Source organism: Streptococcus infantis (assembly GCF_047463655.1).
In the GTDB taxonomy this organism is placed as follows: Bacteria; Bacillota; Bacilli; order Lactobacillales; family Streptococcaceae; genus Streptococcus; species Streptococcus infantis_Z.
In genome coordinates this window covers 1-115,343 of sequence record NZ_JASHDM010000005.1, presented here as the reverse complement: position 1 = coordinate 115,343, position 115,343 = coordinate 1, and the positions used below count along the sequence as shown (strand labels likewise).

Genomic DNA, 115,343 nt, shown 5'->3' with positions numbered 1-115,343 from the left:
ATACAAATCATTAGAAAGGATTGATGCTAAAGCATCTAAGCCTTTCACGCTAATCGCTATCATGCGATTAGCTAAATGCTTTACTAACTCCCTCGTCAAATAATATCGATTTGACTCGCTCGTGTCGCTAAACCTTGCAGTTTGAATGCATTGTATTATTTAATACCCTCATCTTTGTATCAAGTACGTACAGAGTCTATTTTATCATATTTTTCTTAAAAAGTGCTGGCTTTTCTATTAAAAAGGAACCATTCCTCCATGAAAAGAAGAATGGTTTGCTTTTTATTATCCTAAAGATTGGTGATTAAACAAGGCATGGGTTGCTTGGTGAATGTACTGAGCAGTATCTGCATTGTTCATGGTGTAGAGATGCACACCTGCTACGTCTTGCGTTACCAAGTCCACGATTTGGTCTACGGCATAGGCAAGTCCTGCTGCTCTGAGTGACTCAGGGTCATTCTCATACTTGTCCAAAATAGCCTTGAACTTACGTGGGAGATGGATATTCTCACAAGTCTTCAAGAGACGAAGCGCTTGGTTACGATTCAGGATTGGCATAATTCCAGCATGGATAGGAACATCAATCCCAGCCAAGGTACATTTATCTTGGAAATCGTAGAAACGCTCATTGTCAAAGAAAAGCTGAGTGACAAGACTTGAACAGCCTGCATCTACTTTTCTTTTCAGATTTTGAATATCTGAGATTTGGTTTGGCGAATCAGGGTGCCCTTCTGGGTAACAAGCTCCAATAATTTCAAAATGTGGCGCCTGCTCCTTGATAAACTCAATCAAGTCTGTCGCGTAACGGAAATCCTTTTGTGGCTCCACATCAGGAATGATATCTCCACGAAGAGCCAAGATTTTCTGAACCCCAACCTTATCCAAATCTGCAATAGTCTCTGCCACCTTATCCTTTGTCAGATAGATAGCTGGCAAGTGAGCGATTGTCGGAATAGCCAAATCATTTTGGATATAGTCTGCCAAACGAACCGTCGTCTCTTTGATATTAAATTTATTATTGCTGGCAGTCACACTGATAAAGTGTGGGGCCAAGTCCTGCATATCTTTCAGGGCTGCAATAATTTTGTCATTGCCTACTGCTGGGTTTGGAGGGAAAACTTCAAATGAGAGGGACGGTGTTTGACGTGACATATTTATGAACCTTTTCTAGTTGATTTCTTACTGATCAACCATGTATGGAGAAATGTCTTTTCTTACAATTTCTCACGCGCAGCTTTCGCAGCTTCAACAAGGCGGATCAAGCTTTCTTTTGTTTCTGGAATACCACGTGTTTTCAAACCACAGTCAGGGTTGATCCAAACTTTCTTGCTTGGCACTTTAGCAAGGATGGCTTCGATTGTGTGGTCGATTTCGCCTTCATTTGGTACACGAGGTGAGTGGATATCGTAAACCCCAGGTCCAACTTCTGTTTGGAAGTTTTTCGCTTTGAGTTCGTCCAAGATTTCAAGGTTTGAACGGCTAGCTTCAAATGAGATAACGTCTGCATCCAAGTTGTCGATAGCTGGGATGATATCTGTAAATTCTGAGTAACACATGTGAGTGTGGATTTGTGTGTCTGGTGCTACTGTTGAGTGTACCAAACGGAAGGCTGGAATAGCCCAGTCAAGGTAGTCTTCGTACCAGTCGCTACGACGAAGTGGCAATTTCTCACGTAGAGCAGCCTCGTCGATTTGGATGATTTTCACGCCTGCAGCTTCAAGGTCGAGAACTTCATCCTTGATAGCAAGAGCGATTTGAAGAGTAGAATCCTTGATAGAGATGTCTTCACGTGGGAATGACCAGTTAAGGATAGTAACAGGTCCAGTCAACATACCTTTAACAGGTTTGTCAGTACGGCTTTGTGCATAGCTAGACCATTTCACAGTGATAGGGTTGAGACGAGTCACATCACCCCAGATGATTGGTGGTTTAACCCCACGCATACCGTATGATTGCACCCAACCGTTCTTAGAGAAGAGGTAACCTGACAAGTTTTGACCGAAGTACTCAACCATGTCGTTACGCTCGAATTCACCGTGTACAAGCACGTCAAATCCAACTTCTTCTTGCCATTTGATCCATTCGTCGATCGTTTCAGCAAGGAAGGCATCGTATTCTTCTTGTGACAATTCACCCTTACGGAAGGCCAAACGTTTAGCACGAACTTCCTTAGTTTGAGGGAATGAACCGATTGTTGTTGTTGGAAGAGCTGGAAGTTTGAAAGCTTCTTCTTGGATTGCTTCACGTTCTGCAAAGGCTGGCAAACGAGTGTAGTCTGCGTCAGTCAATCCAGCGATACGTGCACGAAGTTCCGCATTTTCACCAACACGTTCAGTCGCAAAGAGTTCTTTGTTTGCTGCAAGAGCTTCTGCTCCTTGACCATTACGGATAGCATCCAAGTCACGGATCTCATCCAATTTTTCAACTGCAAATGCGAAGTGGTTCAAGATAGCTGGTTCGAATTCTTCATTAGCAGTTGTAAATGGCACATGAAGAAGTGAACATGAGCTTGTCAAGACAATGTTTTCAGCTGGGATTTGCTCAAGAATAGCCAAGCTCTTTTCGTAGTTGTTGCGCCAGATGTTCTTACCATTGACAATACCTGCATAGAGAGTCTTGTCAGCTGGGAAGCCACCTTTAACGAGTTCAAGAGTTTTCTTACCTTCAACGAAGTCAAGACCGATCGCATCTACTGGCAATTTCACAAGGTCAGCGTAAACGTCACGAACGTCACCGAAGTATGTTTGAAGCAAGACTTCAAGACCTTTTTTGTCAGCCAAGAGTTTGTTGTAGATGTTCAAGAAGAGGGCTTTTTCTTCTTCTGTCAAGTCTTTGACAAGAGCAGCTTCGTCGAGTTGGATACGAGTTGCACCAAGTTCAGCCAATTTCGCAAAAACATCTTGGTAAGCAGCTACTAAGCTATCTACGAAGTCTTCTGCTTTCACACCTTCTTCAAAGTCTGACAATTGAAGGAAAGTGAATGGACCTACAAGGACAGGACGAGTGTTAAGTCCAAGCTCTTTTGCTTCTTGGAACTCATCAAAGATCTTGTGACCAGCCAATTTTACTTGAGTGTCTTTTTCAAATTTAGGAACGATATAGTGGTAGTTGGTGTTGAACCATTTCTTCATTGGAAGGGCACGAACATCCCCTTTTTCTCCTTGGTAACCACGTCCCAAAGCAAAGTAACGTTCAAGATCAGACAATTCCAAGTTTTGCACTGAAGCAGGAACTACGTTGAAAAGGAAAGCAGCATCAAGGAAGTTGTCATAGTGAGAAAAGTCATTTGATGGGATTTCAGTGATGCCTTTTTCTTTGACGATGTTCCAGTGTTTTGCACGCAATTCTTTCGCAGCAGCCAAGAGTTCTTCTTCTGAGATTTCTTTTCTAAAGTATTTTTCAGTTGTAAATTTTAATTCGCGGAATTCACCCAAACGTGGGAATCCGATAATAGTAGTTGACATGTTTTGTCCTCCAAAAATTGTTGTTGAAACTATCTTAACAGAAAAGAAATCATCTGTATAATTGTAAAAAATTAGGCTTTGATATAGTTTGAAACTATATCGCTATTTGAAGTACAAAAAAAGATTTGGAGAAGATTCCCCAAATCCTTTGAAAAAACAACGGTTCATAGACTTTTTAAATAGCTAGGTTCAGAACAAAATATCAACGAATTGAAAGCTGACTATGGCTTGCTATTAGAAAAGACTATAGGTTGATTTTTCTTTTGTAATTCTGATATTTCCCTGAAAAGTGCGGACGGGAGGTGAAATTATCCAGTGGATGATTTTAGCCAACCAAGTAATTTCATCCCTATCAACTCTTTCTCTGTTCAAGTGGGACGACTGCTAGTGTCTTTCCTAAACTAGCTAGGACTTTTAAGACTGTGTCCAACTGAGGACTTGTCTTTCCTGTTTCCATCCTAGCTATGACAGGCTGGCTTACTCCACTAAGTTCTTCTAACTTTTTCTGACTAATTCCTTGTTCATGCCTAGCCTCAATCAGCTCACTCATAATAGCCACTCGCATATCACTTTCAAGGATTTCCTCCTTGGTAAATGGTTCAGACCGGACATCCTTCCAATTACTCCCAATGGCACTATTCTTCATCACTTAACCCTCTTTCTTTTAAGTCCTTCAGTTCACGCTTGGTTTTTTAAAATTATAACTTAAAAGTTATTAAAAGTAAATCCAAATACTTATAAAAGAAGACCCTAGAATCGTTCTAAAGGTCTCATTTTTATTATTCGAAAAAATTACGAAAAGAGTTATAAAGTGGAGCTAATCCATACTCTTACTCCAGCTCTATCCCCTTCTCTCGGAGATTAGCCAGACACTCCTCATAGTAGGTCGCGTCATGTTCGCTATAGATAGGACTTTTCAGCTTTTCCTCTGCTAAGTCTTCATAAGGAGGGCAGGTCTTTCCACGGTAGTTCTTATCCAGCCACTCTGGACTGACATTGTAGCCACGGTCTGCCATCTCCTCCATGATCAAGCGATGATAGGCATAGAGACGATAGGGCGAGTGGGTAAAGACATAATCAACCGTCGCATGCTTTCTGCCCCAGCCATTGCCACGAAGGGCGCAGCACTCTCGATGTTGCCCCAAGAGTTGCGGACGAGGAAGTTGTGAAATCAAAGCTTCATGCCAAAGTCTCATGGGAGTCTCCTTTCAGCAAAGTAGATTGTTGCAGATAAGCATTTGGGTAACGTTCAAGCAAATCCCTAGTCCTAGCAATCAAGTCTTGCTTGGAAGCTTGACCAAAGCGGTAGCGATCCAGCAGGAGCATATAGTCTTTGCGCTCATCAAGGCTAGCTTGCTTTTTAAAATAGCCCCAAATATGCTGAAAGGCATTACAAACTTGACCTCTGTGTTCTGAAATCTGGCAGGCACGGTCAATCATCTCTTGAACCTGACTCACCTCCACCACTTCTTGCTTGAGATACTGGCGAATATCCTTGTAAATATTGCTGGAATGGCTCAAAACAAGGTATTTATTTTCCGCCCAGAGTTGCTGACAAAGAGCACGTTGGTTGTTATTTTCCATATTTCTCCTAACTTTCTACTAGTTCCCAGGAAATACGGAAACAAAGTTATATTTTTAAAATGAGCGAATCAATTAAGCCCATCACCCTTTAAAGTTTTTCAAAAACTCTTTGAGTTCAGCATCAGCTTCTGGTGTGGTGCCGTGGAGTTGGTTGAGCATTTCAAGCAGAGAAGCTGTTTGGCTTTGGATTGCTTCATTTCTCTTGTTAATCTTGCTGACGATGTCTGTCAGTGGCTCGACTTCTTCTTCCTCAAAGGTATCTACATAGCGAGGGATATTAAGGTTGTAGTCATTTTCGACAATTTCTTCATAGCTTGCTAGATGGGCAAACTTATCAATCTCCTCACGTGACTTGTAAGCTTCCAGAATCTTCTCGATATGGGCATCCGTCATGATATTTTGGTTTTTGCCTTTATCAAACTCCTTAGAAGCATCGATAAAGTAGACATCACGATTGGTACGGTTCTTTTTGAGAATGATAATCGTGGTCGGAATGCTGGTATTAAAGAAGATATTGGCTGGTAGACCGATAACCGTATCAATGGCTCCTTCTTCTAGCAATGCCTTACGAATGGTTCCCTCCGCATTTCCACGGAAGAGAACACCGTGAGGAAGGACGATAGCCATGACTCCATTATCCTGCTTGAGGTGGTAATATCCATGCAAAAGAAAGGCAAAGTCAGCCTTGGACTGAGGTGCCAGTTTCCCAAAAGGAGAGAAACGAGGGTCATTCAGGAATCCAGAGCTTGCTGACCACTTGGCAGAGTATGGCGGGTTCATGAGAACACCGTCAAAGTTGGTCGGCTCTTGAGTTGGCCAGTCTTCATCCAGTGTATCCGCATTGTGTAGAAATTGATTCTCAACCGGAACACCGTGTAGGATCATGTTCATCCGAGCTAGGTTATAGGTTGAGGTATTGAGCTCCTGACCAAAGTAGACCACTGTCTGCGGTTTATGAGAGTATTTCTTGGCATTGAGCAAAAGAGAGCCAGAACCCATAGTCGCATCATAGATGGTAAAGCCTTCTTGGTCTTCACGACCCAAAAAGGCAATCTGAGTCATAAGCTTGGCAACAGGCTGAGGCGTATAGAACTCACCAGCTTTCTTACCCGAGTCGGTCGCAAACTGACCAATCAGATACTCATAGGCATCCCCCAGCATATCGCCAGCATGACCAGCCACATCCAGCACAACCAACTCTTTCATGACTGCTGCTACCGTTTGGTTTTGTTTTTGCGGAGTGGCACCTAGCTTTTTAGAGTAGAGGTCGATATCTTCAAAGAGATTTTCATAGAGGTCGTCACTCTGCTCAATATCACGAAATCCCTGAGCTAGATCTTCCAGCTGGAAAGTCCCCTCATTGACACGTGCTACCAGAGCCGTAAAGGTCAAGTCTGGCTTGATAATATAGTTGAGCTCGTCATTCATGACAGCGACCAGATCCTCATGGGTATCCGCATCCTCGTAGTAGTTTCGATAGACCACAAGTGCATCCTCAAGACTATCTGTACCCTCTTCCATAGTCTCCGCCACGAAAAAGAGCATCTTGTCTGACAGATACTTATAAAAGACCATGCCTAAAAGATAGGACTTGTAGTCATTGGCATCCATCTTAGAGCGGAGAACATCCGCTGAGTTCCACAGGGCTTGGTAGAGCGACTGGGAAGTTTGTGTTGTTTCCATAATGTTTCTTTCTAAGTTTTACAAATATTTTTCAAAAAGTGATTATTTAGGAATAACCAATCACTTCTCTTTCTACCGTTTGAATCAAGTCCAAAGGAATATCAGAAACAGGAAGTTGATAAACGATATTTTTTCGAGGGTTATAAAATCCAAGATTTTCGATAGACAGGAAGTCAGGATCATAGGAATGTAAACCCATGATATAGTATACAAGGACTTGTAGCGTATGGTCTTTATTTGGAGTTGTTTTAGTCACCTTAAAATCCCACAGTGTATCCTTGGTAAGAAAATCTCCATCACCCTTGTCAATCGTTTTTGTATAACCTCCAAGAAAGTTAAAGCCATCTTTTACCAACGGTCCATAAAGATCGAAGAAGCAAAGGCTTCGCTCCACCATGATACAAATATTTTCTATCGTTTCTGCATCTACTATAATTTCCTCAAAAGGCTTATAATACTGTTTCCCTGCACGAAAAACGACATCAAAGGATGCTAGACGACAAGCACTTTCTATCGATAAGTCATCCAATCCTGTAACCAAATCAAGAAGTGCTTCTCCTAGGTCTTCCATACCAACCATCTGAGCTCCCTTGAGAGAAATTCTGAAAGCATCACGGGCTTCTGCCCCTTTCATAAGACGGGTCAAGTAGTCCACACAAATCCCCACTAAACTAGGAGATACAGACTCTACAGAATGCAGAACTCTGTGATCTTCGAACTGCTCTACTGAAAATAACTTGATAGGTAGATAACCACCTCGAGGTTGGTTAATTTCTTTTATACGTTGTGTTACAGATACCATGGTAACTCCTTTTTGTATACAAATATACTAGCATCGATAAATCTTAATCGGTATTCTTTTAATTTAGCAAACAATTACCTTAGTTTTGGATTTCTTTTTCGCTTTCTTAAGCTTGCTTCAAGTTTATTAGCATTTTTCTTGTTTTCTAACAATTCATTATAAGCCGTCTTTTTAATAATCGTCTTGATTAAATTATCAAGTTCTGTATTTTCTGAGTAGTCAGCTGGAACAAAATAATCAATACGGTTATCTCGAGTCATTTTGTGGACTTTTTTTCTGTCATTGGTTTTTGGATTGAATACACCGATAGAGTAGCCACCTCTTGTTTTGACTAGCTTCATACATGGAATATCTGTATCACTATCCCCTAAATAGATCATATTTCTAAACGGAACTCGTAAATCACTTTCAGCAAAAAAATCGTTCACTGCATCGTCATTGACATCTAAAATACCTTTGGTAATTCTAAAAAGAAATTGAGTCTTATTTGTATAGTTAACAACTTGAGCAGGCCAGACCGCAACACCATTTTCATCACAATAAAAAGAAGTTGCGTAAATTTTCTTAAAAGCACCATTCTTAGCAATTGAGGTTCCCTCTATCATCTCTTTCAAACCAGATGAAATGATATAATGCTCTACAATAACCCCTTTGTCTTCTCCATACTTTCGAATACGTTCGAACCAGTCTTCGACTCCTGGGAATAGTTCTACCTCTGAACCAAACTTGGCTAACTCTGTCTTTGTAAATAAAACCTTTCCTGCAGATTCTGTTTTCATCGTAAACATATAAGCAAGATTCTTGTCCATATTATTATCCTTGGCAAACCCATTGGATTTCTTCCAAAATTCACTGATTTCATACCCAAGCTTCTGTATAAATCCTTGGGCTTGCATATCATCAGGAGACAGCGTTTTATCAAAATCATAGCAGATAGCTACTACAGGTTTTTCTTCTTTCTTTAGAGTTTCTGATTTTACTTTTGACATTTTACTGCACTCCTTTTATATAAACATATCCTGCAAGAGTTTCTTCTTCAGTGTTTCTAGCTGAGAAATTTTTTCTTGGTGTGAGTTGATGAGGTTATCGAGGTTTGAGAAATAGGAGCCGATGGCTTGTTGTTCAGCAACTGTTTGTGGAATTGCAAAAATAGTAGATGAAACCGACTTCCAATCAGATCGTGGCATTTTTGTACCAGATGTGTCATTAGCAACCTTTTGATAGCGATTTGATTGAACTAAATAATAAATGAAATTTGAATCATTTCCATTTGGATCAAATACCCAAAAATCTCCTAAAGCTACTCCCTCAAATTTCGGCAGAAGCCAATTATTTAAATACGGACGTAATTTCCCATATAATGTGTATCCAGGTTTAAAGTGTATACCTTTACGATTATCAAATTTGCTACTAATATCTTTATTCAGCCGACCTTGACCAGAAATAATATCCTCAAACTCAACCTTTGGCAATGAATCAGAATCAGAACTTTGAGTAACTCTTTTTACAAGTTTACTCAATTGCTTTTCTTCCCACTCACCTTCAAATCCTTCCAAACGAATCTCAGGGACTTTATGTCCAGCTTTTGGAAACATCTTGGAGAGCATGGTCGCCTTGAAAGATTGGTAGTTGGCGAGATTGTCCTTGTATCTAGATAGAAGATCGTCGAGGGTGCGGAAAAGAGAGCCGATTGCGGATTGTTCAGGAAGAGATGGAACTAATGTCTTTATTGATTTAAATTTACTTAATGATAGTACTTTTTGCCCAGTACCCTCAGCTTGTAACATAACTTGCTTTGTTATTGATGTATTTAGAAGTTTCAGATAAAAGTCACTATCACCTTCTACAATACTAAAAACCGGATAAAAATAACTGATTATCCCTTTATCCAAAAGATCATTTCTATTGAATTTAAACACACCATTATCACTTCTAGAACGATATGTGAAAAAACCCTTCGGTAGCACGAAATAACCAATGTTACTATCTGTAGTAACTTGCCTATTTGCAAAATAATCCTCCTGTCTCACAATACCCTTATTTTGAGAAGAAGTTAAAACTGGGTATTGGTTTTGAACTGTAGTTTTTTCAACATAATCTTCAATATGTTCTCCTAGAGTACATAGTTCCCATGCTCCCTCAAACCCTTTAACTCTTACCAAAGGTATATTTTTTCTCTGGCTTTTCATCATTTCCCTTTCTTCTTAATTGAATTATATAGTTCTTTGCTAATTTATATTAGATTTTAGTGATTACTCACCAAGTAATTTTTCCGTAATAATTATTACCTTTGAAATTAGTTTACTCACTTTTCGACCATAATCTAGTTAATACTACATCATCACTATTAGGTCTAATTACTTCTTCTTTATCTACTTTCACAAATACTGGAACTTGAATTGCATTACCCGTAATTATAACCTCTCCTTTACCTAAACTAGGAATTTTATTAAATGAAGTTTTATCTAACGTAGGCATAGTATTTACCAACATTCGTAAATCATTATCATTAACCAATCTATGGATGAAATAATTATGTACTTGCGAAAGAATAGTGGGTGAAATATCTGCTGGTCGTTGACTAGATAAAGTTAAGTAGAAACCAAATTTTCGTCCTTCTTTAATGATTTCTTCAAAAATATTTAATCTGTAGTCCTGCCAAGTATCTCCTAAAGAATGATTTTGGGCGTTCAAAATATTATGGGCTTCATCAATAATTAAATGACTAGTGCATATAACATCGTTTCCAGCTATCTTCGTTTTCTGTTGATCATAGATCATCTTAGATATAAGCATAGGAATCAGTCTAGTAATCTCTTGATTAGCATGTACGAGGTTAATAATATTTAGACTAGAAAAATCATGTTCTATACTTTCTTTAACTTCAACAACTTTTTTCAAACTGTTTAAGGCTGTATCAATCCTGTGAAACAAAGGATTAATATGTTCAATGTTTGTTGACTTCCAAGTACTATAGTGAACTTTTTGAAAATCTAAAAAAAATTTTAATCTATCTATCAAGTCCAAAGAATCGAAACTCTCTGCAAGATTTTGCCTAATTTCATCTATCTGTAACTTTTTTTCTACCTGTTCAGTTATATCAGACTTATCATTTAAATAAACACGTTCTTCTCCCCGAGTATAATATGCTTTTGATGATGCAAAGTACGCTAACGAGGAAACTTGATTAAATATCATCCAGTTATCTTTTGCTATGTATGACTTTGCAACTTTAATCCAATTATCTTTTGAATCGGACAATGCTGCATCCCCAGTTGTAAGAATTTTTTTCAATGTTCCAATCACAAATTTTGCAATAACCTCTCCTGTGTGTTCTTTTTCACTCCACTCTTTCATTGCTTTCCTCAGAAATGGAACTTGAGTTGCTGAAGAAGCACCAAATAAAATTGAAAGAATATCTGGGTCAAAAAGATATTCCTCAGTAATCGGGATTTTTTTTAATGTTTTACTCCTAGTTTTGACATTAAATACTTTCTTGTGGATATTGGTTACACCAAAGCTATCATCTTTTGTGTATTCACCATTAAAATCAATAACATAGAATTTTGACAGCTCTAAAATTTTTTCTCGATAGTCTGACCGAAATAATTCTAAAAATAATTTATGCAATGTATTAGATTTACCACTACCAGTATTCCCAAACACACCAATATGAGAAGCAAAAATTTTATTAATCGATAAAGGAACAACTTGACCCTCTAAGATTGACTTTCCAATAGAAATAGTTGGCTCAGATTTATTAATCCCATATATTAATTCTAAGTCCTTTTTTGAAGTAATACATACTTCATTTCCAATCATAGGTACATATTGACTTGTTACTTGGAATTCACCATTTTCAATAACACCTTTAGTTTTTAAATGAACAATTCGATTTATCGAATTTTTTGAAAAACGATTATCAAACTCTGTACTTCGAATTGTATTTTGTTGATCAGCAACTTTTTCAGTAACAACAGAAGCAATAATTTTTACATTATTCTGTAAAATTGTCAGATAGGCTCCGATTTTTGCTCCTTGTAACACATCACCATACCATAAATATTCTGCATCATTAGATAAATGATACATTCCAACTTGAGAAATATCGCCATCAACACCTACGATTACACCCAATTTTTTGATATTAATTTTCATTCTAACTGTTCCTCAAAAGATACATCCCTAAGCAACTCAGTTAGATTGCTAATATCGAAACTAAACCAGTCACTTCCATTTTTTATTTGATGCTTTGATTTATACTTTACATCTAATTCATTAGGTGTAATGATATTCAGATTTCTTGGACAATCACTGAGGTTCAAATTTGTTAAGATTGTTTGTTTATCAGATTCAGAATAACAAAATATAAAGATATTTAATTCAGGATTTTTCAAAGATCTGTTCAACATTTTAGCAATATGTTTATCTTGAAATGAGAATCCAATTACAATAAGAATAGATTGTGGTTTATCTAACTCAAGTTGAAACACTCTTAGCATGTCATGAAAATGATTGTTTAGAAACGTTTCTTGACCCTCTAAGCCAGTTGGTTTAACTACTACAGGATTTTCAACTACACTTTGCCTTATTAAAATATTGTCCTCTTGATCTCGTTCCCAGTTCATAGAACCATGTGGTTTAATCAAAGATAATGTAGGAAGTTCATTAAGGTAGTTATCATTTAATCCCCTATATGCGACAGACTTATTATAGTTAGCACTATCTAAAATCCTATTAAAATATCCATTACCTCCATCATTGAAAACAAATGATTCATATTTCATCAATTCATCCAGCGACTTCTCAATGAAGAGATCGTAGTTAGTAGTAAAAATATTAATATTTTTTGTTACTTGTCTAGAATTTGCATGGTAAAGTAATTGAAGTATAACTTTAATAAATTCAGAATATCTTTTTAAAACTGCTTTAATATTTTCTTCATCACTAGCGTTGCTAGTATCTTCAAGAACTTTCATAGAAACTGCTTTAACTTTATCAGATAGTAAATTATTAGCCTCCTCATCTGAAATATCTTTACTTTTGAAAAAAGACATTAAAGGTATTGCTGGAACTGAAGTCCCTGATCCAATTAGAAAATTAAGCCTCTTAGTCATTGCAAAATAACGCAACTGTTTTATATCAAATTTTTCAACCATATTTGTTCCTCGAATAAGAATAAAATACTTTCCTCTATCTCCCAACCCTCAATGGCTCAATCACCTCTTCGATCAGTTGGGTATAGGCTTCTTTGATGTGTTTTTTATAGAGGAGTGGGTTGAGGGCATCTGTTACCTCAACTTTATAGTCCTTGTAGCGCTGGCTCTTGGTCAGTTGGCTTTCTCCTAGTTGCTTTTTAGCGCCCTTGCGGTAGTGATTGACATAGTAGCGGAGTTCATCTTCACCGACATACCAGGTCTTACTAAAGTCTTGGATCTGCTGCTGGATGACTGCCTCAATCATCTGATCAAGGATATTGGCGATGGATTGACCTCTGTAGCGGTCAGGATTTGCCTGTACTTCTTGCCAAAGCTCTGAGATGATCTGTGCCAGATTTGGATTAGTCTTTTCCAGACTTTGGATATAGGTATCCACTGCTTCTCTATCTTGCGCACTGAGACTCTTTTCCGGACTCTGCTCTTGCTCAATCAGGCTTTGGATCAAGGTCAGGATATAGGCGTAGTTAATCTCATCTACTTGGATGGACTCTAGTTCATAGTGGATATCAAGTGGTTCGCCATCGTCGTTATCATCTTCGATTCGGCTTTTCAACTCTGCTAGGATATTCTGATAAAAGCCAAGATAAACTTCCAACTCTTCTGAACTGAGTCCCGTTTGAGCGTAAATTTCGTCCTCATCATACTCTTTATACACGCGGATAGAGGCCAGGTACTTATCAAATCCTTGATAAGCTTTGGCGATTTTTCTCAACTGTGGAGTAGAGATTTGTTCGAGTTGGAGTCCTTCTACAGGGTCATCTGTGATGAGATTTTGGAAGTCGCTACAACTTCTCAAAAAGTTTCTCTTTTCCTCTTCCCAGCTAGGCGCTAGGACATCATTTTCACCACCATTTGAGTAAAGCTTGAGGGCATTATCGACTGCTTCCTTAAAGGCTAGAGGCTTTTGGAAGGTGATGATATGGCCATAGTTCTTACTAGAATCAAAGATACGATTGGTTCGGCTAAAGGCCTGAATCAGATCCTGCGGTTTCATGTGCTTTCTGTCGATAAAAAGAGTCGATAGACAAGGGGCATCAAATCCCGTTAGGAGACGATTGACCACGATGACCAAGTCCAACTGTTCATTGCGATAGAGATACTTATCCTGTTTTCGGGCTAGGCGGTTATTGACATCGGTATTGAAGCCACGAAGATCCGCCATGGTAAAGTGAGTATCAAACTCTTGGTTATAGTCCTCTAAGACCTGCTTCATGTGATCTTGGTTGGCTCTTGAGTCTTCTTCATTCTCCGTAACGGAGTAGGTGATGGTCGCCTTTGGAAAGTCTGGAAGGACCATCTTGACTCTCTCAGATACCTTGACTCGTGTTTGTCCCGCTTTGACTTTTTTGAGAAGGTCATAGTAGGCTTGGGCTTGAGGGATAGACTTTACAGTGAGGATGGCATTGTAGGTATTGCCGACTCCTTTTTGTAAACCCAGTTGTTGGCGGGATTTATTGATAATGGCGTCCAAGACTTCCAGCATGTGCTCCTCATTTTCATAGACAGTATCTGGTATTTCATTTTCAGCCTGGTCTGTGATGAGGGTATTGCGATAGTCTACCTTAAAGCCTAAAACAGCTCCGTCATGAATAGCTTCCTTGACCGTATACTCATGGAGACGGTCTCCATACTGTTGCTGGGTGGTTTGGGCTAGGTCGCCGACTTGCTGGCGTTTATTTTCCTTAAAGATGGGTGTACCCGTAAATCCATACCAGAGGGACTGAGGGAAAAAGGCTTTAATGTCTTTTTGTGTTTGTGGTGTCACGGCACGGTGGCATTCATCCACGACAAAGGCTACTCGGAGCCCCTTGATTTTGCCCGCATCTCGTTGGTAAAGACCTTGGTCAAACTTGCGCATCATGGTGGTGATTTTCTGGATAGTGGTCACCACGACACGCTTATCATTACTTCCTAAGCGCTTGACCAAATCATGGGTATTGTCCGTCTCATCGATATCGATGACGTCATTGGTCGCATAAGAGAGGAAGGACGATGTGGTTTGTTGGTCCAAGTCCCTGCGGTCAACGACAAAAATCGTCTTTTGGATCGATGGAATTTGAAGGAGATTGCGAGCTACCTTATAAGAGGTCAAGGTCTTTCCTGAACCTGTCGTATGCCAAACATAGCCAGATGCTTGCTGGCGAGATGCTTCCTGCACCGCTTCGATAGCATGGATCTGATAGGGACGCAAGAGGATGAGAGATTTCTTGCTATCATCAATGACAGAATACTGCATGACCATCTGATGGGCACGAGGGATAGAAAGAACTTCATGGGCAAAGCTAGTCAAGTTTGTCACAGGATGATTGTCCTTATCCACCCACTTGGTTAGAAATTGCTTGTTGAGTTTATTTTCACGAGCTGCAGCGATATAGCGAGTATCAACCTTGTTAGTCACAACAAACATCTGCAAGCTAGAGTAGATACCACGGAATTTCCCTTCACGGTCATATTTTTTAATCTGATGAAAGGCATCGATAAAGGCTGCTTGGGAACTCTTGAGCTCGATTTGAATCATAGGCAAGCCATTGATGAGAAGAGTAACATCCAATCTACGGTCTTGGTCCAGAGGATTTACTTTTTCTCTCTGGACTTGATTGACAACTTCGTAGCTAGACTTTCCCGCTGCGATATTGTCTCTCCAAATGACTGACAAACGGATGGTGCCTAGGCTGGCATTTTCTCTTTGAACCTCGACCTTAGCAATGCCATTTTCTCCGACTAACCACTTAGCAGCATCATAGTAGCTGACAAAGTTGAGTTGGTTCTGAATCTGGCGTTTTTCCTGCTCAGTCAAGGGATGGTCTGCTAGCAGAGCAACGTTGTTTTGGGCTAGTTTCTCAAAGAAATTGTCCCATAGTTGTTCTTCTGTTTTTAGGTCTTCTCGATAAGTCCATTGGCTTTCACCAGTTACTAGCTGGTTTATCAGTTGTTTTTCTATTTCCTGTTCTGGTTTTACCTGCATCTATATTTCTCCTTCAGGGACAACACTCTCCCTATTATTATATCATAGTCCTATCAGAAAAACTTCTGATTTCACTAACTTCACTTTCGTAATACAAATAGTCTTTCTCCTTAAAATATGGTATAGTAGAATCATACTACTCAAGAGGAGTTTACATGTCACACGATAAACAAATGAAAGCTGTTTCTCCCCTTCTACAGCAAGCAATCAATATTTCTTCCATCATCGGTGGAGTTGGTACTTTGATTTTCTGTATCTGGGCCTATCAGGCTGGTGTTCTGCATTCTAAGGAAACCCTATCTGCCTTTATCCAACAGGCCGGTATCTGGGGACCACCACTTTTTATCTTTTTACAGATATTGCAGACGGTCGTTCCCATCATTCCTGGTGCTCTAACCTCTGTGGCAGGTGTCTTTATCTACGGTCATATCGTGGGGACGATCTACAACTATTTCGGTATTGTTATTGGTTGCGCCATTATCTTTTACCTGGTGCGTCTCTACGGAGCCCCCTTTGTTCAGTCTGTCGTCAGCAAGCGTACCTATGATAAGTACATCGGTTGGCTAGACAAGGGTAATCGCTTTGATCGATTCTTTATCTTTATGATGATTTGGCCGGTTAGTCCAGCGGACTTTCTCTGTATGCTGGCAGCTCTAACCAAGATGAGCTTCAAGCGTTACATGACTATCATCGTTCTGACCAAGCCCTTTACCCTGGTCGTTTACACATACGGCTTGACCTACATCATTGATTACTTTTGGCAAATGTTCGCCTGATCATTAAAAAAGTTGATCAAAAACTCAATTTTATACTCAATGAAAATCAAAGAGCAAACTAGGAAACTAGCCGCAGGTTGCTCAAAACACCGTTTTGAGGTTGTGGATAGAACTGACGAAGTCAGTAACACATATACGGCAAGGCGACGTTGACGCAGTTTGAATTTGATTTCGAAGAGTATTATCAGAAAATGAAAAAAATAAAACGCATAGTATCAAGGTTTTTCAACACCTGATAGTATGCGTTTTTCTGATTTTAATAACTTTTTGCCCAACCTCTTTTTTTAACCTTCTTTTTTCAATAGGAGAGAAACAAGGACTGATGTCGCAATCATCCATGCTCCTAGAATGATAAAGGTCATTCGACCATTCGTTGTTACTAAGCCAATTCCTGAAAGAACAAATGGTGTTAAGGAGGCACCAAAACTACATCCCAAAACAGCATAAGAAGTTGCTTTGTTGAGGAGCTTTGCTGGGATTCTCTCAGAAATTAACTGAAAGACAGTCGTAAGGGCAATGCTATAGGCAAATCCTCCTAAGACAGAACCTGCAACGACAACCCAAAGAGAAGGTGAAAGAGCGATGATGATTTGCCCAATACCAAAGGTTACACCCGCAATCAATAACAATTTTTCCTTAAAGGCAGAGATGAGGAAAGAAAAGCTAATTCCCGCCAGAATCCCAATCAACTGCATGGCACTGAGTACCAGACTAGACAATTGAGCATCTCCAAAGCCTGCCTCAATCATGAGACTAGGAATACGGAAGGTAATGGCCGTATTGGTACATACAATGACTGCAGCACCGACAGCTAGAAAGAAAATCAACTGTTTCATGGAGCGAGTTAGTTTCGCTGCTTCTTCTGTCTTTTGCTTAGACTCATGAACTTCTTCTTTGTTATAAGGGACAAAGAGAAGGAAGAGTACAAGAACCACTAGACCTGCAGCGTAGGCTAGGAAGGTTGCGGTCCAGCCAAAGGCCAAAAGCTGACCGACTGTCAAGGTCAAGATAGAGGCTCCCACTACCTCAGCTGAACCACGAAAACCAAGCATCTGGATACGAGTCTTGCCATGGTACCGTTCACTGATGATAGAGATAGCCTTGGCGTTTAGCATCCCCACACCAATCCCAAAAAGAAGACGAGTAGCAAAGACAAAGTAGTAATCCTGATACCAGAAGGGAGCTGTTCCACTGATTGACAAGATCAAGAGTCCCAAGGTCAACTGAAGTCGTTCAGGAAAAATCCGTTCTAAAACTCCATTTAAAAGGAGCATAGCCATAATCCCAAAGGATGGGAGACTGACTAGAAGTTCAACCTGACCAGTCGAATAGCCCTGATAATAGTCAAACATGGATGGTAGGGCACTTGATATTGAAAATGATGTGATCAATACTAACGATAGAGAAAGTATACTCACTTTTTCCAAAAATTGTTTCATTTTATCCTCATTCATTATTTATGTTAAGTCAAAAGAGCTAGATATTACTGTAGAAATAAAAGATTTCTTTCATCTAGTCCCTATAACTCTTTTAGCAAAAAGGTCCTTTCCTATCATACACTGTTTCCCAAAAATTGGCAAGCAACTGCTTTATAAGTTCAACATAAAAAGTAGGACCATCAGACTCGGAGAAGCCTCGATGGTATCCTACTTTTATAGATTTTAGTAAACTATCTTACTTAGATTTTCAAGAATCGGCGCATTGAGATTCCTGAACCAAGTGAACCGATACAGATTCCGATGAGGAACAAAAGACCGATCATCAATGGAATAAAAGCATCTGGGGTAATCAGAGATAGATTTTGTCCAACCAAAGATGGGTTAACTGATTGGTAGACTCGGTTATAGATAAAGTAAACCATGATTGATGGAATAGTTGCTCCTAATAGCCCAATGAAAGCACCTTCTAGCAAGAATGGACCACGAATGTAGCTATTTTTAGCACCAACCAAACGCATGATTTGGATTTCACGACTACGTGAAATGATAGTGATACGAATGGTATTTGAAATCAAGAAGACTGCGATGAAAATCAAGAGTCCTGCAATGACCAATCCCCAAACACGGATGAAGGAAGCCAACTTGAAGAGACGCTCCGTATTGGCACCACCGTCTTGAACCTCAGAAACTCCTTCGATTTTCTTAGCTTCTTCAGCGACTGGTTTCACATCACTTGGTGAATTGGTATCTACGATGTAGGCATCATGAAGTGGATTGGCATCTCCTTCAAAAACCTTCCAATCGTCACCCATGGTTTCAGTCAGCTTTTGGTACTGCTCTTCTTTACTTGAGAAGGTTACACTTTTAACAGCTGGCATAGCCTTGAGAGCATCATAAACCTTGTGGTAGTCATTATTAGTGACTGTCTGACCTTCTTTGACAATGGTTTCACTATTGTCTTCAATATCTTTACGGACATAAACCATGACGCGGACGTTGTTTTCGATATCCGTTGCCAATTTTGCAGTATTAAAGATAACTGAGGCAAAAATAGCAACCAAGGTCAAGGTAATCATTACTGAACTGACAGCAGCAATGGTCATCCACCCATTACGCTTTAAACTCTTTAAAGCTTCGAATAGGTGGCGGAAAAATCTACTAATCATCGTATCCGTACTCTCCTTTCGCTTCGTCACGAACCACACGACCATTCTCGATGGCAATGACACGGTGGCGCAAGGTATTTACGATTTGGCTGTTGTGGGTCGCCATCAAAACAGTCGTACCTTGGAGGTTGATGCGCTCCAAGAGGTTCATGATTTCCCATGAGTTATCTGGGTCCAAGTTACCTGTTGGTTCGTCGGCAATCAAAACCTTAGGATTGTTTACGATAGCACGGGCAATGGCGATACGTTGTTGCTCACCACCTGATAACTCATTAGGGAATGAACGAACCTTATGCTTCAAGCCGACAAGATCCAAAACTTCCATAACACGTTTTTTGATATTACGACGGCTTTCACCGACAACCTCCATCGCATAAGCGATGTTCTCATAAACGGTTTTCTTTGGCAATAGTTTGTAATCCTGAAAGACAACTCCTACACTTCGACGAAGAAGCGGAATATCTTTCTTTTTAATCTTAACAAGATTAAAACCTGCAACCTGCAAACTTCCTTTTTCAACTTTAACTTCACGGTACAAGGCACGGATAAAAGTTGACTTACCTGCACCCGAAGGACCTACGATATAGGCAAATTCTCCTGGTTCAATTTTCACAGAGACGCCACGTAGGGCTGTTGTCCCGTTGTCATACTTTTTGACAACATCTCTCATTTCAATGATCGACATGTGACTTCCTTTCTTTTAACTAATACGCCATTTCAGATAGGCATCAATGAATCCATCTAAGTCTCCATCCATGACCTTATCTACCTGCGCAACTTCAAAACTGGTACGGTGGTCTTTCACCATGGTATAAGGGGTGAATACATAGGAGCGAATCTGGCTTCCCCATGTGATTTCTTTCTTATCCCCCTTAAGGGCATCTACCTCAGCAGCTTTCTTTTCCTGCTCCATTTGATAGAGTTTTGCCTGGAGCATCTTCATCGCACGGTCACGGTTTCCGTACTGAGTACGGTCAACAGTTGATGCAACGACAATCCCTGTCGGAATGTGGGTCAAACGGACACCTGTTGAAACCTTGTTGACGTTCTGTCCACCTGCTCCACCTGAGCGGAAAGTATCCATCTTGATATCATCTTCTCGAATATCAACTTCAATAGTATCATCCAACTCTGGCATAACTTCTACAGAAGTAAAGGAGGTGTGACGACGCTTAGCTGAGTCAAATGGTGAGATACGTACCAGACGGTGAACTCCCATCTCTGACTTGAGAAGTCCATAAGCATTTGGACCTTCAAAAGACAAGGTCACTGACTTAATACCTGCTTCATCACCTGCTTGATAATCCAAGACTTCAACCTTGAAACCTTTGGCGTTCCCATAACGAGTGTACATACGAAGAAGCATATCGCCCCAGTCTTGGGCTTCTGTTCCACCAGATCCTGGGTGAATCTCTAAAATAGCATTATTATGATCATAAGGCTCTGACAAGAGTAGAGTCATCTCGTAGCTAGTCATCATCTGATCTAGCTCAGCTAACTTCTCCACCAACTCATCCTTAACAGACTCATCCTCTGCTAAAAAGTCTAGTAAGATTTCAGCTTCATCCTGCAACTCCTCCATCTTATGGAAAGTATTGTAGGTGTTTTTTAGTTCATTTAATTCTTGCGACGTTTTTTGGGCCGCAATATTATCGTTCCAAAAATCAGGTTCTGTCATTTTGTTTTCCAAAATGGCAATTTCTTCTTCTAACCCTTCGAGGTCAAAGAGACCCCCTAAAAGAAGCTAATTTTTCACGATTGGCGTCAATTTTTTGACGAATTTCTGAAATGTCCATATATACTCCTTTTTTGTATCGTTTTATTATACCATAATTTTTCTTATTTATCTAATCGGTGTTTTTTAAAATTTCTTATCAAAATATTTCTATTTGAAGACGAGAGAGCTATTCTCAATCATTTAGTGTGTGAGAAATCGAAAAACATCTCAGAGCTGATCAAGTTTCTTGTCCAAAAAACATTGATTGATTCTCTGAGATGTATAGTCAATTGAACCCAAAATAGTACATAATGTGGTATAATCTTCTTATGGCATATTCATTAGATTTTCGTAAAAAAGTTCTCGCTTATTGTGAGCGAACAGGTAGTATAACAGAAGCATCACACATTTTCCAAATCTCACGTAATACCATTTATTGCTGGTTAAAGCTAAAAGAAAAAACAGGAGAGCTAAACCATCAAGTAAAAGGAACAAAACCAAGAAAGGTTGATAGAGATAGACTTAAAAACTATCTTACTGACAATCCAGACGCTTATTTGACTGAAATAGCTTCTGAATTTGGCTGTCATCCAACTACTATCCACTATGCTCTCAAAGCCATGGGATACACTCGAAAAAAAAGAACCACACCTACTATGAACAAGACCCAGAAAAAGTAGCTTTATTTCTTAAAAAATTTAATAGTTTAAAGCATCTAGCACCTGTTTATATTGATGAAACAGGATTCGATACTTATTTTTATCGAGAATATGGTCGCTCATTAAAAGGTCAGTTAATAAGAGGTAAAATATCTGGAAGAAGATATCAGAGGATTTCTTTGGTTGCAGGGCTAACAAATGGTGAGTTAATCGCTCCAATGACTTACGAAGAGACGATGACGAGCGACTTTTTTGAAGCTTAGTTTCAGAAGTTTCTCTTACCAACATTAAACACACCATCAGTTATTATTATGGATAATGCAAGATTCCATAGAATGGGTAAGCTAGAGCTCTCATGTGAAGAATTTGGGCATAAACTTTTACCACTTCCTCCCTACTCACCTGAGTATAATCCTATTGAGAAAACATGGGCTCATATCAAAAAGCACCTCAAAAAGGTATTACCAAGTTGTAATACTTTTTTCGAGGCTCTTTTGTCTTATTCTTGTTTCAATTGACTATATATAAATACTATTTTAAAAGAAAAGTATCTGACAGGTCTGAACACAGCACCTAATCAACTTTCTAGCAAAGCAACTAAGATTATTCTTTATCTGCCTTCAAAGTCTGTTTTGTTTCAGCAGCTTCATCTTTTTCATTGTCTTCTGCTGAATGCTTCTCTTTCTCAACTGGCTTATCAGAATCCTTCTTAGGTTCTTCTTGACTTCCCTGAACTTCTACTTTATCAGGATTCAAGCTCCAAATGCCATCTTGATTGACCTTGTAGCCATCAGGTGTTGTCCCATTTCTCAATAAGGAACCATCTGCTTGGAAATAATACCAGTTGCCATTCAGTTGTTTCCAACCAGTCTCCATAGCACCACTTGCATTGAGATAATAACGAGTGCCATCGACATCTAGAAAACCTGTTGCCATGACACCATCATCAGGTTTGAGATAGTACCAAAGCCCTTTATCTTTGAACCAACCTGTCTTCATGGCCCCACTTTCTGTAAAGTAGTAATATTGGTTATCTAGCAATTTCCAACCAGTCTCCATAGCGCCGCTTGCATTGAGGTAATAACGAGTGCCATCAATTTCTTGAAGACCTGTTGCCATGACACCATCATCAGGTTTGAGATAGTACCAACGGTCCTTATCTTTGAGCCAACCTGTTTTCATAGCTCCACTACTTGTGAAATAACTATAATGATTGTCAAACCATTTCCAGCCTGTCTGCATGGCTCCACTTGCATTAAGGTAATAACGAGTGCCATCAATTTCTTGAAGACCGGTTAGCATGATACCATCTTTATCTAGATAGTACCAAAGGTCCTTATCTTTGAGCCAACCTGTTTTCATAGCTCCACTGCTTGTGAAATAACTATAATGATTGTCAAACCATTTCCAGCCTATCTGCATTGCTCCACTTGCATTGAGATAATAACGAGTGCCATCAATTTCTTGAAGACCGGTTAGCATGATACCATCTTTATCTAGATAGTACCAAGTATCCTTATCCTTGATCCAACCTGTTTTCATAGCTCCAGAACTTGCAAAATAGTTCCAATGACCTTCAATCATGGCCCAACCAGTTTGCATAGCACCACTTGCATTGAGGTAATAACGAGTGTCATCAATCTCTTGAAGACCCGTTAGCATGACACCATCTTTATCTAGATAATACCAAGTGTCACCATCCTTAATCCAGCCTGTTTTCATCGCTCCAGAACCTGCAAAATAATTCCAATGACCTTCAATCATGGCCCAACCAGTTTGCATGATCCCATTATTATCAAAATAGTAGGTTAGTCCATTGATTTTCTTCAAGCCCACTGTTCGAAGACCATCTTCATCATAATAATACCAGTTTGAACCTAGCTTTTGCCAGCTTGAAGCTGTCCCTTCTGTTTGCAAAGCACCGCTACTTGCAAAGAGCATCTTCTTACCTTTGAAGACTTGTAAACCAGTAAGCATTTTACCATCTTTATCAAACAGATACTTTTGCCCACCAATTTCAGCTAATTCATTGTATCGTCTTGCACCATTCGACTGAATATAGTACCAAGTATTATCATGATAGAACCAACCACCAATATGCATTTTACCATCTGTATTAAGATAATACCAGTCGCCGTCACTATGTGGATCCCAGCCGTCATTTACATGCACCCATCTACCAGACTGCATTTGACCTTTTCCATTAAAGAAATATGTTGCTCCAGAAATTTCTTTCCAACCGATAGCCATCTGACCATCTTTCAAACGATATTTCCAATGGCCATCTTCTTGATACCATTTCTCATCAACAGTAGGAATATTTGGAAAATCCCCTGAAACGTTTGTAAATCCTTTATCACTAATATCAAACACAGTCGCATCCTGAGTTTGACTAGATGCGTGAATCACTTGGATATTTTTCTTTTGAAGATAGTCTCTCGTTGAAGCGAGGTTAATATCTCCTCCAGTTGTTTGGATGACCATACTAGGAGAGAGATGGTCTATAAATCCAATTGTATTGGAAATCTTGGCATCGTAGTGATGATTCCATTTCATCATATCCACTTTTCCAATAACAGGTCCTAATTTATCTTCAGCTCCCTCAGCATTATCCAAATCACCACCAAGATAAATTCTTTTTCCTGCTACAGTCACTACTGCAACAATTGAATTGGAATTATCATCAAGAACTCTTTTTAGGTTTCCATCAGCATCATATTCATTTTTATAATTATAAAGTTGAATATCCATATCCCCAAATTTAAAATGGCTATCTTCATCCTTTATGTCTTGAATAAGTTTAACTCCCTTGTTCTGTGCAGCGCGGAGAGCATTATCGTAATTGAAAAGATTATCCCACAATCCCCAAGTACTTGTAATTCGTTTATCCGAATATTTTTTCAAATAAAATTTATCAACCTGATAGCGATTAAGAATTTCATCTGCTCCACCTATATGGTCACTATGAACATGAGTTCCTAGTATAAAATCCAATTTCTTTACACCTAACTGATCAAGGTGGCGAATCAAACGATCTTCCATGACCTGATAATTTCGAATGGATATCCCCCAGCGAATTGGATAGCGTGGATCCGAACCATCCGGGAAATCATAATCTTCTCCCATATCAATCAAGGCATAATGACCATTACTTTCTAGTAGGATAGCATCACTTCCAGATTTAGCTTTTGTATTGATAAAATGGATTCGATTCCCTGCACCTGCTGAGATAGTATCTGCATTGACTGTCGGTGCTTGAATGATTGATGCCGCTAAGAACAAGGCACTAAATAATATTGATTTTTTAATAGATTTCATAATACATCAAACTTTCTCTATTTCTTCTAGACTTTTTCGTTAATCAATCCAATAATTCTTATCTCCTCCTGGAACTTGTTGCTCAATAGGTGGTGGAGTCATATAGTTTTCTCCAAATTCATAAACAAGTATTTCATGGTATTTTCTAGGAGCCTTCACTACAATGTTTTCGTATGGTAGATCAATCAGATCATAGAGCCATTCTTTTTTGATTCCCTCTGGAAGGCTAGGATCAAATATCGTACAAGCAAGATACTTAGCTTGATCTAAACTATATTTCAAAGCCATATTCTCTAGTTTTTGATTCCAAGTTTGTGGAGAACTTAGTTGAAAAATAGCTGACCCAATGTAGCGAGGTAGATTTTTAAGTCCCCCATTCTCAGACTTAATCCCCTTAAAATTTAAAGAAGAGAGGCGAATAAGATATTGGTAGAGTTTCATTTTTTTACGGTCACTTTTCTCCGTTGCAACACCATCATACGGAAATACATCAACACAGGTTCCTAACACAACCGTAGAATCTCTAAGATTGGCATCTCTACGTGTTCTTATATCATAGACTCTCATATAACTGTATGGATAGCCCTTTGTTTCTCTAAAGGAAATCATTTTATAGTATGGATGATTTTCGTTTTTTAAAACCTTATAAAGTTTTTCAAATTCATCCCGAGCTAAGGAAATATCTGTATCATCATCCCAAGGAATAAAACCTTGGTGACGTACAGCTCCTAGCAAGGTTCCAAAATCGATGAAATACTTAATATCGTGTTTTTCACAGATTTTATGTAAATACTCTAGAATATCAAGTTCTACTTGCTTGATTTCTTCTAAGCTTAAAATTCTCTCAGACATCTTTGTCACTCCTAATTTTTGCTCTTTTCTAAGACGAAAAAAATTATCCATTCTCTATAATTTTCCATAGTTTGAAATCATGGTGAGAAACTTGTTGCTCTACTGGTGGCAACTGCATGTAGTCCCCATAATCTGAAGTGAGAATTTCATGGTAGTGGTTTGGTATCATGAATTCCTTACCTTCAAAATTACCAGTTTCAACATTTTCTAACCATTCGCGTTTCCAAACAGGTTTATTCATATCTTTATAAATAAGGTAGTCTACTTGTTCATAATCCTCTACTTTTCTAGATTTTGCTAATTCATCGATTTGAGAAACATACTTATTTGTGTTTGTGAAATAAAAGATCATAACAGAAATATAGCGAATCATTGAATTGACTACACTTTTAGTATTCGTAATTCCTTTGAAAGTATAACAACTTAATTGACGTTTTTTAATAATTTTGGTCATTTTATCCTTAAACGCCTGATCATCTTCATAACCATCTACAGGGAAAATATCTACATAGATACCCATATTCGAATCAATTCGCACATCCTCCTCGACTAGATAGGTCTGATTATCTTTGATCTTCATGAAAGGATAAACATAATTGATATTATTTTTATAAGACATGAGTTCATATCGTTCATCTGGATGTGCAATCAGATAATCTTGTAATTTTTCATAATCATCTCGAAGCATACAAATATCCATATCGTCGTCCCAAGGAATAAAACCTTTATGACGAACTGCCCCAATTAGACTACCATAAGCTAAGAAATATTTGGCACCAATTTTCTGACAAACTTCATGAATGTACTCCATAATTCCTAATTCCATTTTTTGAATTTCGGAAATATCTGTTACTTCCTCATAGCGGATATTTTTTTCTTTCAAACAAATCGTTAAACCATAACCAATTACTAACCAGAAAATTATGTTGATAAAATTTGTGGAGTAGATGATCTGACTTTCAAATAATTGACCAAATAAAATCCCAAAAAATAGAATTATAATTAATTTTTCATCATTTTTCTTAGTCACAACTAAATAAGTTATAAAACGTAAACTTACATAAGCGATTATGAGTATGAAAGAAATGAGTCCTAATAATCCAGAACTTACAAAAATTGTAATCAATATATTATGGAAATTACCACCAATTAGTGAATTTTGAATTTCAAATTTGCTAAAGTACTCTGTATAATAATCAGTGACGTTTCGAACACCATATCCAAATAATGGTTTTGCACTTCCCATTTTAATAGCATTTTCCCAAATATAAGTACGTCCGCTTGGAGTTGTTTCGATTAGGTGAAGTTCACCATTTTTCTTAGCTACGTCCGAATCTGTCTCAGAATAAGACTCACCTTTATTTAAGTCAATGACTGTTGCCTTAGCAGCTAAAATATATACTGAAGTTACATAACTAATACCAATATTGCTAGCTACAATTAAGGTACCAGCAACCAGAAATGTGAGACATTTTTTCAGTAGATTTCCTCTGGCAATAAAAAGCGAATAAAATCCCAGCATTAAAACGGCTGATAATAAGGCACCTCTACTTTGCATAGCCGCAAAATTTAGAAATTGAATTACATTATTTATCTTCAGATAAATCGAGTACTTACTTCCTTTGTGGATGAGATACAAAGCAAAAACAATACTAATATAAGAAAAAATAGCACTTGCATTTGGGTTAACAACTCCCCATAAACGACCATTCATAACACCATAATAATAGGAGTGTTCTCCAATTTTAAATAATATTAAAATTCTAAATATTAAAAGAACAAAGGCAAATATAGCAGAGAAAAAAGAAACAAATTGAACCGTTCCAGCAATCAAGCGAATTAACTTCTTAAGATATTCTGAATTCACCATAGTAAATAGCAAAATGTAGGCTATCATAAAGAAGATTTCAATCATATTCCCAAGCAAGTGACCCGAACGATTAACCACTGTTGCTACTAGATGACTACCTGCTAAGAGTCCAAATAAACCTAGATATTTCTTATCAATTTCTATTCGTTTCCAATTTAAAAATAAGGTTAAACAAATACAAAGAACAACAATTGCTGACAATCCTTTATAAATAGGACTTGTTACTTTATACACTAGTGAACTCATGCTTAAAATCGAAATAAAAACAAACAGATATGAAATCCAAAATTTTGATTTTTCAAAGCATTCATTCGTTTTTGAAAAATTCATTTTCAACTCCTTTAAATGACATTATTGATTTAAGCCGACGATTTGTCTATAGATCCATGGAGAAACAAGGAGGGACAAAACGGCTATTTTTCGAAAATTAGTAAAATAAGGATCTTTTAATATCTCAGATAAATGTTTAATAATCCACTTTCTCAACTTAATTTTTTCTGTTGGATATTGACTTGAATCTGTAAAGATTATTTTATCGTACACTGTGATATATGACCAACATTCTCTATTCACTAATTCAGTTTTTAGTTTTGGAAATATTTGAAAAACTTCAGAAATAATAATTTTATAGACCTCTATGGTATCAAATACATGATCGTTGACAGAAGTTGTTGCACTTCCCTGACGATGATCATAATAGTAGATTGGTTTATCAATAAATACACTAGTACATCTGGTTTTTAGTAAAACTTCTGTTAAAAACAAAGCATCTTCAGCCAAATGATAGTCTGTATTGAATGTAAAACTTGAAACAATCTCTCTTTTAAATAATTTTGCAACAGGGAAAAAAGAAGTTCTAGTTGTCGTCAATAATTCTCTCATCGTCTGCTCTGTCGACCACTTCTCTTCTTTTCCTGAAAAATCCGGTAATTCTGTAATTTGACCATTTTTTATATGATGGAGACGTGCTATACTAAAACCTATAGACTCGTCACTGTCAACTACACTTATTAAAATTTCCAAGTAATCTGGTGTAATAAAATCATCACTATCAATAAAAGTAATCCATTCTCCTCTTGAATGTTGAATACCTATATTTCTAGCATTCGAGACTCCTGCATTCTTAATATGAAAAACTTTGATATTTTCATTTTTAGATGCCAACTGATCGCACAAGGCACCACTCTGATCTGTCGAACCATCATCAATAAGAAGCAATTCAAAATTGGTATAAGTCTGCTTTAAGATTGACTCAACACATCGTTCCAAATAAGCTTCTACATTATAGACTGGAACAATAACGCTAATTTTTTCTTTCATCATGCTCCATATTCTCCCTTATATTCAGTGTAACTCTTATCCATATCTGCTATAAGGGCATCGTGGTGAGGCACTTGCTTGTCTGCCGGCGGTGGTGTCATGTAGTCACCAAAAGCTGTGCTGAGATAGGCATCATAACCAACTGGAATAGGCATTTCTGTTCCTTCGAATGGTAGGAAAATATTATCTTCAAATGCTTGAATTGGATATTTCTTTTTCATGTATCCTGGACCTGAGCATAATTCCGTGATGCCATCACTTTCTGCTAGACCATACTTGGTCATTTCTTTCTCAGCTTTTTTCCAGATACGATAACGAAGGGATTTAGGAGTTAATCCTAATAAAATAGTGCTGCCCCATTTCATGAGGGCTCCATGTTTTTCTGGAATGGTTTGTGCACAGAAGAGGGAATAAATCAAAGCCCAACGTACTTGTTTCTTACGTTCAGCTGGATTTTTAGGGTAGTAGTCCAAGGGAAGAACATCCAGAGCCAAGCCGTGTGGGAGGTCCAAATCTTGTTGGTAAGGCTTGATGCAAGTTGTTTCCTTGTCTCGAATAGTGATAAAGAGGTTGCGGTCAACAAAGTCTCTATCACTTTTTGATAGGAAGTAACGCTTATCCGCATAACGAGGCCATAGCTCTGCTAATTTTTCATAATCCTTGCGAGGCATAAAGAAGTCTAAATCATCATCCCAAGGAATAAAACCTTTATTTCGTAGAGCTCCAATAGCTCCTCCACCACACAAATAACAGAGTAAATCGTGTTCTTTACAAAAGGCGACAAAATATTCAGCCATCTCTAAGCTACGAGTTTGAATTGCCTTTAAATCACTCATCTTATTCTCTTCCTCTCCTGATAGAATACATCATTCTATTATACCATAAAAAACGTTTATAAAACCATCTAACCATGTTAAAAATCAAAGCCCGAGACACCTGTTGCCATAGGTATACCAAGCTCTGATTCGTTTTTTTCAGTTTACCTAAATCCCATCTGGGCCAGTTTATTTTGGTAAGCTTTTTGGTCCACTCGAAGGGATTGACCACCGTATACGTCAAAGTCGTCTACCCAGTCTCCAAGTTCTGGAACTGTCAATCTTTCAATACCATTCTGACCTCCTTCAAGGACTGATAAGCCATTGGTCAATAAGAAAGTATATGGAAGGTTTGTAGAGGTCATGGCAAATACTTTTCCTAGTGCTTCTGAGCCCGTGAAAAGTTTTGTCGGATCTTTAATCTGCTGCAAGACAGCTGTCATGACCTGCTGTTGTCGACGAGTACGGCCATAGTCCCCCTCATCATCATCACGGAAACGTGCATAGTTGAGAAGAGTCGAACCATTCATCTGTTGTTTCCCAGCTCGAATAGTTTGAGTCGGTGACTCAGTTTCCGTTGCGTGCAAGTCATCTCCTACAGTCGCTTCTGTAACTGGAACCCCATTTAGAGTTGAAAACTGAGCATCAATAGTCACACCATCAGGGAAAAGCGTATCAATGGCTGTCGCAAAGGCTTGGAAATCGACAAGGGCATAATATTTGATGTCTAGATCAAAATTATCCTTGAGCACCTTTCGGACCATTTCGGCTCCTTGTTTACCTTCTTGTTCCCCTAATTCGTAGGCTAAGTTCAACTTATGGTCTGCTTGTTTTTGACCGTTAATAACTTGGCTATATCCATCGATATAAACTAGGTTGTCCCGCATAAAACTAACCAGCTTAAGCTTCTTATCTTTACCACTAACATTCAGAACCATGACAGAATCCGTCCGTGTTTCTGAACTATTCTGTCCGATACGGCCATCTGTTCCCAAAATAAGAATATTAACACCATCTCGGGTATCCTGTCCATTAAAAACCTCAACCTGAGCAGCTTTGGCATCTTTGGGCCCATTTGAGCTATTAGGATTCGCCGATTGGAATCCCTTTAAGAACATGACGATCATTCCAACTGCTACACAAAGCAATAACATCCCTAACCAAGCAAATAAGCGTTTAAAACGAAAACCTCTTTTTTTCTTTGGCTTCTTAGCTTTTGGAACCTTTGTTTCCAGTTGAGCCCCACCACTACGGCGGCTAGAACGGCTACGATTAGCATAGGTTGGCAGGTCGATACCAGAGTCTGAAAGAAGTTGTTCTTTGGCTTCTGGATTGAAAACTTCCTCTGTACCTTTTTGACCTTCTAACTTAGCATGTAAAAAGTCAAATTCTCTCTTTTCTTTCTCATTCAAATAATGAATATTTTTCAAAAGATAGTCATATCTCAGTTTTTCATGGTGTGTCAAAGGATTCTCTCTAGTCATTCCTTCTCCTTTCCTTTATCCTGTATTGTATAGATAGGATAAGCACCTAGTACTTTATACTGGATTCCAATCGTTTCTAGTTCTTTTTGAGCAAAATGGATCAGTTCTTTATCAGTATAAGCGACATCAATGATAAAAAAGTATTCGCCCAAGGCTGTTTTTAGAGGACGACTCTCAATTTTAGTCAAGTCAATCCCGCGCCATGCAAAGGTAGAAAGTGCTTTGTATAATGCACCTGGAAGATTATCTGGCAAGGTCAAAGCTAGACTCATCTTTTCAGAACCTGCATTCAAGGGGATTTGTGGTAATTTAGGTCCCAAAACCCAAAAACGAGTAAAATTGGCTTCCATTTCTTGAATATCTTGAGCGATGAGTTCTAAACCATATTCCTCTGCAGAACTTCTTGGGGCAATCGCCGCAAATGGTTGATCAGGATGCTCAGAAACATAGCGCGCAGCGTAGGCTGTACTGGCAGTGACTTCTAGTTGCGCATCTGGATAATGCTCGTCAATAAATTTCTTCCCTTGTGCCAATGCTTGTGGGTGAGAAAAGATTTTCTCAATTTTAGATTGCCCTGGCACTGCCATCAACTGTTGGTGGATTGGCTGAACAATCTCTGCCACAGCTTGAATGCGAGCCTGATGGAAAAGATAGTCCAAAGTCTCATGGACACTACCTTCAATGGAATTTTCAACCGGCACTACTGAATAGTCTACCAATCCCTGTTCATAGGCCTTGATAACATCTGTAATATTTGAAAAAGGCTCTAGTTCCTCATGTGGAAAAGCCGTCTGCACAACATGGTGCGAAAAAGATCCTTTGGGACCTAGATAGGCAATTTTCATATCAATTCCTCAATAATTTCCTCTGGGATTAGCTTGGACACATCGATAACTTTACTAGCCACTTCCTCATACCAAGCCTGTCTTTCATTAAAAATTGCAGCTAAATCTTCCTTGCTATTGTTTAGAAATAGCGGGCGTTGATTGTCCTTATCGGCTGAAATTCGCTGGTAAAGGGTCTCAAAATCCGCTTTTAGGTAGATATTCTCTGGATTTTGTTTGAGCAAGGCACGATTTTTCTGAGAAATGACCACTCCACCACCAGTAGACACGACTTGGTTCATTTTTAGTAGGTCAGCCAAAACTTCTTCTTCTATCTGACGGAAGGCTGCTTCTCCTTTTTCTTCAAAGAAACGAGCAATTGGCATCCCCAGTCGGTCTTCAAGCAAGGCATCCATGTCTACAAAGTCAGGATCTAATCCTCTAGCAATAGTAGATTTTCCTGCACCCATAAAACCTAGTAAAACCTTAGCCATGGATCAAGGTCTCCAAATCATCAAAGAAGCTTGGATAGCTAGTATTGATAGCTTCTGCACGGTCCAATTCGACTTCTCCATCTGCAACTAAGAGAGCTGCAATGGCTGTCATCATACCGATACGGTGGTCTCCAAAGGTGTTGACTCTGGCTCCATGGAGGACAGATTTCCCTTTGATTATCATTCCGTCTGCTGTAGGAGTGATAGTTGCCCCCATGCTATTTAAAGCATCTGCGACAACTTGAATGCGGTCCGTCTCTTTGACTTTAAGTTCTTCAGCATCTTTGATAACCGTTTTCCCCTGAGCTTGGGTAGCAAGGAGCGCAATAATCGGCAATTCATCAATTAAGCGTGGAATCAAAGCTCCACCAATCTCTGTTCCCTTCAAATCTGAAGTTTCAACAGTCAAGGTTGCAGACTTGGCAATTGGATCAATATCAGTAAGTTCTAGTTTCCCACCCATAGCACGGATAACATCGATGATACCTGTACGTGTTTCATTAATACCAACATTCTTAAGCACCACTCGAGAATTTGGAACAATCAAACCTGCAACTAACCAAAAGGCTGCACTGGAAATGTCACCAGGTACGACAACCGTTTGCCCACTTAGTTTTTGTGGCCCTTGGACTGTGATTTTCTTACCATCGACACTCAAGTCTCCGCCAAATTGACGCAGCATATCTTCTGTATGATTACGAGTGCACTCCTTCTCAATGATGACAGACTGACCCTGAGCCTGTAAAGCCGCAAAAATCAAGGCAGACTTGACCTGAGCAGAGGCAATTGGCAATTCATATTGAATAGGTTTTAAGTTTTTTGTACCTTTTAAGTGCAAAGGTGGCAAGTCTCGCTCTGTTTGACCTGAAATGCTAACTCCCATTTTTTTCAAAGGAAGAGTTACACGGTCCATAGGGCGTTTGGAAAGACTATCATCTCCAAACATCTCTACTTCAAAGTCTGCACCAGCAAGGACGCCTGAAATTAAACGAATAGAGGTCCCAGAATTCCCCATATCGAGAGCATTCTGTTGGGCTTTCAATCCATTCAGCCCAACACCTTGAATGGTCACGACACCGTCTTTGTCCTCAATATCAACGCCGAGGTCACGAAAAACTTGCATAGTTGATAGGACATCTTCACCACGCAAGATATCATAAACCTTAGTCTCACCCTCAGCTAAGCTTCCAAAAATAATCGAGCGATGACTGATGGACTTATCTCCTGGTACCCGAATACTACCATTTAAGTGCTTAATGTTTGTTTTTAATTTCATAGTGGTCCTCATACTGACAATACTTTTTCTTATTTTATCATAAAAAGTCAGAAATTTCTTAAAAATTCCTGACTTTATGAGGTAAATTCTTATTTTAAAAGTTCTGAAATTGGTTCAAATACAATTTTTTCAATATCAGAAAGGTAGATAGAAAGTTGTTGCTGTTTGGCAAAGAATTCTGACAAGAGAGAGTTGCCTTGAATCTGTTTACCAAAGCTTTCCATTTTTTCTTGAAAAGAAGCGTCTGGAATTTGACCAGTTTGTGCCATGATTTGGATTTCATGCTGAAAAGCAATATAATCTGCAAAAATTTTGCTAGCTTCTGCATCTGCTTGGATGGCATCTCTAGCTTCCTTAACTGCCTTGTATTCAGGCAATTCGCGTAGTCCACGACTAAGTGCATTTGCACTATCATAAATATTTGACATAATTGTCCTCCTTATTTGATTCTATTCAATTTACTAGATACTCTTTAATAGTTATTATTGTACAATAACTTTAATGTGACCTCTTGAATTTCCATAACTTAATTCCTTGTCTGGTACATAGTTTATCTTCAATGAACCTAAAGTAGAATCTGTTATAGTCTCATTTAACACAAGATTATCAAAATAGTTATTTACCTCATCATCAGATAAAGACGTTTCAATCGATTTAACAATATCATGAAATACTTCTTTCATCCCTGCTACACCAGAGGAACTATTTTCATTTGTTTGATTAATTGTTACATTAATTTTATCAGTATCATTTGCATGTAAAAGTTCCAAGTAATAACCGTAGCTTGTTGCGAAATATTTTATTTTTATATTTCCTTTTTTGATATTTTCTAATGGACTATTAGAAATGTCGTTATAGTTATTGATAAAATCATTTACAACTTTATCATCTGCAAATTTAGGAGTCTTTTTCTCAACACTTGATTCATTTTTCGAACTCTCTGTTGTCTCGTCAACATTGACAGTTGTCGTATCAACATTAACATCTGAACTTTTTTTCTGACCATTTTTAGTAGCACAGCCACCAAGTAACATAACACTTATAAAGATAACAACGAATACAGATTTAATTCCCCTATTTGACATAATTGTCCTCCTTATTTAATAACGACTGTGTAATTTGTATTTTCTGTAATGACTTGCTCAGCACGTTTTAAATCCTGAGCATTCTTAAAGGAAATTTGCAGAATCCCGTGAACATCCTCACGATTTTCCTCATTGATATGGATATTGACCAAAGAAGTTCCACGTAGCAATTCCAAGATGCGTAAAATCACATCTTCCTCATCGGGAACATCTACATAAAGGTCAAATGAGCTATCTACTCCTCCGCGTTTATGGATTTCCATAGCCTGACGTTGCTCACGCGCTTGATTGAAAAAATTCCAGATTTGGTTTTCATCACCCTTACTGATAGCTTGTCCAATCTCGTCCAAACGGCCCCTGAAGTCCTCGATGCGTTCAACAATGGTCTCTCGATTGGATAAGAGAATAGAAGTCCACATACCTGGCTCGCTTTCAGCAATCCGAGTCATATCACGAAAACCACCTGCCGCAAAGCGTCGTGCCATCTCATGTTCTTCAGCATAACTAGCAGTTTGTTCCATTAAACCTGATGCCAAGATATGAGGAAAATGGCTAATCTGAGAAGTCACTCGGTCATGCTCTTCAGCATCGATTTCAATGAAACGAGCGTGCAGACCTGACAGCAAGTCCTTCATTTCTTCAAGCGTGTCAGGACTAGTTAAACTTGATGGCGTAAAGATATAGTAGGCATTTTCAAAAAGATTAACATCGGCAGAAGCCGCTCCTGTCTTATGACTACCTGCCATAGGATGAGCCCCTACAAAGCGAACAGGCTTATCTGCAAAACAGTTCTCAGCTGTAACCACGATAGCTGACTTGGTCGATCCAGCATCAGAAATAATGACACCTTCTTTTAGTTCCAAAGTTGCCAATTCTTGTAAAAAAGCAATGGTTTGCTTGATTGGCAGGGTAAGAATGATGACGTCTGCAAGTGGAGCAAAACTGGCAAAATCATCCGTCGCACGGTCAATCATTCCTCTCTCCAAGGCAATATCTCTAGACGTTTGACTACGATTGTATCCTAAAATTTCATAATCAGGATGATCCCGCTTGATTCCGAGTGCCATGGAAGCACCAATCAAACCCAATCCTGCGATATAGATGGTTTTAGCCATAAGAACTCCTTAATAATTCTTTGTATACTCCCGATGTTTAGCAACAGCTTCTTTTAATTCCTCCAGATTATCAGAAGAGAATTTCTCTAGAATTTCTTGGGCTAAAACTGTTGCTACAACTGCTTCCATAACAACACCTGCTGCTGGAAGAGCGGTTGGATCACTTCTCTCCACCGTTGCCTTATAAGGCTCATGGGTTTCAATATCGACACTCATTAATGGCTTATAGAGAGTCGGAATTGGTTTCATGACCCCACGAACAATAATCGGTTGGCCATTGGTCATGCCACCTTCAAAACCTCCAAGGTTATTCGTTCGACGAGTATAGCCTTCTTCTTTAGACCAGAGAATTTCATCCATGACTTGACTACCCTTGAGATAACCTGCTTTAAAGCCTAGTCCAAACTCCACACCCTTAAAGGCGTTGATTGAAATAACTGCTTGAGCTAGTCTCGCATCTAGTTTGCGATCCCATTGAACATAAGAACCCAGACCAACAGGAACACCACCCACAACTGTTTCGACAACACCACCAATAGTATCTCCATCACGTTTAATCTGATCAATATAATCCTTGATCTCCTGCTCACGTTCTTGGTTAACGATAGAAACTTCTGATTGAGCAGCCAGTTTTTTAATCTCTAAAACTGTTAAGTTTTCTGGAACATCGATTTCCTTGCCGCCAAAAACAACAACATGGTTGGCAATTTCGATATCAAGCTCAGCTAAAAGTCGCTTGGCTACTGCTCCAACTGCAACCCGCATAGTTGTTTCACGGGCAGATGAACGTTCCAAAGAATTTCGCAAGTCATCAAAGCGGTATTTAATCCCACCAACTAAATCTGCGTGACCTGGGCGAGGATGAGTGATTTTTCGTTTGCTTTTAAGTTTATCCTCAATATCCTCGGCAGACATGATATCCAGCCATTTTTGATGGTCTTTGTTAATGACATCCATGGTAATGGGAGCACCTGTCGTCTTACCATGACGAACTCCAGAAGTGAAGACAACCTGATCACTCTCGATTTTCATACGTCCACCACGACCGTAACCGCCTTGGCGACGTTTGAGATCCTCATTGATATCTTCTGCAGTCAAAGGCAGTCCTGCTGGAATTCCTTCAATAATTGCTGTCAGACGAGGACCATGTGATTCTCCTGCTGTTAAATATCTCATACATTCTCCTTATTTTACTAAGTAAGCTTTCATTTCTTCGAGAGAAACTGGGTGAATCATCGCTGAACCAAGCTCAGGTACCAAAACTAATTTCATGGTATTGCCACGCGCTTTTTTGTCATGAGTCAAAGCCTGATAGAGCTTGTCAAGATCCCAGTTTTCATAATCAACAGGAAGACCAAACTTCTGACACATCTCTCGGATAGACTGGGTTATTCCAGCTGGCATGAGGCCTTTTTCTTCGGCTACCTTAGAGACCTGAACCATTCCCATAGCCACTGCCTCACCGTGCATGATTTTTCCGTAACCAGCAGTTGCTTCAATAGCATGACCGATTGTATGACCAAAGTTGAGATACAGACGAATGCCATTGTCCAATTCATCCTCAACTACCATCTTTCGCTTCACCTGGCAAGAATGATCAATCAAACTCTCTGAATGCTCCAAAATACTCTCTAAAGAACCATCCATTTCAGATAATAAGTCCCAGAGTTCTGGATCTTCAATTAAGCCATACTTGATGACTTCACCCATTCCTTCAATCAACTCTCGCTTACCTAGAGTTTCAAGAACTGTTGGATCAATCAAAACGCCATCTGGCTGGGCAAAAGTTCCCACCATATTCTTGGCAAAAGGAGTATTTACTCCTGTCTTACCACCGATTGAAGAGTCCACTTGAGCTGTCAAGCTAGTCGGAATTTGGACAAAGTGAATACCTCGCATATAGGTTGAGGCTACAAAGCCAGCTAAGTCTCCGACAACTCCGCCACCTAGAGCTACGATGCCGTCACTGCGAGTCAAGTCTTGCTTAACTAGAAATTCATAAGCCTTTTGAACTGTGGTTAGATTTTTTCGCTCTTCACCCTCTAGAAAGTCAAAAACTGCCACTTGAAAACCAGCATCCTCTAAGCTCAATTTTACTTTTTCTGCATAGAGAGAAGCCACATGGTTATCCGTTATGATAACAATTTTTTGTGGTTGCCAAAGTTCGCGCAACCATTTCCCCGCTTGAGACAAGCATCCTTTTTCAATCTGAATATCGTAAGGATGATGTGGAAGGTCTATTCTAATTTTCATAGCAGGTCTCCTTTTTTCATTTTTGATACTTTTGTTTTAGTAATTCCCAGATTTGAGCGGTTGGCATTTCCTTGCCTGTCCATAACTGAAAAGCTTCCGCTGCTTGGTAAAGCAACATGCCTAGGCCATTTACAGCGTGATTGCCCTGGTTTCTTGCCCACTTTAGAAATGGTGTTTCAAAGGGTTGATAAATCACATCTGCTACCAATATTTTCTCTGGTAAAACAATACTTGTTGGGATTGGCTGAGATACTCCATCCATACCCACACTGGTCGCATTTACCAGTAAATCCGAATCAGTTATCCTTGCTTGCAGTTCAGAAACATCTTCTAAAGCAAATAAATCTGCTTTAAACCCTGTTTCATTTTGCAGTTTTTCTAAGTAAGGTCTTGTTTTTTCTATTGAAGCCGAACGTACAAAGACAGAAACCTGACTGACTTCATCCAAGATTGCCTGTGCCAAAATTGCCTTGGCTGCACCGCCTGCTCCTAACAATACCATTCTTTTCCCAGATATTTTAAAAGAAGGCAAGCTCTTAAAGAATCCCTTGCCATCTGTGTTATATCCGATTAAAGTTCCTTCTCGATTCACCACTGTATTGACAGCACCAATCAAACGAGCTTCTTCACTCAATTGATCCAAATAAGGAATCACCTGCTCCTTGTAGGGCATAGAAAGATTGATTCCAAACATCTGGTAACGACGAATGTTGGCAACTGTTTCTGCCAAGTCAGTCGCTTCTACTTCCCAAGCAAGATAAACCCCATTGGTATGAGTTGCCTCAAAAGCTCTGTTGTGAATGAAAGGTGAAATGGAGTGTTTGATAGGATTGGCGACTACAGCTGCTAAACATGTGTAGCCATCAATCTTCATTTAGTATCTCCCGAATTTTTTTCATGCTAGAAAGTGAAATCTGTCCTGGAGCACTGGCTTCGTCCAGACTCGCAAAAGACCAGCTAGAACCCGTCACATCTGAAGTGATACGAGAAACCTTACCCATTTTCCCCATAGAAATCGTCACATATTCTTGTTCTGGGTTCAATGTTTTAAAGCCACGTGTAAAGTTCATAAGGTCCAATACATCCTGTTCTGTATGAGCCATAACCGATACTTTAACCACTTTGGGCGTTAGGCTGGTTAGCTCGGATAAGATTTCCATCATATTCTCTGGAGTTTCTTGGAAATTATGATAACTCAAGACTAGATTTGGAAAATCAAGCATCTCTTCAAAAACATCCTTATGGGAGAAATACTCAAAATCAATGTATTCTGGTTGATAGAGTTGAGCTACATCTTTGATAATTTGGACATACTCTGCAGAATCCAAATCTATCTCTCCCCCCTCAGCACGAGTTCGTAGGGTAAAGAGGAGTTCGCGACCTGCAAACTTTTCAAAAATAGCTGGAGCTACTTGTAAAATAGCCTCCTTTGGTAGGAAGTCGGCACGCCACTCAATGATATCAGCATCGATATACCGCATAGCATCGATTCCTTGCACCTCTTCTAAACTCTTCGGCATTACTGAAACGACTAATTTCATTTAGTTACCTTCATGCTAATCACCTTAAGGTAATTACTACTTTCATCTTTTTCATTGTAGACAAAATCTGCTGGAAGTTCATATTTATTGAGAACCTGGTACTTTCTTCCTGCAAATCCTTTGTCGATTTGTTCTATAAATTTTTGACGGGAAACATTGGCAGCATTGGTGCTAGCAATGATAACACCTCCCGGATTTAAAATCTCCAAACTCTGGGAAATCAACTTGTGATAGTCCTTAGCTACAGAGAAAGTTTGCTTTTTATTACGGGCAAAGCTAGGTGGATCAAGAACGATCACATCATAAGACAAGCCCTTACGTTTAGCGTATTTAAAGTATTCAAAGACATCCATAACAATGAAACGATGATTGTCAAGACTGAGTCCATTGGCATGAAAATGAGCTTCTGACAGTTCTCTCGAACGTTTGGCTAGGTCTACAGAGGTTGTTTCACTAGCTCCTCCCATTGCTGCAGCAACTGAGAAAGCTGCTGTGTAGGAAAACATATTAAGCAAGGATTTCCCCATAGCTAAACCATCAACCAAGCTACCACGCACTTCATGTTGGTCCAAGAAGATGCCTGTCATAAGACCGTCATTCATAAAAACTTGATAGAGGACGCCATTCTCAAGAACTGTAAAATTTTCTGGTGCTTCTTGACCATAGATATGGGCAGACTCATAGTCTAGACCTTTAAAACGAATCTTTTCATAGGCACCTAAGACTTCAGGGAAAACCTGAGCAAAGGCTGCTAGGATCTGTTGGCGAAGCCCATAGACATAGGAGTTATACCAGGAGAAAACAACATAATCTCCATAGAGATCCAAAGTCATTCCACCAAAGCCATCGCCTTCTTGATTAAACAAACGAAAGGCAGTTGTCAACTCATCTTGATAGTAAGAAGAACGTTTTTGTTTGGCTTTTTCAAACAAACTTTCAAAGAATTTTTGGTTAAAAGAAAGCTTCTGGTTCGTTACAAACCAACCAATCCCCTTATTTTGACGAGATAAATAGGCCTTGCCCAAAAACTGCTTGTTTTGACTAAATAACTCGACTTCCTGATCAGTTTCAGATAGTTCTGGAAAATCAATTTCCTCCAAAAGTACTAGACCTTGGTTTAGTTTTTTTTCAACACGTCTACTGACGAATACTTTATTCATAAATACTATTATAACAAATTTTGTGACAATTCACAAAATAGAAACTATTGATTCATCCATCATCCTACCCTAGCTGAGAGAATTTTTCCTCCCATCAGTCCTACTATTTTTCTTTTATAGTTTTTCAACACTTCCAATTGAAAAATAGACATAAAATTCAAAGAGTTTAATTATAGCGCAAACGTTTGCATATTCTTTAGCTTTATGCTACAATAATTCTCATCACTGTAAGTAAGAGGATCAACTATGAAAAATCAAACCCTAATGCAATATTTTGAGTGGTATCTCCCCCACGACGGTCAGCACTGGACACGCCTCGCTGACGACGCTGAACACCTAGCCAACTTAGGCATTAGTCACATTTGGATGCCCCCTGCTTTTAAAGCAACAAATGAAAAGGATGTTGGTTATGGTGTCTATGACTTGTTTGACCTTGGAGAATTTAATCAGAAGGGTACTGTACGTACCAAGTATGGCTTTAAAGAAGACTATCTTCATGCCATCCAAACTTTAAAATCTCATGGGATTCAACCAATGGCTGATATCGTCTTAAATCATAAGGCTGCTGCAGACCATTTGGAATCTTTCCAAGTCATCGAAGTTGATCCAGAAGATAGAACTGTTGAACTAGGCGAACCTTTTACCATCAATGGCTGGACTGGTTTTACCTTTGACGGACGACAAAACACCTACAATGACTTCCACTGGCACTGGTACCACTTTACTGGAACTGACTATGATGCCAAGCGTCGTAAGTCTGGCATCTATTTGATTCAAGGTGATAATAAAGGCTGGGCTAACGAGGAATTAGTTGATAACGAAAATGGCAACTATGACTATCTCATGTATGCAGACCTAGATTTCAAGCATCCAGAAGTCATACAAAATATCTACGATTGGGCAAATTGGTTTATCAAAACGACTGGTGTAGCTGGTTTCCGTTTGGATGCAGTTAAACACATAGACTCTTTCTTTATGCGCAACTTCATTCGCGATATCAAAGAAAAATATGGTCAAGATTTTTATGTTTTTGGTGAATTTTGGAATCCAGACAAAGAAGCCAACCTAGAATACCTCGATAAAATTGAAGAACGCTTTGATCTTGTCGATGTTCGCCTTCACCAAAATCTCTTTGAAGCAAGCAAATCTGGAGAAGACTATGATTTGACAACCATCTTTGAGGATAGTCTAGTTCAACTCAATCCAGACCGAGCTGTAACCTTTGTCGATAACCATGACACCCAACGAGGTCAAGCTCTGGAGTCTACTGTTGAAGAATGGTTTAAACCAGCAGCCTACGCCCTCATTCTTTTGCGAGAGCAGGGGCTTCCATGTGTATTTTACGGAGACTACTACGGTATTTCTGGTCAATATGCTCAGCAAGATTTCAAAGATGTTCTTGACCGTCTACTTGCTATCCGAAAAGATTTGGCTTACGGAGAGCAGATTGACTACCTTGATGATCCTAATTGTATCGGTTGGGTCCGTTCAGGAGCTGAAAATCAATCACCACTTGCCATCGTGATTTCTAATGCCCAAGCAAACTCTAAAACCATGTTCGTCGGTCAAGAATGGACTGACCAAACCTTTGTTGATTTGCTTGGTAACCATCCTGACCAAGTAACCATCAATGCTGAAGGTTATGGAGATTTCCCAGTTACAGAACGCTCTCTTAGTGTATGGGGACTGGCTAACTAATCAATTAATACTCTTCGAAAATCTCTTCAAACCACGTCAGCTTCTCCTTGCCGTATATGTGTTACTGACTTCGTCAGTTCTATCCACAACCTCAAAACGGTGTTTTGAGCAACCTGCGGCTCGCTTCCTAGTTTGCTCTTTGATTTTCATTGAGTATAAAACACAAAAAAAAAATGCCCACAAGCTAGATTTTCTTTCTAGTCTGTAGGCATTTTTTCTATTATCAGTACTTAAATTTAGTCTTTCCAAAGATCCATGGCATTTTGAAAATCTGCAGAAACTTGAACATTTTGAGGATTAGTCGCTTCTCTCTCCTGACGCTTAGCCTCTACCTGGACTACACTCTTAATGCCTTCATGACGCCAGTTTCGTAGGATAGCCTGGATATACTTCCAATTTGGCTTTCCATTCAAAACGGCCTCACGTAAGGCTTCTTTGATTAGGTTCGCACTGGTTCCGTCTTCTTTCAAACTCTTTTCTAAATCTTCGATCTCAAAAGGACTCAAGAGACGCCCTAGTTCTTGTTGGAAGGTTTCCACCAAGTCTTTCAAATCATTTTTAGCGGGTGCCACTTGGCTTGGTTCTTGTTTTTCAAAAAGCTGGTCCAAACGTTCTAAAGCAAGGGTCGCATCAAAAATAACTTCTATTTCTCCATTGAGTTCAATCGTACGATATTGGAGTAAGCCTTTTTCGGTCAAGCGCGAAATCGCTTGATTGACTTCAAAGACTTGCTTGCCAATTTTCTCAGCAATCTGGCTTGGGGACAATTCCCCTAAAGCTGTTGTATTTTGTAAATAAAAGAATTGCCAAACTAAGAAATCATCGCTTGATGAAAACAGTTGATTGTAGTTTAAGAGCAGAGCACTTGGTAGCACCAAGTTCCCTGATTTGAAAGCATCTAAATATGTCATAATTCCTCTTATAAATATCCAAAATGAGACACATCTTCTTCTGCACTCTTCCACTCAAAAGGCGTTTCTTGGTAAACTGCATAATTTACCCAGTTACTGAAAAAGAGAGCTGCTGAGGAACTCCAACGCATACAAGGAAGTTCATGGATGTCATCATTTTTGAAATAATTTTCTGGTATATGGGGATCTAAACCAGCATCTAGATCTCTAAAATATTCCTTGGCTAACGTATCACGATCATACTCTAAATGCCCAAAGCTATAAACTTCTCTTAAATCTCGGCTTGCAAGGATAGAGATTCCCACCTCTTTTCCAGATGCTAAAATCTCTAGATTGGTTTTATTTACAATGTCCTCTTTGAGAATTTCTGTATGACGAGAATGGGGAGACACATACAAATCATCAAAACCTCTCAGCAAAAGATGACCTTCTTTTAAAACATCCTGAGGATAAATTCCCGAAAGCTTTTCAGCCATCTGGTGTTTATCTACGCCGTAACGATAGTAGAGGCCAGCCTGTGCTCCCCAGCAAATATGCAGGGTTGAAAAGACATGAGTCTTTGACCAATCGATGACCTGAGTAAATTCCTCCCAATAGTCCACTTCTTCAAAAGGAAGATGCTCAACCGGCGCTCCTGTGATAATCAAGCCATCAAAATACTGGTCTTGAACTTCCGAGAAGGTCTTATAAAAAGTCTCCATATGCTCAGAACGAGTTGTTTTCGACTGATGACTTTCCATATATAAGAAATCAATATCTAACTGCAAGGGAGTATTAGCTAAATGTCGTAAAAGCTGAGTCTCTGTAACCATCTTCTGTGGCATCAAGTTTAAAATCAGGATTTTCAGTGGTCGAATATCCTGATGAGCCGCCCGCTGGTCATCCATGACGAAAATATTTTCCGTTCGTAAAATCTCAACTGCTGGTAATTTTTTATCAATTCGAATCGGCATGGAAATCTCCTTACTGTATCAATTCTAGGCTCAAACGAACATACAGTCGTCAAATGAAAAATCAGCTGACGAAAGTCCTTCCCTTTATTATACTGTAAGAAGATATAGTTTTCAATTATAGTTTTTCTCTAACTAGATATAGCCTTTTTTTATATCAGATGAAGAGAAAACAGCCCTAGGGACTGTTTTTCATTAATAATGCATAAGCACTTTATAATCGTAATCTCCGATAGCTTCGCGACCTTTAAGCTCATCAAGCTCAATCAAGAAGGCACAGCCAGCTACGATACCACCAAGTTTTTCAATCATTTCGATGGTTGCTTTCACAGTACCACCTGTTGCCAAAAGGTCATCTACGATCAGAACACGTTGACCTGGTTTAATAGCATCTGCGTGAATAGTCAAAGTATCAACACCATATTCTTTTTCGTAGTCAGCTGAAATGACTTCGCGTGGCAATTTTCCTGGTTTACGCACAGGTGCAAAACCAATTCCCAACTCAAAAGCAACTGGACATCCAACGATAAATCCACGCGCTTCTGGTCCTACGATCATATCGATCTTTTTGTCAGTAGCATATTGAACAATTTCACGAACAGCATAGCTGTAGGCATTTCCGTTGGCCATCAAAGGGCTGATATCACGGAATGTAATTCCTTCTTGTGGATAATTTTCAATACTTGCAATGTAATCTTTTAAGTTCATAGCATTTCTTTCTTTTTAAGTTTTTACTCCCTATTATACCATAAATCTTAGAAAAGAGAAATAGAAAGAAACCCTGGAAACTGAGTCCAAGGCTTCTGATCAAATCTGTAACTATTGCTCGTTTAATGAAATCTTTCCTTCTTTTTGCTTTTAGATTTTTGATTGCGTTGACGATTTTGTTGGATGCGCCACTCTCGCTCAAAGTAGGACATGGTTTCAAATACTCTGCGTGGTAAACCAACATCCAGCAAATAGATTGGGATTTTCAAAACATTTGCTTGCTTTGCAGTCAAAAATCTACTTCGTAGACGATTCCATAAAGAGTTGAATTTTTTAAAATCCTTGTCATAAAAATGAACTTCAATAGTATAAAAATCCCTTGAACTTCTACCACCCTTGATTCTCATAAGAGAAAACGTTTCTACCTACCCCCAGGAATAAAACTACCAATCTTTTTTAGGATGTGGCTTATAGGAAAAACCTTGGACCGTACATTTCAAATACTCTTTATCTGAAAAAAGAAGTCGCAAACGTTCATACAAAATCCATCCAACAATGATGATTAAGAATAAGACAAAGAGTCTTAATGCCACCAATCCCACAGGTGCCTCCTTGGGATAGGTCATCATAAAAGATAGGATCCAAAGAAGAAAAGCTAACTCAACTAAGCAGAGAACAATAGTCCAAATGATTTTCTTACTGCTCCATTTGATGATTTTTTCTTCCATTACGCCAACTCACTTAAATATTCATAGCGTTCATATTTTTCAAGCAAGACTTCATTCTTTTCATCTAACTCTTTTTGAAGAGTAGCTAGCTTCCCATAGTCCGAGCCATTGGCCTGCATTTCCTCTTCAATGACTGAGATACGGTTTTCCAAGGCTTCGATGTCACCTTCAATACTTGCCCACTCTTGCTTTTCTTGGTAGGTCATGCGTTTCTTTTCTTCACGGACTTTGACGACTTTTTCCTTCTCAGCCTTTTGAACTTGATTTGTCGCTTCTGCTTCGAAGGCTTTTTCATCTAGGTAGTCGGTATAATGTCCAAAGAAAGGACGAATGCTACCATTCTCAAAAGCAAGAATCTTAGTCGCAACTTTATCAAGGAAATAGCGGTCGTGACTAACTGTTAAGACTGGACCTGCAAAACCTTGTAAGAAATTTTCTAGAACAGTTAAGGTCGCGATATCTAAATCATTTGTCGGCTCGTCCAAGAGAAGCACATTGGGTTTTTCAAGGAGGAGTTTGAGAAGGTACAGACGTTTCTTCTCTCCACCTGACAGCTTTTCAATCAAGGTCCCATGTGTTGAACGAGGGAAAAGGAACTGTTCTAATAACTCCGCGATAGATGTCGTAGAGCCTCCGCTAGTTTTAACCTCTTCTGCCACTTCCTGCAAGTAATTGATAACCCGCTTACTTTCATCTAAACCTTCGATTTGTTGAGAGAAATAAGCGATACGAACTGTTTCACCGATGATAACTTGTCCTTCAGTTGGCTCGAGACTTCCTGCAATCAGGTTAAGAAGGGTTGACTTCCCAACACCATTATCCCCAACGATTCCGATACGGTCTTTGGCTTGAACCAAGAGATTAAAATGTTTCAGAATCGGTTTATTGTCATAGGCAAAGGAAACATCCTTAAACTCGATAACCTTTTTTCCGATACGGCTAGTTTCAAAATTCATGCTTAAGTCTGTCTCAACACTATTATCTGAAACTTCCTTCTTCAAGTCATGGAAACGATTGATACGCGCCTGTTGCTTGGTCGCACGAGCTTGAGGTTGCCGTCTCATCCAAGCTAATTCTTGCTTGTAAAGTTGTTCCTTTTTGTGAAGAAGCGCTGCATCGCGCTCATCCTGTTCAGCCTTGAGACGAACATAGTCTTGGTAATTTCCTTGATATTCTGTCAAACCAGCTCGGTCCAACTCAAAGATTCGCGTAGAAAGAGCATCTAGGAAATAGCGGTCGTGGGTGATAAATAATACTGTTTTCTTGGAATTTTTCAAGAAGAGGGTTAGCCACTCAATGGTCGCAATATCCAAGTGGTTGGTAGGCTCATCAAGAAGCAAAAGATCATGATTGCCCAGAAGGACTTGCGCCAACTGAACCCGTCTTCGCAAACCACCTGATAGGGCTCCAACGGGAGTTGATAAATCCTGAATTCCCAACTTGCTGAGAACGGTCTTGACCTGACTCTCAATTTCCCAAGCTTGGAGAGAATCCATCTCCGCCATAACCCTTTCCAAACGTGCCTGTTTGTCCTCACTGTAGTTGAGCATGAGCAATTCATACTCACGGATCAACTGGATTTCTTTCAAATCACTCGATAGAACAGTATCTAAGACAGTCTTGCTATCATCAAAATCTGGGTCCTGAGTCAAATAGCCAATCTTGTAATCATTTTTTGCCGAAAAAGGGCTTACGTCACCATCAAAACCTGAAACTCCTGAAAGAACATCTAAAAGAGTCGTTTTTCCAGTTCCATTGACGCCGATAAGACCGATTCTGTCCAAGTCATGAATGATAAAGGAAATATCTTTAAAGACGGTCTTGTCCCCAACGGATTTACTTAGTTTTTCAACAATAAAATCACTCATTTTTTCTCCCTCAAGTAGGCATGAATAGCTTCCAAGTTATTTTCCAAATCTCCATCCACAATAGCATACTCAATCTCTGCTAAAATTTCTCCCATTTCTGGTCCTGGTTGATAGCCATATTCTTTGATCAAAATCCCACCATTGATTTGAATTTCTTTCTTATCATGGATGGTTAGGCTGTGGTAAGTCTCTTCGATAGCCTGTGGATTGACTTCTTTTCCTTGAGACTGACGAAGATTTTCAGCCTGTAAAAGCAAATCTAGATCAAAGCGGTAACAATCGCGCTTGCTTAGTTCTCCTTCTTCACGAAGTTCTAAGATTGTTAGCAAATCTTGAACTTGCTTGGCAAATTGACGCGAAGTTTTCCAATGTTTCAAAAATTGTTGAGCATCTTCCACTTCTAAAACCCATAAAAGTGCTGCCCAAGCTTGCTCAGAAGATTCAAAGGTAAAATCAGCCTCTAAGTCAAACAAAGATTGGAGTTTGTCCTGACTACCAGCCATATCTGGAAGATAATCATAAGCTTTACTTGCAATCATAGAAGACAGACCTACTCGCCAATGAAGAGCTAGTAAAAGTTTATCAAATTCAACAAAAGTACGTTCCACAGAAATTTTCTCTAAGAGTGGCGTTAAGGTCTTCATCGCTTCAAAGGTTTCTTGCTCGAGTTCAAAACCAAGACTAGCTTGAAAACGAAATCCACGCATGATACGTAGAGCATCTTCGTTGAAACGCTCACTAGCTATACCAACTGCTCGCAGGACTTGATTTTCTAAATCTTGTAAGCCATTAAACAAATCAATGATTTCACCTGTCTCATCCAAAGCAAAGGCATTGACTGTGAAATCTCGGCGTTTGAGGTCCTCCTCTAACGAACGAACAAAAGAAACTGAACTTGGTCTACGGTAGTCTACATAGACATCTTCTGTTCGAAAAGTGGTCACTTCGTACTCTTCATCTCCGTCTAAAACCAAAACGGTTCCATGCTCAATGCCAATGTCAGCTGTCCGTGGAAAAATCTGCTTAGTCTCTTCTGGATAAGATGACGTCGCAATATCCACATCATGGATGGGACGATTGAGTAGGGCATCCCTAACAGAGCCTCCAACAAAATAGGCTTCAAAGCCTGCTTCTTTAATTTTTTCTAATACTGGTAAAGCCTTCTGAAATTCAGAAGGCATTTGTGTTAATCTCATAATAAGTGTTCTAATCCATAGACAAGCTCATGACGCTTGACAACTTCTTTGATTCCTAAATTCACTCCTGTCATGAAGGAGCTACGATCATAGGAGTCATGACGTAGGGTTAATCCTTCTCCTTGATTGCCAAAGATAACTTCCTGATGAGCTACCAAACCTGGCAAACGGACCGAATGGATACGCATACCATCAAAGTCAGCACCACGAGCACCTGCAATGAGTTCTTCCTCATCAGGCGCACCTTGCTGGATTGACTCTCGAACTTCTGCCATCAATTCAGCTGTTTTAATAGCTGTTCCACTCGGGGCATCCTTTTTCTTGTCATGATGGAGCTCAATAATCTCTACATTTGGGAAGTATTTTGCAGCTTGTGTCGCAAATTGCATGAGTAAGACAGCACCCAAGGCAAAGTTAGGAGCAATCAAGCCACCCAAGTTTTTAGAACGAGAAAATTCTTTTAGTTCTTCTATTTCTTGACTAGTGAAACCTGTTGTTCCAACGACTGGAGCAAAGCCATTTTCAAGCGCAAAACGGGTATTCTCATAGGCAACAGCTGGTGTTGTAAAGTCCACCCACACATCTGCCTCAAAACCTGCCAAGTCATCCTTATCATTGAATACTGGAATTCCCTGCCATTCTGTTGCAGACTCAAAAGGATCTAAAACTGCTACTAGTTCAAGTTCAGGATCAGACAAAACCATCTGACAAGCAGATTGTCCCATTCTCCCCTTAAAACCAGCAATAATTACTCGAATACTCATCTCAATCTCTACTCCTGTTTAAGATACAAAGGACCTTAGTTGCCCATGAAAAATAGGGAATGGCGCTGACTATACACGAAAGGCAAGACAGACATCTTTTTTCAAAAGGTAAGTAGGTAGTCCGTGTTCAATTTCTAAGATACAAAGGACGTAAGCTATCCATGAAAAATAGTCTAGATTATGGGTGTATAGCCCAGAGCAATACTTCCTTCTCCCAGGTGAGTCCCAATAACACTACCGAAGGTTGCAATTGAAACATCTGTAGCCACTCCACCATCTATCAAAAGCTGGCGCAAATCTGCTGCTTTTTGAGGAGCATTCCCGTGAATGACAGTAATCTGGTAATTCCCATTAGCTGTTGCTTCTTTAACAATTTCAACTAAACGTTTTGTAGCCTTTTTCTCTGTACGAACCTTTTCATATACTTCTATCACACCCTGGTCATTGAAATATAGGATTGGCTTGATACTAAGGAGATTCCCCAAAATGGCTGCACCATTAGAGAGTCGTCCCCCCTTAACTAGATGGTCAAGATCATCCACCATGATAAAGGCTGAAGTTTTCTGGATTTGATTTTCCAACTGATCTAAAATGGTAGTAAACTCTTCGCCTTGCTCTGCCCATTTAAAGACACTCTCAACCATATAGCCTAGGGGAGCGCTTGTAATACGGGTATCAGGAAAGGCAATGGTTAACCCTGCATATTCATCCTTCATATATTGGATATTTTGGTGAAATCCTGAAATTCCAGAAGATAGGAAAAGCCCCAAAGCATGTGTATAGCCTTTATCTTTCAATGATGATAAAATTTCATCCAACTTGGCAATACTTGGTTGGCTCGTTTTTGGCAATTCGCTTGCTGAAGCCATTTTTTCATAAAATTCTTGAGCGGTTAGATTTACACCTTCAACATACTCCTGTCCATCGATATTCACAGGAATGTCTAGCACAAATAAATCTTCTTTCCGCAAGGTTTCCGCTTGTAGAAAAGCAGATGAGTCTGTTATGACCGCTAATTTCATTTCTTAAAACTCCAAATTAATTCCCGGTAAATCAAGGGCAATTTCTGTTACTTCATAAGTCAAACGATTAAGCATATCCAAACATGGACGAGCTAGTGTCTCAACCTCTTCTTGGCTGAAATCACTTGGTTGGTCGATAATACGACCTTCAACATGATTGACTTGAGAAATCGTTCCACTAATGACAAATCTATCAAAGACAATCATAAAGCTCAAAACAACTACTAAAGAGGTAACTTGATTTTCTTGATCATGCTGAAGCAACTGGAAGTTTACATCAACCTTAGTTTCAGGTGCTCCATTTTCATTTTCCCATTCAAAGTTACGCGCATCGAAGTGATACTGACTAACAAATTCTTGTTCACGTTTTAAATTCATTTTCATCTCCATTGGTACAATATAGTTGCCATTGTACCATATTTTTTTATTTTCTGCTAGATTTACTAAATACCAATCTCAGTTTTAACAACTTCAGCAATAGTGTCTACATAGTAGTCTACTTCCTCAGTGGTTGGGGCTTCAGCCATGACACGCAAGAGTGGCTCCGTTCCACTTGGGCGAACGAGGATGCGTCCGTTACCTGCCATCTCTTCTTCCATCTTATCAATAATAGCCTTGATAGCTGGAACTTCCATAGCTTTTTCTTTCATGGCATTTTCCACACGGATATTGACCAATTTTTGTGGGTAAATTGTCACTTCTGAGGCCAATTGAGACAAACTCTTACCTGTTTCTTGCATGATCTTCGTCAATTGAACTGCTGAAAGCTGACCATCACCAGTAGTATTATAGTCCATCAAGATAACGTGACCTGACTGCTCACCACCGAGATTGTAGCCAGATTTTCTCATTTCTTCAACGACATAGCGGTCTCCAACAGCAGTGACTGCTTTATTGATACCCTCACGATCCAAGGCCTTATGGAAACCAAGGTTGGACATAACTGTTGTTACGATCGTGTTTTGGGCCAACTGACCTTTTTCAGAAAGGTATTTACCAATAATGTACATAATCTTGTCACCATCGACAATTTCTCCGTTTTCATCAACTGCAATCAAACGGTCGCTATCACCATCAAAGGCTAAACCAATGGCAGACTGGCTTTCTTTCACAAGTTCTTGTAAGGCTTCTGGATGAGTTGAACCAACGTTCAAGTTGATGTTAAGACCATCTGGTGTTTCACCAATAACTGTTAATTGAGCACCTAGGTCTGCAAAAATTTGACGAGCACTTGTTGCAGCTGCTCCGTTAGCAGTGTCCAAGGCAACCTTCATCCCTTCAAGAGGAGTTCCAGTTGAAACGAGGTAGGCTTCATATTTACGCAAACCTTCTGGGTAGTCTACAACCGTACCTAAGCCCTCTGCACTTGGACGTGGAAGAGTATCTTCACTTGCATCAAGCAAGGCTTCGATTTCTGCTTCTTTGTCATCGTCTAGTTTAAAGCCGTCACCACCAAAGAATTTAATTCCGTTATCAAGAGCTGGATTGTGACTTGCTGAAATCATAACACCTGCGCTTGCACCTTCAGTTTTAACAAGATAAGCTACTGCTGGTGTTGCAAGAACGCCTAGTTTATAAACGTGAATTCCGACTGAAAGGAGACCAGCAATCAAAGCAGCTTCTAGCATTTGACCTGAGATACGAGTGTCACGTCCTACAAAAACTTTTGGTGCTTCAGTCGTATGTTGACTGAGAACATAACCTCCAAAACGTCCCAATTTAAAAGCTAATTCTGGCGTAAGTTCTACGTTTGCTTCTCCACGGACTCCGTCCGTTCCAAAATATTTACCCATTTTTTTATCCTTTTCTATTGTTTTATTAATCTTTTTTTGAAGAGTCTGGCTTGGTTTCAGAACCAGTTGAAGACGAACTGTCCGAAGATGAGCTTGTCGTTGATGAGCTAGAACTACTTGCTGATCTAGCTTGTTTCGTTGTTATCTTCATGGTTGTTTCATACGGTGTAATCACCGTTGGTAAAACTGTTCCATTCTTATCAATAGCTTGTAAGGGAACTGAACCCGTATAATTTCCAGTAATTTTTTCACTCGTTGGTAAGACAGCTACAATCTTATCAATCTTAGATAAGGTATCGACATCACTTGTAACTGAAACGCGTTCATCTGAAACAGTCACACTGTCAATGAGAATCCGTTCATCAACCTTACCAGAGTCAATCTGTGGAGTGACTGGTAAATTATCCCGTGTTGCCTTCTTCCCAATTTTAACGGTGATTTTCTGCGGTGTTGCTAGGGCTGTTAAACCGCTCGGAAGATTCTCAATGGTCAAGGGTACTTCAACCGTTCCTTCTGTCGCCTGTGTTAAATCTGCAGTAACCTTAAATTTACGAGTGCTTTCTTGCATCTCACTAGCCAAGGTCACTCGATTGGATCCAGTTAAAAATACCGTTACTTCTGAACTAAAACCGCTAATAAAATACTGCTCACTATCGTACTGAATATCAATCGGTACATTTACGACCGTATTGGTATAGGTTTCTGTTCGAGCCGATCTTGCATTATTATTATTTTGGTAATTAATAGAGGTAGCGTAGATAAATAAAACGCAAGCAAAGAGGAGTGAGGAGATGATATATAAACTATTTTTTTTCATTCTTCCAGCCTCCTAATATACGCTCTGTTAAGCTTGGCTCTTGTGAATTTTCCGGAATCAGTATACAACGTAGTTCTTCCTCAAATTCTTCCATCGTTAAATCATGCTTAAAGACACCATTATAGGTAATGGAAATGCCTCCAGTTTCTTCTGACACAACAAATGTTAAGGCATCTGATACTTCAGATAAACCAATGGCTGCACGGTGTCGCGTTCCAAACTCCTTAGAAATACCAGTGTTTTCAGTAAGTGGAAGATAAGCAGATGTTACAGCTATTCGATCACCTTTTATAATGACTGCACCATCATGTAAAGGTGTGTTTGGAATGAAGATATTGATTAAGAGTTCTGCAGAAATCTTTGCATCTAAAGGAATCCCCGTGGAAATATATTCCTGCAAGGTTCTAACACGCTGAACTGATACAAGTGCTCCAATTTTCCGCGGGCTCATATATTCTACCGCTTTAACAAAGGCCTGAATCATCTGTTCTTCTGAACTCATTGGTGTACTTGAAAAGAAATCAGTCGCACGTCCCAAACGCTCTAAACCTGTCCGAATTTCTGGAGAGAAAATAACTACCGCTGCGATAACCCCGTAAGTAATCAATTGATTGATCAACCAGGAAATAGTTGTCAGGCCTAGGGTATTTGCTGCTATCTGAGCTAAGATAAAAACTAAAACACCTCGAACAAGGATCATAATCTTGGTTCCTGCAATTGATTTTGTAAATTGGTATAAGATATAGGCAACGATAAGAATATCAATCACATTTATCAGAATACTCCAAGGACTGGAAAATAAACTAGACCAGTATTGAAGATTAGATAATTGTTGAAAATTCATTCTAGGCCTCCTCTCCATAAAAAAGCTACTCTTCATTATATCATTTTATATGAAAATTTTCTTCATCCTACTTCATTTTACATTAGCAGAAAATATGATAGAATAAGAAAATAGAAATTATTAAGGAGAAATCATGTCTGAATTATTTGATATTACCATTGTAGGAGGTGGACCTGTCGGTCTTTTCGCAGCCTTTTATGCTCACCTTCGTCAAGCCAAAGTACAAATCATCGATTCTCTTCCTCAACTAGGTGGTCAACCTGCCATCCTATATCCTGAAAAACAAATTCTCGATGTTCCAGGTTTTCCAAACCTCACAGGGGAAGAATTGACTAACCGCCTTTTGGAACAACTTGAAGGGTTTGAGACACCTGTTCACCTCAATGAAACTGTTCTTGAGATTGAAAAAGAGGATGATGTTTTTAAGATTACAACTAATAAGGGAAATCATACTTCTAAAACCGTTATTATTGCTATGGGTGGTGGTGCTTTTAAACCACGTCCACTCGAATTAGAAGGTGTTGAAGGCTATGACAATATCCACTACCACGTTTCTAACATTCAACAATATGCTGGTCAGAAGGTAACCATTCTGGGTGGTGGTGACTCAGCCGTTGACTGGGCTTTAGCTTTTGAAAAGATTGCTCCAACTACACTTGTTCACCGTCGCGATAACTTCCGTGCACTTGAGCATAGCGTCCGAGCCTTGCAAGAGTCTTCTGTGACTATCAAAACACCATTTGTGCCGAGTCAACTTCTTGGAGATGGAAAAACTTTAGACAAGCTTGAAATTACAAAAGTTAAATTCGATGAGACTGAAAGCATTGAATTGGACCACCTCTTTGTCAACTATGGCTTTAAATCTTCTGTAGGTAATCTTAAAAAATGGGGATTAGAACTGAACCGCCACAAGATTATCGTCAATAGCAAGCAAGAGTCAAGCCAAGCTGGAATTTACGCTATCGGTGACTGCTGCTACTACGAAGGTAAGATTGACTTGATTGCGACAGGTCTTGGGGAAGCACCAACTGCTGTCAACAATGCCATTAACTACATTGACCCAGAACAAAAAGTTCAACCAAAACACTCAACAAGTTTATAATGTCAAACTTTCAATTTTATTAAAAAATCAAGTAAAATTTCATGATAAAACGCATAATAACAAGTATCTAAAGATCTTGCGATTATGCGTTTTTGTGATTTTAAAGACTTTTCCACTAACCTCATTTATTTGCTTTTTTTAGAAAGTTTAATACTTATTGATTAATTTTTTAATATTTCCCTTATTCCGACATATTAAGACTAACAAACTCTGTGCACCGTATGAGTAATACTAGATAATATTCTATCCTAGTGTAATTTGTGGTGAAACTTCGAAGTTAACATTTACAAATTGACGTTAAATACAGTTATGAATATGTTATAAAATTTGATGTTAGTGGCTGTTAGATTAATTATTATATAAGTTAAGTGTTAATCTGTATCGGTAATATAAATTTAACTTTCGCACCACGACAAGCTTCTCTATTTTTCAAGATTACTGATCCACCATGTAATTTAATTATTTGTTCAGTAATAAATAGTCCAATACCATAATTGGTTGCAGAATGCCTGCTATAATCTCCACGATAGAACTGTTCTTTTGCGTGAATTAAATCGATATCAGAAAAACCTTTTCCGTTATCTAATACTGATATTTCTAAAAATTTATCTACAGTTTTTATATTCAATTCCAATGTAACTATTCCATTATTATTTTCAATTGAATTCGCTAAGACATTTTGTAATGCTCTCTCTAAGAGTTTCAAGTCTACACTCATTATACCATCTTCAACTACTACATTAGTTTTTAGATTGTTAGAATTAATTGACATTAGTTCTTTAGAAACTGTTACCAATTGTTCTGATACAGTTTTTACTGCCAACGATTGTGGCTGGTATTCAGTAGCATTAGAATTCTTATTCATGATTAGAAGTGTTTTTATATATTCAGATATTCTATTGCTATTCCTCAGTATATAATCTATATAAATACTCTGGTCCTCTGTCATAGATGTCTTTTTAAGCAACTCAGCATTTCCTTGAACAATAGATACTGGGGTTTTCAAGTCATGTATCAAAGCAGAAATCTGTTTTTGCTTATTTTCTTCCTGTATCCACTCTTTGATTAATGACTCTTGCAAAGCATCTCTCATTTTCTCCAAACTAAATAGAACTTCATTAAATTCTTTGACTCTTGAATAATGCAGTTCAAAATCTAAAGTTTGTTCTGATATTTTTTCGGAAGCAGCTAATATAGGTGAGAGTTGTTTTACAAGATATTTAGCCCATACTATTGTAACAACCAATGTATTTAGTAAACTAACTAAAATAAGAATACTGAGATACACTGCATTGACATTAGGAAAATATTTTGCCATAAATTTATTTGTAAAATAGGGTTTTACTGAATATTGAATAATACAATAACCGTCATTTCGTAAAATTTCTATATAGCTATAAGATGGGGTATTATATACTTTCTCATTATTATAGTATCGAATTGCTCTATCTTCTTCATCTTTACTCATTGAACTAGTAATGATATTCCCATCCTTTGAAATTAATAGATATGAAGTATTATCTGGTATAAGATTTTTATCAAAAGTCTCTGTATTGGCTATCGCATTCTTCCTCTCATAAATTTGATTTTCTGTGTAATCGGCAGGTAAAATAAATCCTAATGAATACATGGTGGTGAACATCAGAATTACTAAACCAACTGAAAGAAACAGTACAATTCCTACACTTATTAGATATTCTAAAAATATTATTCTGAGCGATTGCCCTTTTAATTTTATTCCCATTTATATCCAATTCCCCATACAGTTACAACTGGAGATACACCTTCCTTCTGTAATTTTGCGCGAATATTCTTAATATGTTCTGAAATAGCTGAAGAATTACCTATTCCATCATATCCAAATATCATCTCATAAATCTGTTCTCTTGAAAATACTTGCCCACGCCTACGTGCCAGAAGTTCACAAATTCGATACTCAGATTTTGTAAAAGGAATTTTCTTATCATTTACATAAATTATATTCGCTGATAAATCAAATCTAATTTCTCCAAGATTTAAACTTAAATGTCTCTCTCGGTTTTCTCGACGTAAATGAGCATCAACTCTCGCAATTAATTCGTTTACCCCAAAAGGTTTTAGAATGTAATCATCAGCTCCTGTTGATAAACCCGAAACAATGTCACTTTCCAAAGATTTTGCAGTTAAAAATAAGATGGGACAGTCTACTCTATCTCTAATAGATTTACAATAAGATATACCATCGATTTTTGGCATCATTATATCTAATAAAATTAAATCATACTCTGATAATTTAGAAATAGGCACCTCTGTTGGATTTTGAAAAATATCTACATGATATAATTTTTGCGTTAAAATATTTTTGATTAAAACTAAGAGATCCATTTCATCATCTATAGCTAATATTTTCACCATCCTATTCCCACCTTCATTTCTATTCCATATTAGTTCTGCCGTTCCATTTACTAAACCAAATCAAACTTACAAATAAAATTACAACTATCATTGGTGTTGCAACTAAAGACCATTTAAAAAAATCATAATAAAATAAGTTTTCACCAGATATTTTATCTACAAAATAAAGACCACAAAGTCTTGAAGACCAAGAACTTGGTATGTAATACCAAATCTTATCCCCCATACTTGTAACAGCAAGCAGAGCTATCAATGTTTCAAAGAAACCAAGACCAATAGAGGCACCACTCCCAAATCTGAGGCTAATAACCAGATGTATTAAATATAACGGAACAACTCCGATAATCATTAAGACTGATTCCAATATCAAATCATAAAATTCTTGATAATTAAAAAACATCAAAAAACTACTTTGGAGTATAACAAGTGATAGAGATGCACACAACAATAAGGATAATAACTTACCAATATACATACTAGTTCTTGATTGCGAACCAGTTAACATTATCTGAAAACAACCTGCTTCTGCTTCCATTTCTATTACCTTTGCAGTAATAAAACCAATAATAATCGGGAACAATGCACCTAACGTAATCAAATAATTTAATGTGACATCCTCAATTGAATACCTACTTAGGCTCGTAAATTTAAAACCAGCATATATCATAATCACAAATAGTATTGGGAGAAACAGATATAACCAGGGTAACCAAGTATGTTTTATCTTATATAGTTCAGACTTTAAAATATTTATCACTATCCCACCTCCTGTTTTGCAAACCAAATAGATGATAAGTAAGATAATAGAAGAAATAACAGAATTGAGAAGATACATGGAGGCAAAATTGATGTGTTTAACATCATATTTCCTGCATCTGCTGGTAGTCCATTTGGCATAATTTTCAGCATTGGAACCATAGCTCTTATACTCCAACTATATGGGGAAAACAACCAATAATCTCCAGCAGAAAACATAATTCCTAGTACAACACCTAGTAAACCATTTATCATAAGACTAATAGAAAAACCAAACTTTTTAGCTAATAGTAGGCAAAATGGAATTTGCCATATGCTTGATACCACTAATACTATACTCGAAACTAATAAAGTACTAAAGCTATAGCTTAAAAATATTTGTTTTCCAAAAATAAATTGCACAATTAAAACTGCTATCAAATGAACCAAACTTGTCATCAGAATCAAACAGCTTGCTACAATAATTTTTGATATCCAAATCTTTCTTAAATCAATACTTAGAGGATAAACTGCCCTATATTTTATTTTTTTATCTTCGTATCGATTCATTAAAGCAGGAATCAGTGCATAAGTAATTGGCATAATTATAGTATACCACCAATTATATGAATCTACTGTAAAATATGGTGGTGCCAGTATATAAGAAAGAATTATCAAAGATATAGGTATTATATAGATTATTTTTTTTAAAAAAGTTCTTTTATATTTTAAATAATCACCAAGAATATAATTCATCATTTTTTAATTCTCCTTCTTTACTACTTCCAAGAATAAATTTTCTAAACTTTCTTGAGAGTTTTTTATATCTTGGTATTTTAATTCACCTTCACATATTATTCCGATATAATCTGCAACTTGCTCAACTTCGGAAATATTATGGCTGGATAGAATTACTGTAATGCCTTGTTTTGGAAAGCCAAGAATCATCTCCCTTAATTCTTGAATTCCCAATGGATCTAAGCCATTGGTTGGTTCATCTAAAATTAATAATTTAGGATTATTTAACAGTGCTATTGCAATTCCTAATCGTTGTTTCATTCCCAAAGAAAATTTTCCACTTCTTTTTTTACCTGTATTTGATAGACCAACGATTTTTAGAACTTCATCAATTCTTGATTCGGGTAATCCAAGTAACATTGTTCTAACTTTTAAATTTTCTCTTGCACTTAAGTTCTCATATAACGGAGGTAGCTCTATCAAGGCACCAATTTGTTCGAGATCATTTCTACTCCATGTATGATCATTAAATATAATATCTCCGGACGATTTATGGAGCATTCCTGTTATCATCTTTAGTGTTGTTGATTTCCCAGCACCATTTGGACCAAGTAATCCGTAGATACAATTCTCTTTCACTTGTAATGAAATATTATTCACTACAAGTTGATTCCCAAATTTCTTTGACAAATTCCTTGTCTCTAAAATATTTTTTTCCATTTTGATCCTCCTTAAATTTACACTTCAATAATAAAATATAAATTTAAAGATTTTATAAAGAAAATACATAACTTTTATTGATTTAAAAAAAATAAACTATAACTACTCAATTTAATGAAGATTAAAAATAAAAATTTGAAATTTTTAGTATTCTATCTAGAACCTTAATCTATTAAAACAACGAATCCTCTGAAAATGAAAATTCTACTGAATGAAACTTCAGTAGAATTTTTTAAATTTGAGGTTATTTTAAAAATTTTTTAAACATCAATCTCGATATATCTTTTTTGAATATCAATATATTATATTTTACAATTCCTCTGCGATTTTGTTGATCTTTCTCAAGCGATGATTAACACCACTTTTGGTTAAGGGATTTGTCAGACTATCTGCCAGCTTCTGGATAGAATAGTCTGGATGCTGGATCCTCAGACGAGCGACTTCCTGCAAATCTGCTGGAAGATTATCCAAGCCAATTCTATCTTTGATTTTACTGATATTGTTGATGGTTTTCATGCTTGCTGAAACCGTCCGAGCAATATTAGCCGTCTCTGCATTATTAGCACGATTGAGATCATTACGAGTTTCACGTAAGATTTTGATGCCTTCGAAAGTATCACGCGCCTGCATGGCTCCAATAACTATGAGAAAGTCCATGATATCCTCAGCACGCTGAAGATAGGTCACTGCACCTTTTTTTCGTTCAATCACCTTGGCATCCAACAAGAAATGCTGAAGAAGCGCCGCAATCCCTTGGGCATGGTCCAGATAGACTGAGCTGATCTCAAGCTGGTATTTACCAGAGTCTGGATCCCGAATACTTCCGTTTGCCAAAAAGGCTCCACAGAGATAGGCACGACCGGCTTCCTCATCTGCTAGAATTTCAGGCGCAATACCAGTCTCTAGTCCAAAGAAGGAGTCTGCCAAGTGCAAATCACTGAGTAGTTCTTGGACTCGCTCATCCGTAAAAACAGTATAGACTCGATTTTTACGAAGATTACTTCTCTGATGGTGACGAATTTCTGATTTAATCTCATAGAAGTGCAAAAAAGATTCATAGAGATGACGGGCTAACTTGGCATTTTCTGTAATGACGGACAAGGTCAATCCAGAAGTCGATAAACCAATACTACCAGACATCTTAATAATGGCAGATAGTTCGTGGCGACTCAGATGGTGCTGACCCAAAATTTCTTCTTTTACTGCTACTGTAAAACTCATTTTCTCACCTGTATGATACGCATGAGCTCATCTACGATTAAATCACCATCGTGAAAGGCTCCCCCATTTTCCAAGCGTAGAAAGTTGGATGAAATGACACGTGGGACTTGCTTACGCAAACCTTCAAAATCATGCTCAACCTGAACCAAATACTCATCAAAACGGTTGGTATCCATATAATCCCTCGGAACCTTCTCGATATTGACGAGTACTGTATCAATAAATGGTCTACCCAAATGACGATGCAAGACTTCTACGTGATCACTATCTGTGAAATGCTCGGTCTCTCCACGCTGGGTCATGATGTTGCAGACATAGGCAATTTCAGCCTTGGTTTCCAGAAGCGCCTGACCAATTTCTTCAATAACAATATTAGGCAAAATCGAAGTAAAGAGTGAACCAGGCCCTAAGACAATCATATCACTCTCAAGAATTGTATTGACAACTCGACGGCTAGCCTGCGGTTTCTCATCGTCTAGAGTGTTGGTGACATAAACATGGTCAATCATGCCTGGATGGTCTGCAATGTGACTTTCTCCAGCTACTTCTGTTCCATCTTTAAAGACGGCATGGAGTGTCAAAGGATGGTCACTAGATGGATAAATCTTTCCTGTCGTATGGAAAAATTTACTCAGTAATTGCATAGCATTATAGGTTGAACCCTGCATTTCAGATAAGCCAGCTATGATAATGTTTCCTAATGGATGACCAGCAAAAGCACCTGCATCCTCAGAAAAACGGTATTGAAAGACCTTTTCATAGAATTTTGGCATATCTGACATGGCCACAAGGACATTACGTAAATCCCCTGGAGGTGTCAACTGTTGAATATTTTTACGCAATTCGCCTGAAGAACCGCCATCATCCGCAACGGTTACAATGGCTGCAATTTCCACATCCTTTTCCCTTAAACTATTTAAAATAACAGGGATTCCGGTTCCTCCACCAATCACCGTAATTTTGGGTTTTCTCATGAACGGTTTACCGTTTCCTTTCTTCGGTCTTTATCACGATGACTTTCATTTACTGGCCAATTTTTAGACAAATCATTTGCTAAACGCTTGGCAAAGGCAACACTTCGGTGTTGACCACCAGTACAACCAACTGCAATGGTTAAGACAGATTTACCCTCTTTTTTATAGCCTGGTAAGATTGGTTCAACCAAGGCTAATAAATGGCGGTAAAAGTCTTCGGATTCCTCATGTTTCATGACATAGTCGTAAACTGCCTGGTCTTCACCTGTTTGATTACGAAGTTCTGGTAGATAGTAGGGATTTGGGAGGAAACGGACATCAAAAACTAAGTCTGCATCAATGGGAATGCCGTATTTAAAGCCAAAAGACATGACCTCAATACGGAAGGACTGAGCTTGTTCTTGATCTGAAAACTGTTCAGCAATCGTCTTACGCAGTTCACGAGGGGTTAGTTCAGTAGTATCAACGACATTTTGGCTCATATTTTTCAGTGGAGCCAAGAGTTCGCGTTCCAACTTGATCCCGTCCAAAATACGACCATCTGCTGCAAGAGGGTGGCTTCTTCTAGTTTCCTTATAGCGTGCCACCAATTCCTTATCAGCAGCATCCAAAAAGAGAATCTTGAAGTCCAAATCATCTTGGTTTTCCAATTCGTCCAAGACGGCCTGAATCTCTGAGAAGAAAGAACGACTACGCATATCAACCACTAGGGCCAACTTATGATCATCATCCTTGGTCTCAACTAACTGTAAAAATTTTGGTAAGAGGGCAGGTGGCATATTATCAATGGTAAAATATCCTAAATCTTCAAAGGATTGAATAGCTACAGTTTTTCCTGCACCACTCATCCCTGTAACAATCACCAGGTGAAGTTGTTTCTTTGTCATCATTGTCTCCTTATATCAAAAGAAGTTTGGAAGAACCAAACTTCAACTCGCTTATCCAATCTCTGCGATGACTTCAATTTCGACTTTTACATCGCGAGGAAGACGAGCTACTTCTACAGCTGAACGAGCTGGAAATTCCTTGTTAAAGGCTGTTTGGTAAACCTCGTTAAAAGGTACAAAGTCGTTCATATCACTCAAGAAGCAAGTTGTTTTAACAACATGGTCAAAGTCTGTTCCTGCCTCTGCTAAAATAGCTCCAATATTTTTCAAGACTTGTTCTGTCTGTTCTTGGATTGTTTCTCCTACGATTTCTCCAGTTTCAGGAGATAGTGGAACTTGACCGCTAGCAAACAAAAGGTTGCCCACGATTTTCCCTTGAACGTAAGGTCCGATTGCCTTTGGAGCTTTATCTGTATGAATTGTTTTTGCCATTTGTATTCCTCACAATTTTTCTAAAATAGCATCCCAAGCTTGATCCATTCCTGCTTTTGTTACGGATGAAAAGAGGATGAAATCATCACTTGGATCAAAGTTTAATTTCTTTTTAATAGCTGATTCGTGCTTGTTCCATTTCCCCCGCGGAATCTTATCTGCCTTAGTCGCCACAATGATGACAGGAATCTCATAATACTTAAGAAATTCGTACATCTGTACATCATCAGCCGTCGGATCATGGCGAAGGTCAACAAGACTGACAACCGCTCGAAGATTTTCTCGAGTAGTCAAGTACTCTTCAATCATACGACCCCATTTTTCGCGTTCTTTTTTGGAAACACGGGCGTAACCATAACCAGGCACGTCTACAAAACGCATCTTGTCATCAATATTAAAGAAATTGAGTAGTTGTGTTTTTCCTGGTTTTCCAGAAGTACGAGCTAGATTCTTACGATTAAGCATGGTGTTGATAAAGCTTGACTTCCCAACATTTGAGCGACCTGCAAGAGCAATTTCAGGAAGTTCATCCTCTGGATAGTGGGACTTGTTAGCTGCACTCAGCAAAATCTCAGCATTGTGTGTATTGATTTCCATAGTCACCTCTAGGCTGTCTCTAGAATTGGCTTAGCCGTTCCGTCAACCGCTTCTTTTGTGATACGAACTGTTTTCACATTTTCTTGACTTGGAACTTCAAACATAACGTCTAGCATGGTTTCTTCGATGATTGAGCGAAGACCACGGGCACCCGTTTTACGTTCGATAGCTTTATTGGCAATTTCCTGGAGTGCTTCGTCGTCAAATTCAAGCTCTACATCATCATAAGAAAGCAAGGTCTGGTATTGTTTAACCAAGGCATTTCTTGGCTCCTTCAAGATGCGAACCAAATCATCTACGGTCAACTGCTCCAAGGCTGCAAAGACAGGCAAGCGTCCAATCAACTCAGGAATAATACCGAATTTTTGAATATCTTCTGCAATGATTTCTTGCATGTAAGAGCTTTTTTCGTCAATAGCCTTGTTGTTTTGTCCGAAACCAATCACTTTTTCACCTAGACGCTGTTTGACAATCTCTTCGATGCCATCGAAGGCACCACCCACTATAAAGAGGATATTCTTAGTGTCCACTTGAATCATTTCTTGTTGTGGATGTTTGCGTCCGCCTTGAGGTGGCACACTAGCTACAGTTCCTTCGATAATCTTGAGGAGGGCTTGTTGCACCCCTTCACCAGAAACATCACGTGTGATAGACACATTCTCGCTCTTCTTTGCAATCTTGTCGATTTCGTCTACGTAGATAATTCCACGTTCTGCACGTTCGATATTAAAGTCAGCTGCCTGCAAGAGTTTGAGGAGGATATTTTCCACGTCCTCACCGACATAACCAGCCTCAGTAAGAGCTGTTGCATCTGCAATAGCAAATGGTACATTCAAACTTCTAGCAAGTGTTTGAGCAAGGAAAGTCTTCCCTGAACCAGTTGGACCAATCATCAAAATGTTTGATTTCTGCAAATCCACATCTTCTGTCTCTTCACGAGTGTCATGGAAATTGATGCGTTTGTAGTGATTATATACAGCCACTGCCAAGGCACGTTTGGCACGATCTTGACCGATTACATAGTGGTTCAAGATGTTTAAGAGTTCGATTGGTTTTGGTACTTCAGACAAGTCTGCTAGGACTTCCTCTGCCAACTCCTCACGAATAATTTCCTGGGCCAACTCCACACATTCATTACAGATAAAGGCGTTGTTCCCAGCGATTATTTTTTTAACTTCTTCTTGGCTTTTGCCACAAAATGAGCAATAAACCATCATATCATTTTTCCTATTTGTAGGCATGATTCCCTTCCGTTCTAAATGATTTTTCTATCTAAAATAAGGTCATATAAAAAGCATGAATGCTATTCACCAGGTTTGTAAAAGCATTAAGCCAAAGTAGAGTAGCAAGTCCAAAGCGCTTTTTACGAAAAGCGTGTGTTCCAGCTACAAGACAGACAGCACACAAAAGAGCTGTGAAAAATCCAAAAATACTGCGCTCCATTAGACTTCCTTTCTCTTTCTATATTCGATGGTGAAATCATAGGCATTTTTCTCATCTCTAGTATAAGATTTGCTTGCAACAGTCTCAAAAACAGTCAAGTCAAAATCTTCCGGGAAATAAGTATCCCCTTCAACTTGAGCATGGATTTGTGTCACAATAATCTCATCAAGATAAGCTTCAAAAAGCTGAAAAATCTGCTTGCCCCCAATGATATAGAGATTTTTATCCTGGTTATGGTACCAGTCTAAAACATCCTCAACATTTTGGAAAACCAGAGCACCCTCAATTGACTCTTCAGGATTGTGCGTCATAATCAGAGTCTCACGTCCTGGAAGCAAACGTCGTCCCATCCCATCAAAGGTGACACGTCCCATCAAGATGGCATGATTCAAGGTTGTTTCTTTAAAATGTTTTAACTCTGCTGGCAAATGCCATGGTAAGCGATCCTCTTTTCCGATTACACCCTTTTCATCTTGTGCCCAGATGGCTACGATTTTCTTTGTCATGCTTTCATCCTTTTTATTGATAGTTCTATTTTATCAAAAATCTTGAAAAAAGACTGTTTTGGAACGCCCTCCGAAATAGAAAAAATCCGTAGAAACTTTCTACGGATTTTTGACAAAATAGAGTATCTTACAAACCAGGTGCTTGTCCTAATTCTGCTGCAAGCATCCAGACAGTTTTTTCAAGGTCTGCCTTAGCACCAACAAAGATATCATTGGTTACATCATCACCTTCTTCATCTGTTACATCCAAGGCTTTTTGGAAAAGAGTGATGAGGTAACGATAAATTTCAAGAACACGTTCCAAACTTTCTTCAACATTACGGAATTCTCCAACTTCTTCTTCGATTTCACTGTGTTGAAGAAATTCTGTCAAAGTAGAGTATGGTTTTCCACCAAGTGTAATCAAGCGTTCGCTGATTTCATCAAGGTAACCATCAAGGCTATCCATGTATTCATCCATCTTAGGATGCCATACCATGAATCCACGTCCACGCATGTACCAGTGTACTTGATGAAGAGCGATATGTGCTACATACAAGTCTGCTACTGATTGATTCAAAACTTCCTTTGTATTTACTAGCGCTTCTGCCGCTGGTTTAGATAATGTTGCTACGTCTTTTACTGCTTCTTTTTTCAATTCTACCATCTTTCTCACCTCATTATTATTTTTTGTAACCATCTTTATTGATTACTACCTCAGTATACTACTCCTAGTATACAAAAGCAAGGAAATTAACTCATATTAAAAAAGTTGTAATTGACTGATAATTTAAGAAAATGAGCAGATGTTTTTTTAGTTATTTTCGCTGTTTTTATTAGAGAATTGACTTTGATAAAGATTATAATAAAATCCTTTCGCAGCCAAAAGACTTTCATGATTTCCTTGTTCGATAATCTGTCCATCTTTCAACACCAAAATCTTATCAGCTTCCTGAATAGTTGAAAGGCGATGAGCGATAACAAAGCTTGTTCTCCCCTTCATCAAACGCTTCATGGCCTTTTGAATCAAGAGTTCTAAACGTGTATCGACCGATGAGGTCGCTTCGTCAAGGATTAGAATTTTTGGATCTGCTAAGAGAGCACGCGCGATAGTTAACAGCTGTTTCTGACCAAGAGAAATATTACTTGATTCTTGGTTCATCTCCATGTTGTAGCCACCAGGAAGGGTGCGAATAAAGTGGTCAACATTGGCAGCCTTAGCAGCTTCGACGATTTCCTCATCCGTTGCCTCAAGATTTCCAAAGCGAAGATTTTCCTTGATACTGCCTTCATAGAGCCAGGCGTCCTGTAGGACCATCCCAAACTGACGACGATAGTCCTGACGAGACAGGTCACGAATATCTTGGCCATCCACTAAAATAGCACCAGCTGTCACATCATAAAAACGCATGAGCAGGTTGATCAAGGTTGTTTTACCTGCTCCAGTAGGTCCAACGATTGCTACCATCTCTCCAGGTTCAACATCTAGGTTGAAATTGCGAATCAATGGTTTATTTTCCACATATTGGAAATCGACATTCTTGAAGCTAACTTGACCTGTCAATGGTGCTAGTTCTTTCACTTCAACAGCTTGGACTTCTTCTTGTTCATCCAAAACTTCAAAGACACGGTCAAGCGAAGACTTGGCACTTTGCATTTGTCCTGCTAATTGAGTAATGTTTTGGATTGGTTGACTGACCTGCCACACATACTGAACAAAAGCTTGCATATTACCAATGGTTAAGCGGCCTGCAATAACCTGCAATCCACCTAAGACAGCTACAATCAAGTAAGTTAAATCAGAAACGATATGAAGGGCAGGCATCATCAATCCTGAAATAAAGCTCGCCTTAAATCCGACTTGTTGCAATTCATCCGTAATCTTTTCAAACCTCTCTTGAGAGTTCTCTTCACGACCAAAAAGTTTGAGGACATTGAAACCTGTCAAGTTTTCCTGTACAAATCCATTCATACGTCCTAGAATGGCTGCCTGCTGTTTAAAGTATGGTTGCGAACGATTCAGAATTGTTTTAGCCCCAAAATAAGTTATCGGAATCGACAAGATAACAATGATAGCTAACTGAATATTTAGATAGAGGACCATTCCCATAACAAAAAGAATGGTAAAGACTGCATTGACAATCTGTAAGAAAGATTGTTGTAGAGCGTTCGAAACCGTTTCAACGTCACTTGTAAAACGACCTAACAAATCTCCAAACTGATGCTTGTCAAAGTAAGACACAGGAATGCGATTGATTTTTTCGCTCATTTCATTTCGCAAATCCTGAATCATGGACTGCACCGCATTGGTCATAAAGTAGTTTGAGTAGTAAGACCCCAACTCATAAAGAAGACCACGCAAGAGATAGATCACTAGAATTACTGCGATATAGCTGGTATTGATACCCGCTCCTGCAACACCATTTGCCATAGCAAGAAGATTGCTGGTTAATTCTGTGATGGCAAGCCCCAATACGAAAGGCTCGATAACACTCATAATGACGCTGACTATTTTCAAGAAGACTGCAAAGAAAACAGAGAATCGATAGGCTTTTAAATAGCTCCATAGACGAGCTAGACTAGATTGTTGTTTCATCTTTCACCTCCTATTCTTCTGTCAGAGACGCATTTTTCAACTGCGACTCAGCAATTTCTCGATAGATGTCATTGGTCTCCATCAATTCTTCATGACGGCCACGACCAACGATTTCGCCTTTATCAAGGACAATGATCTGGTCAGCATCCATGATAGTTCCGACACGCTGTGCAACAATCAATACCGTAGCATCTTGAGTCACTTCCTTGAGACGACGGCGCAAAATAGCATCTGTACGGTAGTCCAAGGCTGAGAAGGAATCATCAAAGATGTAGATGTCTGGACCCTTGATGACTGCGCGGGCAATCGACAAGCGTTGTTTCTGACCACCTGATAGGTTGCTTCCCCCTTCAGCCAGATGAGTCGCAAAACCTTCTTCTCGACTTTCGATAAAGTCTTTGGCTTGGGCTACATCAGCTGCTTGGTGCAAGTCCTCATGACTGGCATCCTCTTTCCCATAGCGGAGATTGTCTGCGATAGTTCCAGTAAAAAGCAAGGCCTTTTGTGGAATAAATCCAATCTTCTGACGGAGAGATTTGAGGCGGTAATCTCGTACATCAACACCATCGACCTTGATTTTCCCTAACGTAACATCGTAGAAACGAGGAATCAATTGAACCAGAGTAGACTTACCTGAACCAGTTGAACCGATAAAAGCAATGGTTTCTCCCGGTTTAGCAGTAAAGGAAATATTATGCAAAACAGGGCTTTCTGTTTCCCCAGGATAGGCAAAAGTCACATTATCAAATTCTAAGTAACCATGTGTTTCTGTTTCTTGAATTCCGTCCTCATTTGGATCAATGGAAATAGGCATATCCATGATTTCCTTCAAACGTTCACTGGATACGGCCGTTCTAGGGTACATGGTAAAGAGGTTTGACAAGAAAAGGAAGGACAAGAGAGCGTGGAAACTATACTCGATAAAGGCCACCAAATCCCCAATCTGCAAACTTCCCTGTTTGAGAGGATCCAAAGCAAACCAAACGATAGCTACAATCATAGCGATAATGATTTGCACAAATAGTGGCTCCGTCAAACCAGTCAATTTGAACAAGCGATTGGAATTATCTGCATAGATTGCATTTTTCTCTTCGAAACGGTTTTCTTGGAAGTCTTCACGAGCAAAGGCACGAATCACTCGTAGACCCATCAAATTTTCACGGACATACTGGTTAATCTTATCCAGTGTTTTCTGTTGCTTTTCAGATAAGGGACGCGTTTTGACCGCCACATAAATGACTACTACAGCTAGAAAAGGAACGGAAAAAGCTACAATCCAGGCTAGTGAAGGACTCGTCAAGAAAATCATGAGAATACTTGATAGCATCATCATGGGAGTGATAACACCCAACTTAAGCGTTTGTTCCGCAAACTGCATGAGGACAAAGGCATCACTGGTAATACGAGTAACTAGTGAAGACACACCAATTTGTTCATATTCGTGATGAGAATACTCTTGCAGCTTAGCATAGACATCATTTCGCATATCCTTAACCATATTCGTGGTCAGTTTACTAGCAGCATAAGCCAGAACAACCCGTCCAAATGTTCCCAAGACGATAATAACCAACATGATTACGGCCCAAAAATAGAGTTTTTCCTGATCACCTTGGTTGATTCCCTGGTCAATCATGCGGGCTAAAACTGTTGGTAAACCTAGATTGACAATGACAAAGCAAATTGCCCCGAGAAAGTCTAACACTAACCACTTGGGATAGCGTTTGAGATAAGACCAAATATACAGCATAATTCTCCTTTCTTTTTCTTCTAAAATGCAGAAAAGAGCGTGCTTTCGCACGCCATTTTACTAAAAAGAAGACAGGCAGCCAAAACCTCGAGAGAGGGAACTGTCTGTCTCAGATATTTAAGGCTTATTTTACAAAGTCAAGCAATGCCAAGAAGCTTTCTGGGTCAAGTGATGCACCACCAACTAGAGCTCCGTCAACGTCTGGGCAAGCCATGTATGAAGCAACGTTTTCAGGTTTAACAGAACCACCGTATTGAACACGAACTTTGTCTGCAACTTCTTGACCAAAGTCAGCAGCTACAACGTCACGAACAACTTTACACATTTTTTGTGCGTCGTCTTGTGAAGCTGATTTACCAGTACCGATAGCCCAGATTGGCTCGTAAGCGATAACTGATGCAGCAACTTGTTCAGCAGTCAATCCAGCCAAAGCAGCAGATACTTGAGCACCTACGAATTCAGCAGCTTTACCAGCTTCGTAAGTTTCAAGTGACTCACCACAACAGATAATTGGAAGCATACCGTTTGCAAAGATTGCTTTTGCTTTTTTGTTGATATCTTCGTCAGTTTCATGGAAGTAGTCACGACGTTCTGAGTGACCGATAACAACGTAGTCAGTACCGATTTCTTTCAAAACTTGTGGGCTAGTTTCACCAGTGAAAGCACCTGCATTTTCAAAGTAGCAGTTTTGAGCAGCAACTTTAAGGTTTGAACCTTTAGCAGCAGCAAGAACAGCTGTCAAATCAAGAGCTGGAGCAGCGATACCTGCTTCAACAAGATCTGATGAAGGAAGTTTTGATGCAACTGCTTCAACAAATGCTTTAGCTTCTTCTGGATTTTTGTTCATTTTCCAGTTACCAGCGATAAATGGTTTACGTGACATTTCACATACCTCTTTTTTCATTTTATTTTCTATTATTTTATCATATTTATAGATAGCTTGCAAATCTTACTCTGTAACTAGAAGCCTTATTTTCAAAAACTTTCCAGTTGCCATTTTTATTTAAAAGCTGGCTTGTGCCTCGTTAATTTGACCACTGCTTCTGTTCTAGCCGTGTGTGGAAACATGTCAACGGACTGGATATAATGCAGGTCATAAACCTCTAGCAATCGGACTAAATCACGCGCCAAGGTAGACACATTGCAGGAAACATAGACCATCTTTTCAGGAGCGTATTTGACAATGGTATCCAAGAGCTTATCATCTAAACCAGTACGCGGCGGATCCACAATCAAAGCATCTGCACGATAGCCTTCCTTGTACCAACGAGGAATAATTTCTTCTGCAGTTCCTGCTTCATAGTGAGTATTGGTATAACCCATACGCTTAGCATTTTCTTTGGCATCCTCAATAGCTTCTGGGATAATATCCATCCCTCTCAAACTTTTGACTTTTTTCGCAAAGGCAAAACCAATGGTCCCAACACCACAATAAGCATCAATCAGATGGTCGTCCTCAGTCACGTCCAAGGCCTTAACCGCTTCATTGTAGAGAATTTCTGTCTGTTCAGGATTAAGCTGGTAAAAAGCTCGAGGCGAAAGAGAAAATTCATAGTCTAATACACCCTCGCCTATACTATCCTGCCCCCAAATAATCTCTGTCTTATCCCCATAAATCTCACTAGTTTTAGCAGTATTGGTATTGACTGCGACAGTCACTACTTCAGGATAATCCTTGACTAAGTCTTTCACAAATTGAGTCAGATTCAATTGACGATTGGTCACAATGATAATCTGGACTTGCCCAGTTTTCCGTGCTCGACGAACCATGATAGTCCGAACTCCAAGAATTTTCCGTTCATCCGTAATCGGAATTTGATGGTAGGTCAAGAGTTCGGCAATGCGATTGGCAATCGCTTGTGTCTCCTTGTCTTGAACAAGACAGTCCTTTAACTCGACCAAATAATGGGAATTCTGAGCATACAAACCTGCCTTGACTTGACCTTTAAACTTTCGCGTTTGGAATTGCAGTTTAGCCCGATAATACTTGGGTTTCTGCATACCAATGGTTGGTCTGATTTCAAAATTTTCATAGCCAGCAGGTGCAAATTTCTTCAGAGCTTGATGGAGGAGATCCGTCTTGAATTCTAACTGCTTGTCATAATGAAGGTGCATGATCTGACAGCCACCACACTCATTATAAATAGTACAGTCTGGAACTACTCGAAACTTAGATTTTTTATTGACCTCAAGCAGTTTAGCCTCAACGTAGTTACGCTTAACCGAAGTCACCTGACAATAGATATCTTCTCCCTTGAGGGCTCCTGGAACAAAAACGAGGGTTTTCTGGAAAAAACCAATTCCTTCCCCGTTAATCCCCATACGCTTGATTTTTAATGGAATTTTTTGTTTGACTTTTAGATTCATAAGTCTATTATACCACGTAGTTTCTCAATGATTAAGAATATGTTACAATAAAACCATGAATACAAAGATATCTTTTTCCTCATTGGATTTTCCTGAGCAATTACGAACTTATATAGAGGGGGCAAATCTATCTGATAGCTCTTCTCATTCAGGCGCAAGAGTTCTCTATCTTGATTCAGGTTACTATTTAAAAATTGATCAAAAGGGAAGATTAGAGCGAGAAGCTAGCATTGCGAGTTGGTTTGAACAAGAGGGAATAGGAACTCCAGTCATCCACTATCTATCTACAGATAAAGACTACCTCCTGACTAAAGAAGCCATTGGTCATGATGCTCTCGCTTTTTTAGACCAGCCAGAAAAAATCTGCCGAACCATGGCAGAGGCTCTTAAAAAGCTTCACAACTTAAACCCACAAAATTTTCCATCAAAAAATCATTTAAAAACCTATAAAGAAAGAGCCTTTAAAAACTATGAAAAAGGGGAGTTCTATGCCAAGGCGCTCCTACCCCAATTCCAAATTAACAGTCGCAAAGAGGCCTTCCAACTCATCCAAGAACAAGGGCACCTTTTAGAAACAGATGCCTTTATTCACGGTGATGCCTGTCTACCAAACTTTATTCTAAAAGATGCTGACCACTTCTCTTGTTTTATTGATCTTGGTTTGGCTGATTTTAGTGACCGGCATATCGATCTCTTTTGGGCAGTTTGGTCCCTCAACTACAACTTAAAAGATCCCAAATATGCTGAACTATTTCTCGACTATTACGAGAGGGAACTGGTTGATAGCAACAAACTTCGACTCGTTGCTGCATTCGAAGCATTTGGATAAGAGGTAAACCATGAAAATCACAAAACTTGAAAAGAAAAAAAGACTCTTTCTACTTGAGCTTGATAGCGACCAAACCTGCTACATTTCAGAGGATACCATTGTTCGCTTTATGTTGACTAAAGGGAAAGAGATCTCAGCTGAAGAACTAACTGAGATTAAATCCTTTGCGCAATTTTCCTACAGTAAAAATCTAGCTCTCTACCACTTATCCTTCAAGGCCCGTACTGAAAAAGAAGTTAGAGATTATCTTGCCAAACATGAAATTGATGAGAAAATCATCCCCAAAGTTATCCAGTCTTTAAAAGATGATAATTGGATCAATGATCGCCAATATGCACAAGCTATCATCAATTCCAATCAGCTTTCAGGTGATAAGGGAAGCTATATGCTGATGCAGAAGATTTCTCAAAAAGGCGTTGCCAAATCTATTATCCAAGAAGTCTTACAAGAATTTGATATGACGGAAGTCGCAGAGCGCACAGCTGAAAAACTACTGAAAAAATACCAGGGGAAATTACCTGCCCGTGCTCTACAGGATAAGATTATCCAAAGCCTAACCAATAAAGGATTTTCCTACACAGAAGCCAAAACAGCCTTTGACCAATTGGATAGCCAGGTCGAAGAAGAAACCGTTCAAGAGCTGATTTTTAAAGAGTTAGATAAGCAATACCCAAAATATTCACGAAAGTATGAAGGATACGAACTGAAACAACGTTTGACCCAAGCTTTAGCACGAAAAGGCTTTGATTTTTCGGATATAGCCAGTGCTCTCAGAGAATATCTTTAATTTTTTCATGAAAAAACTAAGAACTTTAAACAAAAATGTGATACAATAGTAAACGATAAACTTATAAATTGTAGAAAGTTGGTTAGTTATGAAACTTCCAAAAGAAGGCGACTTTATTACAATTCAAAGTTATAAGCATGATGGGAGTCTCCACCGTACTTGGCGAGACACCATGGTACTAAAAACAACAGAAAACGCTATTATTGGCGTCAACGACCACACACTTGTTACCGAAAGTGACGGTCGTCGTTGGGTGACTCGAGAACCGGCTATTGTTTACTTTCACAAGAAATATTGGTTTAATATTATCGCTATGATTCGTGAAAATGGTATCTCCTACTACTGCAATATGGCAAGTCCTTACTATCTGGATGAAGAAGCTTTAAAATACATTGACTATGATTTGGATGTTAAAGTTTTTACAGATGGTGAAAAACGCCTCTTGGACGTTGAGGAGTATGAACGACATAAGCGAAAAATGAAGTATTCTTCTGATCTAGACTATATTCTGAAAGAGCATGTAAAGATTCTTGTTGATTGGATTAACAATGAGCGAGGTCCTTTCTCAGAAGCCTATGTCAACATTTGGTACAAACGCTACGTAGAACTAAAGAATCGGTAAAGTTGTCAGAGGTCAGGATTAAAATCCTGACCTCGTTTTTTTTATGTGACTTTCAGTCCGTCTCGCACCTCACGGAGCGAGACAAATAAACCACCCGCTATGCGGGTGCGCGTCGAAGGTTATACCAAAAAAACTCCAAGCGCGATACAATAAAGGTGTTCAAGCCAATTGTAAAGCGAAAGGAGAAAACCATGGCACAAAAGTCTCATAGTTTATCACACACAAAGTGGATGTGTAAATATCACATTGTGTTCACCCCTAAGTATAGACGAAAAGTGATCTATAATCAATATCGAAGTAGTTTGGGAGAAATATTCCACCGATTATGTAGTTATAAAGGTGTTGAGATTATCGAAGGTCATTTAATGCCTGATCATGTACATATGTTGGTAAGTATTCCACCTAGGATAAGTATTTCAAGTTTCATGGGGTATTTAAAAGGCAAAAGTGCACTCATGATGTTTGATAAACACGCCAACCTCAAGTATAAGTTTGGGAATCGGCATTTCTGGGCGGAAGGTTATTATGTGAGTACAGTAGGGCTTAATGAAGCCACAATTAAGAAATATATTCAAGAGCAGGAAAAGCATGATATAGCACTAGATAAATTGAGTGTAAAAGAATATGAGGATCCCTTTAGGGATAGTGGTAAGTAATACTCACGCCTCTTTAAGAGGCAAGTGACGAGTCAAGAGCAATAGGGCTTGAACAACGTGAAAGCCAGCGTCTTTAGGCGCTAGCTGGTAATTTGAGCTTATAGCCCTAGTACAAACCACCCGTTTGACGGGTGGTTATGATTGATTTTCAACGAGCCTTTGAGTGGCGACTAATTGAACTGTTTATCAGCCTTCTAAATTCCAAAAAGCTCTTTTAAACAAAACTTCATGTTTATCCACAAATCTTAAGTCTCAACTAGTTTATTGAAGGCTCGCGAGTCATGGGCTAGGAATTCAAAGATTAGTCCATCAATTTCTGGCTATCACTTTTCCCTAGTAAAAAACCTGCCACATTGGGCAGGTTTCCCTTTAAATATCTAACTTCGTAACAGTGAACTTGATATGCGAATAATCTTTCTCGATATCCTTATCTACCATAAAGGCTGTTGCATCCTTCTTGACCTGTACCAAGTCAATATTCTGGGCTTGAGCGGCATAGACACAGCCACAGTAGCATTGGCGATAAATGTCATACTCTTCACACATTTCTACAGAACGTTTGTAGCCTTGATTTTTCTTAAAGTCACTCGGAAGATAATGCGTGGTGTAGATTTTCTGCACATCAATCCCGATACTATTGATGGTTTGTGAATTTTTGTGAGGACTGATAGTCAGGGCCGAACCAAAGTAGTCAAATCCCAAGTCCATAGCTACCTGCGCTGTCTTATCCAGACGATAGTCAAAACAAACCTTGCAACGATCGCCACCTTCAGGTTCTTCTTCCAAACCTCTGACCAGCTGACGGTATTCGTTGGGTTCATAGGGTGCTTCTAGATATTGAACCTTGTTGCCAGTTCGTTCATTGAAATCACTAACAAACTTTTTTGTCACATAGGCACGCTTGTGATACTCAGCTTTAGGATGGATATTGGAATTAGCAAAATAAATAGTCACATCCGCATACTTGGTCAAGTACTCTAGAGTGTAGGTGCTACAAGGAGCACAACAGACGTGCATGAGAATAGTGGGTCTTTCTTCATTTTTTTCCCAAACTTGGACCATCTTTTGCATGACACGGTCATAGTTGATCTTTTGATTGGGATTCATCTTACTTAGAATTTCTTCTACATCGATCATACTCTTCTCCTTTTCCTCTTGCTATTGTACCACAGGATTATCCTTTGGGCAAATAGGTTTTCGTGCTTTACTCAGTTTTTAAGTCCTTGTCCAATACCTTGCCCATCCTTTTTAGACCGATTATTAGGATAGGGTAGGTTAAAAGCAAGATAAGACCTAGAACTAAAAAGACAGCTACAAGACCCCAACGATCGATCAACCAACCTGTCAGTGGAAATATGACAATCATGGAAAGACTAAAGAGCATGGAATTGATACTAAGCATAGTTGCTCTTACACTGGAAGGTAAATAACCTTGTAAGTCATTGAAATAGATCGGCTGATAAACTGCATAAAGTGTATCAGTTAAAAGATATACAAGAAGAAAAGCAAAGGGGGTCCCTGAAAACACCAACAACAAGGCCAAGCCCGTTAGTGCAACAAGAGTCGGAAAAACTCGATTACTATTCCATTTTTTACCGATTTGACTAGCTACATAAACCGCTATAAGATTTAATCCACTACCAATCAGCATAACCAGTGAAACCTGCCATCCTGCTAAGTCACTTATTTTCTGCTGATAATAAAAGTAAAACATACACATGAGTGTCCCGACTAGCTGGTAAGTCAGCATCCAGTAAAAGAGTACTGGTTTTTCCTGCCATTCTTTACGAACTTGCTGGACAATCTTTTTAAAGGTTAAGACTTCATTTATTTCTCTCTTAGCCATTGGTTCTTTCATCAAATAAATCAGGATTATAGAAAGAAATGATAACCCAATAGCAATTAGATAGGTCCAAGCCAATGCTCCGTGAATAAAGAAACCTGCCACAACTGTACCTAGAGTTCGAGTAACTTCTGCCACACCAGACAAAAAGCTAGAAATCTGAAGATAACGGTCCTTTTGACCCGCTTCAACCGCTGAATCATATAAGAAAGCGGTGCTGGTCCCCGAATCAAAATTGTAAGACCAAGCATTAACCATCATGGCAATCGCATAAATCCAAAAATTTCCCTGACCAAATAAAATCAAGATAGAGGACACAATACTGGCCAAGCGAGCCAAATAGAGATTGGTCTTGTAACTAAATCGATCAGCCAACATACCAGATGGGATTTCACACAAGAGACTTGTCCCATGAAAAATACTCTCTAATAGACCGATTTGAAGCAAGGATAGACCATTTTGGATGAAAAATAAAATCCAAAAACTGGTGATTCCAAAATAAGAAGTGAATTCCAAACCTGCCAGGAGTGGAATATTGCGTTTGTAAGTTCTTTTAAACATCGTTTTCTCTCTTTCAATATATAATATGAGTTTTTCTAAAAGACTTACTTAGAGTTGCCTACATTTTCTCCACCTCTTTCGTTTAAAATAATACTCAATGAAAATCAAAGAGCAAACTAGGAAGCTAGCCGCAGGCTGCTCAAAACACTGTTTTGAGGTTGTGGATAGAACTGACGAAGTCAGTAACATATATACGGCAAGGTGAAGCTGACGTAGTTTGAATTTGATTTTCGAAGTGTATAAAAACGCCAGACGGCGTTTTTATAGTTCTTAAGGTTTGATACGGTGCAACATACGTGGGAATGGAATAGCTTCACGGATGTGTTTTGTACCAGCTGCGAAGGTTACCATACGCTCGATACCGATACCAAATCCACCATGTGGGACTGTACCGTATTTACGAAGATCAAGGTAGAATTCATACTCAGTACGATCCATACCGAGTGATTCCATCTTCGCTACAAGGGCATCGTAGTCTTCCTCACGCATTGAACCACCGATGATTTCTCCGTAACCTTCTGGTGCGAGCAAGTCTGCACAAAGTACGCGGTCTGGATTACCAGGAACTGGTTTCATGTAGAAGGCCTTGATGTCTGCTGGGTAGTTAATCACGAAGGTTGGTACACCAAAGTGGTTTGAAATCCATGTTTCGTGTGGTGAACCAAAGTCATCACCATGCTCGAGATGTTCGTAGTCTGCATCTTCATCATTTTCATGCTCTTGCAAAAGGTCAATGGCTTGATCGTAAGTGATGCGTTTGAACGGCTCAGCAATATAGCGTTTCAAAAGCTCCGTATCACGCTCCAATGTTTCCAAGGCTTGAGGAGCACGGTCAAGAACACCTTGAAGCAAAGCTTTAACATAAGCTTCTTGCAAGTCAAGTGACTCATCATGTGTCAAGTATGAATACTCTGCATCCATCATCCAGAACTCAGTCAAGTGACGGCGAGTTTTTGATTTTTCAGCACGGAATACTGGACCAAAGTCGAAGACACGACCAAGAGCCATAGCACCTGCTTCAAGGTAAAGCTGACCAGATTGGCTCAAGTAGGCTGGTGTTCCAAAGTAGTCTGTTTCAAACAGTTCTGTAGAATCTTCTGCAGCATTTCCTGAAAGAATTGGGCTATCAAATTTCATGAAGCCATTCTTATCAAAGAACTCATAAGTTGCATAGATGATAGCATTACGGATTTGCATGACAGCTACTTGTTTGCGTGAACGCAGCCACAAGTGACGGTTATCCATCAAGAAGTCTGTTCCGTGCTCTTTTGGAGTGATTGGGTAATCTTGAGATTCACCGATAACTTCGATGTCTGTAATATCCAACTCGTAACCAAATTTAGAACGTTCGTCTTCTTTAACAATCCCTGTCACGAAAACAGAAGTTTCTTGGCTTAGGCGTTTGATGGTGTCAAATTTTTCTAGACCTACTTCTTCACCGAATTTTTCGATAAAGTTTGGTTTAAAAGCGACACCTTGGAAAAAGGCTGTTCCATCACGCAATTGTAAGAAGGCAATTTTCCCTTTTCCTGATTTGTTGGCAACCCAGGCTCCGATGGTCACTTCTTGACCAACGTAGTCTTTTACTTCGATAATTGTTACACGTTTTGTCATCATTTATCTTCCTTTTTCGTTTAACTTGTCCAAAGACATTATCACTCATTATTGTACCACAAATAATGCCTGATAGCTAGCTAGTTTAACAGAAATTCATAAGTTTTTAGCTACAAAAACCTCCGCCAAAAGGACGGAGGTTTAACTTCTTATTTTTCCATAAATTGGTGCAAACGACGAATGGCTTCTTTAAGAGTTTCCAAGTCTGTTGCGTAGCTGAGACGAACATTTTCTGGTGCTCCAAATCCGGCTCCTGTAATCAAGGCCAGACCAACTTTTTCAAGAATAGCCGTTGTAAATGCTGTTACATCGCTATAACCTTTCATCTCCATAGCTTTTTTGACATTTGGAAAGAGATAAAAAGCTCCTTGTGGTTTGACAACTTCAAAACCAGGGACTTCACACAAGAGTGGATAGATGGTATTCAAACGTTCTTCAAATGCTTGACGCATAACTTCCACAGAATCTTGCGGTCCAGTTAGTGCCTCGATTGTTGCGTATTGAGATACCGCAGTCAGGTTAGAAGTCGTTTGACCTGTTAGTTTACTCATGGCAGCGATGATTTCTGGATCACCAACTGCATAACCTACACGCCAACCAGTCATGGCATAGGCTTTTGAAACCCCATTAATAACAATGGTTTGCTTACGAATAGCTTCTGACAGACTTGAGATTGGGACGAACTCATTCCCATTATAGACCAAACGACCATAAATATCATCTGCTAGGATGAGAATGTCATGTTCAACAGCCCAATTTCCAATGGCCAAGAGTTCCTCACGAGAATAGATCATCCCAGTCGGATTAGATGGTGAGTTTAGTACCAAGACTTTGGTCTTATCTGTGCGAGCTGCTTCTAATTGCTCCACTGTTACTTTAAAGTGATTGTCTTCTTTGGCTTGGACAAAGACTGGAACACCACCAGCCATTTTAACTTGGTCACCATAGCTGACCCAGTAAGGGGTTGGAATGATAACCTCATCTCCAGGATTAACCACAGCCATAAAGAAAGTATAAAGGGAAAACTTAGCACCTGTAGCAAAGGTGACTTCATTTGCCGCCACAGAATAACCATAATAACGTTCAAAATAGGTATTGACCGCTGCTTTTAATTCAGGCAAACCTGAAGCTACCGTATAGAAAGAAGCACGTCCATCTCGAATAGCCTCAACTGCAGTATCCTGAATACTCTCAGGAGTATGAAAATCAGGCTGACCTAAAGTTAAGAAAAGAACATCTTTTCCTTCAGCCTTTAATTTCTTAGCTCTTGCATCACTAGCCAGAGTGACACTTTCTTCCATTTCTAAGACACGTTTAGATAATTTCATAGCTTCTCCTTTTCGATTAGGGCACCAGATTCAAAATCTACTAGATAATAGTCTCCTCCAGACTTGATTTCCCAGACAGGTTTTTCAGCATAGCGTCCAAAGGTAACCGTATCAATTTCAGTTGCTCCTTTTTCTCTAACAACTGCTTCTGCTTTTTCTTGTGAAGTACCATTTTCTAGTTGATATACGTAAATATTGTTATTACTTTTCTCTATTAAAACAGCAACTGGTTTCTGATTCTTATCTTGACCAAGAACACTATAATAGCTTTCTAAGCCATTAAAGATATCAACCTGACTGACCGTTTCTAGATTCGCATACTGCTTAGCCAGTTTTTCCCCTTCTACCTTTGCTGTCTGATAAGGCTTCATGCTAAGCCACACCAAATAGAGAAAGGAAGAAGTCACAACTAGAGCCAGCAGGGTCAAGCCAATGCTGTACTGAAATAATAAGGAATTTTTTTCTTTTTTCTGTCTCATTTTCACTCGTCTATTTTACCATCTATCCTAGTGAATTACAAGTGAATAAAGGGGAGGATTTAGCAAGGAACTTCTCTTATGACAGGAGTATATGAAGCTTGAATCATTGATTTCACAGTCTTTTCATAATCTCTACTCCTAAAAATAATCTTGACTATCATAGATTTTTATTTTCTGAGCAGATTTCTTGCAAATGATTTCCTTTTGTTGTAACATTGTTTATAACAACAGAGACAACTCTGATTAAAATCTAAAGGAGACTCCCTATGTCTAAAAAAGTATTATTTATCGTTGGTTCACTTCGCAAAGGTTCTTTCAACCACCAAATGGCTCTAGAAGCTGAAAAAGCTCTTGCTGAAAATGTTGAAGTCAGCTACCTTGACTACTCTACAATTCCTTTATTTAGTCAAGACCTTGAAGTTCCTACACTTCCAGCTGTAACAGCAGCTCGTGAAGCAGTTCTTGCTGCTGATGCTATCTGGATCTTCTCTCCAGTCTACAACTTCTCGATTCCTGGTACAGTGAAAAACTTGCTTGACTGGCTTTCACGCGCAATTGACTTGTCTGATACACGCGGAGCATCTGCTCTTCAAGATAAGATTGTAACAGTATCATCTGTAGCCAATGCTGGTCATGACCAACTCTTTGCAATCTACAAAGACCTCTTGCCATTCATCCGTACACAAGTTGTTGGTGAATTCACTGCAGCTCGTGTCAACGATTCTGCTTGGGCAGATGGCAAATTAGTCCTTGAAGACAGTGTTGCTTCTTCCCTAAAACAACAAGCTGAAGACTTGGTTCAAGCTATTCAATAATTGAATTGAAAAAAAGATAGTAGAAAATGTTAGTTTCTACTATCTTTTTCTTAATCAACAAATTCATCAATCATACTATGTTTTAGTGGTAAACTACACATCACTAAAAGGAAAATAAAGGATGATTGAAGCCAAAAGAGAGCCAAATCAAAAATTCCGTGCACAGCTACTACTGTCAAGAAAGAGAGGTAAAGTCCAAGGATAGGACGCTTACTAGGTACTTGACTCATATCAATCAACATTCGTACCGGAGTGGCAGAAGCAATCCCCAAGAGAACGGTACCAACAACTCCATAACTCAAAATCGTATCTATATAAATACTATGAGCATGTTCATGATAAGGTGCTCCAATACGAGGGAAAGAGTGCATGTAGGTTAGTGGTCCTTCACCCCAGAATGGATTTTGCTTAAACAAGGCCATTCCAGCATTCCAGATAGAAACACGTTCTTCCATAGATGAATCTAAGGTTCCCATTCGAACACCCAAATCACTAGAAAATAGAAAGGCTAAACCAACCCCAAAAACTCCAACACTAAGCCAGAAAGCACGCCAGTTCTTAATAGTTGTGAAGAGATAAATAATCGCTCCAAAGATAATGGCTGGAAAAGCTGTGCGATTCTGCGTAAAGTTTAAACCGAATAAATTAGCAAAGATGGCAATCATAGAAAAGATTCGTAACCACCTTAACTTCGTTGTACTAATCAGATAAAAACCAATCATGATACAGAAACAACAGATAATTCCATAGTAATTGGGATTAAAGAAGGCAACCTCCGCTCGATTTTGATGCCAAACCTGCATTCGTGGTGAGAGGAAGGTATAATCAAATTTCTTTACAATTTGGAAATGTTCCAAGGCTGCAAAGGCTGCTGCAAAGACACTTAAGGCTAATATTCCTTCAATCGTCAACCTGAAAAATTTAGGAGTCAACTGGGATTGATAGTAGTAAAAGAAGATGGCAAACAGAAACATGGCCACCGAAGAAAATACTCCCATCACATTTTGTGCCAGAAGAGAAATTGCAGTGCTATAAGCAATAAAAAAGAGCAAGACAGGGTGTTGAGACAAACGTTTCAAGATCCCCTTCATCTCCCCAGTATATACCAACCAAAGTAAGTAAGAGATAAAAATAATAACAAAAAGATAAAAAGGAAGAAAAATACTCAGAATAACTCCTAAAAGAAGTCCTTCTTGTTTCGATAAACTTTTTAACTTTTCAATGACACCTATTGATTTCACAACAGATCCTTTCCTTCTGAATATCACATTCAGATAAATAAGCTATTAAAACATTTTACCATTTTTCAAGCGATTTGAAAACCTCTTTGCCTCTATCATCGTGACTAAAACAAAGTAAAATTTTATAGTTAGCTAAGATTACTTGAAAATCGCTATCCCTTTTTTAAAAATATGGTACAATAAATCTAATTATTCCAGAAAGGGTCTAGCATGAAATCCTACCAAGAAGTCTATAAAATACTAGTTACTGAGACTGATTATCTAAGCGGAGAAAAAATAGCTGAGAGATTAAACCTATCTCGAACTTCAGTATGGAAGGCGATCCAACGTCTCCAACAAGAGGGACTGGAGATTGACAGTATCAAAAATCGTGGGTATAAACTTCTGGACGGAGACCTTATCTTGCCTCAGGAAATCGAAGCGAATAGTCCCATCACTGTCCAGTTTAAACCCTCAACAAAATCCACCCAAACCGATGCTAAAGAGGCTATGGAAGCTGGTGCCAAAGGGGATAAACTCTACCTTTCCACTAGCCAAACTATGGGACGCGGTCGTTTTCAACGTCCCTATTATTCTCCAGATAAGGGGGGGATTTACATGTCCCTTCACCTACAACCCAATCTCCCATATCAGAATCTTCCTGCCTATACGCTTCTAACAGCTGGAGCTATCTACAAGGCTATCAAAAACCTTAGTTTAATCGACGTGGATATCAAGTGGGTCAATGACATTTATCTGAACCAGAAAAAAATTGCTGGTATTCTAACCGAAGCCATTACCTCCGTCGAAACTGGACTCGTTACAGATGTTATCATTGGGGTCGGGATCAACTTTTCGATCGCTGAATTTCCTAAGAATCTACAAACTAAAGCTGGAAGCTTATTTTCTCAACATACTCCCATTACTCGTAATGAATTGATTGCTGAAATCTGGAAATGTTTCTATGAAACAGAAGTCGATGAACTCCTCTATCTCTATAAAAAGCGCTCAATCGTTTTAGGAAAAGAGATTTCTTTCAAGAAGGATCAAGAAATAATCACAGGAAAAGCCTGTGACATCTCTGACCAAGGCCAACTGCAGATAGAATTAGCAAACGGTGAAAAGATTTGGCTCAATAGTGGCGAAGTTTCACTGACTAAATGGTAATTCTACTAGATCAAAAAAATCGACCTTTATTATTGAAGGTCGATTTTTTTGATCTGTTATTTTTTCAAACGTTCAACGTCACGCGCGATAACGAGTTCTTCATCCGTTGGAATTACCAGTACACGTACACTTGCTGCATCTGTCGAAATATCTCCGGTTGCACCAAAGACATTTTTCTCTGGATCTACATCACAACCGAACCAAGAAATCCCTGAAATAACATCTTCACGTACATTAGTAGAATTTTCACCGATACCTGCTGTGAAAATAATAGCATCTGCTCCATTTAGGACTGCAAGGTATTGACCAATATGTTTTTGGATACGGTCAACATACATTTCATAAGCCAAAGTAGCATCATGATCTCCTGCCTCCATAGCAGCAATTACATCACGCATATCACTTGACTTACCTGAAACACCCATCAACCCTGACTCACGATTGAGGATACGACTGATGTCCTCAGGCTTGTTAAAGTCCTCTGTATATTGCATTAAATAAGGAATGATGGCTGGGTCAATATCCCCTGTACGAGTTCCCATCATTACACCACCAAGTGGAGTGAATCCCATTGAGGTATCGACAGATTGCCCACCCTTAACAGCTGTAATAGAAGCACCATTACCGATGTGACAAGTGATTAACTTCAACTCTTCAAGTGGACGACCCAAGAGTTTTGCTGCTTCTTGAGCAACGTACTGATGGCTAGTTCCATGGGCTCCGTACTTACGAACTTTGTTTTCTGTGTAATATTTTGTTGGTAGAGGATAGCGATAAGCTTTCTCTGGCATTGTTGTATGGAAGGAAGTATCAAAAACAACGACACTCGTAATATCTGGCAATAATTCTTTGAAGGCACGAATACCCGCAGCATTCGCAGGATTGTGCAATGGAGCAAGAAGACCTAACTCTTCAACTTTTTCAATTACATCACCTTCCACGACTGTAGACTCTTTGAAGTACTCTCCACCTGCAACGACACGGTGTCCAACACCAGTAATTTCATCATAAGATTTAATAATATCAAAACGAATCAAGTCATCAAGCAAAATCTTAACTGCCAAGGTATGGTTTTCAATATCAAGAACTTGTTGTTCTGAACGACCATCAAATTTAACTGTAGAAATAGAATCTTTCAATCCAATTCGTTCAATCAACCCTTTTGCTAATACTTTTTCTTCTGGCATTTGATAGAGTTGCCATTTCAAACTTGAGCTTCCAGCGTTAATTGCAATGGTTTTTGTCATAATGTTTCCCCTTTTTAAGCGTTTTCAACTATTATATCAAAATTTATACTAGATTTCATGTTCTTGACACCAATTTTGAAAATTTTCCTTAAATTCCAACAAAATTCCAGGATCACGAAGACTAGTAAGTGGATAAACGAAGGGCTCTGTCCCTTCTCCCACCTTCTTTTGCAAAACAAAAATGGTCTTAGACTGGGCTCCTTGAGCGAATAGATCCTCTGGTAAAGCTATGATAGCGACTAGTTGAGCTTGATCAGTCAGCCAGGATTTCAAGAGATCACTCTGAGGACTCGTCAAAAGATCTGTTGGAGCAAGGAAAATAGCATAGCCTCCCGTCTTCAGATACTTGAGTGATTGCTCCATTAATAGATGATGAGCGTAAGTATGGTCATCCTTTGCTGCCACTTGGTAACGTGAAGCGATCTGATCGTCTGGGTAGTAGCCAATCGGGAGGTCGCTCACAATAATATCACTTTCTTTTAATACTTGTGGACGTACTGCATCTCCTTGGACAAAGCCCATTTGAAGATCCATAACTTCTGCCATGCTTGCAGCCAGATCGATCAAGAGGTCATCTAGTTCAATCCCAAGGTAATCTACCTTTTTGTTCATGGATGTTAAGAAGCTAGCGCCCAGAATTCCCATCCCAGACCCCAACTCTAATAAACTTAGATCTTCAGCAGGCCACAGTTGCTCCATCAGAAAAATTATCAAGTGAGCAATGGCATCTGGTGTAAACTGGTGATTTGCTTGGAGAGGTTCTGTTTGCGCTGCCTTCATTAATAAAAATTGGTAGGTTCGTAACCACTCTTCTTTTCGAAGAGCCAATCGTTTTAATGCTTGATTATTTTTCTTGACATCTTCCAGATTTGTCTGACCATCCAGATAGATTCCATTTTGCTCAATCAAGGCATCGTAAAAATTTGTCGTCAAATCATTTTGAATGATTTGGACATTTTCTAGTAAATAGGTATATGCTTGTTCAATTTTTTCAAAATCCATACCTTTATCTTACCAAATTCAGAGCTAATTTTCCATATTTTCATGATAGTGAAAACAAATTAAAACCTCTGAGATAACTCTCAAAGGTTTTTATGAATCTATTTACTATTTTCAACTGCTGCTGTTACAAAAGCAGTGTAAAGTTCTTCTGGGCGGTTTGGACGACTTGAAAGCTCTGGGTGGTACTGACAAGCCACAAAGAATTTGTTTTCTGGAATTTCCACAATTTCTACCAAGCGGTTGTCTGGTGAAACGCCTGAAAAGACAAAACCTGCTCCTTCAAACTGTTCACGGAAAGCATTGTTAAATTCATAACGGTGACGGTGACGGCGTTGCACCACCTCTTTGTTATGATAAGCTACCGCTGCCTTAGAACCACGTTTTAACTTAGAAGGATAAAGTCCCAAACGAAGGGTACCACCCATGTCCTCAACATCAATCTGATCACGCATGATATCGATGATAGGGTATTTGGTATCAGGATTTAGCTCTGCTGAATTAGCTCCTTCAAGACCTAAGACATTACGGGCAAACTCGATACAGGTCAACTGCATACCCAAGCAGACTCCCAGCATTGGTACATCATTTTCACGCGCATAGCGAATCGCTTCAATCTTACCTTCAGTTCCACGTTGACCAAAACCACCTGGCACGATGATTCCGTCAGCATCAGATAGGAGTTCTACCACATTGTCAGCTGTCACATCGTTAGCATTGACCCAATCAATCTTGACTTCTGCATCATTTGCATAACCAGAGTGTTTCAAAGCTTCAACAACTGAGATGTAGGCATCTTGCAACTCAACATACTTACCAACAAGGGCAATCTTGACTTGTTTTTTGAGGTTCATAACCTTGTCAACCATAGCTGACCACTCTGCCATATCTGCTGCAGGTGCATCAATTTTCAAATGGTCACAAACGATTTGATCCATACCTTGTGCTTGCAGGTCAAGTGGGATTTGGTAAAGATGATCCACATCCAAGGACTCAATAACTGCTTCTGGTGCCACATCACAGAACTGGGCTAGTTTATTTTTAATACCTTGTCCAGCTGGCTTTTCAGTACGGATGACCAACATATTAGGCTGAATTCCCAAACCACGCAATTCTTTGACAGAGTGTTGAGTTGGTTTGGTCTTCATTTCACCAGCTGCCTTGAGGTAAGGAAGCAAAGTCGTATGGATATACATGACATTATCTGCACCCACATCTGCCTTCATCTGACGAAGAGCTTCTAAGAATGGAAGGGACTCGATATCTCCGACTGTTCCACCAACCTCTGTAATAATGACATCAGAGTCTGTTGTAAGAGCAGCACGCTTGATTTTTTCTTTCAAGGCATCTGTAATATGAGGAATAACTTGGACAGTTGCACCCAAATACTCTCCACGACGTTCCTTACGAAGAACTTCGCTATAGATTTTACCAGTTGTCACGTTTGAGTATTTGTTGAGGTTGATATCGATAAAACGTTCATAGTGACCTAGGTCCAAGTCTGTCTCAGCCCCATCATCTGTTACAAATACTTCTCCGTGCTGGTAAGGGCTCATGGTTCCTGGGTCGATATTGATATAAGGGTCAAATTTTTGAATGGTCACCTTCAAACCACGGTTTTTTAAAAGACGCCCAAGGCTCGCTGCAACGATCCCTTTCCCAATAGACGATACCACACCACCAGTGACAAAAATATATTTCGTAGACATAGATTCCTCTTTCTAAAATGCTCAAGGTCTTGTTCACTAACAGGGGATTGAGAAAACAAGACCTTCATCAATAACTACACCCCAAGAAGAAAAGCTTCCTGGAAAAACAAAAATAGCTCCCTAATAACTAGGGAGCTCCGACCTCTAAAAGAGGTGCCCGAACAATATATTACCTCAAAATGAAGCATTTGTCAAATAGAACAAATCGTTGACTTGGCATTCCATCTTGCATAACTCATTAAAACTAAAAACTAAAAAAGAGGCTGGATCTAGGAAACCGAGACTTGATAGACCGATTCCAGCTCCAACTCCTTTTTATTTTTATTCTTCCTCTTCTTCAGAGTCTTCGTCGTCTTCTTCATTAAGATCGACTTCTTCATCTAGATCATCTGGGGCGATTTCATTGATTTCAGCATCGTAGGCTTCCACTTCATTCTTCTCATCATCTGGATTTTCATCATCATAAGAAAGAGCTGGATCTTCTTCGTATGCATCCTCATCTTCTGGATCATCTGCACTGTAATCAATAGCATCTGCATCACCATCCATAAAGGCGTTGACACGTTTTTTCTTAGCCTTAGGTGCTACTTCTTCATCATCACTTTCTTCAAGAGCAATGATTTCCTCATCGATTTCATCAACTCCATACCATGAACGAAGACCCCATTTGTTATCTCCAAGTGAGATAAAGCTACCGTCAAAGTTCAACTCTGTGTAGAACAAAGGCAAAGCTTCACGAATATCGCTATTAGAGGTACCGAGATAGTTTTGGATTTCATTAACTAAATCACTAAAATGCATTTCGTGATCACGACCACGGAGTTCCAAGATGGCACGAGCCACCTCAATCATAGATAGTTCACTTTTTTCTTGCCCAGCAAATACTTCTAATTCCAAAGCGTTTCTCCTCATTTTTTACTACTAACGTCAGAGTAGATAAACTCTGATCTCATTTTATCATGTACTCTTTATTGTACGATAATTTTGCCTAATAGTCAAAGGTTTAGGAGAAATAAATGTGAAATATTTCAGCTAATTAATACTCAATGAAAATCAAAGAGCAAACTAGGAAACTAGCCGCAGGCTGTACTTGAGTACGGCAAGGCGACGTTGACGCGGTTTGAAGAGATTTTCGAAGAGTATAAAAGACCTGGGAGATACACTCACAGGTCCGATACTTTATTTATAACTCAAAGCTCGTTTAAAGGTTTTCCAGATCCCCAAATCATCTGTTTGAAGGACCAAACTAGCATACATACGTCCGATAAAGGCTGTTGCAGTAACTGCAAAAATAACCGTTATAGCAAGCGAAATCCAAGCCTCTAGTCCATTTGCGTAACCATTGATAGCTCTGAAAGGCATAAAGAAGGTTGAAACGAATGGGATGTAAGAACCGATTTTCAAAATCAAATTGTCCCCAGAAGTTCCTAATACTGTTACCCCAATGAAACCTACCATAATCAAAAGCATCAAAGGCGATAAGGCCTTACCAGAGTCTTCAGGTCGCGAAACCATAGAACCTAAGAAGGCAGCCAAGACTACATACATAAAGAGACTAACCAAGACAAATAACAAGGTATTGATCGAAAAGGCTTCTCCCAAGTGATTTAGAATACCTGAATTTGCCAAGATAGGCATATCCTTAAAGAAGAAAATAGCTCCAAGACCACCTACAACATAAATACCAATATGAGTCAAAATAACGAGAAGTAAGGCAATCATGCGGGCGTAGAAATAATGGCTAGCACGAATGCTTGAGAAGACCACTTCCATGATTTTAGTTCCTTTCTCGCTGGCTACTTCCTGAGCAGTAACACTAGCATAAGTAATCAAAATCATATAGAGGAAGAAACCAAGTCCTGCAGCCGCAAAGGTTTGAACCAGCTTTTTATTTTCCTTGGCTTCATCTATCTGCTCTGTAAATTGAACCGTTTGAGCCAAGCGTTTTTCCTGTTCCTGAGACAAATTTGCTTCTGAACGGTTGAGTTGGGATTGGAGTTCATTCAACTTAGCGGTCACTGCTAACTTAATGCCACTCTCTAGTGAAGTCTCACCATGATAGACTGCCTTGAGGACACTATTCTCCTGGTCAATGGTCAGATAACCTTTTATTTTCTCATCCTTGATAGCGGCTTGGGCACTCGCTTCATCCTTATAGTCAAAGTTAAGACCATTGGTCGATTTAAGTTCTTCTGTAACAAGAGGAACAGAACTAACTACTGCTACCTTACTATTTTGAGCCAAGGAAGAACCTTGGAGAACACCAATTCCTCCAGATAGACCTAAAAAGAGGAAAGGCGAAATCACCATAAAGAAGAAACTCCACGACTTGACATGTCTTAGATAGGTTTCTTTGATTACAACCCACATATTTCTCATACTTCCACCCCTGATTCTAATTTAAAGATTTCATCGATTGTTGGAGCTTGTTGATCAAACGTCGCGATATATTGACCTTGAGTCAAGATTGGGAAGAGTTCTCTACCTGCACTTTCATCATCCAAGATCAACTTCCAGCTACCTTGCTTGGTCAAGCTAACCTGTTTGACATGAGGAAGGCTCTCCAGTTCTTCCTTGCTTCGGTCACTAGAAACAAAAAGTCGTGTTTTCCCGTATTGATTGCGAACCTCTTGAACCGGTCCATGCAAGACCACACGCCCATCACGAATCATGAGGATATCATCACAAAGTTCTTCGACATTGGTCATGACATGGTCAGAAAAGATAATGGTCGCGCCGCGTTCTTTTTCTTTCAAGATAACCCGCTTAAGAAGTTCGGTATTAACTGGATCCAAGCCACTAAAAGGCTCATCTAGGATAATCAAGTCTGGTTCATGAATCAAAGTGATAATCAACTGAATCTTCTGTTGATTTCCTTTTGAGAGACTTTTAATCTTGTCCGTCAGTTTCCCCTTAACTTCCAGTTTTTCCATCCATTGAGGGAGTTTTTCTTTGATTTCCTTGGTGTCCATGCCTTTTAGGGTCGCCAAGTAACGAACTTGTTCAAGGACTGTCAATTTAGGCATAAGACTGCGTTCTTCAGGTAGATAACCAATGCGAGCATAGGTCTCCTGACGAATGTCTTGACCATCAAGCTCAATCTCCCCTTGATAGTCTAAAAATTTCAAAATACTGTGAAAAATAGTTGTTTTCCCAGCTCCATTTTTCCCGACTAGTCCCAAAATACGCCCTGGTCTTGCTTGAAAGTCAACACCAAACAAAACTTGCTTAGGACCAAAACTTTTCTCTAGATTTCTTACTTCGAGCATCATCCACCTCCGAAATTTATTGCACTCATTATACTCCTTTTTGATAGCATTTACAATGATTTATGTACATTTTTAAATCATGACTCTTAAGAAGGGAGTTTACTGGATAAGGACTTTATTGCCTCATCACCAAGCATTTTAGTCCTCCAGATTTTAAGTGATAAATTTATTATACTCATTTCTTGATAAATCCGTTGGCTATGTCCTCAAATGTTCATTTTCAGTCCTGAATTGTTACTACTAATCTTCATCATTCTGCCTAGCTTATCGTGCTATTTTATGGTATATTTTTGATAGACTATAGATTATCATAAGTAAGGAATCTGATATGAAAAAAAGACTTAAACTCGAACCAAACAACAATAACTTAATCATTTGGGAAGCTGAACAGCCAAAAGCCGTTCTTCAGCTTGTACATGGCATGGTAGAATACGTGGAACGATATGAAGAATTTGCTCTAGCCATGAATAACGAAGGCTTTACTGTTATCGGCCATGATCATCTCGGCCACGGCTATACTGCTCAAAATCCAAGTCAACTCGGAGTCTTTCCTGAATCTCCCGAGGAACTCATCGATGATATTGAAAGAGTGACCTCTTTTATTCAAGAAAGCTATCCAGAACTTCCAATCGTCCTTCTAGGGCATTCTATGGGTTCTCTTATGTGTCGCTATTATGTAGCTAAACGAAAACCACCTATCAATGCCTTGATTATCATGGCGACTGGTCAACAACCTCAATTTCTGACTCGATTCGCTCTCATCCTAACAGAATGCATTCGACTTATAAAAGGGAATAAACACCGTAGTAAACTCTTGACTTATCTATCAACTGATAGCTTTAATCGAACTATTAAAAATCCTAAAACATCTGTCGATTGGCTCTCAAAAAATGAAGAATCCAACCAAGCTTATCTGAAGGATCCATTCTGTCAATTCATACCTACTATTCCCATGTACAGAGCCATTTTTTACTTTTCTAACCAAGTAGCGAGTAAACAAGTGATCGATGAGATTCCAACCCAACTCCCAATTCTCGTGATTTCAGGACAAGAAGACCCTCTAGGCGAAAATGGTAAAGGTATAGAGAGATTTGTAAAACTCCTAAAGGCTTCACATTCGAAAGTAAGCCTTCGATTAGTTGAAGAGGCTCGTCACGAAATTCTAAACGAGAATAATCGAAACGATACCTATCACTTCATAGCTGATTGGATGACAAAAAATACCGATGTCTGATCATCTTGTAACAGTATTAAAAAGGAGTTGTTTCCCCGCCAATTTGATTCAATCATCAGGCTAAAGCTTGATGATTTTTTCTACTAAAAAATCCATCCCTAGGGATGGATTGAAAATTTTTAACGCACTTCTGCATTCACTTTTTCTTCGAGCGATGCTTGGATTTTTTCCATGTAGCGTACGACTTCTTCGTCTGTCAAGCTATCTTCTGGATTTTGGAAGGTCAAGCTATAAGCCATTGACTTCATACCAAGTCCTAGTTTTTCGCCTGAGAAGACGTCAAAGAGTTTGATAGCTGTCAAACGTTTCACGCCTGCAGATTTGATGGCATCAACTACATCTTGGTGAGTCACTTCTGCCTTGAGGAGAAGGGCGATATCACGGCTCACCGCTGGGAATTTGGTGATTTCCACAAATGGAGCGGCTGGTTGAAGAGCTGTCTCAATAGCTGAAAGGTTGAGCTCTGCTACATAAGTTTCTGGAATATCGTAAGCCCTGGCTGTAACAGGATGTACTTGACCAAGGAAACCAAGGACTTGGTCACCGAGTGAGATCAAGGCTGTACGTCCTGGGTGAAGACTAGCAATTTCAGAGGTTGCTGTATAAGTCACTTCAAGCCCCAAGCGAGCAAAGAGAGCTTCCAAAATTCCCTTAGCATAGAAGAAGTCAACAGGAACTGCTGCTGTTTGGAAGTCTTTTTCAGCGACTAAGCCAGTCAAGGCAAAGGCAAAGCCGTTAATTTCATTTGGCAATTCTTCTTTTGGATTACCAGTTTGCTCGAAGACTTTTCCAATCTCATAAAGAGCCAAGTTTTTATTCTTACGTGCTACGTTGTAGGCAACTGTATCCAAAATACCTGAAACCATATTTTGACGGAGAACTGAACGGTCCACTGTCATTGGCCACATCAATTCTGTCAAATGACTTGGTTGAATCGTAAACTCAACTGCTTTTTCAGGAGTTGTTAGAGCGTAGGTGATGATTTCTGTCAGACCCGCTCCTTCTGCAATGGTACGTACTTGACGACGAAGTTTTTGTGTCGCAGTCAATTCACCTGCTGTCCCATCGTCTTTTGGAAGACTGGTTGGCAAGCGGTCATAACCATAGATACGAGCGATTTCTTCAAAGAGGTCAGCCTCGATAGTGATATCCCAACGACGACGTGGTACGCTTACTGTGAAGCTATCTGCATTTCCAGAAAGACCGAAGCCAAGGCGACGGAAGACATCTTCAATATCTGCATAGGAAAGCTCTGTTCCAAGGACACGGTTAACGTCTGCAAGAGTTGAAGAAACTTCCACATCTGAAGTATCTAACTGGCCTGCTGAAACAATGCCCTTACGCACTGTTGCACCTGCAAGCTCTGCAATCATGCTGGCTGCCGCATCAAGGGCTTCATTAACTGTTGCCACGTTGATGCCTTTTTCAAAGCGAGAAGAAGATTCTGAACGAAGGTTGAGGCGACCACTAGTCTTACGGATAGATTTGCCATTGAAGACAGCAGCTTCAAGGACGACACGACTAGAGTTCTCAGAGATTTCTGTAGCCTGACCACCCATAACACCTGCAAGGGCTACTGGTTTGTCAGCGACCGTAATCACGAGGTCACTCGTTTCCAACTCACGCTCTTCGCCATCCAAGGTCACCAATTTCTCACCAGCACGAGCATCACGCACACGGATCTCGCTTCCTTCAAAGGTATCCAAGTCAAAGGCATGCATAGGCTGACCAAAGTAAAGCAAGATATAGTTGGTTACGTCAACTACATTGTTAATCGGACGGATGCCTTCATTCATGAGAAGATTTTGCAACCATTGTGGACTTGGTGCAATGGTCACATTATCCAAGATACGAGCGGCATAGTAAGGCTCCTTGTCTGTCTCAATGCTGACAGAAAGAGCATCTGCTGCAGATTCATTGGTTTCTGTTAAACTGAATTCTTTAAAGTTGACTGCCTTGTCATAGATAGCTGCCACTTCGTGAGCAACTCCACGCATAGAAAGAGCATCTGCACGGTTTGGAGTGATAGAAAGTTCGATGATTTCATCATCCAAGTCTAGATAAGAGAAGACTTCATCCCCAGGAACAGCATCTTGAGGCAAGATTTGAATTCCATCTGCAAATTCTTTCGGTACAACGGAGTCAGAAATACCCAACTCACCAAGTGAACAGATCATCCCAAGGGATTCCAAGCCACGGATTTTCCCTTTTTTGATTTTGTAATTGTCTGCAATACGAGCACCTGGAAGTGCCACCATAACCTTGATTCCTGCACGCACATTTGGTGCTCCACAGACGATTTGACGGGCTTCTTCTTCACCCACATTGACTTGGCAGACATGCAAGTGTGTTTCTGGCACATCTTCACAAGACAAAATCTCTCCGACGACAATTTTTGAGAGACCAGCAGCAGGTGATTCTACACCTTCTACTTCGATCCCTGTGGTTGACATTTTTTCAGCCAACTCTTGTGATGGCACATCAATGTCCACCAATTCTTTTAACCATTTATATGATACTAACATAATTTAGTTCCCCAGAATGACCGTTGCCACTCTAGTTTTTTTCCTTTCCTATCATTTCATATAGAAGAATCATCTTCTTACCTTAATTTCTTTTTCAGTAACCAATCCGTATCTACCTTTTGCCCAACCAGAAAACTATGTTGGCTAAATTTTTCAAAACCATATCGATTATAAAATGCTTGAGCTTTTGTATTATGCTCCCAAACACCTAGCCAAGCCCAGGAAAAACCATTGTTTTCGGCAAGCTCCAAAGCGAATTCAAATAGTTGCTTACCAAGTCCAAATCCTTGATATGCTTGTAGCACATAGAGGCGTTGAATTTCAAAAGCGTTCTCTAATTCTTTCTCAGTTTGAGCATTTCCCCAGTTGACTTTGAGAAAACCAGCTATCTCCTCTTCATGTATAATGAAATAGGTCGCTGATTCAGGATTTTCCAACTCAGCTGACAAAACTCTCAGACTATAGGCCTCTTCAAAGTATTCCTGTAACTGCTCTTCCGTATTATCATGAGCAAATGTTTCACGAAAGGTTTGTTTGGCAACCTGGGACAACACCCCAACATCTGCAATTTCTACTTTTCTAATCATTATTTAAACTGTTCTGAGAAACGGACATCTCCTTGGTAGAATCCACGAATATCATTGATTCCGTAGCGAAGCATGGCTACACGCTCTTGACCAAGACCAAAGGCAAAACCAGAGTAAACAGTCGCATCGATACCACTCATCTCAAGGACACGTGGGTGAACCATGCCGGCACCCATAATCTCAATCCAACCAGTTTTCTTACATACGTTACAACCGTCTCCTCCACACTTGAAGCATGAAACGTCAACTTCAACAGACGGCTCTGTGAACGGGAAGTAAGATGGACGCAAACGGATTTGACGCTCTTCACCAAACATTTTTTGGACAATCAACTGAAGCGTTCCTTGAAGGTCAGCCATAGAGATGTTTTTCCCGACAACCAAGCCTTCGATTTGGTGGAATTGGTGACTGTGGGTTGCATCGTCTGTATCACGACGGAATACTCGCCCTGGTGAGATCATTTTCAAAGGACCTTTAGAGAAGTCATGAGCATCCATCGCACGCGCCTGAACTGGAGATGTGTGGGTACGGAGCAAGATTTCTTCTGTGATGTAGAAAGTGTCCTGCATATCACGGGCTGGGTGGTCTTTTGGAAGATTCATACGTTCAAAGTTGTAGTAGTCTTGCTCCACTTCAAATCCATCCACAACTTGGTAACCCATACCGATGAAGATATCTTCGATTTCTTCACTAGTTTGTGTAAGAACGTGACGGTGACCAGTCGCAACTGGACGACCTGGAAGTGTCACATCGATGCTTTCACTTGCTAGTTGAGCTTCCACTTTCTTTTCTTCCAAGAGCTTAGCTGTTTCTTCAAAAGCGGCTGTCAAAACATCACGAGCCTCATTGACGTGTTTTCCGATAACAGGGCGCATTTCAGCAGAAACGTCTTTCATCCCTTTAAGGATTTCAGTCAGTGACCCTTTTTTACCAAGGACTGAGACACGCAATTCTTGCATCTCTTTTTCATTTTCAGCAGTAATCTGCTTCAAGCTAGCTAGCGTTTCTTCACGAAGCGCTTTTAATTGTTCTTCAATAGTTGACATAATTCCTCCATCAGTCTCTCGTAGATAAAAAGAAAACCACATGCCAAAAACTCCATTCGGAGCGTTGACACGCGGTACCATCCGTTTTTATCTGACAAGTCAGACCTTTATTTCTGAATCCATAGGCAAGTGAATTCACCCAGCTTTCATATAGAGAGCTTTCAGTCACGGCTCTCCTCCCTGATATACTTCCCCTGAGATACTAGTCTTGCAGATTCCTATTTAATTATTATTCATTTTATCAAATTTTAAGTAATCTTGCAAGATGTTTTGCGACTAATCAACATAGTCTCCACCTTCAAAACCGTAATACTCTTCCAAACTGAGGCCACTTGCTGCAATTTCTTTGGCTTCTTTGCCAACATAGCGAAGGTGCCATTCTTCAGCCATATATCCTGTTTCTTTTTCCTTACCTTTAAGATAACGAACGACAAAGCCATAGTCAGCAGCATGATCCAAGAGCCATTGAGCTGCTTTTTCTTCTGTCACTAAGTCTCCATCTGTGCCGATAAGGTCGAAAGCAAGACCAGTTTGGTGTTCACTATATCCAGGTCGTGCAGAATAGCGGTCAGCCTCTGCCTTTCCGTCTTGATTGACATAATCTTGATACAATTTAACCTGAGTCTCATAACTTCTAAATCCACTATAGTGGTCGCTGATTGGGAAACCTGCTTGCTGCATAGCTGCAATAAGTTTCAACAGTTCTGCCTTAGCGGTAGGATTTTCTCCTGGATTATAATCTTTAGATAAGGGATAGTGTTTATTAGCGATAACAATTTCATCGTACTTGCCTTGAATGCTATAGTAATCTCCCTTATTGACCACTTCTGCCTTTTTCTGACTCGCTTCCTGAGACTTACTTCCCGCGGTTCCTTCTTGTACAGTCTTCTGCTCTGAAGAAGCTTTTGCGTCAGAAGTTGCTGGTTTTTCTTGCGAACAAGCCGCCAATGTTAGGGCTAGTAGTCCAGACAAGATAAGGTATCTTTTTTTCATGATTTATCCTTTCATATGATAACTTTATCCAATGCAACAGATAAAGTTTGAATTAAGTTTTCTAATTGTTTCGGTTGCGCTTGACAATCTTCTGCTGCCATTTCTTCCCATGGAACCCACCAGACTGGACCACGCCCATTAAGACCGTGTCCCTTCATATCACCAGCTCGTCTAGGAAAAATATGCCAGTGGGCATGGGCATCCCCATTTCCTAACAACTCTACATTCATCTTTTGAGCAGAGAAGGCTTTAGATACAGCTTCCTGAACCATACTCATTTCCTCTAAAAAACGAAGTTTAACACTTGGATCTAGATGATGTAGTTCTGTGACATGTTCCTTTGCTAAAAACAGAGTGTAACCTTCAAAATACTGGTGGTCACCAATGACAACATATCCTGTTTCCAGTTCTTTTACAAAGTAGGGATTGTCACCAGTCTTGATGAGTTCAATTCGATCACAAATCAAGCACATCTTAGTCCACCAAGTCACTCTTGAGATAAGCATCCACCATACGATCAGTAGCCACTACAGAGTCAATATGAGTACGCTCGTAAGAGTGACTTGACTCAATACCTGCTCCTAGAAGAGCGTGCTTAACCTCTGCTCCAGCTGACATCGCTGCAGAAGCATCAGAACCATAAAATGGATAGATATCTAGTTTGAATGGAATGTCTTGCTCTTTTGCGAGAGCTACCAAGTGTTGACGGAATTCATAGTGGTAAGGACCAGAAGCATCTTTAACACAGATAGACACTGTGTACTCGTCTGTCTGCTGATCATCTCCCATTGCTCCCATATCCACAGCTAGATATTCGACAACTTGACTTGGAATACTTGAGTTAGCACCATGCCCCACTTCTTCAAAGACTGAAAAGGCAAAATGCGTAGTGACAGGAAGTTCAATCCCTTCTTCTTTGTATACTTTGAGGAGATTAAGGAGAATAGCTGCGCTGACCTTATCATCCAAATGACGAGACTTGATAAAGCCTGTCTCAGTCACGACAGTTCGAGGGTCAAAGCTGATAAAGTCACCAACCTCGATACCGAGTGCGCGTGTTTCTTTTTCATTGGTCACTTTTTCATCCAAACGAACTTCCATATTGTCCTGTGTACGTTCAGCAGTTCCAGCGTCTTTATATACGTGACAAGAAGTTTGGTGGATCAAAATCGTACCTGAAACAGTTTTCCCTGTGCTAGCCACATGAACAGTACAGTTTTCGCCTTCAATCATATTCCAAGGATAGCCACCGATACGGTCCATCTTGAGGCGACCATCTGGTTTAACAGCGCGAACGATAGCTCCCAAGGTATCCACATGGGCAGTTACATAGCGATGTTGCTCATTATTTTTACCTTTAATGGTAACATTCACTCCACCTTTAGCAGTACGGATAGGTTGATAGCCTAGTTTTTCAAGCGTCTCAACTAAATAATTCGTAATTTCACGCGTAAAACCTGTTGGTGACGCAATATCAGTTAGTTCTTTGATATATTCTACAGTTTGATTCATTTCTTCACCTCTTTTGCTACCTATTATAACACATTTATCATCGGATAAAAAAGAAAATCACTCCTGTAGACTTAGCTACAAAAGTGATTTTAGTGATTATTCCATTTCAAAAGCTTCACTTTCTTGTTTATTTGGAAGAACAAGAGAAAGTAGAATACCGATAATAGCTGGTACTAACCATGGCAGAGAAGCCGCCGCAAATGGTAGAGCGTTCACGATATTTGCAAGGACCTCAACTTTAAAAGTAGATCCTAAAACACTTGCAATAGCAATGGCTGTGACAATACCAACCGTTAATTGCATTCCTGGTTTTGAAAGAGCAACAAACTTGTTCACAATCACAATCATGACAATGGCAATCGTAATTGGGTACAAAATAACAAGAACTGGTACAGAGTACTTAATAATAGCACTCAAACCAAGATTTGCAATAGCAAAACCAATCAAGGTAAAGACTGTCGCATAAACCTTGTAGCTGACTTGTGGAAAACGTCCGTTAAAGAACTCGGCAGTTGATACAATCAACCCTACAGTCGTTGTAAAGCAAGTAACGGTTACCATAGCCGCAAGGAAAAGCTGAGCAGTAGAACCAAAGATTTCTTGAGTCGCTTGAGACAAGATATAAACTCCAGGAGTTCCACTCTTCATTGCTTCTTCTGTTACTGGGAAATGATTGCCCAAGAAACCTAGACCGATGTAGAGAGCACTAAATCCGAGTGCTACAACGATTCCAACAACCCAAATGGTTGAAATGTACTCTTTCTTACTTGAAAAACCAAGTTGTTTCAAGGTTTGTACTGCAATAACACTGAAGGCAACCGATGCAAGCGCATCAAGCGTATTGTATCCTTCAAGGAAACCGGCTCCAAAGGCTGAAGCTTGATAAGCTCCTGACGCTGCTTGTGGTGCGTTCCCACCATACTTGAAAGCTCCAAGGATAACCAGAATAACAATTAAGATGGCAAAAACTGGAGTCAAGATTCGACCGATACGATCTAAGATTTTTGAAGGATTCAGCGAGATTAGGTAGGCAGCTACAAAGTAAAGAATGGTGAAGACAATCAAACCTAAGCCTTTATCTGCTTGATCCAAGAGTGGACTAATACCAACTTCAAATGATGTCGTTGCTGTACGAGGGATGGCAAAGAATGGGCCAATCGACAAGTACAAAACTGCAAGATAAATCGTCGCAAACCATGGAGAAATTTTCTTAGAAATCTCATAGATATAACCCTTCGGATTGAGGGTTCCAATGATTAAGGTTAGGACGGCAATCCCAACACCTGAAAATACAAATCCTGCAATGGCAGGGAGGAAGTTTTCTCCAGACTGTGCGCCTAGAGTTGGAGGGAAAATCAAGTTACCTGCTCCAAAAAATATTCCAAACAGGAGTAATCCTGTTAAAGCACCTTTTTTAGCCATAAACTCTCCTTATTAAAAATAAAATACTTTCCTAGTATAACATGATTAACGGCTAGAAAAGGCTGTCACGAAATAATTCTAAAATGTTTTCAATTTTCCGAATTTTAATGCAAAAAAATCCTTCGAGTCCTTTCTCATTTTTAAAAGGTTTCGAAGGAAATTTTTCTTATTCTAAGGCATCCATGCCACCTTGAACATTGATAACCTCATAGCCTTGTTCTGTTAAAAATTGGCAGGCACGTGCGGAACGTATTCCTGATTTACAGATCACATAGTAAGGCTGGGTTTTATCTAGTTGCTCATAAGTATCTGCCAGTTGACTGAGAGGGAAATTACGAACACCTTCTAAATGAAGAGCCTCAAATTCCTCTACTTCTCTCACATCCAATACAGAAAGCGACTCTTTCTGATAAAGCTGGTAAAAATTGTTAAAAGTAATTTCTTTCATTTTTCTTCTCCGAGAATTTTTTGTATTCTATCTTTTAATTCTGGCACCACTTCTGCCTCAAACCAAGGATTTTTTTTCATCCAAATTTGATTACGGGGTGAAGGATGCACCAGAGGGAAATAATCAGGCAAATAATCCTTGAACCGACGCACACGGTCTGTCACCTTACCACTAACTTTCTCATGTAGATAGTAGGCTTGGGCATACTGCCCAATCAAGAGAGTTAATTGAATATCTGGCAATTCCTTCAAGAGTTCTGGATGCCATTTTTCTGCAAAACCTGGACGAGGTGGCAGGTCACCCGATTTCCCATGACCTGGAAAGTAGAAATCCATGGGCATGACTGCAAAGTAACCTGAGTTGTAAAAGGTATCTTCATCCACACCCAACCATTCTCGCAAGCGGTCCCCACTTTTATCCTTCCAGTATAGCCCTGCTTCCTGGGTTTTGAGACCAGGTGCCTGGCCAATGATATTGATACGAGCTGTTTTTGGTGCTGCAAAGAGTGGCTCGATGCCTTGCTCAGTATAGCTGGCATTCTGTGGATCCTCTATGATAGCTTGCTTGATTCTTTCGATTTGAAACATTTTCTCCTCCAAAAAGAAGTCTAAGCATTAAATCTCAGACTTCTATAGCATTATTTGATCAATTCGTAAATAGCTTCAGCGTAGATAGCTGCTGCACGGAAGAGATCATCCAAGGCGATAAATTCGTTGGCTTGGTGCATAGTATCGATAGAATCTGGGAACATAGCACCGTAGGCTACACCACGCTCTAAGAGACGTCCAAATGTTCCACCACCGATAACTTGTTCGTGACCTTTAAGACCTGTTTGTTTTTCATAAACATTCAACAAGGTTTGAACGAGTGGATCTTCCATTGGCACATAGTGAGGAGTGTGACCATGTTCAGAAAGGCTAACTGAAGCAACTGGCAAGGTTTCAAGAACTGACTTGATTTGCTCTGGGCTTGTTCCTTTTGGATAACGGAAGTTGAGGGCAATGGTATTGTCAGCACTTGATTCATCGAAGCGGAAAACACCCGCATTCATAGAAAGGGCACCCATCTTTTCGTCCACATGAGCTACTTTCAAGTTCTTCCCTTCGTGGTCATTCAAGAGAATCTTACCAGCAATATCGAGGTAGTCTTTTGCAGGTCCTTCAAAAGCAAATTGGCTGAGGAAGAGAGCAAGGTAAGTCGCACCATTGACACCTGAAGCAGGCATAGCACCATGGGCTGATTTACCAATGATGGTCACCTTGTATTGACCAGCTTCTTCTTGAATTTCCCCTCTGAGTTTGTATTCTGCAACAAAGGCATCTAGTTTAGCTTGCAAGTCAGCCAAGTCACCTGAAACAACTGCTGTTGCTGATTCAGGTACCATATTCTCACGCAAACCACCTGTAAAACTGTGAAGACGGGCAGCACCTGCATTTTCTCCTGCAAAGTGGAGGTATTCAGTAATGTTTCCTTTTTCACCGTTGATGATCGGGAACTCAGCATCAGGAGAGAAACCGAAGTCTGGTTTTGCAAGTCCTACATGTTCAAAATAGTAGTCCATGTCTGCCCAGCCTGATTCTTCGTCTGTTCCGACAATAAAGCGAACTTTCTTAGATGTTGGAAGGCCCAATTCTTTGATGATTTTCAAGCCATAATAGCAAGCTGTTGTAGGTCCCTTGTCATCAGAAGCCCCACGCGCATAAAGGCGACCATTTTTGATAGTTGGTGTATAAGGATCTGTGTCCCAACCGCTACCAGCTGGCACCACATCCATGTGGGCAAAGATTCCGAGAACTTCTTCTCCATGGCCAAACTCAAAATGTCCTGCGTAGTTATCAACATTCTTAGTTGGATAGCCATCTCGGTCAGCGATTTCAAGGAATTTTTCCAAGGCTTTTACTGGACCAGGTCCAAATGGATGCTGAGCATCAGCCTTGTTGTCATCACGTTCTGAGTTGATTTCCAAAAGGCTAAACAAGTCAGCCAAGAGGTCTTCTTTACGTTTTTCTACTTCTGCTGTAAAATCAATAACTGTCATTTTTTCTTCCTATCTTTTTTCGATAATTTCATCTACTGGCAAGCGGTAACTTGGTTCCAACTTCTCATCTGTATATCCCACTGTGATCAAAAGTTCTGGACGGAAGCGTTCTTCGATTTCCAAGACTTCATTGACTTTTGATTTGTCAAAACCAAGGATAATGTTTGATCCGATTCCTTGGTCAGTCAAAGCAAGGACCAAGTTCATAGCTACAAGCCCAGCATTAAGAGCCAAGTAGTCACTGACTTGTTGGTCGTTGTAACGCGCAAATTCTGCTGGAAGATTTTTCATAAAATATTGAAGCTGCTCTTCTGAGAAATTATTGGCACCACCAATACGAGCAATCTTGCGAGCGCGCTTAGCTAAGTCTGTATCTGTAAACAAGGCAATGGTTACAGGTGCAGATGCTACTTGCTCAAAGTTTGAACCGTAAGCCAATTTTGCTAGTTCAGCATTTTTCTCACGAACCACGACGAATTTCCAAGGCTGACTGTTGTGAGCGCTTGGTGCCAAGGTTGCGATTTCGATAGCTGTACGAACATCCTTCGGATCGACAGGTTTATCAATAAAATGCTTGGTCGCATGACGTTTTTTATTTAACTCAAGAAATTTCATAATTGATTTCCTTTTCTATTTCTATTGCTTCCATTTTACCACATTCTGAAAGAGCTTGCAGAGATTTTTCATTGGTGAAACAAATTATCTTTTTCTTACTTGAGTTGTTTACTACAAAACTGGAAATTATAATATTTCTCTATCACTTCCATAAAAAATATATATTAGATATCTGATTGATTGTCTGGTAAACTAGATACCATTATCTTATGAAAAAATTATTCTTATTATTAGCCATCAGTCCCTTGTTGATCGCCTGTGGACAAGCCAAACAAGATAGTACTTCTACTGCCACTGCTAGTCCTAAAACCATTGTCGTAGCAACTGCTGGAGACATCCCACCTTTTGATTTTGAAAAAGATGGTAATTTGACCGGATATGATGTTGAGGTTTTAAAAGCAGTCGATGAAAAACTGGATCAATACAAGATTGAATTTCAAAAAACAGCTTGGGAAAGTATCTTCCCTGGAGTGGATGCTGGCCGTTACCAAGCTGCTGCCAACAACTTGAGCTACACCAAAGAAATAACAGACAAATACCTCTACTCGCTACCTATCGCAAAAAATCCTTTGGTTCTTGTGAGAAGAAAAGACAAGGCACTTACTTCTCTTCAAGACATAGCTGGTAAAACAACCCAGGATGACACCGGAACTTCTACTGCCAAGGTCGTTACAGACTGGAATCAAAACCACTCCGACAATCCTGCAACTATCCAATACTCTGGTGAAGATGTCGCTAAGCGTCTGACTGACCTCGCCAACGGTGAATTTGATTTCCTAATTTTTGATAAAATCTCTGTTCAAAAAATTATCCAAGACCGAGGTTTAGACTTGAACGTAGTCGACTTGGAAAGCAATGACAATCCAAACAACTACATCATCTTCTCAAGCGAAGAAAAAGAATTTAAAGAACAATTTGACAAGGTCCTCAAAGAACTCTACCAAGATGCAACCCTTGAAAAACTCAGCAAAACTTATCTCGATGGTTCTTACCTACCAGATCAATCACAATTGCAATAAGAAATACTAAAAACGATTGGCTCGTCCAATCGTTTATTTAGTATCTGTTAGTTAAAGCAACTCTTACAAAAAATCAAAATAATCTTTCACATCCTCTACATATCCATGCTTTTCAATTAAACTAGCTAACAAATCTCTATTATGGCCTTGATAGTTGTCCTCACGTCGTAATTCCTCATACATTTCGATAAAAGGAAGGTCTTTGGTCTGGGCTGATTCTAGCTCTGCTTCATAGTCATAGGCAACTTTTCGAAATTGGATATTGACCAATTCACCATTTTCAACCTCAAGTAAGGCATACTGGGCACGGTGATTTTTCAGCCCTACCCAGTCAAAATAAGGCATACCAATCGAACCTGGATTGATGATTTGTTGACCTTGGCTACCGTAACGTAGAAGTTGTTTATGGACATGCCCATAGACGGCTATATCTGTATCTTCATCAAGTAGCTGGTCAAATTTTTCAGTATTATTTTCAACCAGTAAATCACCACCATAGTTTTTCTCAGGCAAATTATGAGAAAGCGAGAAGCGCAAGCCTTCAACTTCTTTCTTGGCTACCATAGGCAGATTTCTCAACCAATCAATATGCTCTGGCTTTAGGTCCTCCATCAGATATTGGGTCATCCTGAGAAACTGAATTTCTTCGGGATCCTCTAAACCATATTGCCCATCTAAAGCCTCTAAGACACAATCATCCCAGTTGCCTCGAACCGATGCTGTAAGTGGTAGGTCTTTCAAAAGAGCCACCAAGTCATTTGCTCCCGGCCCAGGTAGAAAAATATCTCCCAAAAGCCAATATTCAGTCGCTCCCAAATTTTTTGCGTCCTTAAGCACTCCAGCTAAGGCCGTCGTATTGCCATGAATGTCTGATAAAATTGCAATCTTATGGTTCATTTTCTGCTCCTTCTTTAGTGGATAGCTTTCAGTCTATCCAATTCACTCTTATAATTCTGTACTTTTCTTCATTATAACATAAAATCGCTAGAAGATTTTATAACGGAAATATTCTCATCAACTTTCTCTTAAAAATATGTCAAAAATAGTTGACATTTTATTTTTAAAAGAATATACTATAGTCAAATATATGTGACATAAACTAAAAAGGAGGAAGCATGAATCGTGTAAAAGAATTCCGCAAGGAACTGGGCAAGTCCCAACTCGAACTTGCCAAGGATATCGGTGTCTCGAGACAAACCATCAACATGATTGAAAACGACAAGTACAACCCCACCCTGGAACTTTGTCTCAATCTCGCTCGAAGCCTCCAAACTGACCTCAACAGTCTCTTTTGGGAGGACGATTTTTAAAAAGGAGAAGAAAAATGAAAAAAGAACCCCTCAATGAAAAACTAATCAAACGTATCTATGGCATTTCAGGGCCACTTGATGAACACAAACGGCGCGAAGCTGAGCACATCGGAAATAAAATCTTTATGATTCTATTTTACCTCATGACTTTAGGCAATCTTATTCCCTTTGTCCTTGCTTTTAGATATCCCCAAGTAGTCGCTTTTGGATATCCAATCATTATCTTTCTAATTTCCATGGTTTGTGCTATCTATGTCACTAGTCAAACTACAAAAACTGGTATTGCTTCTATTGATCCTGACGTGTTGAACCAGAAAGAAAAGAAACAGTTACGTAATCCTGGTCTTAAAGCTGGTCTTGGCTATGGAATAGCCATGTTGTTTGGAATGCCACTTCTCGATATCCTAATGGATGATAGCAAGAGCTATCTTACCTCTCTTCTGAATACCAGAAGTATCTTGTCGACCATCGTTGCAGCCTTCTTTTTCGGATTAACAGTGCATATTGTCGTCACTCTTCGTATTCAAAAAGCTAGAGAAGATCAAGACGACGATTAGGAGGAAGCTTATGAAATCACTATTAACTTTAATTCTCAGCCATATTTTGATCAGTATCTTTATGACAGTTTTCCTAGTTTATGGCCAAATTACGCGTCCTTTTCTGATTATCTTCCTCTTAGCCCTTCCTGTCTTGAACAAAGGACAAAGATTTCAGAAAATCACATCAAAAAAAATACGTCTCTTAAACGCATCTCTCTGCTTTATCCTCGTATCTTTCCCACAACTGTTAACGAATTCTATGGATTGGAGATATCTACTATTTCTAACCATCTGTATCATTTTTAGTCTAGTCTACTTCTATACTCTCTATCAACTCTTTAAAGAAGCTAATCAAAAACAAGGTTATTAAGAGGTCACTAACATGAAAAAAGAAGACTTAACCACTCGCTTAGTTCGAAATTTCTTTCATATCCAAGGACCATTTGATGAATGCCGTCAAGAGATCATCTATAAGGCTTGTGCCCGTTCCATGGTCCAAATCTTTTACTCTTCATTCCTTCTCTTTCTATTCTATCTTTTGTTTGGGCGCTTTATAGAGATAGTTCGAACGGCTATGCCCTATCTCTACTTCTTGATGATTTTTGCCCTCAGTCTCAAGGCAAGATATTCTACTAGAGGGCTCCACTTAGAAGATGATGATCAATCCGAGATTCCACAAATCACTTACAGCAAGCATCAAATCAAGTTAAGAAGTTGGTTAGTTGGAATTAGCACCCCAACTCTCTACTTATTTATCCTATTTTCCAAAAAAGTAATCCTTGAAAATCACTCGATTACAGATTTCTTCTTGCAGTTTCTAGAACTCAAAACGATCGCACTTTTCCTACTACTAGGACTTGGAGTAGGATCAATCTTCGGTACTATGACTTATTATTTTTTATCCGAACATGAAGAACAGTAGGTATAAGCTGAACTAATTGATTATGTTTATTGTCGACAACAAACCCCTAACACTTCTCAGTGCTAGGGGCTTTTTTAGTTTCTTAAATACCGCATATATTCTACTAATACATAGACAAGGATTGTTAAACAAATGATCGTTTCGAGCCAAACGAGAAGGTTTAGGACTGGAAACTGCAGGATGCCTTGGGCCATTTTCAATGAAGTTGCTGTGATGATAGTTGGGAAAGTTAGGGCTGAAAAAGCTGGTTGAAATCCCTGTTTTAAAATCCTTGGCAAACGACTGAGGACAAAGAAAAAGAAAGTTTGTGAAGCAAGGATCATGACTAGCAAAATCCAGCCATGAAGACCTGAACCTCCGATCCGAACGAGTGCTGCCAACAGTAGAGAAAAGGGAGCACAGTAGATTCCTTCTTGCCCCAGTAAAGCCCGTGGCAATGGATTACTTTTCAAATCTTGATAAATCAGAGGATAAAGGAAAAGTGTTAAGGTAAATCCAAAAATCCAAGCACCATAGGCAATCTCGACTATACCCACCACTGGGTAGGTCAAGCTTGCTACTGCTATCCCCACATAAAGAACTGTCCAACTTGGCGTTGCGTTCGTTCTTGGTTTAGTCTGCACATAATTTTTAGTAAAGTAGATGATTAAACCTACATCCAGTAGAAAGGCAAACCACCAAAGAGCTTGCGCTATGATACCCATACTCGTAGGTAAGATTCGCAGTAAATAGGTTGATAAAATCATCCCTGCCATGGGAAAGGTCGCCATTCCCGATAATAGAGGAGCTTTCTTAAGTTCTTGCTGGCTCTCTTGCCAATCACTAAGATGACTGTATAAAAAATAAAACCATAAAATCAAGCCTGACAAACTAAAGACGTGCGATAATAATGGAAAAATATCCAGGATGAGATTACCTGCTCCAGCCAATCCCAATAAGCACCCTGAAAAGGCCAAGGGGAGTTTTTTCATGTGAACCTCCAATAGTCATGTTATTATCAGTATAGCATAAAAGCGCTTAAATGAAGTATTAAAAAACGAAGTTTAAAGATAAACCTCGTTTTTATTTTCTTTATTGTTAGTTTGTCGCTAGAATATGTCGCAATTGCACTGCACTAGGAGAAACAATTGGCAAAAAGGCACCTTCATTCCAACGACGTATGAAACCGGATGTCGATTTACTAAAATATCCTCTACCGCCACCAGCTTGTAGTTCTAATAAGAGACTTTGGGCAACAACATCAACAATATCAATTCGTAACTGGAATAGCTCACGCGGATTTCTAACGAAATAGGACTCTTCAGATAGTCCTTGATAGAGAGAATGTCGAATATCATCTAACTGTTCGACCTGATGCTGCCATTCTTCCTTCAAGACACCTCGTTTCCCCAATTCTTTTTCGACTTCTGAGAGTGAACGTTCAGCCAAACCAAAGGCTAGGCCAAATTGGTAGCCTAAAAAGGCTGGACGATTTTGCGCTAAAAATTGATGAGCATCCTTGGATAGAATCCACTCTTCCTTTAAAGGAACCTTGTTAAAAGTCAGAGCTGCTGTATTACCTCCTTGGAGAGAGACAAATTCCAAATCTTCGGAACGACTAAAGTTTTCTGCGTCCGATGGTACGGCTACTACATAACTTGTACTCGGATCATCTGCAAATCCTGCTACAAAAATAGTGAGGAAGCGATCCTTACGGGCATTGGTCACCCAAGGAAGTCGGCCTTTTAGGTAATAATTCCCATTTTCTTCAAGGATTCGAACATTTAGTTCCTCTAAGTCAGATAGATACTTGACCGCATTAGATAAGGCCGTAGCACCTGCATATTCTCCTGATAAGAGTTTTTCCAAGTAAACTTCTTTGAAATAAGCATTGTCAGTATGTAGAATATTATCTATTAAAGTTCGTTGCCCCCATGAGATAAAGGAGGCTGTTAAGGAATGTTGAGCGAGTTCTGCAAGGATATCGATAACATCTTGGTCACTTCCACCTAGCCCTCCAAGAACTTTGGGAACCCCTACACGAAAGGCGCCTTCTGCAGCAATTTTCTCAATCAGCTCTTCTCCAGCTTGACATGATTTTTTGTCAATTTCATCAGCGTGCTGGTCTAACCAGCTTAAAAATTCTTCTGAAAAAAATCCCATACTTTGTCCTCCTCTTATGCATAAGGTTGTAATTCTGGATTAATAGGTGTGTTAGCTAGGTTGTTGGCATAGTTACAAAGACTTGCTAGACTGACACCGAGAACAACATCCAAGGCATTTTCTTGCGTGTAGCCAGCTTCAAGGAATTCTCCAAGTGCTTCATCTCCTACGCGCCCTTTGGTATTGATAACTGCTAAGGTAAACTTAGCTAGGGTATCCAGCTTAGGATCGCTTTCGATTGGAGTACGATTGCGAAGGGCTTGAAGTAGGTCATCATTCATCTGGATTTGCTTGATAGAAAAGGCTGTATGGCCAGCGACGCAGAAGGCACAACCATTAGTTACGGCTGCAGTGATTTGTACCACTTCGCGTTCTACAGGTGTTAGACTATTACGACGGTTAATAGCTCCAACAGTACGATAAGCCTCTAGGGCTGTAGGAGCATTAGCCAAAAGACCGATAAGATTTGGGATATAACCATTGTTGTCCTTTTGTACCGTTTCAAGAACTTCTTTCACTTCTGCTGGTGCTGATTCTACTGTGTGGATAGTAAATGTTGTCATAAGGGGACCTCTTTTCATTTTGTAATTGAATGGTTTCTGCGAAAATCTTTCGAAATCTCATCAGCCTATTGAACAAATCCTTGTCTTTATTGATGAGTCATTAGCTTTTCGTTGACAATAAGTCTAACACAGAATCTATACCTTGCATAATATATATTTTAAATTGCACTGATAAAAAATTTTTATGAAAACAAAAAATCACACCAGATGTGTGATCATAACTGTTAATTTATCTGATGCTTGTTTCTTAAAACTAAGATGGACTCTACTAGTAAGCAGAAGATAGCCAAGCCAAAGCCAGTAAATACTCCAAAATATTCTGTGATAGAACTCATTAGAAAAACAGAGACAGAAAAGGCCAATGTAGAGACAACTTCAATAACGGAGTAAACATTCACAAGTTCCTTCTCATCAACCGATTCCTGTAATAATACACTCTCAGGAACTTCCTTAATTTGAGATAGAAAACCAATTATTAGAGATAGGAATAGAAAAGCAGGTGGATTTGGAAATAGCACTATCAACAGAGTTACTAGTGCTGTCGCTAACAAAGAAAAGGTCATAGTCTGATATTTATAGGTAACAACTTTCTCTGCTAGACGGAAGATAATAGCTCCTCCCAAGATAATCCCCAAGGAATAGGATGTATTGACGTAGCCCCAATAGCTTTCTGACTGGTGTAAAATTTCAGTCACAAAAACAAGTAAAACAGATGAGACCCAGATAGCATTGGCTAGAATTTCTATAAGATTAGCTTGGACAATAAAGCCTAATCTTGATTTTTTAACCACCAGTCTCCAACCTTTTGTGAGCGTCTCAAGACTTGTTTCAGAGGACAACTCTTCTTTTTCGACAAGTGGTAAACCGAACATCAAAATCGTAGAAATTGTAAACAAGGCTAACACAATGAGCAGGCTAGGATTCATTCCCAGACTCGCAAATAAGAAGCCTCCTAAACCCCAACCAACGAGTTGCACACTTTCTCCACTCATAGAAATGGCTGCATTCGCTTTAGCTAAACCTCTTGCATATCGTGGAACAAGCGCATAGGAAACAGGTGCTGCAAAACCATCCAAAATGGAGATTAAAGTGACAATAGCGTATAAAAGAGGGATAGAGATATTTCCAGTGTACTTAAGGAGAAAAAACAAAATCGCTAGCAGAATCGTCTTACCAAATTGAGTCAAGAAAAGAACACGATTTAAAGCTAATCTCTTCGTTACTAATGGAACTAAGAAACTGGCTAAAAAGGAGGATAGACCTATCAGAATTGGTACTAGGGAGGTTGAAATAACCGAACCAGATAAGACAAACACATTCGCAATCACAACAACTCTAAAAAAGACATCTGCTAGATTCGCTATTCCCTGTGAAGTCACTAATTTTCGAATATCTTTTGACATAAACACCTCCAGTTTATTTTTCTTTCGCACATAGATGAAACAAGACATATCAGACTAATACTCTTCGAAAATCAAATTCAAACCACGTCAGCTTCGCCTTGCCGTACTCAAGTACAGCCTGCGGCTAGCTTCCTAGTTTGCTCTTTGATTTTCATTGAGTATAAAAACAGATTTATGTTGACTATTATACAATAAATAAAAGTGCAAATAAAGGATATCATAAAAGAAGTACTCTTGAATTTCATTCATCTTATGACATAATACTCTTCGAAAATCTCTTCAAACCGCGTCAACATCGCCTTGCCGTATATATGTGACTGACTTCATCAGTTTCATCTGCAACCTCAAAACAGTGTTTTGAGCTGACTTCGTCAGTTCTATCCACAACCTCAAAGCAGTGCTTTGAGCAACCTGCGGCTAGTTTCCTAGTTTGCTCTTTGATTTTCATTGAGTATAAAATAAGAGACTAGCCCTAGTAGTGAAAAAACTAGCATCTCACAAACAGATGCTAGTCTTATCTATAAATGGTAATATCAATCTTACATTATTTATCAAAATACTTCTTAGTCTCAGCAATAACAACTGGCGACAAGGCTAAGAGTGCAATCAAGTTTGGCAGAGCCATGAGGGCATTAACAATATCCGCAATGACCCAGACCATATCCAGCTCGATAAATCCTCCCAGCAAGACCATGAGTACAAAGACCACACGATAAAGCCAGATAAAGCGAACGCCAAAGAGAAATTCAAAACAACGCTCTCCGTAATAGTTCCATCCCAAAATCGTAGTAAAGGCAAAGAGTACCAAGAAGACCGTTAAAAGAGCAGGTCCAAAGAAAGAAAATACTGTAGAAAAAGCTGACTGAGTTAGAGCAACACCATCTAAATTACCATTCCAAACCCCAGTCACTAAGATTGTCAAACCAGTCAAGGTACAGATGATCAAGGTATCAATAAAGGTTCCTGTCATAGAAATCAAACCTTGCTCCACCGGTTCGCTGGTCTTAGCTGCCGCAGCCGCAATGGGAGCTGAACCCAATCCAGACTCGTTTGAGAAGACACCACGCGCCACACCATTTTGAATAGCAGTTCGGATACTGGCTCCTGCAAAGCCTCCTACTGCAGCCACTGGACTAAAAGCTGATGTAAAGACCAAGGCCAGAGTTGCAGGGATTTTCTCGATATTAAAGAAAATGACTGTCAATGTTCCCAAGATGTAGACAATAGCCATGAAAGGAACAACTGTGGTTGAAACCTTAGAAATGGACTTGAGCCCACCAAAGACTGCGATCCCTACGAAAATAGATAAAACAAGTGCAGTAATTGTCGGATCAATACTAGCCGTATTTTGAACGGATTCTGTAATGGAATTCACCTGGGTAAAAGTACCAATCCCTAAAAGTGCAACTAGTACTCCAGCTACAGCAAAGAAGATTGCAAGAGGGCGCCATTTTTCGCCCATCCCTAGAAGGATATAATGCATCGGTCCTCCTGCGATAGCGCCATTTTCATCCTTACTCCGATATTTGATAGCCAGTAAGCCCTCTGCATACTTAGTCGCCATTCCAAAAAAAGCTGCTATCCACATCCAGAAGAGGGCACCAGGACCTCCCACCTTGATGGCTGTTGCCACCCCGATGATGTTTCCTGTACCAACAGTTGCTGCGAGGGCTGTACACAAAGCCGCGAAACTCGATACATCCCCATGCCCCTTATCCTTGGTAAAAATAAGCTGGAAGGCCTTAGGGAGACGCAAGATTTGTAAAAGTCCTAAACGAAGAGTCAAGTAAATCCCTGTACCAACCAATAAAATCAAAAGGGGTGGGCCCCATACCAGAGCATCCAGCTCTTTTAGCAAATTTAACATACCATTCTCCTATCTATTCAACCCCAAAAGAAAGAGCACATGTTAAAAACATGTACTCTGGAATGCATCGATAAATGCCAAAAAGCGCTCTATCATTGCTCTGTCCTTTTACCTGAGAGTTTGAGCAGTTGCCTGCCTTGCCCCTTCGGTGCCTTTACGGTCTCTCCAGAGTTCCGTCCATTTACAGTCATGAAAAATCAAGCGATTTTCCACTTCTATTAAACTTCATTCGGTGTTGTATTTAATTTTTATTTATTTTACAAGAAAATTCAGCTCTTGTCAATTATTTTCAGAAAATTTTATTATACTTTTTATGATTTTTGCTTTACTGAAAGTTCTATAATGAAGTTAGCCATCCAGCCCTCCTAAAAATTAGATGCTTCAACTAGCTTATAGCTAGTACTCAATTTCATTTGATAAGCGGCTTGATGATGTTAGGCTGGTGTCCAAGGCTAAGACTAGCCTTGCTTTAGCTGACAAAACAGCTTCAAGGGGTTCTCTTGTCACATAAAAGCTCTTATAGGCATAAGAAAACAGCTCTGTGTTATACTTGTTGTTCAAACACAAACACAAGAAAGGCACAGAGATTCAAAGCCATTATACTACAAAATCCAAACATTTGACAATCGATAGCCGTCGGTTAATCGAACGATGGAAAAAAAGGGAAATCAAATAGAGAAATTGCCCCTCTACTTGGAAAAACTCCTCAAACTATCCATACTGAAATCAAGCGTGGGACAGTCCTACAATGTGTTGGAATAGGGCGCTTCTAAAAGGTTTATTCTGCCGACTATGCTCAACAGTCTTATGAAAGTGCTGGCATTAAAAAATCTTCACACATCACGCAAGGAAATCGATATATCAAGCAAGCTTTGACTATGTCGGGATTGATTGCAGCACATTCTAAAGATCCAGCTTTTTCTTCTTTTTACAATCGAATTTCCCAAAGAGGAAGCAAGATGAAAGCCATCATTGCTTGCGCCCATAAGATTCTCATACTCTTCGAAAATCTCTTCAAACTGCGTCAACGTCGCCTTGCCGTATATATGTTACTGACTTCGTCAGTTTCATCTGCAACCTCAAAACAGTGTTTTGAGCTGACTTCGTCAGTTCTATCTACAACCTCAAAGCAGTGCTTTGAGCAACCTGCGGCTAGTTTCCTACTTTGCTCTTTGATTTTCATTGAGTATCCTCCACCAAACAGACTTATCAAACAGAAAAGGCGCTAGGACTGAGGAAACAGTTCTAACGCCCAAAATAAAAAATTTTGGCTCTATAATTTCTGTAGTGGGTAAAACCACCATAGGAATTATGGAGCCTATTTTGTTGTAGAAAAAAAGTCCCATAAGACCTATAATGAAAAGCGACCAAACCATCATTAGAAAGAATCTTATG

General features: G+C 39.3%; 107 protein-coding genes, 3 pseudogenes and 1 riboswitch. Of the genes and pseudogenes, 17 read left to right on the top strand and 93 right to left on the bottom strand.

Annotation, left to right across the window (positions count from 1 at the left end; all coding sequences use genetic code 11):
- Positions 1-285: 285 nt before the first annotated feature.
- The 12 genes and pseudogenes from metF to QM877_RS05805 all read right to left on the bottom strand — a co-directional run bounded on the left by metF (position 286) and on the right by QM877_RS05805 (position 15,717).
- Positions 286-1,152, bottom strand: a complete 867-nt coding sequence (gene metF / locus QM877_RS05860; RefSeq protein WP_414317837.1) for a methylenetetrahydrofolate reductase [NAD(P)H] — start codon at positions 1,150-1,152, stop codon at positions 286-288.
- A 62-nt stretch (positions 1,153-1,214) separates the two neighbouring features.
- Positions 1,215-3,464: a 5-methyltetrahydropteroyltriglutamate--homocysteine S-methyltransferase gene (metE, locus tag QM877_RS05855; protein ID WP_414317836.1), complete on the bottom strand. Its 2,250-nt coding sequence runs from the start codon at positions 3,462-3,464 to the stop codon at positions 1,215-1,217.
- 352 nt (positions 3,465-3,816) lie between these two features.
- Positions 3,817-4,110 carry a helix-turn-helix domain-containing protein gene (locus QM877_RS05850; protein WP_414317835.1) on the bottom strand — a complete coding sequence of 98 codons (294 nt, stop codon included), beginning with the start codon at positions 4,108-4,110 and terminating at the stop codon, positions 3,817-3,819.
- A gap of 184 nt (positions 4,111-4,294) precedes the next feature.
- Positions 4,295-4,660 (bottom strand): TIGR02328 family protein, encoded by a 366-nt coding sequence (locus tag QM877_RS05845; RefSeq protein ID WP_414317834.1) that lies wholly within the window; start codon positions 4,658-4,660, stop codon positions 4,295-4,297.
- Positions 4,644-5,048 carry a YbgA family protein gene (locus QM877_RS05840; RefSeq protein WP_414317833.1) on the bottom strand — a complete coding sequence of 135 codons (405 nt, stop codon included), beginning with the start codon at positions 5,046-5,048 and terminating at the stop codon, positions 4,644-4,646. Before QM877_RS05840 ends, QM877_RS05845 begins: the two co-directional genes overlap by 17 nt.
- A gap of 81 nt (positions 5,049-5,129) precedes the next feature.
- Complete coding sequence (locus tag QM877_RS05835) at positions 5,130-6,731, bottom strand: type I restriction-modification system subunit M (RefSeq protein ID WP_414317832.1); 1,602 nt, start codon at positions 6,729-6,731, stop codon at positions 5,130-5,132.
- A 46-nt stretch (positions 6,732-6,777) separates the two neighbouring features.
- Entirely contained in the window at positions 6,778-7,533 is a 756-nt protein-coding gene (locus QM877_RS05830) for a hypothetical protein (protein WP_414317831.1), read from the bottom strand.
- A 92-nt stretch (positions 7,534-7,625) separates the two neighbouring features.
- A pseudogene (locus QM877_RS05825) lies at positions 7,626-8,522 on the bottom strand (HAD family hydrolase); the annotation flags it as partial.
- Positions 8,523-8,537: 15 nt separating this feature from the next.
- Positions 8,538-9,725: a restriction endonuclease subunit S gene (locus tag QM877_RS05820; protein ID WP_414317830.1), complete on the bottom strand. Its 1,188-nt coding sequence runs from the start codon at positions 9,723-9,725 to the stop codon at positions 8,538-8,540.
- Between the two features lie 109 nt (positions 9,726-9,834).
- Positions 9,835-11,691, bottom strand: a complete 1,857-nt coding sequence (locus tag QM877_RS05815; RefSeq protein WP_414317829.1) for an ATP-binding protein — start codon at positions 11,689-11,691, stop codon at positions 9,835-9,837.
- Positions 11,688-12,692 carry an SIR2 family protein gene (locus QM877_RS05810; RefSeq protein WP_414317828.1) on the bottom strand — a complete coding sequence of 335 codons (1,005 nt, stop codon included), beginning with the start codon at positions 12,690-12,692 and terminating at the stop codon, positions 11,688-11,690. Before QM877_RS05810 ends, QM877_RS05815 begins: the two co-directional genes overlap by 4 nt.
- Positions 12,693-12,726: 34 nt before the next feature.
- Positions 12,727-15,717: a type I restriction endonuclease subunit R gene (locus tag QM877_RS05805; RefSeq protein ID WP_414317827.1), complete on the bottom strand. Its 2,991-nt coding sequence runs from the start codon at positions 15,715-15,717 to the stop codon at positions 12,727-12,729.
- Between the two features lie 155 nt (positions 15,718-15,872).
- Between QM877_RS05805 and QM877_RS05800 the strand changes: the two genes are divergently transcribed.
- Entirely contained in the window at positions 15,873-16,493 is a 621-nt protein-coding gene (locus QM877_RS05800; RefSeq protein ID WP_371560368.1) for a TVP38/TMEM64 family protein, read from the top strand.
- Positions 16,494-16,777: 284 nt separating this feature from the next.
- On the opposite strand, the gene QM877_RS05795 is transcribed toward QM877_RS05800, so the two are convergent.
- From QM877_RS05795 to prfB, 4 genes are all read right to left on the bottom strand, one after another.
- Positions 16,778-17,932 (bottom strand): MFS transporter, encoded by a 1,155-nt coding sequence (locus QM877_RS05795; protein ID WP_414317826.1) that lies wholly within the window; start codon positions 17,930-17,932, stop codon positions 16,778-16,780.
- Between the two features lie 239 nt (positions 17,933-18,171).
- Positions 18,172-19,098, bottom strand: a complete 927-nt coding sequence (gene ftsX, locus QM877_RS05790) for a permease-like cell division protein FtsX (RefSeq protein ID WP_075232086.1) — start codon at positions 19,096-19,098, stop codon at positions 18,172-18,174.
- A complete protein-coding gene (gene ftsE / locus QM877_RS05785; RefSeq protein ID WP_049548597.1) occupies positions 19,091-19,783 on the bottom strand; it encodes a cell division ATP-binding protein FtsE in 693 nt (230 codons plus the stop codon). Before ftsE ends, ftsX begins: the two co-directional genes overlap by 8 nt.
- A gap of 15 nt (positions 19,784-19,798) precedes the next feature.
- Positions 19,799-20,894, bottom strand: a protein-coding gene (gene prfB / locus QM877_RS05780; RefSeq protein WP_148131633.1) for a peptide chain release factor 2 whose coding sequence is annotated in 2 segments (ribosomal slippage) — positions 19,799-20,821 and positions 20,823-20,894 — 1,095 coding nt in all. Because the reading frame shifts where the segments join, the coding sequence is not laid out codon by codon here.
- 250 nt (positions 20,895-21,144) lie between these two features.
- On the opposite strand from prfB, the pseudogene QM877_RS05775 reads away from it, so the two are divergent.
- A pseudogene (locus tag QM877_RS05775) lies at positions 21,145-21,992 on the top strand (IS630 family transposase).
- An 85-nt stretch (positions 21,993-22,077) separates the two neighbouring features.
- On the opposite strand, the gene QM877_RS05770 reads toward QM877_RS05775, so the two are convergent.
- The 17 genes from QM877_RS05770 to QM877_RS05690 all read right to left on the bottom strand — a co-directional run bounded on the left by QM877_RS05770 (position 22,078) and on the right by QM877_RS05690 (position 40,881).
- On the bottom strand, positions 22,078-24,792 hold the full coding sequence (locus tag QM877_RS05770) for an MBL fold metallo-hydrolase (protein ID WP_414317825.1): 2,715 nt from the start codon (positions 24,790-24,792) through the stop codon (positions 22,078-22,080).
- A gap of 39 nt (positions 24,793-24,831) precedes the next feature.
- A complete protein-coding gene (locus tag QM877_RS05765; RefSeq protein WP_414284584.1) occupies positions 24,832-25,644 on the bottom strand; it encodes a LicD family protein in 813 nt (270 codons plus the stop codon).
- 43 nt (positions 25,645-25,687) lie between these two features.
- A complete protein-coding gene (locus tag QM877_RS05760) occupies positions 25,688-27,844 on the bottom strand; it encodes a LicD family protein (protein WP_281334669.1) in 2,157 nt (718 codons plus the stop codon).
- 21 nt (positions 27,845-27,865) lie between these two features.
- Positions 27,866-28,837 (bottom strand): glycosyltransferase family 2 protein, encoded by a 972-nt coding sequence (locus QM877_RS05755; protein WP_414294427.1) that lies wholly within the window; start codon positions 28,835-28,837, stop codon positions 27,866-27,868.
- A complete protein-coding gene (locus QM877_RS05750; RefSeq protein ID WP_281334671.1) occupies positions 28,834-29,670 on the bottom strand; it encodes a LicD family protein in 837 nt (278 codons plus the stop codon). Before QM877_RS05750 ends, QM877_RS05755 begins: the two co-directional genes overlap by 4 nt.
- Before the next feature lie 143 nt (positions 29,671-29,813).
- Positions 29,814-31,133: an LCP family protein gene (locus QM877_RS05745; RefSeq protein WP_153224952.1), complete on the bottom strand. Its 1,320-nt coding sequence runs from the start codon at positions 31,131-31,133 to the stop codon at positions 29,814-29,816.
- Entirely contained in the window at positions 31,130-31,978 is an 849-nt protein-coding gene (gene pheA / locus QM877_RS05740; RefSeq protein WP_153224951.1) for a prephenate dehydratase, read from the bottom strand. The genes QM877_RS05745 and pheA overlap by 4 nt, the downstream gene beginning before the upstream one ends.
- Positions 31,975-32,451 (bottom strand): shikimate kinase, encoded by a 477-nt coding sequence (locus QM877_RS05735; RefSeq protein WP_153224950.1) that lies wholly within the window; start codon positions 32,449-32,451, stop codon positions 31,975-31,977. Before QM877_RS05735 ends, pheA begins: the two co-directional genes overlap by 4 nt.
- Positions 32,444-33,727, bottom strand: coding sequence for a 3-phosphoshikimate 1-carboxyvinyltransferase (gene aroA, locus QM877_RS05730; RefSeq protein ID WP_153224949.1), 1,284 nt, complete (start codon positions 33,725-33,727; stop codon positions 32,444-32,446). The genes QM877_RS05735 and aroA overlap by 8 nt, the downstream gene beginning before the upstream one ends.
- Positions 33,728-33,816: 89 nt before the next feature.
- Entirely contained in the window at positions 33,817-34,155 is a 339-nt protein-coding gene (locus QM877_RS05725; protein WP_036757185.1) for a YlbF/YmcA family competence regulator, read from the bottom strand.
- A 54-nt stretch (positions 34,156-34,209) separates the two neighbouring features.
- Positions 34,210-34,812, bottom strand: a complete 603-nt coding sequence (locus QM877_RS05720; RefSeq protein ID WP_153224948.1) for a hypothetical protein — start codon at positions 34,810-34,812, stop codon at positions 34,210-34,212.
- 11 nt (positions 34,813-34,823) lie between these two features.
- A complete protein-coding gene (locus QM877_RS05715; protein WP_414317824.1) occupies positions 34,824-35,927 on the bottom strand; it encodes a prephenate dehydrogenase in 1,104 nt (367 codons plus the stop codon).
- Between the two features lie 9 nt (positions 35,928-35,936).
- Positions 35,937-37,103 (bottom strand): chorismate synthase, encoded by a 1,167-nt coding sequence (aroC, locus tag QM877_RS05710; RefSeq protein WP_153224946.1) that lies wholly within the window; start codon positions 37,101-37,103, stop codon positions 35,937-35,939.
- A gap of 9 nt (positions 37,104-37,112) precedes the next feature.
- Entirely contained in the window at positions 37,113-38,180 is a 1,068-nt protein-coding gene (aroB, locus tag QM877_RS05705; protein ID WP_153224945.1) for a 3-dehydroquinate synthase, read from the bottom strand.
- A 16-nt stretch (positions 38,181-38,196) separates the two neighbouring features.
- On the bottom strand, positions 38,197-39,054 hold the full coding sequence (locus QM877_RS05700) for a shikimate dehydrogenase (RefSeq protein WP_414317823.1): 858 nt from the start codon (positions 39,052-39,054) through the stop codon (positions 38,197-38,199).
- A complete protein-coding gene (gene aroD, locus QM877_RS05695; RefSeq protein WP_414317822.1) occupies positions 39,044-39,721 on the bottom strand; it encodes a type I 3-dehydroquinate dehydratase in 678 nt (225 codons plus the stop codon). Before aroD ends, QM877_RS05700 begins: the two co-directional genes overlap by 11 nt.
- Positions 39,718-40,881 carry a class I SAM-dependent rRNA methyltransferase gene (locus QM877_RS05690; RefSeq protein ID WP_414317821.1) on the bottom strand — a complete coding sequence of 388 codons (1,164 nt, stop codon included), beginning with the start codon at positions 40,879-40,881 and terminating at the stop codon, positions 39,718-39,720. The genes aroD and QM877_RS05690 overlap by 4 nt, the downstream gene beginning before the upstream one ends.
- Positions 40,882-41,127: 246 nt before the next feature.
- Here QM877_RS05690 and QM877_RS05685 point away from each other — a divergent pair, with 246 nt between their 5' ends.
- A complete protein-coding gene (locus QM877_RS05685; protein WP_414317820.1) occupies positions 41,128-42,579 on the top strand; it encodes an alpha-amylase in 1,452 nt (483 codons plus the stop codon).
- 236 nt (positions 42,580-42,815) lie between these two features.
- Here the strand turns inward: QM877_RS05685 and QM877_RS05680 are convergent, their stop codons facing one another.
- From QM877_RS05680 to cdaA, 13 genes are all read right to left on the bottom strand, one after another.
- Entirely contained in the window at positions 42,816-43,490 is a 675-nt protein-coding gene (locus QM877_RS05680) for a DnaD domain-containing protein (RefSeq protein WP_414317819.1), read from the bottom strand.
- An 8-nt stretch (positions 43,491-43,498) separates the two neighbouring features.
- Positions 43,499-44,443 (bottom strand): homoserine O-acetyltransferase MetA, encoded by a 945-nt coding sequence (gene metA / locus QM877_RS05675; RefSeq protein ID WP_414317818.1) that lies wholly within the window; start codon positions 44,441-44,443, stop codon positions 43,499-43,501.
- Positions 44,444-44,635: 192 nt separating this feature from the next.
- A complete protein-coding gene (locus QM877_RS05670; protein ID WP_414317817.1) occupies positions 44,636-45,148 on the bottom strand; it encodes an adenine phosphoribosyltransferase in 513 nt (170 codons plus the stop codon).
- Between the two features lie 122 nt (positions 45,149-45,270).
- On the bottom strand, positions 45,271-45,555 hold the full coding sequence (locus QM877_RS05665; RefSeq protein WP_414317816.1) for a hypothetical protein: 285 nt from the start codon (positions 45,553-45,555) through the stop codon (positions 45,271-45,273).
- Between the two features lie 36 nt (positions 45,556-45,591).
- Positions 45,592-45,876, bottom strand: coding sequence for a hypothetical protein (locus QM877_RS05660; protein ID WP_414317815.1), 285 nt, complete (start codon positions 45,874-45,876; stop codon positions 45,592-45,594).
- Positions 45,876-47,744 (bottom strand): ABC-F family ATP-binding cassette domain-containing protein, encoded by a 1,869-nt coding sequence (locus QM877_RS05655; protein ID WP_414317814.1) that lies wholly within the window; start codon positions 47,742-47,744, stop codon positions 45,876-45,878. The genes QM877_RS05660 and QM877_RS05655 overlap by 1 nt, the downstream gene beginning before the upstream one ends.
- The gene (locus tag QM877_RS05650; RefSeq protein WP_414317813.1) at positions 47,741-48,940 is read right to left on the bottom strand and encodes a CCA tRNA nucleotidyltransferase; all 1,200 of its coding nucleotides are present in this window, start codon (positions 48,938-48,940) and stop codon (positions 47,741-47,743) included. The genes QM877_RS05655 and QM877_RS05650 overlap by 4 nt, the downstream gene beginning before the upstream one ends.
- On the bottom strand, positions 48,937-49,704 hold the full coding sequence (gene dapB / locus QM877_RS05645; protein ID WP_414317812.1) for a 4-hydroxy-tetrahydrodipicolinate reductase: 768 nt from the start codon (positions 49,702-49,704) through the stop codon (positions 48,937-48,939). Before dapB ends, QM877_RS05650 begins: the two co-directional genes overlap by 4 nt.
- Positions 49,705-49,877: 173 nt before the next feature.
- Positions 49,878-50,726, bottom strand: coding sequence for a DegV family protein (locus QM877_RS05640; protein WP_414317811.1), 849 nt, complete (start codon positions 50,724-50,726; stop codon positions 49,878-49,880).
- 3 nt (positions 50,727-50,729) lie between these two features.
- On the bottom strand, positions 50,730-51,104 hold the full coding sequence (locus QM877_RS05635; RefSeq protein ID WP_001050093.1) for a DUF1149 family protein: 375 nt from the start codon (positions 51,102-51,104) through the stop codon (positions 50,730-50,732).
- A gap of 65 nt (positions 51,105-51,169) precedes the next feature.
- Positions 51,170-52,519 (bottom strand): phosphoglucosamine mutase, encoded by a 1,350-nt coding sequence (gene glmM / locus QM877_RS05630; protein ID WP_414273909.1) that lies wholly within the window; start codon positions 52,517-52,519, stop codon positions 51,170-51,172.
- Positions 52,520-52,544: 25 nt separating this feature from the next.
- Positions 52,545-53,336, bottom strand: a complete 792-nt coding sequence (locus QM877_RS05625; protein WP_414317810.1) for a YbbR-like domain-containing protein — start codon at positions 53,334-53,336, stop codon at positions 52,545-52,547.
- Positions 53,323-54,180, bottom strand: coding sequence for a diadenylate cyclase CdaA (gene cdaA, locus QM877_RS05620; RefSeq protein WP_414310930.1), 858 nt, complete (start codon positions 54,178-54,180; stop codon positions 53,323-53,325). The genes QM877_RS05625 and cdaA overlap by 14 nt, the downstream gene beginning before the upstream one ends.
- Before the next feature lie 133 nt (positions 54,181-54,313).
- Between cdaA and QM877_RS05615 the strand changes: the two genes are divergently transcribed.
- Entirely contained in the window at positions 54,314-55,282 is a 969-nt protein-coding gene (locus tag QM877_RS05615) for an NAD(P)/FAD-dependent oxidoreductase (protein WP_414317809.1), read from the top strand.
- 364 nt (positions 55,283-55,646) lie between these two features.
- Here the strand turns inward: QM877_RS05615 and QM877_RS05610 are convergent, their stop codons facing one another.
- From QM877_RS05610 to rlmD, 17 genes are all read right to left on the bottom strand, one after another.
- Positions 55,647-57,026 carry a sensor histidine kinase gene (locus QM877_RS05610; RefSeq protein ID WP_414317808.1) on the bottom strand — a complete coding sequence of 460 codons (1,380 nt, stop codon included), beginning with the start codon at positions 57,024-57,026 and terminating at the stop codon, positions 55,647-55,649.
- Positions 57,017-57,676: a response regulator transcription factor gene (locus QM877_RS05605; RefSeq protein ID WP_315639467.1), complete on the bottom strand. Its 660-nt coding sequence runs from the start codon at positions 57,674-57,676 to the stop codon at positions 57,017-57,019. Before QM877_RS05605 ends, QM877_RS05610 begins: the two co-directional genes overlap by 10 nt.
- 19 nt (positions 57,677-57,695) lie before the next feature.
- Positions 57,696-58,433, bottom strand: a complete 738-nt coding sequence (locus QM877_RS05600; protein ID WP_414317807.1) for a lantibiotic immunity ABC transporter MutG family permease subunit — start codon at positions 58,431-58,433, stop codon at positions 57,696-57,698.
- On the bottom strand, positions 58,433-59,170 hold the full coding sequence (locus QM877_RS05595; protein WP_414317806.1) for a lantibiotic immunity ABC transporter MutE/EpiE family permease subunit: 738 nt from the start codon (positions 59,168-59,170) through the stop codon (positions 58,433-58,435). Before QM877_RS05595 ends, QM877_RS05600 begins: the two co-directional genes overlap by 1 nt.
- Positions 59,171-59,173: 3 nt before the next feature.
- Positions 59,174-59,869, bottom strand: coding sequence for a lantibiotic protection ABC transporter ATP-binding protein (locus tag QM877_RS05590; protein ID WP_414317805.1), 696 nt, complete (start codon positions 59,867-59,869; stop codon positions 59,174-59,176).
- 309 nt (positions 59,870-60,178) lie between these two features.
- Positions 60,179-61,090: a DNA-binding protein WhiA gene (whiA, locus tag QM877_RS05585; RefSeq protein ID WP_375555735.1), complete on the bottom strand. Its 912-nt coding sequence runs from the start codon at positions 61,088-61,090 to the stop codon at positions 60,179-60,181.
- The gene (locus tag QM877_RS05580; RefSeq protein WP_414317804.1) at positions 61,087-62,064 is read right to left on the bottom strand and encodes a YvcK family protein; all 978 of its coding nucleotides are present in this window, start codon (positions 62,062-62,064) and stop codon (positions 61,087-61,089) included. The genes whiA and QM877_RS05580 overlap by 4 nt, the downstream gene beginning before the upstream one ends.
- Positions 62,061-62,951 carry an RNase adapter RapZ gene (gene rapZ, locus QM877_RS05575; protein WP_414310935.1) on the bottom strand — a complete coding sequence of 297 codons (891 nt, stop codon included), beginning with the start codon at positions 62,949-62,951 and terminating at the stop codon, positions 62,061-62,063. Before rapZ ends, QM877_RS05580 begins: the two co-directional genes overlap by 4 nt.
- Positions 62,952-63,002: 51 nt before the next feature.
- Positions 63,003-63,383, bottom strand: coding sequence for a RidA family protein (locus QM877_RS05570; RefSeq protein WP_001140424.1), 381 nt, complete (start codon positions 63,381-63,383; stop codon positions 63,003-63,005).
- A gap of 9 nt (positions 63,384-63,392) precedes the next feature.
- Complete coding sequence (gene yihA, locus QM877_RS05565; protein ID WP_006150399.1) at positions 63,393-63,980, bottom strand: ribosome biogenesis GTP-binding protein YihA/YsxC; 588 nt, start codon at positions 63,978-63,980, stop codon at positions 63,393-63,395.
- 8 nt (positions 63,981-63,988) lie between these two features.
- The gene (gene clpX, locus QM877_RS05560; RefSeq protein ID WP_414317803.1) at positions 63,989-65,221 is read right to left on the bottom strand and encodes an ATP-dependent Clp protease ATP-binding subunit ClpX; all 1,233 of its coding nucleotides are present in this window, start codon (positions 65,219-65,221) and stop codon (positions 63,989-63,991) included.
- A gap of 201 nt (positions 65,222-65,422) precedes the next feature.
- Positions 65,423-65,929, bottom strand: a complete 507-nt coding sequence (locus QM877_RS05555) for a dihydrofolate reductase (RefSeq protein WP_414317802.1) — start codon at positions 65,927-65,929, stop codon at positions 65,423-65,425.
- Positions 65,930-66,056: 127 nt separating this feature from the next.
- Positions 66,057-66,575 carry a Dps family protein gene (locus tag QM877_RS05550; protein ID WP_060955425.1) on the bottom strand — a complete coding sequence of 173 codons (519 nt, stop codon included), beginning with the start codon at positions 66,573-66,575 and terminating at the stop codon, positions 66,057-66,059.
- A 147-nt stretch (positions 66,576-66,722) separates the two neighbouring features.
- Positions 66,723-68,504 carry an ABC transporter ATP-binding protein gene (locus tag QM877_RS05545; RefSeq protein ID WP_414317801.1) on the bottom strand — a complete coding sequence of 594 codons (1,782 nt, stop codon included), beginning with the start codon at positions 68,502-68,504 and terminating at the stop codon, positions 66,723-66,725.
- A 10-nt stretch (positions 68,505-68,514) separates the two neighbouring features.
- On the bottom strand, positions 68,515-70,251 hold the full coding sequence (locus QM877_RS05540; protein ID WP_414310937.1) for an ABC transporter ATP-binding protein: 1,737 nt from the start codon (positions 70,249-70,251) through the stop codon (positions 68,515-68,517).
- Between the two features lie 124 nt (positions 70,252-70,375).
- The gene (tpiA, locus tag QM877_RS05535; RefSeq protein ID WP_414310938.1) at positions 70,376-71,134 is read right to left on the bottom strand and encodes a triose-phosphate isomerase; all 759 of its coding nucleotides are present in this window, start codon (positions 71,132-71,134) and stop codon (positions 70,376-70,378) included.
- Positions 71,135-71,250: 116 nt separating this feature from the next.
- Complete coding sequence (gene rlmD, locus QM877_RS05530) at positions 71,251-72,618, bottom strand: 23S rRNA (uracil(1939)-C(5))-methyltransferase RlmD (protein WP_414310939.1); 1,368 nt, start codon at positions 72,616-72,618, stop codon at positions 71,251-71,253.
- Positions 72,619-72,673: 55 nt separating this feature from the next.
- Here rlmD and QM877_RS05525 point away from each other — a divergent pair, with 55 nt between their 5' ends.
- From QM877_RS05525 to tnpA, 4 genes are all read left to right on the top strand, one after another.
- Complete coding sequence (locus tag QM877_RS05525) at positions 72,674-73,447, top strand: aminoglycoside 3'-phosphotransferase (RefSeq protein WP_414310940.1); 774 nt, start codon at positions 72,674-72,676, stop codon at positions 73,445-73,447.
- Between the two features lie 10 nt (positions 73,448-73,457).
- On the top strand, positions 73,458-74,234 hold the full coding sequence (gene recX, locus QM877_RS05520) for a recombination regulator RecX (RefSeq protein ID WP_414317800.1): 777 nt from the start codon (positions 73,458-73,460) through the stop codon (positions 74,232-74,234).
- Positions 74,235-74,322: 88 nt separating this feature from the next.
- Entirely contained in the window at positions 74,323-74,856 is a 534-nt protein-coding gene (locus tag QM877_RS05515; RefSeq protein WP_000775325.1) for a DUF402 domain-containing protein, read from the top strand.
- Positions 74,857-75,047: 191 nt separating this feature from the next.
- Entirely contained in the window at positions 75,048-75,512 is a 465-nt protein-coding gene (gene tnpA / locus QM877_RS05510; RefSeq protein ID WP_414317799.1) for an IS200/IS605 family transposase, read from the top strand.
- 369 nt (positions 75,513-75,881) lie between these two features.
- Here the strand turns inward: tnpA and QM877_RS05505 are convergent, their stop codons facing one another.
- From QM877_RS05505 to QM877_RS05485, 5 genes are all read right to left on the bottom strand, one after another.
- Positions 75,882-76,649, bottom strand: coding sequence for an epoxyqueuosine reductase QueH (locus tag QM877_RS05505; protein WP_000567559.1), 768 nt, complete (start codon positions 76,647-76,649; stop codon positions 75,882-75,884).
- A gap of 67 nt (positions 76,650-76,716) precedes the next feature.
- The gene (locus QM877_RS05500) at positions 76,717-77,916 is read right to left on the bottom strand and encodes an MFS transporter (RefSeq protein WP_414317798.1); all 1,200 of its coding nucleotides are present in this window, start codon (positions 77,914-77,916) and stop codon (positions 76,717-76,719) included.
- A gap of 270 nt (positions 77,917-78,186) precedes the next feature.
- The gene (gene asnS / locus QM877_RS05495; protein WP_045763626.1) at positions 78,187-79,530 is read right to left on the bottom strand and encodes an asparagine--tRNA ligase; all 1,344 of its coding nucleotides are present in this window, start codon (positions 79,528-79,530) and stop codon (positions 78,187-78,189) included.
- Between the two features lie 149 nt (positions 79,531-79,679).
- Positions 79,680-80,858, bottom strand: a complete 1,179-nt coding sequence (locus QM877_RS05490; protein ID WP_414311300.1) for a pyridoxal phosphate-dependent aminotransferase — start codon at positions 80,856-80,858, stop codon at positions 79,680-79,682.
- Complete coding sequence (locus tag QM877_RS05485) at positions 80,855-81,343, bottom strand: DUF5590 domain-containing protein (protein WP_414311299.1); 489 nt, start codon at positions 81,341-81,343, stop codon at positions 80,855-80,857. The genes QM877_RS05490 and QM877_RS05485 overlap by 4 nt, the downstream gene beginning before the upstream one ends.
- A 260-nt stretch (positions 81,344-81,603) precedes the next feature.
- Between QM877_RS05485 and QM877_RS05480 the strand changes: the two genes are divergently transcribed.
- Positions 81,604-82,152 (top strand): NADPH-dependent FMN reductase, encoded by a 549-nt coding sequence (locus tag QM877_RS05480; protein WP_414311298.1) that lies wholly within the window; start codon positions 81,604-81,606, stop codon positions 82,150-82,152.
- A gap of 50 nt (positions 82,153-82,202) precedes the next feature.
- Here QM877_RS05480 and QM877_RS05475 read toward each other — a convergent pair whose 3' ends face one another.
- Positions 82,203-83,393 (bottom strand): O-antigen ligase family protein, encoded by a 1,191-nt coding sequence (locus QM877_RS05475; RefSeq protein ID WP_414317797.1) that lies wholly within the window; start codon positions 83,391-83,393, stop codon positions 82,203-82,205.
- A gap of 210 nt (positions 83,394-83,603) precedes the next feature.
- Between QM877_RS05475 and birA the strand changes: the two genes are divergently transcribed.
- Positions 83,604-84,539, top strand: a complete 936-nt coding sequence (birA, locus tag QM877_RS05470) for a bifunctional biotin--[acetyl-CoA-carboxylase] ligase/biotin operon repressor BirA (RefSeq protein WP_414317796.1) — start codon at positions 83,604-83,606, stop codon at positions 84,537-84,539.
- A 56-nt stretch (positions 84,540-84,595) separates the two neighbouring features.
- Here birA and QM877_RS05465 read toward each other — a convergent pair whose 3' ends face one another.
- From QM877_RS05465 to QM877_RS05440, 6 genes are all read right to left on the bottom strand, one after another.
- Entirely contained in the window at positions 84,596-85,786 is a 1,191-nt protein-coding gene (locus QM877_RS05465) for an acetate kinase (RefSeq protein ID WP_414317795.1), read from the bottom strand.
- Between the two features lie 48 nt (positions 85,787-85,834).
- Positions 85,835-86,788 carry a class I SAM-dependent methyltransferase gene (locus QM877_RS05460; protein ID WP_414317794.1) on the bottom strand — a complete coding sequence of 318 codons (954 nt, stop codon included), beginning with the start codon at positions 86,786-86,788 and terminating at the stop codon, positions 85,835-85,837.
- 98 nt (positions 86,789-86,886) lie between these two features.
- Positions 86,887-88,494: a CTP synthase gene (locus QM877_RS05455; RefSeq protein WP_414317793.1), complete on the bottom strand. Its 1,608-nt coding sequence runs from the start codon at positions 88,492-88,494 to the stop codon at positions 86,887-86,889.
- 321 nt (positions 88,495-88,815) lie between these two features.
- Positions 88,816-89,391 (bottom strand): DNA-directed RNA polymerase subunit delta, encoded by a 576-nt coding sequence (rpoE, locus tag QM877_RS05450; protein ID WP_000418422.1) that lies wholly within the window; start codon positions 89,389-89,391, stop codon positions 88,816-88,818.
- Between the two features lie 282 nt (positions 89,392-89,673).
- Complete coding sequence (locus tag QM877_RS05445) at positions 89,674-90,873, bottom strand: ABC transporter permease (protein WP_248035697.1); 1,200 nt, start codon at positions 90,871-90,873, stop codon at positions 89,674-89,676.
- Positions 90,870-91,763, bottom strand: coding sequence for an ABC transporter ATP-binding protein (locus QM877_RS05440; RefSeq protein WP_311523577.1), 894 nt, complete (start codon positions 91,761-91,763; stop codon positions 90,870-90,872). The genes QM877_RS05445 and QM877_RS05440 overlap by 4 nt, the downstream gene beginning before the upstream one ends.
- Positions 91,764-92,091: 328 nt before the next feature.
- Here QM877_RS05440 and QM877_RS05435 point away from each other — a divergent pair, with 328 nt between their 5' ends.
- Positions 92,092-92,997 carry an alpha/beta fold hydrolase gene (locus QM877_RS05435; RefSeq protein WP_414317792.1) on the top strand — a complete coding sequence of 302 codons (906 nt, stop codon included), beginning with the start codon at positions 92,092-92,094 and terminating at the stop codon, positions 92,995-92,997.
- A 119-nt stretch (positions 92,998-93,116) separates the two neighbouring features.
- Here QM877_RS05435 and pheT read toward each other — a convergent pair whose 3' ends face one another.
- The 11 genes from pheT to QM877_RS05380 all read right to left on the bottom strand — a co-directional run bounded on the left by pheT (position 93,117) and on the right by QM877_RS05380 (position 104,183).
- On the bottom strand, positions 93,117-95,522 hold the full coding sequence (gene pheT, locus QM877_RS05430) for a phenylalanine--tRNA ligase subunit beta (protein WP_414317791.1): 2,406 nt from the start codon (positions 95,520-95,522) through the stop codon (positions 93,117-93,119).
- 77 nt (positions 95,523-95,599) lie between these two features.
- Complete coding sequence (locus QM877_RS05425; RefSeq protein WP_414317790.1) at positions 95,600-96,109, bottom strand: GNAT family N-acetyltransferase; 510 nt, start codon at positions 96,107-96,109, stop codon at positions 95,600-95,602.
- Positions 96,109-97,155 carry a phenylalanine--tRNA ligase subunit alpha gene (pheS, locus tag QM877_RS05420; protein WP_000103748.1) on the bottom strand — a complete coding sequence of 349 codons (1,047 nt, stop codon included), beginning with the start codon at positions 97,153-97,155 and terminating at the stop codon, positions 96,109-96,111. The genes QM877_RS05425 and pheS overlap by 1 nt, the downstream gene beginning before the upstream one ends.
- Positions 97,156-97,431: 276 nt before the next feature.
- Complete coding sequence (ldcB, locus tag QM877_RS05415) at positions 97,432-98,148, bottom strand: LD-carboxypeptidase LdcB/DacB (protein ID WP_315639506.1); 717 nt, start codon at positions 98,146-98,148, stop codon at positions 97,432-97,434.
- An 11-nt stretch (positions 98,149-98,159) separates the two neighbouring features.
- On the bottom strand, positions 98,160-98,621 hold the full coding sequence (locus QM877_RS05410) for an HIT family protein (protein WP_414294345.1): 462 nt from the start codon (positions 98,619-98,621) through the stop codon (positions 98,160-98,162).
- 1 nt (position 98,622) lies between these two features.
- A complete protein-coding gene (locus tag QM877_RS05405) occupies positions 98,623-99,660 on the bottom strand; it encodes a M42 family metallopeptidase (protein ID WP_414317789.1) in 1,038 nt (345 codons plus the stop codon).
- Positions 99,661-99,756: 96 nt separating this feature from the next.
- Entirely contained in the window at positions 99,757-101,082 is a 1,326-nt protein-coding gene (brnQ, locus tag QM877_RS05400; RefSeq protein ID WP_281334729.1) for a branched-chain amino acid transport system II carrier protein, read from the bottom strand.
- A 166-nt stretch (positions 101,083-101,248) separates the two neighbouring features.
- Positions 101,249-101,530 carry a rhodanese-like domain-containing protein gene (locus QM877_RS05395; RefSeq protein WP_414317788.1) on the bottom strand — a complete coding sequence of 94 codons (282 nt, stop codon included), beginning with the start codon at positions 101,528-101,530 and terminating at the stop codon, positions 101,249-101,251.
- Complete coding sequence (locus tag QM877_RS05390) at positions 101,527-102,117, bottom strand: uracil-DNA glycosylase family protein (RefSeq protein WP_414317787.1); 591 nt, start codon at positions 102,115-102,117, stop codon at positions 101,527-101,529. The genes QM877_RS05395 and QM877_RS05390 overlap by 4 nt, the downstream gene beginning before the upstream one ends.
- Before the next feature lie 50 nt (positions 102,118-102,167).
- Positions 102,168-103,568 (bottom strand): dipeptidase PepV, encoded by a 1,401-nt coding sequence (pepV, locus tag QM877_RS05385; protein WP_414317786.1) that lies wholly within the window; start codon positions 103,566-103,568, stop codon positions 102,168-102,170.
- 9 nt (positions 103,569-103,577) lie between these two features.
- Positions 103,578-104,183 carry a nitroreductase family protein gene (locus QM877_RS05380; RefSeq protein ID WP_414317785.1) on the bottom strand — a complete coding sequence of 202 codons (606 nt, stop codon included), beginning with the start codon at positions 104,181-104,183 and terminating at the stop codon, positions 103,578-103,580.
- A gap of 209 nt (positions 104,184-104,392) precedes the next feature.
- Between QM877_RS05380 and QM877_RS05375 the strand changes: the two genes are divergently transcribed.
- On the top strand, positions 104,393-105,202 hold the full coding sequence (locus QM877_RS05375; protein ID WP_414317784.1) for an amino acid ABC transporter substrate-binding protein: 810 nt from the start codon (positions 104,393-104,395) through the stop codon (positions 105,200-105,202).
- A 63-nt stretch (positions 105,203-105,265) separates the two neighbouring features.
- Here the strand turns inward: QM877_RS05375 and QM877_RS05370 are convergent, their stop codons facing one another.
- The gene (locus QM877_RS05370) at positions 105,266-106,099 is read right to left on the bottom strand and encodes a metallophosphoesterase family protein (RefSeq protein WP_414317783.1); all 834 of its coding nucleotides are present in this window, start codon (positions 106,097-106,099) and stop codon (positions 105,266-105,268) included.
- 218 nt (positions 106,100-106,317) lie between these two features.
- On the opposite strand from QM877_RS05370, the gene QM877_RS05365 reads away from it, so the two are divergent.
- The 4 genes from QM877_RS05365 to QM877_RS05350 are packed head-to-tail and all read left to right on the top strand — an operon-like array spanning position 106,318 to position 107,973.
- A complete protein-coding gene (locus tag QM877_RS05365) occupies positions 106,318-106,512 on the top strand; it encodes a helix-turn-helix transcriptional regulator (protein ID WP_006152985.1) in 195 nt (64 codons plus the stop codon).
- A 14-nt stretch (positions 106,513-106,526) separates the two neighbouring features.
- The gene (locus tag QM877_RS05360) at positions 106,527-107,069 is read left to right on the top strand and encodes a DUF3278 domain-containing protein (RefSeq protein WP_414317782.1); all 543 of its coding nucleotides are present in this window, start codon (positions 106,527-106,529) and stop codon (positions 107,067-107,069) included.
- A 10-nt stretch (positions 107,070-107,079) separates the two neighbouring features.
- The gene (locus QM877_RS05355; protein ID WP_414317781.1) at positions 107,080-107,421 is read left to right on the top strand and encodes a hypothetical protein; all 342 of its coding nucleotides are present in this window, start codon (positions 107,080-107,082) and stop codon (positions 107,419-107,421) included.
- Positions 107,422-107,433: 12 nt separating this feature from the next.
- The gene (locus QM877_RS05350; protein ID WP_414317780.1) at positions 107,434-107,973 is read left to right on the top strand and encodes a DUF3278 domain-containing protein; all 540 of its coding nucleotides are present in this window, start codon (positions 107,434-107,436) and stop codon (positions 107,971-107,973) included.
- A gap of 74 nt (positions 107,974-108,047) precedes the next feature.
- On the opposite strand, the gene QM877_RS05345 is transcribed toward QM877_RS05350, so the two are convergent.
- The 5 genes from QM877_RS05345 to QM877_RS05325 all read right to left on the bottom strand — a co-directional run bounded on the left by QM877_RS05345 (position 108,048) and on the right by QM877_RS05325 (position 113,948).
- Positions 108,048-108,944 carry a TDT family transporter gene (locus QM877_RS05345; protein ID WP_414315576.1) on the bottom strand — a complete coding sequence of 299 codons (897 nt, stop codon included), beginning with the start codon at positions 108,942-108,944 and terminating at the stop codon, positions 108,048-108,050.
- 106 nt (positions 108,945-109,050) lie between these two features.
- Positions 109,051-110,115 (bottom strand): acyl-CoA dehydrogenase family protein, encoded by a 1,065-nt coding sequence (locus tag QM877_RS05340; protein ID WP_049508162.1) that lies wholly within the window; start codon positions 110,113-110,115, stop codon positions 109,051-109,053.
- Positions 110,116-110,129: 14 nt separating this feature from the next.
- Positions 110,130-110,678 (bottom strand): carboxymuconolactone decarboxylase family protein, encoded by a 549-nt coding sequence (locus QM877_RS05335; protein WP_045763587.1) that lies wholly within the window; start codon positions 110,676-110,678, stop codon positions 110,130-110,132.
- Between the two features lie 224 nt (positions 110,679-110,902).
- A complete protein-coding gene (locus QM877_RS05330; RefSeq protein ID WP_414317779.1) occupies positions 110,903-112,081 on the bottom strand; it encodes a ryptide export MFS transporter in 1,179 nt (392 codons plus the stop codon).
- A 544-nt stretch (positions 112,082-112,625) separates the two neighbouring features.
- Positions 112,626-113,948: an alanine/glycine:cation symporter family protein gene (locus QM877_RS05325; RefSeq protein ID WP_414317778.1), complete on the bottom strand. Its 1,323-nt coding sequence runs from the start codon at positions 113,946-113,948 to the stop codon at positions 112,626-112,628.
- Between the two features lie 90 nt (positions 113,949-114,038).
- A riboswitch (glycine riboswitch) is annotated at positions 114,039-114,127 on the bottom strand.
- 407 nt (positions 114,128-114,534) lie between these two features.
- Between QM877_RS05325 and QM877_RS05320 the strand changes: the two are divergent.
- Positions 114,535-114,718: pseudogene (locus QM877_RS05320) on the top strand (helix-turn-helix domain-containing protein); the annotation flags it as partial.
- A 390-nt stretch (positions 114,719-115,108) separates the two neighbouring features.
- On the opposite strand, the gene QM877_RS05315 reads toward QM877_RS05320, so the two are convergent.
- On the bottom strand, positions 115,109-115,343 hold a 235-nt coding region (locus tag QM877_RS05315), incomplete at its 5' end, for a hypothetical protein (RefSeq protein ID WP_414317777.1).

Bases quoted from the DNA above. Each gene is read 5' to 3' on its own strand.
- metF (WP_414317837.1), bottom strand. From the start codon at position 1,152: ATGTCACGTCAAACACCGTCCCTCTCATTTGAAGTTTTCCCTCCAAAC.
- metE (WP_414317836.1), bottom strand. From the start codon at position 3,464: ATGTCAACTACTATTATCGGATTCCCACGTTTGGGTGAATTCCGCGAA.
- QM877_RS05850 (WP_414317835.1), bottom strand. From the start codon at position 4,110: ATGAAGAATAGTGCCATTGGGAGTAATTGGAAGGATGTCCGGTCTGAA.
- QM877_RS05845 (WP_414317834.1), bottom strand. From the start codon at position 4,660: ATGAGACTTTGGCATGAAGCTTTGATTTCACAACTTCCTCGTCCGCAA.
- QM877_RS05840 (WP_414317833.1), bottom strand. From the start codon at position 5,048: ATGGAAAATAACAACCAACGTGCTCTTTGTCAGCAACTCTGGGCGGAA.
- QM877_RS05835 (WP_414317832.1), bottom strand. From the start codon at position 6,731: ATGGAAACAACACAAACTTCCCAGTCGCTCTACCAAGCCCTGTGGAAC.
- QM877_RS05830 (WP_414317831.1), bottom strand. From the start codon at position 7,533: ATGGTATCTGTAACACAACGTATAAAAGAAATTAACCAACCTCGAGGT.
- QM877_RS05820 (WP_414317830.1), bottom strand. From the start codon at position 9,725: ATGATGAAAAGCCAGAGAAAAAATATACCTTTGGTAAGAGTTAAAGGG.
- QM877_RS05815 (WP_414317829.1), bottom strand. From the start codon at position 11,691: ATGAAAATTAATATCAAAAAATTGGGTGTAATCGTAGGTGTTGATGGC.
- QM877_RS05810 (WP_414317828.1), bottom strand. From the start codon at position 12,692: ATGGTTGAAAAATTTGATATAAAACAGTTGCGTTATTTTGCAATGACT.
- QM877_RS05805 (WP_414317827.1), bottom strand. From the start codon at position 15,717: ATGCAGGTAAAACCAGAACAGGAAATAGAAAAACAACTGATAAACCAG.
- QM877_RS05800 (WP_371560368.1), top strand. From the start codon at position 15,873: ATGTCACACGATAAACAAATGAAAGCTGTTTCTCCCCTTCTACAGCAA.
- QM877_RS05795 (WP_414317826.1), bottom strand. From the start codon at position 17,932: ATGAAACAATTTTTGGAAAAAGTGAGTATACTTTCTCTATCGTTAGTA.
- ftsX (WP_075232086.1), bottom strand. From the start codon at position 19,098: ATGATTAGTAGATTTTTCCGCCACCTATTCGAAGCTTTAAAGAGTTTA.
- ftsE (WP_049548597.1), bottom strand. From the start codon at position 19,783: ATGTCGATCATTGAAATGAGAGATGTTGTCAAAAAGTATGACAACGGG.
- QM877_RS05770 (WP_414317825.1), bottom strand. From the start codon at position 24,792: ATGAAATCTATTAAAAAATCAATATTATTTAGTGCCTTGTTCTTAGCG.
- QM877_RS05765 (WP_414284584.1), bottom strand. From the start codon at position 25,644: ATGTCTGAGAGAATTTTAAGCTTAGAAGAAATCAAGCAAGTAGAACTT.
- QM877_RS05760 (WP_281334669.1), bottom strand. From the start codon at position 27,844: ATGAATTTTTCAAAAACGAATGAATGCTTTGAAAAATCAAAATTTTGG.
- QM877_RS05755 (WP_414294427.1), bottom strand. From the start codon at position 28,837: ATGATGAAAGAAAAAATTAGCGTTATTGTTCCAGTCTATAATGTAGAA.
- QM877_RS05750 (WP_281334671.1), bottom strand. From the start codon at position 29,670: ATGAGTGATTTAAAGGCAATTCAAACTCGTAGCTTAGAGATGGCTGAA.
- QM877_RS05745 (WP_153224952.1), bottom strand. From the start codon at position 31,133: ATGACTAGAGAGAATCCTTTGACACACCATGAAAAACTGAGATATGAC.
- pheA (WP_153224951.1), bottom strand. From the start codon at position 31,978: ATGAAAATTGCCTATCTAGGTCCCAAAGGATCTTTTTCGCACCATGTT.
- QM877_RS05735 (WP_153224950.1), bottom strand. From the start codon at position 32,451: ATGGCTAAGGTTTTACTAGGTTTTATGGGTGCAGGAAAATCTACTATT.
- aroA (WP_153224949.1), bottom strand. From the start codon at position 33,727: ATGAAATTAAAAACAAACATTAAGCACTTAAATGGTAGTATTCGGGTA.
- QM877_RS05725 (WP_036757185.1), bottom strand. From the start codon at position 34,155: ATGTCAAATATTTATGATAGTGCAAATGCACTTAGTCGTGGACTACGC.
- QM877_RS05720 (WP_153224948.1), bottom strand. From the start codon at position 34,812: ATGTCAAATAGGGGAATTAAATCTGTATTCGTTGTTATCTTTATAAGT.
- QM877_RS05715 (WP_414317824.1), bottom strand. From the start codon at position 35,927: ATGGCTAAAACCATCTATATCGCAGGATTGGGTTTGATTGGTGCTTCC.
- aroC (WP_153224946.1), bottom strand. From the start codon at position 37,103: ATGAGATATTTAACAGCAGGAGAATCACATGGTCCTCGTCTGACAGCA.
- aroB (WP_153224945.1), bottom strand. From the start codon at position 38,180: ATGAAAATTAGAATAGACCTTCCACATCATCCTTACGATATTCAGATT.
- QM877_RS05700 (WP_414317823.1), bottom strand. From the start codon at position 39,054: ATGAAGATTGATGGCTACACATGTTTAGCAGCTGTAGTCGCCAATCCT.
- aroD (WP_414317822.1), bottom strand. From the start codon at position 39,721: ATGAAATTAGTCGTTTCAGTAATGCCGAAGAGTTTAGAAGAGGTGCAA.
- QM877_RS05690 (WP_414317821.1), bottom strand. From the start codon at position 40,881: ATGAATAAAGTATTCGTCAGTAGACGTGTTGAAAAAAAACTAAACCAA.
- QM877_RS05685 (WP_414317820.1), top strand. From the start codon at position 41,128: ATGAAAAATCAAACCCTAATGCAATATTTTGAGTGGTATCTCCCCCAC.
- QM877_RS05680 (WP_414317819.1), bottom strand. From the start codon at position 43,490: ATGACATATTTAGATGCTTTCAAATCAGGGAACTTGGTGCTACCAAGT.
- metA (WP_414317818.1), bottom strand. From the start codon at position 44,443: ATGCCGATTCGAATTGATAAAAAATTACCAGCAGTTGAGATTTTACGA.
- QM877_RS05670 (WP_414317817.1), bottom strand. From the start codon at position 45,148: ATGAACTTAAAAGATTACATTGCAAGTATTGAAAATTATCCACAAGAA.
- QM877_RS05665 (WP_414317816.1), bottom strand. From the start codon at position 45,555: ATGAGAATCAAGGGTGGTAGAAGTTCAAGGGATTTTTATACTATTGAA.
- QM877_RS05660 (WP_414317815.1), bottom strand. From the start codon at position 45,876: ATGGAAGAAAAAATCATCAAATGGAGCAGTAAGAAAATCATTTGGACT.
- QM877_RS05655 (WP_414317814.1), bottom strand. From the start codon at position 47,744: ATGAGTGATTTTATTGTTGAAAAACTAAGTAAATCCGTTGGGGACAAG.
- QM877_RS05650 (WP_414317813.1), bottom strand. From the start codon at position 48,940: ATGAGATTAACACAAATGCCTTCTGAATTTCAGAAGGCTTTACCAGTA.
- dapB (WP_414317812.1), bottom strand. From the start codon at position 49,704: ATGAGTATTCGAGTAATTATTGCTGGTTTTAAGGGGAGAATGGGACAA.
- QM877_RS05640 (WP_414317811.1), bottom strand. From the start codon at position 50,726: ATGAAATTAGCGGTCATAACAGACTCATCTGCTTTTCTACAAGCGGAA.
- QM877_RS05635 (WP_001050093.1), bottom strand. From the start codon at position 51,104: ATGAATTTAAAACGTGAACAAGAATTTGTTAGTCAGTATCACTTCGAT.
- glmM (WP_414273909.1), bottom strand. From the start codon at position 52,519: ATGGGTAAATATTTTGGAACGGACGGAGTCCGTGGAGAAGCAAACGTA.
- QM877_RS05625 (WP_414317810.1), bottom strand. From the start codon at position 53,336: ATGAAAAAAAATAGTTTATATATCATCTCCTCACTCCTCTTTGCTTGC.
- cdaA (WP_414310930.1), bottom strand. From the start codon at position 54,180: ATGAATTTTCAACAATTATCTAATCTTCAATACTGGTCTAGTTTATTT.
- QM877_RS05615 (WP_414317809.1), top strand. From the start codon at position 54,314: ATGTCTGAATTATTTGATATTACCATTGTAGGAGGTGGACCTGTCGGT.
- QM877_RS05610 (WP_414317808.1), bottom strand. From the start codon at position 57,026: ATGGGAATAAAATTAAAAGGGCAATCGCTCAGAATAATATTTTTAGAA.
- QM877_RS05605 (WP_315639467.1), bottom strand. From the start codon at position 57,676: ATGGTGAAAATATTAGCTATAGATGATGAAATGGATCTCTTAGTTTTA.
- QM877_RS05595 (WP_414317806.1), bottom strand. From the start codon at position 59,170: ATGATGAATTATATTCTTGGTGATTATTTAAAATATAAAAGAACTTTT.
- QM877_RS05590 (WP_414317805.1), bottom strand. From the start codon at position 59,869: ATGGAAAAAAATATTTTAGAGACAAGGAATTTGTCAAAGAAATTTGGG.
- whiA (WP_375555735.1), bottom strand. From the start codon at position 61,090: ATGAGTTTTACAGTAGCAGTAAAAGAAGAAATTTTGGGTCAGCACCAT.
- QM877_RS05580 (WP_414317804.1), bottom strand. From the start codon at position 62,064: ATGAGAAAACCCAAAATTACGGTGATTGGTGGAGGAACCGGAATCCCT.
- rapZ (WP_414310935.1), bottom strand. From the start codon at position 62,951: ATGACAAAGAAACAACTTCACCTGGTGATTGTTACAGGGATGAGTGGT.
- QM877_RS05570 (WP_001140424.1), bottom strand. From the start codon at position 63,383: ATGGCAAAAACAATTCATACAGATAAAGCTCCAAAGGCAATCGGACCT.
- yihA (WP_006150399.1), bottom strand. From the start codon at position 63,980: ATGGAAATCAATACACACAATGCTGAGATTTTGCTGAGTGCAGCTAAC.
- clpX (WP_414317803.1), bottom strand. From the start codon at position 65,221: ATGCCTACAAATAGGAAAAATGATATGATGGTTTATTGCTCATTTTGT.
- QM877_RS05555 (WP_414317802.1), bottom strand. From the start codon at position 65,929: ATGACAAAGAAAATCGTAGCCATCTGGGCACAAGATGAAAAGGGTGTA.
- QM877_RS05550 (WP_060955425.1), bottom strand. From the start codon at position 66,575: ATGGTAGAATTGAAAAAAGAAGCAGTAAAAGACGTAGCAACATTATCT.
- QM877_RS05545 (WP_414317801.1), bottom strand. From the start codon at position 68,504: ATGAAACAACAATCTAGTCTAGCTCGTCTATGGAGCTATTTAAAAGCC.
- QM877_RS05540 (WP_414310937.1), bottom strand. From the start codon at position 70,251: ATGCTGTATATTTGGTCTTATCTCAAACGCTATCCCAAGTGGTTAGTG.
- tpiA (WP_414310938.1), bottom strand. From the start codon at position 71,134: ATGTCACGTAAACCATTTATCGCTGGTAACTGGAAAATGAACAAAAAT.
- rlmD (WP_414310939.1), bottom strand. From the start codon at position 72,618: ATGAATCTAAAAGTCAAACAAAAAATTCCATTAAAAATCAAGCGTATG.
- QM877_RS05525 (WP_414310940.1), top strand. From the start codon at position 72,674: ATGAATACAAAGATATCTTTTTCCTCATTGGATTTTCCTGAGCAATTA.
- recX (WP_414317800.1), top strand. From the start codon at position 73,458: ATGAAAATCACAAAACTTGAAAAGAAAAAAAGACTCTTTCTACTTGAG.
- QM877_RS05515 (WP_000775325.1), top strand. From the start codon at position 74,323: ATGAAACTTCCAAAAGAAGGCGACTTTATTACAATTCAAAGTTATAAG.
- tnpA (WP_414317799.1), top strand. From the start codon at position 75,048: ATGGCACAAAAGTCTCATAGTTTATCACACACAAAGTGGATGTGTAAA.
- QM877_RS05505 (WP_000567559.1), bottom strand. From the start codon at position 76,649: ATGATCGATGTAGAAGAAATTCTAAGTAAGATGAATCCCAATCAAAAG.
- QM877_RS05500 (WP_414317798.1), bottom strand. From the start codon at position 77,916: ATGTTTAAAAGAACTTACAAACGCAATATTCCACTCCTGGCAGGTTTG.
- asnS (WP_045763626.1), bottom strand. From the start codon at position 79,530: ATGACAAAACGTGTAACAATTATCGAAGTAAAAGACTACGTTGGTCAA.
- QM877_RS05490 (WP_414311300.1), bottom strand. From the start codon at position 80,858: ATGAAATTATCTAAACGTGTCTTAGAAATGGAAGAAAGTGTCACTCTG.
- QM877_RS05480 (WP_414311298.1), top strand. From the start codon at position 81,604: ATGTCTAAAAAAGTATTATTTATCGTTGGTTCACTTCGCAAAGGTTCT.
- birA (WP_414317796.1), top strand. From the start codon at position 83,604: ATGAAATCCTACCAAGAAGTCTATAAAATACTAGTTACTGAGACTGAT.
- QM877_RS05465 (WP_414317795.1), bottom strand. From the start codon at position 85,786: ATGACAAAAACCATTGCAATTAACGCTGGAAGCTCAAGTTTGAAATGG.
- QM877_RS05460 (WP_414317794.1), bottom strand. From the start codon at position 86,788: ATGGATTTTGAAAAAATTGAACAAGCATATACCTATTTACTAGAAAAT.
- QM877_RS05455 (WP_414317793.1), bottom strand. From the start codon at position 88,494: ATGTCTACGAAATATATTTTTGTCACTGGTGGTGTGGTATCGTCTATT.
- QM877_RS05445 (WP_248035697.1), bottom strand. From the start codon at position 90,873: ATGAGAAATATGTGGGTTGTAATCAAAGAAACCTATCTAAGACATGTC.
- QM877_RS05440 (WP_311523577.1), bottom strand. From the start codon at position 91,763: ATGCTCGAAGTAAGAAATCTAGAGAAAAGTTTTGGTCCTAAGCAAGTT.
- QM877_RS05435 (WP_414317792.1), top strand. From the start codon at position 92,092: ATGAAAAAAAGACTTAAACTCGAACCAAACAACAATAACTTAATCATT.
- pheT (WP_414317791.1), bottom strand. From the start codon at position 95,522: ATGTTAGTATCATATAAATGGTTAAAAGAATTGGTGGACATTGATGTG.
- QM877_RS05425 (WP_414317790.1), bottom strand. From the start codon at position 96,109: ATGATTAGAAAAGTAGAAATTGCAGATGTTGGGGTGTTGTCCCAGGTT.
- pheS (WP_000103748.1), bottom strand. From the start codon at position 97,155: ATGTCAACTATTGAAGAACAATTAAAAGCGCTTCGTGAAGAAACGCTA.
- ldcB (WP_315639506.1), bottom strand. From the start codon at position 98,148: ATGAAAAAAAGATACCTTATCTTGTCTGGACTACTAGCCCTAACATTG.
- QM877_RS05410 (WP_414294345.1), bottom strand. From the start codon at position 98,621: ATGTGCTTGATTTGTGATCGAATTGAACTCATCAAGACTGGTGACAAT.
- QM877_RS05405 (WP_414317789.1), bottom strand. From the start codon at position 99,660: ATGAATCAAACTGTAGAATATATCAAAGAACTAACTGATATTGCGTCA.
- brnQ (WP_281334729.1), bottom strand. From the start codon at position 101,082: ATGGCTAAAAAAGGTGCTTTAACAGGATTACTCCTGTTTGGAATATTT.
- QM877_RS05395 (WP_414317788.1), bottom strand. From the start codon at position 101,530: ATGAAAGAAATTACTTTTAACAATTTTTACCAGCTTTATCAGAAAGAG.
- QM877_RS05390 (WP_414317787.1), bottom strand. From the start codon at position 102,117: ATGTTTCAAATCGAAAGAATCAAGCAAGCTATCATAGAGGATCCACAG.
- pepV (WP_414317786.1), bottom strand. From the start codon at position 103,568: ATGACAGTTATTGATTTTACAGCAGAAGTAGAAAAACGTAAAGAAGAC.
- QM877_RS05380 (WP_414317785.1), bottom strand. From the start codon at position 104,183: ATGAAATTTCTTGAGTTAAATAAAAAACGTCATGCGACCAAGCATTTT.
- QM877_RS05375 (WP_414317784.1), top strand. From the start codon at position 104,393: ATGAAAAAATTATTCTTATTATTAGCCATCAGTCCCTTGTTGATCGCC.
- QM877_RS05370 (WP_414317783.1), bottom strand. From the start codon at position 106,099: ATGAACCATAAGATTGCAATTTTATCAGACATTCATGGCAATACGACG.
- QM877_RS05365 (WP_006152985.1), top strand. From the start codon at position 106,318: ATGAATCGTGTAAAAGAATTCCGCAAGGAACTGGGCAAGTCCCAACTC.
- QM877_RS05360 (WP_414317782.1), top strand. From the start codon at position 106,527: ATGAAAAAAGAACCCCTCAATGAAAAACTAATCAAACGTATCTATGGC.
- QM877_RS05355 (WP_414317781.1), top strand. From the start codon at position 107,080: ATGAAATCACTATTAACTTTAATTCTCAGCCATATTTTGATCAGTATC.
- QM877_RS05350 (WP_414317780.1), top strand. From the start codon at position 107,434: ATGAAAAAAGAAGACTTAACCACTCGCTTAGTTCGAAATTTCTTTCAT.
- QM877_RS05345 (WP_414315576.1), bottom strand. From the start codon at position 108,944: ATGAAAAAACTCCCCTTGGCCTTTTCAGGGTGCTTATTGGGATTGGCT.
- QM877_RS05340 (WP_049508162.1), bottom strand. From the start codon at position 110,115: ATGGGATTTTTTTCAGAAGAATTTTTAAGCTGGTTAGACCAGCACGCT.
- QM877_RS05335 (WP_045763587.1), bottom strand. From the start codon at position 110,678: ATGACAACATTTACTATCCACACAGTAGAATCAGCACCAGCAGAAGTG.
- QM877_RS05330 (WP_414317779.1), bottom strand. From the start codon at position 112,081: ATGTCAAAAGATATTCGAAAATTAGTGACTTCACAGGGAATAGCGAAT.
- QM877_RS05325 (WP_414317778.1), bottom strand. From the start codon at position 113,948: ATGTTAAATTTGCTAAAAGAGCTGGATGCTCTGGTATGGGGCCCACCC.